This window comes from Methylobacterium terrae, from assembly GCF_003173755.1.
Taxonomy (GTDB): domain Bacteria; phylum Pseudomonadota; class Alphaproteobacteria; order Rhizobiales; family Beijerinckiaceae; genus Methylobacterium; species Methylobacterium terrae.
In genome coordinates, this window is the sequence record NZ_CP029553.1 from 817,479 (window position 1) to 929,996 (window position 112,518).

The window sequence follows — 112,518 nt, forward strand, 5'->3', positions numbered from 1 at the left end:
CGGCAAGACCATGAGCGGCGGGGCGGGAGCGGCGGAACGGGCGGGCGGCGTCGCCGAGGGAGCGGGGGGCGCGGCCGGCGACGGATCTGCCGTCGCCCGCAACGCCCGCGCCGCCCCCCGGGCCGCGCAGGAGCCGGTCCCGGCCCGCGCCGGCAACGACCCGGAGGCCGCCGACGCCTCCGGCGGCCTCGACCGCAGCCTGTTCCGCTACATCTGGCGGCACTCGAAGCGCGATCAGATCCTGATCTGTTGCGTCGTGCTCGCCTCGCTGCCGCTCTACTTCGCCTCCCTCGACCTGCCGCGGCGCATCGTCAACGAGGCGATCCAGGGCCACGCCTTCGAGAAGGGCAACGAGACCGCCAAGTTCCTGGTCCTGCGCCTGCAGATGCCGGACTGGTTCGGCCACGACGTCTCGCTGTTCGACGGCTTCGACGTCGACCGGTTCGAGCTCCTGTTCGGCCTGTCCTCGATGTTCCTGCTGCTGGTGCTGATCAACGGCGCCTTCAAGTACTGGATCAACGTGGCCAAGGGCGCGCTCGGCGAGCGCATGCTGCGGCGCCTGCGCTACCAGCTGTTCTCGCTGATCATGCGCTTCTCGCCGGACGCGCTGCGCCACACCAAGGCCTCCGAGGTCGCCACCATCATCCGCGACGAGGTCGAGCCGATCGGCGGCTTCATCGGCGACGCCTACATCCTGCCGGCCTTCCTCGGCACCCAGGCCGCCACCGCGATGGCGTTCATCCTGCTCCAGAACGTCTGGCTCGGGCTCCTCGCGGCCGGGGTGGTGGGGGTGCAGTTCGTGGTGATCCCGCGCCTGCGGCGCGAGCTCCTGCGCCTCGGGCGCCAGCGCCAGCTCGCCTCGCGCCGCCTCGCCGGCCGGGTCGGCGAGGTGGTGGACGGTATCGCGGCGGTGCATTCCAACGGGGCCGAGGCCTGGGAGCGGGCCGAGATCGGCCACCGCCTCGGCGGGCTGTTCGACCTGCGCCTGCGCATCTACCGGCGCAAGTTCATGGTCAAGTTCCTGAACAACCTGCTGGCGCAGATGACGCCGTTCCTGTTCTACTGCATCGGCGGCTACTTCGCCCTGAAGGGCCAGCTCAGCATCGGCCAGCTCGTCGCGGTGATCGCGGCCTATCGCGACCTGCCGCCGCCGCTCAAGGAGCTGATCGACTGGGACCAGCAGCGGCTCGACGTGCAGGTGAAGTACGAGCAGGTGCTGCAGCAATTCCTGCCCGAGCGCCTGCTGGGCCTCGACGCGCCCGGCCGCGACGACTCCTTGTGCGGGCACCTCGCCGCCGAGGGCGTCGGCGTCCAGGAGCCGCACGGGCCGGTGCTGGCCAACGTCTCGCTCGAACTGGCGCTCCCGGCCGTGGTCGGCATCGTCAGCGACGGCGGTCCCGCCGCCTCGACCTTCGCCCGGGTGCTGGCGCGGCGGGCGACGCCGACCTCCGGCCGGGTCACCCTCGAGGGCCACGACCTCGCGGAATGGTCGGGCGCCGCGCTCACCCGGCGCATCGCCTATGCGGGGGTCGACCCGATCCTGTTTCCGGGCTCCCTGCGGGACAACATCGTGTACGGCCTCAACCGCCGCCCGCCCGAATCCGCCGCCACGGACGCGAAGGCCCTCGCCGAGGCCCACCGGACCGGCAACCCGGTCGAGCCGTTCCCGGCCGACTGGACCGACTACGCCCAGGCCGGCGTCGCGGATGCGAGCGCCCTCGACGCCCTGATCCTCGACTGGCTCACCCGCATCGGCATGGGCGAGGAGGTCTACCGCTTCGGCCTCCTCGGGCAGGTCGATCCGGAGCGCCACCCCGACCTCGCCGCCTGGCTGATCGAGGCCCGGACCGCCTTCCGCGAGCGCCTGGCGGCGGAGGGGCACGCCCACCTCGTCGAGCCGTTCGACCCCGCCCGCTACAACCGTCAGGCGACGGTGGCCGAGAACCTGCTGTTCGGCGTGCCGACCACCACGGCGCTCACCGGCCGGGCACTCGCCGAGCACGCGGTGGTGCGCCTCGTCCTCGATCGCACGGGGCTCGCCGACGACCTCGTCACCATGGGCGAGCGGATCGCCGCCACGATGCTGGAGATCTTCCGCGGCCTGCCGAGCGGGCATCCGCTGTTCGAGCAGTTCTCGTTCCTCTCCGCCGACGAACTGCCGGAATACGAGGCGATCCTCGCCCGCCGCACCGCCACCGAGGCCTCCGCCGAGCGCCACGGCGGCGGCGCGCTCAACCGGATCCGGCGGCGCTGGATCGGGCTCGGCCGCTACGGCTCGGCCGACGCGACCCGGCTCATCGCCCTGCCGCTCGCCTATATCGAGCCGCGCCACCGCCTCGGCCTGATCGACGACGCCTTCCGCGAGCGGCTGGTCGCGGCGCGGGGCGAGCTGCGCACCACCCTCGACGAGGCCGGCCTCGGCGGCGTCGACTTCTACGACCCCGACCAGGTCTGCGCCGCGGCCCCCTTGCGCGACAACCTCCTGTTCGGCCGCATCAACCAGTCGGTCGCCGACGCCGTCGAGACCGTGACGGCCACCGGCACCGCCCTCGTGCAGGAGATGCGCCTCGCCCCCGCCATCACCCGGGTCGGGCTCGACCATCAGGTCGGCCCGGAGGGGCGCTTCCTGTCGAGCGGCCAGCGCGCGGTGGTGAGCCTGGTGCGCGCCCTGATCCGCCGGCCCGACCTCCTCGTCCTCGACGGCGCCCTCTCGCCGATGGGCGAGAACCGCGCCCGCACGGTGTTGGGCCTGCTGCTCGAGCGGTTCGGCCGCGAGAACAGCCTCGTGGTGGTGCTGCCGAACGACCGCGTCGCCGACCGCTTCGAGTGGGTGCTGCGGGCGGCGGGCACGCAGGTCCACGGCCCGGAGCGGCCGGCGAGAGGCGAGGGAGCCCCCGCCGAGGGCCATGAATCCGCCCCCGGCGGTGGTGAGTCCGCCTCCGGCGGCGAAACCGCGGAAACCGTCGGCGAAGCGTCCCCCGAAGCGTCCCCAGAAGCGTCCCCCGGTGGCGAAGCGTCCCCCGGAGAGACGGCGGCGGGGGCTGGCGTTGCGGGCCCGGCTGCGGCAGTCTCCGGACGCGCCGGGGATGAGACGGGGCCGGAGCCGGCGCGCGTCGAGCAGGATGTGAAGGCATGACGCTTGAGACCGAGGTGCAGTCGCTGCGCCAAGTGCCGATGTTCCGCGAGGTGGATCCGGCGCGCCTGAAGCTGCTCGCCTTCACCAGCGAGCGGGTGCATTTCGCCGACGGCCAGCGCTTCTTCGACCGGGGCGACGCGGCGGACGCGGCCTACCTGATCCTGGAAGGGGAGGCCGCCGTCACGCTGGACGGCCCGGGGGGACCGATCCGCCTGGCGCTCCTCGGGGCCAACGCGCTCGTCGGCGAGATGGGCATCCTGGCCGACCAGCCCCGCTCCGCCACCGTGACCGCGGTGACGCCGACGACGGCCCTGCGCATCGACCGCCGGGTCTTCCTCGAACTCCTGAGCCAGTTCCCGCAGATCGCCATCGCGGTCATGCGCGAGCTTGCCCACCGCCTCGAGATGACGAACCAGCAGCTCGCGCAGATGCGGACCGGCTGACACGACCAGCACCGGCGAGGCGCGCCCGAGCAAGAGGCCGCGCCCGCGACAACGGGGGAGACGCCATGGATCTCGCAGCCGGTCTGAGGGGCCGCCACGTCCTCGTCACCGGGGCCTCGAGCGGCCTCGGCGACCACTTCGCCCGGCTCTGCGCGGGGTGCGGCGCCGCCGTCACGGTGGCGGCGCGGCGCAAGGAGAAGCTCGACGCCCTGGTGGGCGAGCTGCGCGAGGCCGGCGCTCCGCAAGCTCGCGCCGTCGCCCTCGACGTCGCCGACCCGGACTCGATCGCCGCCGCCTTCGCGAGCCTGCACGCCCTGCCGGACGTGGTGGTCAACAATGCCGGCATCGCCGAGGGCGGAGCGGCGATCGACCTCGACCTCGCGGCCTTCGACCGGGTGATCGACACGAATCTCCGCGGGGTCTGGGCGGTCTCGACCACGGCCGCCCGGGCCTGGCGCGACGCGGGGCGCGGCGGCGTGATCGTCAACGTCGCGTCGATCCTCGGCCTGCGGGTCGCCGGCGGCGTCGGGCCCTACACGGTCTCGAAGGCCGGCGTGGTGCAGATGACCCAGGCGCTCGGCCTCGAATGGGCCCGCTACGGCATCCGCGTCAACGCGCTGGCGCCGGGCTACATCGGCACCGACATCAACCGCGAGTTCTTCGAGACGCCGCCCGGCCAGGCGATGCTCAAGCGCATCCCGATGCGCCGCCTCGGCCGGCCGGAGGATCTCGACGGCGCCTTCCTGCTGCTCGCCGGCGACGCGTCGGGCTGGATGACCGGGGCGACGCTCCCGGTCGATGGCGGCCACCTCGTCTCGGGGCTGTGACCGTCATCCTGTCGCCGATCGCGTACCCTACCGCAGCGCCTGCGAACGGATCCGTCCGAAGGCGCTGGCTCAGCCCGAACGGGCGTCGGCGCTGATGCGCCGGACGCCCCGGCATCGACGGGCCGACGCCGGGGCGCGAGGGTGTCAGTCGGTCAGCCGGACCTGCGCGAAGGTGTTGAACAGCGTCGCCATCGCGTCGCCGATCGAGCCGGACTTGCCGGCCGTCATGTAGAAGTCCTTGCTGGTCGCGCAGGCGGTCAGCTGGGACGGGATGTCGTCGCGGCGCGTGCCCCGGCCGCCGACCTGGCTCGGCTGGCCCAGGGTGGCGTTGTAGCCCCAGTCCCAGGGCATCGCCAGGTAGGGCGTGTAGATCACGCCGACCGAGACCGGCAGCTTGGCGGAGCCGCCCGGAGCCTTGAGGGCCGCGCATTGCGCCGGATCGAACGGGGTGACGAGGGCGCGCTTGGGCTCGTCCCAGGTCCAGGACCGTCCCGGATCGGCGACGCCGTCGGTCGCCAGGATCACGAGCTTCTTCGGGGTGGTGATGCCGTCGCCGCTCGTGCCGACCGCCCTGGTGAAGTCCGGCATGATGGTGCCGAACAGCGTCGCGCCGTCGCTCTCGCCCGAGGCGCTCGGCGCCTTCGGCAGGTTGCCGGCCACCTGCGACAGGTCGCTGGTCAGGTCGAGCACCTTGGTGAGCGCCGTGCTGAACGCGTAGATCGAGATCCGCATCCGCTTGCTGACCGCGTCCTGCTTGCGCAGCCAGCCGACGAAGTCGAGGATCCCCTGGTTCATCTCGTCGAGGCGTAAGGTAATGCCGTTCGCCTTGGCCCAAAGGTAGCTGTCCTTGCCGCTGTTCTTGACGGCGACGCCGTCGTGGCAGGCGAAGGCGCAGTTCAGGTTGGCCTGGAGCGCGTTGATGTCGGCGGTCGTCGCGCCCAGCGCCATCGAGCCCGACACGTCGATCAGCAGGTAGACGTCGATCAGCGGCGACAGGTCGACGCTGGACTTGGCGACGCCGGAATACGGGATCGCCTTGGTGCCGGCGAGGCCCATGAGCGTCGTCTTGGTCGAGGCGGCGTAGCTGCCCGAGACGGTGACGCCGCGCCCGGCGAGGGCGACGTCGAACCGCGCCTGCGGGGCGTTGGCGGCGGCGGACGCGAAGCTGGTGAAGACCTCCGCGGCCGCCGCCGCCCCGGCCTGGCGGAGCTCCGCGTCGGTCTTCCCCTTGGCATCCGCGGCCTTGACCGCCTGGGCGCCCGCCAGCACCGCGGCGTCGAGGGCCGCGTCCAGGCGCGCCTCGTCCTTGCGGGCCCGGGCGTAATCGACGCCCGCGCCCGCGAGCGCCAGCAGCACGAAGCTCGTCAGGGCCGTCAGGATCGCGACGTTGCCCCCGCGGTCGTGCCGGAGGGCCGAGATCGTCCGCGGACGAGGCATGGGGGGCAGGGGAGCGGGCATGACGGTGGACCGGAGGAGGTCTGTCCGTCATCCCACGTCGATTGTTTCCCCGGGGTAAATCCGTTTCCTGAATGCACGGGCGTTCAGCCCGTCGGGTAGGTGATGAACTCGAGCAGCGAGCCGTCCGGATCGCGGAAGTAGACGCTGATCCCGTCCCCGACGGCGCCGTGGCGCGGGACGGGCCCCAGCTCGACCGGCACGCCGTGGCGCTCGAGATGGGCCGCAGCCTCCTCGATCGCCCCGTGCCAGCGGAAGCAGAGGTCGCTGTTGCCGGGGGCCACCGGCAGCCGGGCCCGGGGCTCGCCAATCTGGCCCGGCCCGTGGCAGTTCAGCTGCACGCCGCCGAAGCGGTAGGCGTAGCCCCGGCCGACCGGGATCACCTCGGCCCCGAGGACGTCGCGGTAGAAGGCGGTGGAGCGCTCCCAGTCCGAGACGTGGATGACGCAGTGGTCGAGGTGGATTGCCGGGCGCAAAACCGCCTCCGGCGGCCCGGTCACGATTTCGGGCAGGTTCTCGGTCTCCGGCATCGTGGATCTTCCCCAAGGATGTCCGGAGTGGGAATCCGGGCGGCGCTCCGGAGGTTCCGGTCCGGCGCCCGTCACTGGACCCGTCACTGGGCCAGGCGAACCGGCTGGTCCTTCGGCGGGCCGACGCCGGCCGGCACCGGCACGCTCGAGCCGCCGTAGTTGGAGTTGATGAAGAGGTTGGCGCTGCCCATCGTCCGGATCGTGCGCGCCACCACCACCGTCCAGGGCGACTGGTCGGCGACCCGGTTGTTGTTGCCGTTCACGGTCAGGCTCGCGTTCGGCAGGTAGACCGTGCCGAGGAGCCTGCGGGCGTTGCTGGTCGAGATCTCGACGTCGCCGAAATAGCTCCGGTCGGTGATCAGCACGAAACCCGCATAGGGCCCGCTCTTTCGGCCCTCGAGCTGCAGCACGGCATTGCCGGTGATCTGCGCCGACAACAGGCCGCGGAGGATGACCACGACGTCGCTGCCGGTGATCGTCGATTGCCCGCCGACGCTGAGGCCCGGCCCGACGAAGTAATGGTCCCCGGGAGCCAGGACGAGGGTCGCGTTCCCGAGCAACGAGATCGTGCCGCAATGCACGCCGGGATTGAGGTAGAACGTGCCGCTCCCGAGGCTGAGCGAGAGCGAGTCGCACAGGAGCGGCCCGGCGATCGCCATGCCGGTGAAGGGGTCCGTCACCGGCGGGGCGTCGGTCACGGCATCCGGGCGGATCGCCCCCGAGGCGCTGCCGGCGGCGCGGGCCTCGCCGGCCCAGACCGTGGCGCCTCCCGACACCGTCAGGTTGGCGTTGCTCTGCACGAGGCAGTCGCTCGCCGTGATCTGGGAATTGCCCTGGACGGCGATGCTGTCCTGGCCGATCCCGAGGGGGCCGGCGCCCTGCGATCCGAGCACGCACAGGGGCTTCCTCGCGGTGCGGATCGCCGTCGCGGCGGCCTCGAGGTTCCAGCCTCCCGGCGGCAGCAGGCTGCCGAAGAACGACGCCCGGTGCGCGGTCTGGCGCACCGTGACGGCGCGCGACGCGGCATCGATCGAGGCGGTCGAGGCGATCGTCCAGCGCAGGCGCAACGGCGCGGCCGAGCCGTCGGCGTAGAGGCGCGTGCGCTCCGCCGTGGCGGCGGACTGGTCGACGCCGTATTCGCCCGCCCCCTGGAGCGCCGCCGCATCGACGTTGCTCTGGAGCTTCGCCTTCGCGAGCATCACCTCGGTCACCTCGGCGACGCCGACCGCGCCCATCGCCAGGATCGGCAGCAGCAGGCCGAACAGCACGACGACCGTGCCGCCCCGACAGCGTCGGAAGCGCGCGAGGTGGGGGCCAAGGTCCGGGCGCAAGCGCATCGTCGGGACGGGACAGCTATCCAGTGTATGGCCGGATCAGCTACCATCGACGGTTGTTGTTCGATGCCGCGAAGCCATCACGGCTCCGTTCTGGGCGACAAGTCCGAACAAACACCTAACGCGATTGTTCGGTTGTGCTTGCGCTGGGCACGATGCACTGAGCGGTTGCAGCGCCCGGCCCCGTCGGCGCCGGGCGCCCTTGCGTCAGCCGGTCACGTCGTGCTCGATCGCCCCGAAGAGCGAGTGGCCGCCGGGATCCTTCATCTCGACCCGCAGGCGGTCGCCCGCCGCGAGGTAGGGCGTGCGCACCCAGCCGCCGCTCAGGGCCTCGGCGGCGCGGGCCTCGGCGAGGCAGGCATAGCCCGCCCCGCCCTCGGCGGCGGGGCGGCCGGGGCCGCCGTCGATGCCGCGGTTCGAGACCGGGCCGGCGCTGACGATGGTGCCGGCCCCGAGCGACCGGTGGCGCGCCGCCTCCGCCACCAGGGCGACGAGGCCGCGCCCGAGATCCGCCCCGGCATCCGGGCAGCCGAGGGCCTTGCCGTTGCGGCCGACGAGCAGCGGGCGGTGCAGGCCGCCGTCGCGCCAGGCCTCCCCGAGCTCGTCGGGCGTCACCGCCACGGGGGCGAGGCTCGCGGCGAGCGCCGGCGCCTCGGCGCCGTCGAGATCGAGCCCGTCGGGCCGGAGGCGGTCGTGGCGGATCACCTCCGCCACCAGCGTCACCAGCCGGATCGCGGCCCCGGCGGCGGCGGCGTCGGCGCCCTGCGCGAGGTCCCCGGTGATCGCCGCGAGGCCCGCCGAGAGGTCGAGGGAGGCGGCGGGATCGTCGTGCCGCAGGGGATCGCGCGGCCCCAGGAAGGCGTCGGAGGCGGCGTGGCGAAGCGCTCCCGTCTCGCCGGCCGGGGCCTCGGCGCCCGCGGCCTGGCGCAGCAGCGCCGGGTAGCCGGGCCAGGCGGCGGCGTGGCAGCGGGCATAGGCCCGGGGGAGGGGGGCGGCGCAATCGTGCTCGTGGAAGCGGAACGAGGGCACCGAGCCGTGCTCGAGCTGCTCGGCCAGGGCCGCGAGGGCGGGGGCGTAGCGCTCCCACTCGTCGAGCGCCCGCTGCAGCGTCGGCACCACGATGAAGGCGTCGGTGGCGCGGGTCAGGTCGCGCGAGACCACGACGAGGCGGCCGTCGCGGCCGTGCTTGAGGCTGGCGAGCTTCATTCGGCGTCCCTCCTTGGGCCCGCTGGCGCGGGCGTTCGGGCCCGCTGTTCACGGGCATTCGGCCTGCCGGGGCGGCAGGCCGGCGGCCCGATTCTTCGGGCGCGTTGCCCCATCATGGACCGGCCCGGCCGCGGAGGCTACGGCCGGGATGCGGGGATTCCTCTGGGTCATCCGAAATCCGATCGACTGCTTCGCGATGCGGATTTCGGCTTCGCTCATGCGCGTGGAGCCGTCGGCTCCCCCGCGCGGGCTCGTGACACCATCTCCGGAAGGAGGCTTCCGGAGATGGTGTCGGTCGGCGGGCGTCAGACCGTTCCGTGGACGAGGCCGTGGATGAAGCCGAGCTTGGCGATCACCGGCGGGGCCAGCACGAAGGGGTAGAGGTCGCCCTGGCCCATCGCCCGGTTGACGCTGTTCAGCGCGAAGACGAAGGGCAGCCAGGCCTTGACGATCTGCTCGATGCTCTGCGCCTCGTAGGGGTCGAAGTCGATCCGCGCCGCGAGCTCGCCGCCCGCGTCGAGCAGCGGATGGACCTGCATGCCGAAGGCGCTCGCCATCTCCAGCGTGTCGACGATGTGCAGGTAATGCGCCCAGGTCTCGGCGAAGTCCTCCCACGGATGGGTGGTGGCGTAGGCCGAGACGTAGTTCTCCTGCCAGTTGGCCGGCGTGCCCTGCTCGTAGTGGCGCTGGAGCGCCGCGTTGTAGTCCTGCGAATCGTCGCCGAACACCGCCCGGCAGGCCTCGAGCCGGCCGGCGTCGCGCACCAGGAGGTCCCAGTAATGGTGCCCGACCTCGTGGCGGAAATGGCCGAGCAGGGTGCGGTAGGGCTCGCCCATCTGGCGCCGCCGCTTCTCGCGCTCGGCGTCGTCGGCCTCGACGAGCGCGATGGTGATCACGCCGTTGTCGTGCCCGGTCATGACCTTCGGGCCCCCGTTCTCCGGCGGGTCGGCCAGGAAGTGGAAGATCAGCCCGTGCTCCGGGTCCTCGGCCCGGGTCTTCAGCGGCAGGTTCCAGCGCAGGAGGCTGTAGAACAGCCGGTGCTTGGCGAATTCCATCTCGCGCCACTTGGCGAGATGGTCCGGGTTCGAGACGTCGGGGATCGTGCCGTTGTGGCGGCAGGCGAGGCAGAACGCATCGCCCGAGCCCGGCGGCACCAGCCAGTTGCAGGCATCGTGCACCGCGTTGGCGCAGAACCGGCTCGGCCGGTCGGGCACCGCGAGCGGCGACCAATCCTCGGCCCCGGCCGGCGCGAGCGCCGAGAGCGTGCGGGTCTCCGGCAGGTAGGCGAGGCGGTGGCCGCAGCGCTGGCAGGCCCGGTTCTCGAAATACAGGATGTTGCCGCAGGACTGGCACTGGAACAGCTTCATCGGGATCTCCACCGGGTGCACCACCCGCCGCACGGTGCAACGAACGTGCTAGCGGGGCGGGGGTTGCGGTGCCGCCGCCTCTCGTTGGGCAGCCGCGCCTTCAGACACACGCGAAAAAGCGGATCCGGGAGGCAGCGGTTCGATCGATACCGGCGGGCGGCGAGTTGGAACAGATCGTGCCTGCGGGCATTCCGGGCAGGCGTCAGCGACAGGCCGGCATGCCGTTCAGCGCCCCCTGAAGATCGGCGATGATGTCGCTCGGCTCTTCCAAGCCGACACCGAGGCGCACCAAACCTGCGGGCAGACCCGACGCTGCCAGTTGCTCGGAGGTCATCATGCCCGCCCACATGGCGGCCGGATGGACGACGAGGGTCGAGAAGGAGCCGAAGCTCGCTGAACGATGGGCGTGGCACAGGCCCGCGACGACCGCCTCTCCACCTGCCAAGCCACCGCCAACCTCGAAAGACAGCACGCCGCCGAAGCCGCTCATCTGGTCCCTCGCCAGGGCGTGTTCCGGGTGCTGCGCGAGACCGGGATAGTGGACTGCGGCGACCGCGGGATGCACCGACAGATATCGTGCCACGGTGATCGCCGTCGCGTTGTGACGCTCAACGCGAAGCGGCAGCGTGCGGAGTCCCCGCAGCGCCAGCCACGCGGCAAATGGATCGAGGGTTGCGCCGAACAGGCACGCCTTGTCCGACGCAGACTTGATGCGCTCGGCCGAACCGACGAGGATCCCGGCTGACAGATCGCTGTGTCCGCCAATGTACTTGGTTGCGCTGTGCACCACCAAGTCCGCTCCCAAGCTCAGCGGCTGCTGATTGATCGGCGAGGCGATGGTGTTGTCCACCAGCGTGACGACACCGCGAGCGCGGGCGATGGCCGTGACGGCCCGCAAGTCGGTCAGCCGCATCATCGGGTTTGAGGGTGTTTCCAAAACGAGGAGACGGGTCGTGGATCGGATGGCGCTCCTGAACGCATCCGGGTCGCGCTGGTCCACGAATGTGACATCGATCCCGAGGTATGGAGCGAGGTTCCGCAGCCAGCCGACAGTGCCTCCATAGAGCACCTCCTGAGCGACGACGTGATCGCCTCGGCCAACGACATCTAGGATGGCCACCATGATCGCGGCCATGCCCGACGCCGTCGCGAGTGCGGCCTCGCCTCCTTCCAGCGCCGCGACCGCGTCCTCGAAGGCGCGGGTCGTCGGATTGCCGTAGCGGGTGTAGAAGGCCGGGTGCCGCGCCTGCGTCGCCATGGCGGCGAAGCAGCCCGGGGTCTCGGCCCAGAAGGTGGAGGTCTGGAACAAGGGCGGCGCGACGGGGTGAGAGGTCACGGGTTCCTCGACCGCGATGCGCGCGAGGAGTGTGGACGAGGCCAGGGGCAGGGACATGCGGAGCCTTGACAGCGCGGGTGAGCCGGCGAGCATCAACACCCGCCCCTCCGTCACCGTCTTGTCCGATCCTGCTGAGCGCCATCCCTCGCCCGACCGTGCCCTGTTCTGGCCCGAACGGGATGGTGTGTCGGTGATGGCCGCGCGCTTCGTCCGTCATCGCTTCCGGCCGCATACCCACGATACCTTGATGATCGGCCTGATCGAGGCCGGCACGAAAGGCTTCGCGCGTGAGCGGGCGTCCCACGTGGCTGGACCGGGCACCATCTCGGTGGTCAATCCGGGCGAGATGCATACCGGGGAAAGGCTGGCCGGGCCGGAACTGCGCTACCGCGCCCTGTACGTTCCTCTGGGCATCCTGAGCATCGCAAGCGATAAGGCCGGCCAGGCGACGAGCGAGATGTCCTTTGCGGCGGGAACCATTGATGATCCGGCGACCCATGCCGCTCTCATGCTGGCACACGATGCCATAGCGAGTGGAGAAGGGCGCCTCGCCCGAGAGTGCCTTCTGCTCGACGCGGTCGCGGGGCTGATCCACCGGCACGCAGTCCGGCCCGTGACATTGCCCCGGCCGCTCCCCATCCCTCGGGCGGTACGGCGGGCGCAGGACATCCTCCACTCCCGCTTCTCCGAGGAGTTGCCGATCGGCGAGATCGCCGCCGCGACGGGGCTGAGCGCCTTCCACCTTATGCACGCCTTTCGCCGCGCCATGGGCCTCCCGATCCATGCCTATCAGATCCAACTCCGCGTCGAGGCGGCCAAGCGCCTGCTCGACTCCGGCCTCGCACCCGCCGATGTCGCGCTGGAAGTCGGCTTCGCCGATCAGAGCCACCTGACCCGCCGGTTCAAGGACTTGGTCGGAACGTCGCCGGGTCGCTACCAGCGCGCCATGCTGACGGCTTGACGAACGCGACGACCCGTTCGGAACCTGCGAGCTGGGGTCATCCGCGATCAGGTCCGCTCCTGCTCCGCCGGACCCATGTCCCCCACGCCCTCACACTCAACCCGCGAAATCCCCTATCACCAGGGTCACAACCCGAACCGGGCCGCCAGATGCCCGCGAGACGAGGAGACGCCGATGGCGATGAACGGGGCCGAGAGCCTGGTGCGCACCCTGGTGGCGGGGGGCGTGGAGGTGTGCTTCACCAATCCGGGCACCTCGGAGATGCACTTCGTCGCCGCTCTCGACCGGGTCGAGGGGATGCGGGCGGTGCTGTGCCTGTTCGAGGGCGGGGCGACGGGGGCCGCCGACGGCTATGCCCGCATGGCCGACAAGCCGGCCTCGACGCTGCTGCATCTCGGGCCCGGCCTCGGCAACGGCATCGCCAACCTGCACAATGCGCGGCGCGCCCGCTCGCCCCTCGTCAACATCGTCGGCGAGCACGCCACCTATCACCGCACCTTCGACGCGCCGCTCACCTCCGACATCGAGGGGCTGGCCGGCCCGGTCTCGGCCTGGGTCCGCACCGGCATGAGCGCCAAGGCCGTCGCGGCGGACGGGGCCGACGCGATCGTCGCCGCCCGCACGGCGCCCGGCGGCGTCGCCACCCTGATCCTGCCCGCCGACACCGCCTGGGAGGAGGGGAGCGGGATCGCACCCCTGCCGGCGATTCCTGAGCGCCCGCGGGCGAGCGACGAGGCGATCGCCCACGCGGTCGCGGCGCTCCGCAGCGGCGAGCCGGTGCTGCTGCACCTCGGCGACCGGGCGGTGCGCGGCGAGGGACGGCGCGTCGCCGACCGCATCGCGCGCAAGACCGGCGCGAAGCTGCTCGCCATGACCTCGAACGCCCGCATCGACCGCGGCGCCGGCACGGTGCCGATCGAGCGCCTGCCCTATCCGGTCGATCCGGCCCGCGAGGTGCTGGCGCCCTACAAGCACATCATCCTCGTCGGCGCGACGCTGCCGGTGGCGTTCTTCGCCTATCCGGGCAAGCCGAGCGCGCTCGCTCCGCCGACCTGCGACGTCTTCGCCCTCGCGACCCCGGAACAGGACCAGATCGACGCCCTCGAGCGCCTCGCCGAGGCGGTCGGGGCGCCGCCCGAGGCGCCGATTCCGGCGGGCCCCCGGCCGGAACTGCCGGGAGAGGGCCGCCTCGACCAGGATTCGATCGCCCGGGTGCTCGGCGCGCTGATCCCCGAGGGGGCGGTCGTCTGCGACGAATCGGTCACGACCGGTCGCAACTTCTTCCCCGCGACGCACGCGGCGGCGCCCCACAGCTGGCTCCAGCTCAACGGCGGCTCGATCGGGCTCGGCATCCCGATGGCGACCGGCGCCGCGGTGGCCTGCCCGGACCGCAAGGTGATCTCGCTCCAGGCCGACGGCAGCGCCCTCTACACCGCCCAGGCGCTCTGGACCCAGGCGCGCGAGCGCCTCGACGTCGTGACGCTGATCTGGTCGAACCGCTCCTACGCGATCCTGCGCCACGAACTGACCAATGTCGGCGCCAATCCGGGCCGCAAGGCGATCGACATGCTGACCCTCGACGATCCGCCGATCGACTGGGTGAGCCTGTCGCGCGGCTACGGCGTCGAGGCGCGCCGGGTCGAGACCCTGGCCCAGTTCGTCGACACCCTGACGGGGGCGCTGGCGCGGCGCGGGCCGTTCCTGATCGAGGTGGCTTTGGCGTAGCGGGGTCGTCGCGATTCGCGGCGCAGCCGGCCGGCCTCAAGGGCCCGGACCGGCTCCGGATCGGACGGGTTGGGCGGCTCGAAGGTCCCGGGGCCGTCTCGGCCCATCCCTACTTTCCCGGCCTTTGAGTCCGGGAGGACACAACCCGCGGCGGCGGGAGCGGCTAGGCATGGGGACGATTCTCGGGGACTGCCCCTCCTTGGGGACATCCCCTCCTTGGGGACAGCCCTTGCCGAAAGGTTACCGCCACATGCTCCCGCGCCGCCTCGTCCTCGCCCTCCTCGCCGGGCTGCCGCTCGCGGCCTGCAACGCCCGCGGGCCCGCGACCGTCGCGGCGGTGGATCCGGACGCGGCCTGGTACATCGGCACCATGCCCGACCAGCCCTACGACGTGCCGCTGGTCGACCGCAGCCGGATGGATCCGAAGTACCGGCGCCAGACCGTCGCCTATACCGGCCTGGAGAGGCCCGGCACCGTCGTGGTCGATATCGACGAGCGGGTGCTCTACCTCGTCCAGGAGGGTGGCCAGGCGCTCCGCTACGGCGTCGGCGTCGGCAAGCTCGGCTTCTCCTGGAAGGGCACCGCCACGGTCGGCCGCAAGGGCGTCTGGCCCGATTGGGGCCCGACCGCCAAGATGGTCAGCCTCAATCCCGACCTGCCGCGCACGCGCAAGGGCGGCGTCGACAACCCGCTCGGCGCCCGGGCGCTCTACCTCTACCAAGGTGGCCGCGACATCCTGTTCCGCATCCACGGCACCAACGAGCCCTGGAGCATCGGCGAGCAGATGTCGTCGGGCTGCGTGCGGATGCTGAACGAGGACGTGGTCGATCTCTACAACCGCGTGCCGGTGGGCACGACCGTGATGGTGAAGCGCAACGGGAAGTACCGGGTCTAGGGGAAAGCGTCCGGCCGGACACGCCCTCGAACCCTCCCCCGCAGAAGGGGGAGGGCTCGATCGCGCGTCTCACAGCGGCGGGTGCATCCAGAACTGGGCGATCAGGGCCGCGCCCAGGAACGTGCCGGCATTGGCCATGAACGACACCACCACGATGCGCCAGCCGAGGCGCCGGAAGGCCGGGAAGTCCTTGGCGAGCGACAGGCCCGCGAAGGCGAGGATCGGGGTGGCGAGGGCCAGGAAGTTGATCCGGCCCGTCGCCGCCGCGATCTCGGCCGAGAACGGCGTGCCCGGATAGGTGAGCGCCATGCCGATCAGCGACACCCACACCACCGCCGGCAGCCGGCGCCCGGCCAGGCGATAGAGCACCTCGCCGACCACCACCGCGCCGACGATGATCGCGCCTCCCACGAGCACCTGGCCGTCCGGTCGCGTGCCGTAGGTGAGCCAGTTGCCGACGAGGCCGAAGGCCGCGGTGGCGAGCCAGATCAGCACGAGGGCGGGCAGGCCGAAGGCCGGGGCGGCGTGCGCCGTCGCGGCGGCCGCCGGCTCGGGCGCGGCCTCCGGCCGGCCGCGGCCGCGCCCCAGGATCGGCTCCAGCACGCCGTAGGCCCAGACCGTGAAGGGCAGCGACAGGAACAGGGTGAAGTAGGTGCCGATGGTGGTGGTGATGAGGTTGCTCGCCGCCGCGAAGGTGGCGACCTCCTTGGCCATCTCGGGGGTCTGCTGCGCCGCGATCGCGCCGGCGGCGGCCGCCATCATGCTGCCCGAGCCGACGCCGGCCCCCATGGCGAGCGCCAGCGGGTTGAAGATCCCGAGGCTCGCGACCAGCCCGGCCAGCACCGCGATGAACACCGCCCCGAACACCGTGCCGGTCAGGTACTCGGCGAGCACGCCGCGGCCTTCCGGAGAATCCATGCCGTAGCGCTCGCCGATGATGGCGAGGCTGGGCTCGCGCCCGACCGAGAAGGTGGCGCCGATCGCCTCGCGCTTGACGCCGAGCAGCAGCGCCACCGGCAGGCCGAACACCATCGTGCCGAAGAAGTGGCCGAATTCCTGGAAGGCGAGGGCCCAGCCGGCGCCCAGGATCTTCGGCAGCGAGGCGCCGACGAGGAGGCCGAGCTTGGCGACGAAGAGCAGGAGCGCCGGCTGCAGGATCGCCCCGGCGGCGACCTGCAGCGACACCGGCAGCCGCAGGGCGTGCGGCAGGCGCGGCGCGGCGAGCCCGAGGCCGCCGCCCATCAGCAGCGCCCAGAGCAGTGGCAGGAGGATGATCTTGCCGTGACCGAGCGGGATGGCGACGTTGCCGATCAATTCGGCGAGCGTCACCACCACGAGGGCGAGGAGGAACAGGACCAGGAGGCCGGCGCGGCCGGTGGTGGAGGGCGGCGCGACGGCGGGGCTGCCGGTCGCGAGGGGGGCGCTCGTCATCGGGGCGCTCGTCATGGCGAAATCTCCGGTTGCGGGGACGGTCCGGAGGGGCCGCCCCCCGGACCGGGGGAGTGTCAGGCGCCGACGCCCGGCGCGTAGCCGAACGAGGCGGCGGGGGCGGCGGCGGTCTCGACCCACACGCTCTTGACCTGCGTGTACTCGTGCAGGGCCTCGATCCCGCTGGAGCGGCCGTAGCCGCTGCGTCCCGAGCCGCCGAAGGGCGAGGCGACGTGGATGGTCTTGTAGGCGTTGATCCAGAACGTGCCGGCCCGGACCGACGCCGCCACCCGGTGGGCGCGGCCCACATCCCGAGTCCAGACCGCGCCCGCGAGCCCGAACGCCGAATCGTTGGCGATGCCGACCGCCTCCTCCTCGGTGTCGAACGGGATCACCGTCACCACCGGCCCGAAGATCTCGGTGCGGGCGCAATCCATGGCGTTGTTCGCCTGCGCGAGGATCGTCGGGCGGACGTAGTAGCCGCCCTCCTCCGGAGTGCCGTCGCTGCCGGCGGCGAGGCGCGCGCCCTGGTCGAGGCCGCCGCGGATCATCGCCATGACGTGCCGGTACTGGGTGGCGTTGTTGATCGGCCCGACCTCGGTCTGCGGGTCGAGGGGATCGCCGACGCGGATCCGCTCGGCGCCCGCCGCCAGCATGGCGACGAAGCGGTCGTGGACCGGGCGCTCGACGAGGAGCCGCGAGCCCGCGACGCAGGACTGGCCGGCCCCGGCGAAGATCGCGGCCTGTGCGCCCAGGCACGCCCGCTCCAGGTCGGCATCGGCGAAGACGATGTTGGCCGATTTGCCGCCGAGCTCGAGCACGCAGGGCTTGAGGTGGCGCGCCGCTCCTTCCGCGATCCGCGCGCCGGTCGCCGGCGAGCCGACGAAGACCACCTTCGCCACCGCGTCCTCGGCCAGCGCCGCCTGGCCGGTGGTGTGGCCGTAGCCGGCGAGCACGTTGACGACGCCCGCCGGCAGCCCGGCCCGCTCGGCGAGCGCCGCCACGGCGAGCGAGGTCAGCGGGGTCAGCTCCGAGGGCTTGAGCAGCACCGAGTTGCCAGCTGCCAACGCCGGGGCGAGCTGCCAGCCGCAGGTGAAGACCGGGGCGTTCCAGGGCGTGATCTGCAGCACCACGCCGAGGGGCTCGCGGCGGGTGTAGTTGAGGTGGCTGGTCGGGACCGGGATCACCTCGCCGTGCAGCTTGTCGGCCCAGCCGGCGTAGTACTCGAACATCTCCGCGACCTTGGTCGCCTCGACGCGGCAGTCGCGGATCGGCTTGCCGGCGTTCAGCGCCTCGAGGCGGGCGAGGCCCTCGATCTCGGCCCGGATCGCGCGGGCGATCTCCTGCATCACCCGGCCGCGGGCGGCCCCCGTCAGCGCGGCCCAGCGGGCCTGTCCGGCACGCGCCGCCCGGGCGGCCTCGGCCACCACCGCGGGGCCGGCATCCGGGTACTCGGCGAGCGGCATCCCGGTCGAGGGATCGACGAGGCGGATCGGCTCGCCGGTGCCGGGGACGATGCGGCCGTCGACCCAGGAGCCGATCGGAGTGCCGATCGGGGTGCCGATCGGGGTGCCGGTGGAGGACATCCCGGGGAAGAACGGGCGCAAGGCGGCGGCGAGCGCCTGCGGTCGTGTCTCGGTCATGGTGTTGCCTCCCGATCAGGCGAGCTGGAGCTTGACGATGGCGTTGAAGTCGGCGTCGTCCGGTGCCGTCGCGGCGCTGTCGCGCCACAGCCGGCCGACTTCGGCCGAGAGCGGCAGGTCGAGGTCGAGGGCGCCGATCAGCGCTTCGGCGAGGCGCACGTCCTTGCGCATCAGCGTCATGGTGAAGCCGGAATCGAAGGCGCCGTTGAGCACCCAGGTCGGGAAGTTGACCTGCGTGACGCCGCTGCGGCCGGAGCCCGCGTTGATCCCGGCGAGCAGGCGCTCCGGATCGACGCCGGCGTCGCGCGCCATCCGCACGGCTTCCGCCGCGGTGATCAGGTGGGCGGCGCAGAGCAGGTTGTTGGCGAGCTTGGTGACGTGGCCGGCGCCGACGCCGCCGACATGGACCCGCGTCGCGCTCATGGCCGCCAGGACCGGCTCGGCGCGGGCCACGGCCGCGTCGCTGCCGCCGATCACCATGGTCAGGGTCGCGGCATGCGCGCCCTTCGGCCCGCCGCTCACCGGCGCGTCGACGAGGGCGATGCCGGCGGGCTCCAGCGCCGCCGCGATGCGCCGGGTGACGTCCGGATGCGAGGTCGAGGTATCGATGACGAGGAGATCGGCCTTCCCATCGGGGCCGGACTTGGCGCCGTGGAGCGGCCCGTCCGACCCGAGCAGGACCGCCTCGACGACGTCCGGCGTCGGCAGCGACAGCACGACGGCCTCGCAGGCTTGCCACAGGGCGCGCGGGCCCTCGGCCACCGCGACGCCGTCCGCCGCCGAGGCCGCGCGGGCGGCGGGCGCGGGATCGTAGCCGATGACCGCGAAGCCGCGCCGCCGCAGAGAGAGGGCCATGCCCCGGCCCATGTTGCCGAGGCCGATGACGCCGATCGTGCGCATGGTCTGATGTCTCCCGATGGCTGCCGGGATCGTGGCCGCGGCGCCTCCTGGGATCGGGAGAGTGGGTCACTCCGCCGTTGAGCGGAACGGCGCTGGCCGGTATTTTGCGTTGACTTGCCGGCAACGCACCTGGCGAGCGGGCTTCTGCCCGGTTGGAGGAACGACCCGATGCAGAGCCTCGACGAGCGCTGCCTGCGCTACCTGGCGGAGGCGGTCGGCTGCGGCTCGGTCCGCGCGGCGGCCGACAAGCTCAACGTCAACGCCTCGGCGGTGAGCCGCCAGCTCGCCCAGATGGAGGTTCAGCTCGCCACGCCCCTGATCGAGCGCCACCGCCGCGGCGTGCGCGCGACCCCGGCCGGCTCGCTCCTCCTCGACTATTACCGGCGCCAGACCTCCGACCGCGAGGACATCCTGGCCAAGCTCACCGACCTGAAGGGCCTGCGCCGCGGCCATATCGACGTGGTGCTCGGCGAGGGCTTCGTCGGCGACCTGATGTCGGGCCTGCTCCAGGGCTTCTGGGCCCGCCACCCCGACCTGACCATGACCCTCGACCTCGCGGCGACCAACGACGTGGTGCGCCGGGTCGTCGAGGACGAGGCGCATCTCGGCCTCGTCTACAACCCGCCGCCGGAGCCGCGCCTGCGCACCCACCTGGCGACGCCGCAGCCGATCCGCCTGCTGGTGCGGACCGACCATCCCCTCGCCGATCATCCCGGCCCGGTCCGCCTCGCCGATCTCGCCGGCCACCGCCTCGGCACCATGCACCCGGCCTACGGCATCCGGCAGATCATCGCGGCGGCGGAGCGGGCCGAGGGCGTGCGGCTCGACCCGACCCTGATCACCGGCTCGATCGGCGTGCTCAAGCAGTTCGCCGCCTCCGGCACCGGCGTGACCCTGCTGCCGGCCTTCTGCGCCGCGCAGGAGATCGCCGAGGGGATTCTGGTGGCGCGGCCGCTCGCCGATCCGGGCCTCGACGGCGTCGAGGCCCGGATCGTCACTCGGCTCGGCCGCCAGCTCTCGCCGGCGGCGGCCAAGCTGCTGCAGCACCTGGCGCGCGGGATGGCGGGGGAGGGGCGGGGGCGGGTGGTGTGAGACGTCTCGTGAGCGGATCGAGATCCCGTCCGGCTTGGAGGTGTCGCGTCTCTCCCATCCATCGCCTCATCCCGAGGTGCGACCGTCAGGGAGCCTCGAAGGAGGGTTTCAGGTATCGCCGTGCCTTCTGGAGGCTCGTTTGAGGTCAGTCGATTTTCAATCGACTGACACCTCAGGATGAGGTTGGAGGGTGAGACATCCTGCACTGTCGATCGAACGGGCTTTTACTTGGAATCGTGATCTTCGGGCTCCGCTGCCCGGGTCCGGAACGACCAAAGGGGTGCTCATTCGAGGTGGTTCGACGCGGCTTGCCCGCCCATCCCCGCATCGAACGCCGCCCGGAAACCCGGCAGCGCCAGTTCGTGCAGCAGGTCGCGCAGCAGGCCCGCCCGCTCCAGCCCGAACGCCGCCTCGAACCGCGCCTGCGCCTCCCGCCACAGCGGAGTCGCCTGCTTCAGCTTGGCGATGCCCGCATCCGTCAGCGCGATGCGCCGCGCCCGGCGGTCCCGGGGATCGGGCACCACGCTGACGTAGCCGTCGCGGGTCAGGGGCTTCAAGGTGTGGGCCAGCCCCGAGAGGTCCATCACCATCGCCTCGGCCAGCTCGCCCATGGTCGGGCTGCCGAGGCCGCGGATCGTCGCGAGCAGGCCGAACTGCGTCGTGCGCAGGCCGCTCGGCGCCATCGCCTCGTCGTAGAGCTGCCCGACGCTGCGCGTCGCCCGGCGCAGGGCCGCGTTGCTGCAACGGGTCGGTTGGATCGTCACGCCCACCTCCGCGCCCCGCCGCGGCGGGGATCCGGTCCAGGATATGCAGACTTGCTCCGCCCTCCGCAATGCGACCGCCCGGTCCGCGAGGCCGGGCAGGGGGACGAAGGATAGAGACGAAGGATCGGCGGGGGCCGGGGGTGGAGACGCCGCGCCCGCCTCCTCTATATGCCTCGCCCGGGCACTCCCTCGATCCGTCGGGGGCGGCGCGGCCCCTTGGACGGATGGGAGAGGGATGACGCAAGACGGGCAGGCCCCGGACCTCGCCGCGGAGAACGAGCGGTTGCGCGCCGCGCTGGCGGCGGCGGAGCGCGCGCGGGCGGCGGCCGAAGCCGAGGCCGAGGCGGCGCGGGCCGCGCTCGCCGCTTTCTCGGACGGCTGGGCCTCGCCCGGTCTCGGCGGCCCCTTCGTCGATCCGCGCCTGCGCACCGCGTTCAGCATCGAGACCGTCGGGGCGATCGTCTTCGACATTGCGGGTCCTTCAACAGGCCGGGTGCGCGAGGCCAACGACACCTTCCTGGCGATGAGCGGCTACGACCGCGACGACCTGGATCGCGGCCTCCTCACGGGCGCCACCCTGGTGCCGGCGGAATGGCAGGCCACCTCCCGGCGCGTCATCGCCGAATTGCAGGCGCAAGGGCGCTCCGACCCGACCGAGCGCGAGTACCTGCGCAAGGACGGCTCGCGCTTCTGGGGCCTGTGCGCGGCGACCCGCCTCGAGGACGGCACCGGTTTCGAGTTCATCGTCGACATCACCGGAAGGCGTCAGGCCGAGGAGGCGCTGCGGCGCAGCGAGGCGCGCTACCGCACGCTGTTCGAGGCGATCGACGCGGGCTTCTGCGTCGTCGCGCTCCGCTTCTCCGACGAGGGCCGGGCCGAGGACTACCGTTTCCTCGAGGTGAACCCCGCCTTTGGCCGCCACACCGGACTCGACGCCGCGGCGGGGCGCTGGATGCGCGAGCTCAGCCCCGACCACGAGCAGCACTGGTTCGACCTCTACGGACGGGTGGCGCTGACCGGCGAGCCGGTGCGCTTCGTCCAGCCGGCCCGGTCGCGGGGCGAGCGCTGGTACGAGGTCCACGCCTTCCGGGTCGATCCGCCGGAGACCCGGCACGTCGCGATCCTGTTCAACGACATCACCGCGCAACGCCGGCTCGAGGAGGCCCTGCGCGGCCTCAACGAGACCCTGGAGCGCCAGGTCGCGGCCCGCACCGCCGAGCGCGACCGGATCTGGCAGGTGAGCCGCGACATGCTCGGCGTCGCCGATGCCGACGGCGTCTGGCGCAGCATCAACCCGGCCTGGACCACGACGCTGGGCTGGCAGCCCGACGAGGTGGTCGGGCGCAGCTCCGCCTGGCTGGAGCATCCGGACGACCAGGACCGGACCCGGGACGAGATCCGGCGCCTCGGCTCCGGCGAGCCGACCCTGTCGTTCGAGAACCGCTTTCGCACCCGGGACGGCGGCTACCGCACCCTGTCGTGGCGAGCGGTGCCGTTCGAGGGCAACCTCTACTGCGTCGCCCGCGACGTCACCGAGCAGCGCGAGCGGGCGCAGCGCCTGGTCCAGGCCGAGGAGGCCCTGCGCCAGTCGCAGAAGATGGAGGCGGTGGGCCAGCTCACCGGCGGCGTCGCGCACGACTTCAACAACCTGCTCACCATCATCCGCTCCTCCGTCGACTTCCTGCGCCGGCCGGAACTGCCGGAGGCGCGCAAGGTGCGCTACCTCGACGCCGTGTCCGACACGGTGGACCGCGCCGCCAAGCTCACCGGCCAGCTCCTCGCCTTCGCCCGCCGCCAGGCGCTGGCGCCGGAGGTGTTCGACGTCGTCGCCCGCCTCCAGGGCGTGGCCGACATGCTCGACACGGTGACGGGCGCGCGCATCCGCGTGGTGACGGAGGGGCCCGATCGGCCGTGCTTCGTGCGCGCCGACCTCAGCCAGTTCGAGACCGCGCTGATCAACATGGCGGTCAACGCCCGCGACGCGATGGAGGGCGAGGGGACCCTGACCCTCTCGGTCGCCTGCGGCGCGGGCAAGCCCGAGATCCGCGGCCACGCCGCCGCCCGGGGCCCGTTCGCGGCGATCTCGCTCACCGACACCGGCACCGGCATGGTTCCGGCGGTGATCGACAAGATCTTCGAGCCGTTCTTCACCACGAAGGAGGTCGGCAAGGGCACGGGCCTCGGGCTGTCCCAGGTCTTCGGCTTCGCCAAGCAGTCGGGCGGCGACGTCGACGTGACGAGCCGGGTGGGCCAGGGCTCGACCTTCGTCCTCTACCTGCCGGAAGTGGCAGCGCCCGCCGACCCAGGCCAGGCGCCGCCGGCCGACGAGGGCATGGCCCCGGCCCGGGCCGGCCAGCGGGTTCTGCTCGTCGAGGACAATGTCGGCGTCGGCCGCTTCGCGGCGCAGATCCTCGACGACCTCGGCTACGTCACCACCTGGGTCACCAACGCCGAGGCCGCCCTCGACGTGCTCGGGCAGGATGCCGGCTACGACGCGGTGTTCTCCGACGTGGTGATGCCCGGCATGGGCGGCATCGAGCTCGCCAAGGCCTTGCGCCAGCGCCATCCCGGCCTGCCGGTGCTGCTCACCTCCGGCTACAGCCACGTCCTGGCCCAGGAGGGCTCGCACGGCGTCCCGCTCCTGCACAAGCCGTACTCGGCCGAGCAGCTCTCGCGGATGCTGGCGAGCGCGATCGGGCAACGGCGGTCCGAGGCCGCGCCGGGCGGCTGAGCCGTCAGACGCGCCCGGCGAAGCTGCGCCGGTAGGCCGCCGGGCTGGTGCCGAGCCGCGTCCGGAAATGGTGGCGCAAGGCCGCCGGATTGCGAAACCCGCTCGCCTCGGCGACCTCCGCGAGCGACACGGCGCCCGGCCGCTCCAGCATCTCCCGGGCGACGCGCAGCCGCTCGGCGATGATCCACTCCCCCGGCGGCAGGCCGGTCGCCGCGATGAAGCGGCGCTGGAAGGTGCGCAGGCTCATCCCGGCGAGGCGGGCCATCGCGGCGAGCGGTCTTTCCTCGTGGAGGCCGGCCCGCATCGCCTCGATCGCCGGCCCGAGGCGGGCGGCCTCGTGGGCGCGCAGCACCGGCGCCTCGATGAACTGGGCCTGCCCGCCCTCGCGGTGCGGCGGCACCACGAGGCGGCGCGCGACCGTGGTTGCGAGGTCCGGCCCGAAATCGCCGCGCACGACGTGGAGGCAGAGATCGATGCCGGCGGCGCTGCCGGCGGCGGTCAGGATCCGGCCCTCGTCGACGTAGAGCACGCCCGGATCGAGGGCGATGGCGGGGTGGCGCGCCCGGATCGCGTCCGCGTAGCGCCAGTGGGTCGTGGCCCGGCAGCCGTCGAGGAGCCCGGTCGCCGCCAGGACCGCGAGCCCCGAGCACAGTGACATCAGCCGGGCGCCGCGGGCATGGGCCCGCGTCAGCGCCCGCACGAGGTCCGGCGGCACGGGTGCGTCGATCGCCCGCCAGCCCGGCACGACGACGAGGTCCGCCTCCTCCAGCACCGCGAGCCCGCCCTCGACCGCCACCGTGAGGCCGCCGGCGGCGCGCAGCGGCCCGGGCTCCGCCGCGCAGACCGCGTAGCGGTACCAGCCGGGCCCGGCTTCCGGCCGCGGCAGCCCGAACACCTCGCTGGCGACGCCGAACTCGAAGGTGCACAGGCCGTCATAGGCCAGCACCGCGACGCGCGGGCCGGAGGTGTGACTCGGAAAAGCTGGGCTGTTTGGCACGATCTCGACGCAGAACGGCAGGCGGCCCGGTCTCGGGCGGCGGGACGAGGCCGCAGGATAGGCCGGCTCGACGCGCCGCTCAAACGGCGCCGCCGACCCGCCAGGAAGCCGACCCCGCCATGCCGAACCCCGCCATGCCGAACCCTGCCATGCCGAACCCTGCCATGCCGAACCCCGTCACCGCGATCCCGCCCGCCCCCGCCGCCGAGGTCGCGGCGCATTACGCCCGCCGCCTCGCCCGCGAGACCGATTGCGCCGACGTGTACGCCGCCTTCGCGCAGGCGGATCACGCGACGGGAGACCCCGGCTTCGTGCTCCTCGACGTGCGCGGGCCGGCCCTCTACGCGACGGGCCACGTCCCCGGCGCCCTCAACCTGCCGCGGGGCAAGATGACCCCCCGGCGCATGGCCGAGTGGCCGGCCGGTACGGTGTTCGTGGTCTATTGCGCCGGTCCCCACTGCAACGGCGCCGACAAGGCCGCCCTGCATCTCGCCGGGCTCGGGTTGCCGGTGAAGGTGATGATCGGGGGGATCACCGGATGGGTGGATGAGGGGTTCGGGTTGGCGGAGGGGTGAAGCCTCCAGGCCGAATCTGTTGGCTCCGACCGCGTCGACGCCAATCCCGTCATTCCGGGGCCGCGAAGCGGAGCCCGGAATGACGATGGAGGGATTCAGGTCTGCCGGATCTCTCGGGTGCTTCGTCGCACCATCGCGCAGAGACGGGCCGGATACCTCCGGCCCGTCCCGTCCGTCACACCGCCGCGAAAGCCCGCAGCACCGCCTCCGCCGCCTCGCGGGTCGTGGCCGTGCCCTTGAGGTCGCGGGTGCGAGAGGCGGGTTCGCGCAAGGCCGTCTCGATCGCCGCCACGATGGCGTTCGCAGCCTCCACCTCGCCGAGGTGTTCGAGCATCATCGCGGCGGTCCAGATCTGGCCGACCGGGTTGGCGATGCCCCGGCCCGCGATGTCCGGCGCCGAGCCGTGGACGGGCTCGAACAGCGAGGGGAAGCGGCCCTCCGGGTTGATGTTGGCCGACGGCGCGATGCCGATCGTGCCGGTGCAGGCGGGGCCGAGATCCGACAGGATGTCGCCGAAGAGGTTCGAGCCCACCACCACGTCGAACCGGTCGGGGTTCAGCACGAAATGGGCCGTCAGGATGTCGATGTGGTACTTGTCGTAGGCCACGTCCGGGTAGCGCTCGCCCATCGCCTCGACCCGCTGGTCCCAGTACGGCATCGTGATGGCGATGCCGTTCGACTTGGTGGCCGAGGTCAGGTGCTTCTTGTCCCGCGATTGCGCGAGGTCGAAGGCGAATTTCAGGATCCGGTCGACGCCGTGACGGCTCATCACCGTCTCCTGGATCACGATCTCCCGCTCGGTGCCCGGATACATCGTGCCGCCGACCGACGAGTACTCGCCCTCGGTGTTCTCGCGCACGACGTAGAAGTCGATGTCGCCGGGCTCGCGGCCGGCGAGCGGGCAGGGCACGCCCGGCATCAGCCGGACGGGGCGCAGGTTGACGTACTGGTCGAACTCGCGCCGGAATTGCAGCAGCGAGCCCCAGAGCGAGACGTGGTCCGGCACGGTGGCCGGCCAGCCGACGGCGCCGAAGAAGATCGCGTCGGTGGGAGTCAGGATCTCCTTCCAGTTCGCCGGCAGCATCGTGCCGTGCTCGGCGTAGTAGTCGCAGGAGCCGAAGGCGTGGTGCTGCAGGTCGAGGCGGAAGCCGAACGTCTCCGCGGCGGCTTCCAGGATGCGGACGCCCTCCGGCACCACCTCCTTGCCGATGCCGTCGCCGGGGATGACCGCGATGCGGTAGTGGCGGGACTTGGTCGTCATGTCCGAAAACCCTCTCACGCCAGCGCGGCGCGCACGTCGGCGATGGCGAGGACGTCGTTCAGCGTCCGCTCGAAGCGGGCGAGCAGGGTGTCGATGTCCTCGTCCGTGCAGCAGAGCGGCGGCGCGAAGCCGACGATGTCGTCCGCGAAGGCGCGGAAGATCACGCCGTTCCTGTAGCCGAACCGGGCGAGGTGGCCGGAGATGCCGAGGTCCGGCGAGGGCTTCGTGCGCTTGGCCTTGTTCGTGACGAGCTCGACGCCGGCGAGCAGGCCCCGCACCCGCACGTCGCCGACGAGGGGGTGGTCGGAGAGCCGCCTGAGGCCCGCGGTGAAGCGCTCGCCGGCGCGCCGGCCGTTCTCCAGGATGCCGCCCTCGGTGTAGAGCCGCAGGACTTCCAGGCCGACCGCGGCGCTGACCGGATGCGCCGAGTAGGTGAAGCCGTGGCCGATCGGCTTAGCCTCAGGCGCCCCGTCCGCGATGGCGCGGTAGATCCGGTCCGACATCAGCACCGCGCCCATCGGGCTGTAGCCCGAGGTCAGGCCCTTGGCGGTGGTCATCAGGTCCGGCACCACGCCGTCATGCTCGCAGCCGAAGAGCGGGCCGGTGCGGCCGAAGCCGGTGATGACCTCGTCGGCGACGAACAGGATGTCGAGCTCGCGGGCGGTCTCCCGCATCGCCTTCAGCCAGCCGTCCGGCGGCACGATCACGCCGCCCGAGCCCTGGATCGGCTCGGCGAAGAACGCCGAGACGTTGTCGGCCCCGAGTGCCTCGACCTTGGCCTTCAGCGCCGCCACCGAGGCGGCGATCACCACCGCGTCGTCGTCGCCGGCCGGGTTGCGGTAGGGATAGGGCGAGGGGATGTGGTGCTGGAGCTGGGTCGGCGCGTCGAAGCCGTCGTGGAAGGCGGGGATCGCGGTCAGCCCGGCGCCGACGGTCGAGGAGCCGTGATAGCCCCGCTCCAGGGCGATCATGTGCTTCTTCGTCGGCCGGCCGGTGACGTTGTAGTAGTAGCGGATGAACCGCACCGCCGAATCGACCGCGTCCGAACCGCCCAGCGTGAAATAGACGTGGTTGAGGTCGCCCGGCGCCAGCTCGGCGAGGCGGGCGGCGAGCCGGATCGCCGGCTCGCTCGAGAAGTGGAAGTAGCCGGTGGCGTAGGGCAGCCGCCGCATCTGCTCGGCCGCGACCTCGACGATCGACTCGTGGCCGTAGCCGACATTGACGCACCAGAGGCCCGAGAACCCGTCGAGCAGGGTGTGGCCCTCGGCGTCGGTGAGCGTCGCGCCCTTCGCCGATTGCAGCACCGTGGCGCCGCGCGCCTCGTGGCCCTTCCACGAGATCACCGGGTGGATGAGGTGGTCGCGGTCGAGCTCGATCAGGGAATTGGGGCGCATGGCTTTGAGGGCTCCGGGCGGCGGGTCTGCAGGATGCCGGGGGTCGGGCGGGATTTTTTGCCGAGATCGGGGGGCGATGCCGCGTGGGGTGCGGTTTGGAGGGGGTGGGGCGGCAGAATCGGCGGGGCGATGGATCGAGCGAACAGGCCGGGCGTGTGATGCGCGGATGACCGTAAGGGTCGCGGGTCTTCCCCTCTCCCCGCGGGCGGGGAGAGGGCCGGGTCACCGTCCAGGGGACACGGCGAGCGCAGGCGCAGCCGGAGCGAGGGTGAGGGGGTATCTCCGGAAGGGGTTTCTCCGGAAACACCCCTCACCCTCGCCCTGAGGGCTTGCCGCCGACCCGACAAGGGGTCAGCGGCCCTCCCCCCGCAGGCGGGGAGAGGGGAGACCCGCGCCTCCTCTTTCCTGGGACGGCCCCACCAACCGCGGAGAGGGCGCGCTACGCCGCCGCCCCGCGCCCCGCCCGCACGTCGTCGAGCCACCCCGTCCGCAATTCCGGCACCGAGGACAGGAGCAGCCGCGTATACGGCTCCTTCGGGTCCGCCAGCAGCGCCTCGGTCGGGCCGGCCTCGACGACGCGGCCGTGCTGGAGCACCATGACGGCGTCGCTGATCGAGCGGATCACCCCGAGGTCGTGGCTGATGAAGACGTAGGCCACGGTCAGCTCGCGCTGGATCTCGACGAGGAGGTCGAGCACCGCCTCGCCCACCACCGTGTCGAGGGCGGAGGTGACCTCGTCGCACAGGATCACGTCGGGCTCGGCGGCGAGCGCCCGGGCGAGGTTGACGCGCTGCTTCTGGCCGCCGGAGAGCTCGCCCGGGCGCCGCTCGGCGACGCTGCGCGGCAGGCGGACCTGGTCGAGGAGCTGCATCAGCCGCTGGCGCCGCGCGCCCGCGCCGAGGCGGTGGTAGAAGGCCAGCGGCCGCTCCAGAATCTGGGCGATGCTCTGGGCCGGGTTCAGCACCGTGTCGGCGTTCTGGAACACGATCTGGATCCGCCGCAGGGTCTCGCGGTCGCGCCGGTCGAGCGCCGGCGGCAGCGCCTTGCCGTCGAGCCGCACCTCGCCGCGGGCGGCCGGCACGATGCCGGCGACGACGCGGGCGAGCGTGCTCTTGCCCGAGCCCGATTCGCCGATGATCCCGAGGGTCTCGCCCCGCCGCAAGCTGAAGCCGACATCGTGCAGGATCTTGATCCGCGGCAGGCCGTCGGGTCCGGCCGGGCCGTAGCCGGCGGTGATGGCGGTGGCCGCGAGCACCGGGGCCTCGCCGGTCTCGGGGAGGGCCTCCGGCCCCTTGCGCTTGACCGGGGCGGCGGCCGCGATGAGCTGGCGGGTATAGGGGTGGGCCGGCGCGCTCACCATCTGCGCGACGGGGCCGATCTCGGCCAGCCGCCCGTGGCGCAGGACCGCGATGCGGTCGGCGATCTGGGCCACCACCGCGAGGTCGTGGCTGACGTAGATGCCGGTGATGCCGCGCTCGCGGATCGCCGCCTTGAACGAGATCAGCACCTCGATCTGGGTCGTGACGTCCAGCGCCGTGGTCGGCTCGTCGAAGATCACGAGGTCGGGATCGTTGAGGAGCGCCATGGCGGCGAGCAGCCGCTGGAGCTGCCCGCCCGAGACCTGGTGGGGGTAGCGGTCGCCGATCGTGTCGGGATTCGGCAGGGCGAGCTCGCGAAACAGCGCCTTCGCCTTGGTCGTCGCGGCGTCCGCCGTGAGCGAGCCGTGGATCAGCGCGCTCTCGATCACCTGCGCCATGATGGTGCGGGCCGGGTTGAACGAGGCCGCCGCGCTCTGTGCGATGTAGGCGATGCGGTTGCCGCGCAACCCCCGCAGCGCGGAGGCGGAGCAGGCCAGGACCTGCGTCCCGAACACGTCGATCGAACCGCCGCGGATGGCGCAGCCCCGGCGGGCATAGCCCATCATGGCGAGCGCGATGGTGGTCTTGCCCGAGCCCGACTCGCCGATCAGCGCCAGCACCTCGCCGCGGGCGATCGTGAACCCGACCTCGTGGACGATCGTCGTCTCGGCCCCGTCCTCGCCCTTCGCCGCGACCTTGAGGGCCTCGACGCGGACGCTACCGCTCTTGTGCGCGTGCGCCATGGTCAGCGTCCTCCCGCTCGCGCCCGGCCGGGCAGGTTGTCGACCAGGAGGTTCACCCCGATGGTCAGGATCGCGATGGCGACCGCCGGCATCACCACCGCCGGGGCGCCGTAGCTCAGGCCCGCGATGTTCTCGCGCACCAGCGAGCCCCAGTCGGCGTAAGGCGGCTGCACGCCGAGCCCGAGGAACGACAGGCTCGACAGCAGGAGCACCACGAAGACGAAGCGCAGGCCGAAATCGGTGGCGAGGGGCCCGACCATGTTGGGCATCACCTCGCGCAGCATGATGTAGAGGCGGCCCTCGCCGCGAGCTTTTGCTGCGAGCACGAAATCCTCGGCCGCGATGTTGACCGCGAGCGCCCGGGTGATGCGGTAGCAGCCCGGCACGTAGATGAACGCCATGGTGAGCACCAGGATCGGCAGCGACGAGCCGAGGCCGGCGATCAGCACCAGGGCCAGCATCTTCGAGGGGATCGAGGTGAGCGCGTCGAGGAGGCGGCTGAGCCCGCTGTCGATCCAGCCGCCGACGACGGCCGCGAACAGCCCGAGCCCGATCCCGGCGGTGCAGGCGAGCGCGGTGGCGAGCGCCGCGATGCCGACCGTGTAGCGGGCGCCGAGCAGGATGCGGCTCAGCATGTCGCGGCCGAGATAGTCGGTGCCCAGCGGATAGGCTTTGGTGATCGGCCCGAACACGTCGACGTCGACGATCGCGCCGGCGTCGTAGGGGCTGAGCGCCTGGCCGAACACCGCGAGCACGATGCCGGTGAGCACGATGGCGGCGCCGATCCCGGCGACGGGGCTGAGGCGCAGGCGCAGGCGCGGGGCGGCCGGGGCGATGTCGGTCACGGTGTCGCTCATGCCAGTGTCTCGTTCACGCCAAGGTTTCGGTCACGCATGGCGCAGCCTCGGGTTGGAGAGGATCGCGACGATGTCGGCGGTGGTCACCAAGAGCAGGTAGACGGCGCAGAACACGATGGCGCAGGCCTGCACCACCGGCATGTCGCGCATCGACACGCTGTCGACCATCAGCTTGGCGATGCCCGGGTAGTTGAAGATCGTCTCGACGATGATGACGCCGCCGAGCAGGTAGGACAGGCTGAGGGCGACCGCGTTGGCGATGGCCCCGACCGTGTTCGGCAGGACGTGGCGCAGCACGATCCGGGCCGGGCTCGCGCCTTTCAGCGCCGCCATCTCGACGTAGGGCGACTTCATCGCCTCGATCACCGCGGCGCGGGTCATCCGCACCATCTGGGTGATGACCACGAAGGACAGGCTCATCACCGGCATCGCCACGGCGCGCAGGAATTGCAGCGGCGTCGCCGAGCGCGGCATGAAGGAGAGGGCCGGCAGCCATTTCAGGTGCACGGCGAAGATCAGCACCGCCAGGGTGGCGACCAGGAATTCGGGGATCGACACCGCCGAGATCGTCACCACGCCGACCGCCCGGTCGTAGGGCGAGCCGCGCCAGACCGCCGCGGTGATGCCGAGGGTCAGCGCCAGCGGCACCGAGATACCCGCCACGATGCCCGCGAGGATGAGCGAGCTCGACAGCCGGGTCCAGATCAGGTCGCCGACCGGCTGGCGGCTGACGAGCGAGGTGCCGGCGTCGCCCGTGAGGAGCCCGCCGAGCCAGGACACGAAACGCTGGAGCGCCGGCACGTCGAGGCCGAGCGCGTGGCGCAGGCCCGCCACGGCTTCCGGCGTCGCGCTCTGGCCGAGGATCGCCTGGGCGACGTCGCCCGGCAGGAGCTGGGTCGCCCCGAACACGACCACGGAGACGAAGAGCAGCGTCGCGAGGGCGACGAGCACCCGGCCCGCGATCAGCTTCACCATGCGGCGGCTCATGCGCCCTCCCTGGTCCTCGAGGGGCCGGCCCTCACGGGCGGGCCTGTCGGTGCAAGTGTGGTGCCTCCGGGGAGGCCGGTTGATCCGATCGATGAACTCGACGGACCTGAAATCCACTGTGTCATCCCGGGGGGGCCGCGTAGCGGAACCCGGGACGACGGGGTGGGAGGGGGACGCGTCGCTCCCTCCCGCGGCCGTTCGATCGGCCCTTACGCGTCGAGCCAGACGTACTCGCCGAAGGTGTAGCCCATCAGGCCGCCGGTCGGCATCGGGCGCAGGCCCTTGATCTTGTTGGAGTAGCAATCGAGGTTGCTGATGAAGGCCGGGATGCCGATGCCGGCGCCGTCATGCACCAGCACCTGCGCGTCGTGGTACATCTGCTTGCGCTTGGCCTCGTCGCGCTCGGCCCGGGCGGCGACGATCAGCTGGTCGAACTTCTCGTTCTTCCAGCGCGACTCGTTCCAGTTCGCGTCCGACTTGAAGAACAGGCTGAACAGCAGGTCGGCGGTCGGCCGCGGGTTGACGTTGCCGAAGCAGAACGGGCTCTTCATCCAGTAGTTCGACCAGTAGCCGTCGGACGGCACCCGCTGGACGTCGATGGTGAGGCCGAGCTTCTTGGCCTCCTGCTGCAGCAGGACGGCCATCTCGACCGAGGCGTCGGCCGCCGGCGAGGCGACGAGCGGGATGGTCGAGCCGAGCACCCCGGCCTTGTTGAGGTGGAACTTCGCCTTCTCGGGGTCGAAGGCCCGCTGCGGGATGTCGGCGGCGTGGTAGCGGTTCGAGGACGGGATCGGGTGGTCGTTGGCGATCTCGGCGTAGCCGCGGAAGATCGCGGTCCGCATCTGGGCGCGGTTGAGCAGGTACTTCATGCCGAGCACGAAGTCCGGGTTGGTGCCCGGGCCCTCGTCGAGCCGGGCGATCAGGTCGGTGTAGAGGCCGGCCTTGGTCTCGAGCACGCCGAAGCCGCCGGCGCTCTCGATCACCCGCAGCGAGCGCGGGTTGATCACCGCGGCGATCTGCACGTCGCCGGACATGAGGGCGTTCAGCCGCGCCTGCTCGTCGGGAAGGCCGAAGAACTCGATGCTGTCGACGAACGGGCCGGGCTGGCGCCAGTAATTCGCGTTGCGCAGCGCGATGGTGCGCACGCCCGGGGCGAACTCCTTGCAGGTGAACGGCCCGGTGCCGATGCCCTTCGAGAAGTCCGTCGTGCCGGCCTGGACGATGTGGAAATGCGCGGTGCCCAGGATGGTCGGCCAGTCGGCATTGGCGCCCGAGAGCACGATGGTGACCTCGTTCGGGCTCGAGGCCTCGATCGACGTCATCTGCTTGGCCAGCGTGTTGGCCTTGGAGCCCACCGCCGGGTCGAGGTGGCGCTTGAGCGAGTAGATCACGTCCTCGGTCGTCAGCGCCTTGCCGTCGTGGAAGGTCACGCCCTTGCGGATCTTGAAGATCCAGGTCTTGGCGTCCTGGCTGTCGAAGCTCTCGGCCAGTTCCGGGGCCGGGGCGCCGGTCTCGTCGATGCGGACGAGCTTGTTGTAGAAGAAGTTGCAGCGGACGTAGTCGCTCGCGTTCGACTGCTTGGCCGGGTCGAGCGTGTCGGAGGTCGAGCTGGTATAGGTGCAGACGCGGATGTTGCCGCCGCGCTTCGGCGCCTGGGCCAGCGCCTGCGTGGCGCTGCCGAACACCGCGCCGCCGGCCATCAGGCCCATGCCGGCCGAGCCGAGCAGGCCCAGGATGTCGCGCCGCGACGCGCCCCGGCGCCCGTCGAGGGCGCGGCCGCGCTCGGCCGGGCTCATGGTCTCAAAAGCGTCTGCGTCCCGCTGCGACATCGTCTTCCCCTCCGGCAGGCCTAGCGGCACCGTTCCTGGTGCGGTGCGATCGCTCGATGCTGCACCGCCAAATTTTTGGGCATGTTCCGTCCGGCCCAAACAATCATCACGATCTTCGTAGGATTGTCAACAATCCGAATCCTCGCGCGGCGACTTGGCGGGAACTTCGCGAAGTCCCGGTCGCCGGCCGCTGCTCCGTGCCGTGGGAAGCGCCTTCTGCGGCAGGTTCTGCCGTGCGGGCGCCCGGCATCGGCCGGGGTGCGGCCCGCGGTCCGGGCTATGATTCGGGAGACGCCACCGCGAGAGCCCCGATGCCAGACGCCGCCGCCCTCCTGTCCGACCTCGTCGCGATCCCCTCGGTCTGCCGCACGCCGAACGGCGCGATCGTCGCGCTGGTGCGCGACCACCTCGCCCGACACGGCGTCGAGGCCGCGGTGCTGCCGGGGCCGGAGGGCGACCGCGCCAACCTGTTTGCAACCATCGGCCCGCGCGACGTGCCGGGGATCGTGCTGTCGGGCCATCTCGACGTGGTGCCGGCCGGGGAGGGCTGGACGGGCGATCCCTTCGCCCTGCGCCGGAAGGGCGACCGCCTGGTCGGGCGCGGCGCGGTCGACATGAAGGGCTTCGTCGCCTGCCTGCTCGCCCTGGTGCCCGAGATGGCGGCGGCGACGCTCCGCCGGCCGATCCACCTCGCCCTGTCCTACGACGAGGAGGTCGGCTGCGTCGGCGTCCGCCACATGATCGCGCGGCTGCCGGAGCTCTGCGCGGCCCCGGCGGCTTGCATCGTCGGCGAGCCGTCCGAGATGCGGCCGGTCCTGCGCCACAAGGGCAAGGTCGCGGGACGCCTGACGGTGCGCGGCCGGGCCGGCCATTCCTCGCGGCCGGACCTCGCCGACAACGCCGTGCATCTCGCCGCCGACATCGTCGGGCTGGTGCGGGCGACGCACGAGCGCCTCTCCCGCGAGGGACCGCACCACCCGCTGTTCGAGCCCGCCGCCTCGACCCTGCAGGTCGGCGTGATCGCCGGCGGCACCGGGGTCAACGTCGTGCCCGACACCTGCCGGGTCGAGTGGGAGGCCCGCGCGGTGCCGGGCACCGACCCGATGACGATCCACGACGCGCTCCAGGCCGGCATCGCCGGTCTCGTGGCGCCGCTCCGGGCGGCGGGCCGGGAGGTCGCGGTCGAGAGCGAGATCCTGTCGCTCTACCCGGCCCTCGACCTTCCCGACGGCGCCCCGTTGCGCGGCCTCGCCGAGGCCTGGTCCGGCCGCGAAGCCCTCGGGGCCGTGAGCTACGGCACCGAGGCCGGGCTGTTCCAGGCCGCCGGCATCCCGTCGATCATCTGCGGCCCGGGCCGGATCGCCGAGGCGCACCGGCCCGACGAATCGATCGGCCTGTCCGACCTGGAGGAGTGCTGCGCCATGCTTCGGCGGGTGATCGCCGATCAGGCTTGAGCGTAAATCGGAGTAAAAGATAGACGAACCGGATCACCGGGCGCGCGTTGTCGGGGTCAGGACCTGAAAAACTCGGGATCCAACAGGAGAGCAGCATGCGTTCGATTCTCGCAGGACTCGCCGCCGGCCTTCTCGTCGCCGGCGCGGCCTCGGCTCAGACTGCCGCGCCGTCCACTGCCCCGGGCACCATGGGCACCGGCCCCGCCTCCACTGGCACCGTCGCGCCGATGCCGAACAACACCGGCGGCAGCGCCGGCGGCGTCGTGGCGCCCGGGCCCAACGGCGCCTCGACCGTGACCGGCAATTCGGCCGCCGGCGGCAATGCCGGCCAGCCGTCCCGCGCGGTGCCGCAGGGCAGCAGCGGCAGCGGCAGCCGGTAACGGCGCCGATGGCCGGCGCCATATCCCGTTCCTATCGCGCGCGACCGTCGATCGTATTGGAATTACCCCTCCCGGCGCGGTAACACCGCGTCCAACAGCAGGCCGGCCGCCGTCAGGGCGGCCGGTCGCCACGGGAGGAAGACGCATGAACGCCCATCAGCACTTCATCGGCGGCACCTGGGTCGGCGGCGAGGCGACCCTGCCGGTCCTCAACCCGTCGCACGGCCAGGAGATGGCCCGCATCGCCCGCGGCGGCGCCAAGGAGATCGACGAGGCCGTGAAGGCCGGCCACGCCGCCATGGACGGCGAGTGGGGCCGCCTCGACGCCGCCTCCCGCGGCCGGCTGATGCTGAAGCTCGCCGAGCTGATCCGCCGCGACGCCGAGATCCTGGCCAAGATGGAGAGCGAGGACGTCGGCAAGCCGATGACGCTCGCCCGCAACGACGCCCAGGTCTGCGCCCGCTACTTCGAGTATTACGGCGGCGCCGCCGACAAGGTGCACGGCGACACGATCCCGTTCCAGAACGGCTTCACGGTCATGACCGTCTACGAGCCGCACGGCGTCGTCGGCGTGATCGTGCCGTGGAACTACCCTCTCCAGATGACCGGCCGCTCGGTCGCCCCGGCGCTCGCCATGGGCAACGCCGTGGTGCTCAAGCCCGCCGAGGACACCTCGCTCTCGGCGCTGCACCTCGCCAAGCTCGCGGCGGAAGCCGGCTTCCCGGCCGGCAGCCTCAACGTGGTCACCGGCCTCGGCGAGGAGGCGGGCGCGGCCCTGGCCTCGCACAAGGGCATCCACCACATCAGCTTCACCGGCTCGCGCGAGGTCGGAACCCTGATCCAGACGGCGGCGGCCAAGAACACGATCCCGGTGACGCTCGAGCTCGGCGGCAAGTCGCCCCAGGTCGTCTTCGCCGATGCCGACCTGTCCGAGGCCGGCACCGTCATCGTCAAGGCGATCACCCAGAATGCCGGCCAGACCTGCTCGGCCGGCTCCCGCGTGGTGATCGAGGATTCCATCTACGACAGCTTCACCGCCGACCTGGCGAAGCGCTTCAAGGACCTGCGCGTCGGCTCGGGCGAGCAGGACCTCGACCTCGGCCCCGTGGTCAACGCCAAGCAGTGCGAGCGGGTGCAGGGCTACATCGATCTTGCCCGCCGCGACGGCCTGACCATCCTGGCCGAGGGCGAGCTCGGCACCAACGTCCCGGGCGACGGCTACTACGTCCGCCCAACCCTGATCGGCGACGTGCCGCCGGACCACCGCCTGGCCCAGGAGGAGATCTTCGGCCCCGTGCTGGTGGCGATCCGGGTGCGCGACGAGGCCGAGGCGCTCGCGGTCGCGAACGGCACCGAGTACGGCCTTGCCGCCGGCATCTGGACCCAGGATCTCGGCAAGGCCCTGCGCCTGTCGAAGGGCATCAAGTCGGGCCAGGTCTTCGTCAACAATTACGGCGCGGGCGGCGGCGTCGAGCTGCCCTTCGGCGGCGTGAAGGGCTCGGGCCACGGCCGCGAGAAGGGCTTCGAGGCGCTCTACGGCTTCGGCTCGATGAAGATGATCGCGATCAAGCACGGGGTCTGATCATCATGGCAGCGGGGAGTGGAGTCAGGCCGCTCAGCGGCCTGACCGTGGTGGCGCTCGAGCAGGCGGTGGCGGCACCCTACTGCTCCTCGCGCCTCGCCGACGCGGGCGCCCGCGTCATCAAGATCGAGCGGCCGGAGGGCGATTTCGCCCGCGGCTACGACGCGGCGGTGAACGGCCTGGCGAGCTACTTCGTCTGGCTCAACCGCGGCAAGGAGAGCCTGGTCGCCGACATCAAGGACCCGGGCGATGCCCGGCTCCTGCACGCGGTGCTGGCCAAGGCCGACGTGTTCATCCAGAACCTCGCGCCGGGCGCCGCGGCGCGGGCGGGCTTCGGCTCGGAGGAGTTGCGGGCGCGCTACCCGCGCCTCATCACCGTGGACGTCACCGGCTACGGCTCCGGGCATTCCTACTCGGACATGAAGGCCTACGACCTGCTGGTCCAGGCCGAGAGCGGGCTCGCCGAGATCACCGGCCACCCGGCCGGCCCCGGCCGTGTCGGGGTGTCGGTCTGCGACATCGCCTGCGGCATGGCGGCCCACGCCGCCGTGCTGGAGGCTCTGATCGCCCGCGGCATCACCGGCGAGGGCGCCAAGCTCGAGGTCAGCCTGTTCGACGGCATGGCCGACTGGATGAACGTGCCGCTGCTCTACTTCGAGGGCACCGGCCGGGCGCCGCAGCGGGTCGGCCTCGCCCACCCGTCGATCTGCCCCTACGGCGCCTTCCCGACGAGGGACGGGGCCCTGGTGCTGCTCTCGATCCAGAACGAGCGCGAATGGCGCAAGTTCTGCGCCGAGTTCCTGCGCCAGCCCGATTTGCCGTCGCGGGAGGGGTTCGAGAGCAACAACGCCCGGGTGGCGAACCGGCCCGAGGTTGACGCGGTGGTGGCGCGGGTCTTCGCAGACTTGAGCCGCGACGAGGCGGCGGCGCGGCTGCGGACGGCCGGCACCGCCTACGGCTTCGTCAATGGCCTCGCCAACCTCGTGTCGCATCCGGCCCTGCGCCGGGTGACCGTCGAGACCCCGGCCGGCCCGGCCTCGATCGTCGCGCCGCCGGCGCTCCGCAACGGCCAGGCGCCGGTGATGGGCCGCGTGCCGGGGATCGGCGAGCACAGCGAGGCGATCCGGCGGGAATTCGCGGCGTAAGTTCTCTTCACCGCCTACTGGTCGAGCACACTCCCCTCTCCCGTGTGGGAGAGGGGCGGGGGGGTGAGGGTGCTACGGTTCTTATTCGAGCACTGAGCGTCGTGCTGGCAGCGTGACGACCCGAGTTTTGATCGGCAGCGCGTCACCCTCACCCCTACTCCTCTCCCAAACGGGAGAGGGGATCCCGCGATTCGATGAACACCCTGGAGGACCGCCATGGCCACGATCCGCGAAGAAGACCTGGTCGCCTCCATCGCCGACGCGCTGCAATTCATCTCGTACTACCACCCGGCGGACTACATCGAGAACCTCGCCGACGCCTGGCGGCGCGAGGAGAGCCCGGCGGCCCGGGACGCGATGGCGCAGATCCTGGTCAATTCCCGCATGGCCGCCTTCGGCCGGCGGCCGATCTGCCAGGACACCGGGACGGCGCAAGTGTTCATGAAGGTCGGGCTCGGGGCCCGCATCGTGTCGAACCGCTCGCTCCAGGAGATCGTCGACGAGGGCGTGCGCCGGGCCTGGCGCGAGGAGCGCAACCCCTTGCGCGCCTCGGTGGTCTCCGAGCCGCTCTTCGGCCGTCGCAACACCGGCGACAACGCCCCGGCGATGCTCCACGTCGAGATGGTGGCGGGCGACGCGATCGAGGTCCACGTCGCCGCGAAGGGCGGCGGCTCGGAGAACAAGGCGAAGTTCGCCGCCCTCAACCCGAGCGACTCGGTCGCCGACTGGGTGGTGCGCACCGTCGAGACGCTGGGTGCGGGCTGGTGCCCGCCCGGCATGCTCGGCATCGGCGTCGGCGGCTCGCCCGAGAAGGCGATGACGCTCGCCAAGCTCTCGCTCCTCGACCCGATCGACCTGCCGCAGATCCGCGCCCGCGGCCCCGCCTCCAAGGAGGAGGAATTGCGGCTCGAGATCTTCGAGCGGGTCAACGCCCTCGGCATCGGCGCGCAGGGGCTCGGCGGCCTCACCACCGTGTTGGATGTGAAGCTGAAGACCTTCCCGGTCCACGCCGCCTCGCTCCCCGTCGGCCTGATCCCGCAATGCGCCGCCGACCGGCACGCCCATTTCACCCTCGACGGCAGCGGCCCGGCCGTCTTCACCCCGCCCTCCCTCGACCTCTGGCCGCAGGACATCAGCGTCGCGACCGCCGCCGGGCGGCGGGTCGACCTCGACCGGCTGACCCGCGAGGAGGTGGCGACCTGGCGCGCCGGCGAGACGCTTCTCCTCTCCGGTCGCCTGCTCACCGGGCGCGACGCCGCGCACCTGCGCCTGACCCGGATGCTGGAGGCGGGCGAGGACCTGCCGGTCGATCTGCGCGACCGGGCGATCTACTATGTCGGCCCGGTCGATGCGGTCGGCGACGAGGCGGTGGGTCCCGCCGGTCCCACCACGGCGACCCGGATGGACAAGTTCCTGGAGCCGATCCTGTCGCGGACGGGCCTCCTCGTCATGGTCGGCAAGGCCGAGCGCGGTCCGGCCGCGGTCGAGACCATCGCCCGCCACGGGGCGGCCTACCTGATCGCGGTGGGCGGCGCGGCCTACCTCGTCTCGAAGGCGATCAAGTCGGCGCGGGTGCTGGCCTTCGCCGATCTCGGCATGGAGGCGATTCACGAATTCGTCGTCGAGGACATGCCGGTGACGGTGGCGGTCGATGCCGCCGGCACCTCGGTCCACCGCGACGGGCCGGCGCGCTGGCGCCGGCCGGTCCGGGAGGCGGTGCCCGCGTGAGGCGTGGCGGGGGGCTTCACGCCCCCCGCATCGCGTTCATGGTCAGGAGCTCGTAGGTCGCCGCGGTCTCGCCCGAAGCGGTCCGGATCTCCACGTCCCAGCGCACCTCGCCGTACTGCGCGTTGCGCGGCGACTTCTCCTTGGCGGTCAGCCGTACCCGGATCGCCTCGCCGGGCTGGATCGGCTTGAGGAAGCGCAAGGAATCGAGCCCGTAATTGGCGAGCACCGGACCCGGATCGGGATCGACGAACAGGCCGGCGGCAAAGGACAGGAGCAGGTAGCCGTGCGCCACCCGGCCGGGGAAGAACGGGTGGCCCTTCGTCGCCTCCTCGCTCATGTGGGCGTAGAAGGTGTCGCCGGTGAAGCGAGCGAAGTGCTCGATGTCCGCGAGCGTGATCACCCGCTCGGCCGAGTGGAAGCTGCGGCCGATCTCCAGGTCCTCGAAGTGGCAGCGGAACGGATGCTCGGGCCGGATCGCCTCCGGCGCGCCCTTGATCCAGCTCTCCGTGATCCGGCTCAGCATCGCGGGCGAGCCCTGGAGCGCCGTGCGCTGCATGTAGTGGGACAAGGCCCGCACGCCGCCGAGCTCCTCGCCGCCGCCGGCCCGGCCGGGTCCGCCATGCATCATGTGCGGCATCGGCGAGCCGTGGCCGGTCTGCTCCTTGGCGCAGTCGCGGTCGATGACGACGAGGCGGCCGTGATAGGCCCCGACCCCGAAGACCAGATCCGCCGCGGCCGCCGGGTCGTGGGTGTAGAGCGAGGCGACGAGGCTGCCCTCGCCGCGATTGGCCAGCACCGCCGCCTCGTCGAGCCCGTCATACCCCATCACGGTGCAGACCGGGCCGAACGCCTCGAGGCCGTGCACCTGCCGGGCCCGGAGCGGGTCGGCGCAGTGGAGCAGCATCGGCGGCAGGAAGGCGCCCGTCTCCGGGTCCGCCCCCTCGACGGCGAGGCGCGCCGGGTCGCCGAAGACCAGCTCGGCCTCCGCCTTCAGGGCGTCCACCCGGGCCAGCACGTCGCGGCGCTGCGCGAGGCCGACCACCGGCCCCATCCTGACGTCCTCGCGGGCGGGGTCGCCGATCCGCACCGAGGCCAGGCGCTGCCGAAGCGCCTCGATCACCGCCGGCACGTGGGCGCGGGGCGCCAGCGCCCGCCGGATCGCGGTGCATTTCTGCCCCGCCTTGACGGTCATCTCCTTGGCGACCTCCTTGACGTAGAGGTCGAATTCCGGCGTGCCCGGCCCGGCATCGGGGCCGAGGATCGCGGCGTTGAGCGAGTCGCGCTCGGCCACGAAATGCACCGCCTCGCGGGCGATCACCGGATGGCGCTGGAGCAGCTGCGCCGTCTCGGCCGAGCCGGTGAACGACACCACGTCCTGGCCGGTCAGATGATCGAACAGGTCGCCGGTCGGGCCGACGACGCATTGCAGGGCGCCGTCCGGCAGGATGCCGGATTCGGCGATCAGCCGCACCAGCGCGTGGGCGACGTAGGCCGTGATGGTGGCGGGCTTCGTCACCACCGGCACGCCGGCGAGGATCGCGGGCGCGAGCTTCTCGAGCAGCCCCCAGCACGGGAAGTTGAAGGCGTTGATGTGGACGGCGCAGCCCGTCCGGGCCGTCATCACGTGGCGACCGACGAAGCTGCCGCCGCGCGACAGGGGCTCCACCGCCCCGTCGATCAGGAAGGTCGCGTTCGGCAGTTCGCGCCGCCCCTTCGAGGCGTAGACGAACAGCGTGCCGATGCCGCCGTCGATGTCGATCAGGTTGTCGGTGCGGGTGGCCCCGGTCTGGTGCGACAGGGCGTAGAGCCCGTCCCGGCGCTCGTTGAGGAAGGCGGCCAGCCGCTTCAGCATCTCGGCGCGCTGGTGGAAGGTGAGGCGCCGCAGGGCCGGACCGCCGACCCGGCGGGCATGGTCCAGCACCTCGGCCATGCCGGGTCCGCCTTGCGAGAGGCCGCCGCTGCCGACCTCCGCCACCACCGCGCCGGTCACGGCGCTGCGGATGCCGGTCCAGTCTCCCCCCGGCGCGATCCAGCGTCCCTGGACGTAGCTCTCCAGCCGCATGGCGTCCTCCCGTCCGTTCTATGCCCGTTATTCTCGGCCCATTATTGACCGACCGGCCGGTTGGTCAAGCGTGGCTCGACAGGTCCGGTCCGGCGCCGCTATCGGATGGTCGCGCTTCCCGAAGGACCCGAATGGCCGACCTCCTCGCGCCGCTCATCGACCATTTCCACGCCCGCACGCCGATCCGCGCCGGCTCCCTGGTGGTCACGGTCTTCGGCGACGCGGTGGTGCCGCGGGGCGGGGTGCTGTCGCTCGAATCGCTGCTCGCGATCACCCGGGCGTTCCGCATCGGCGACGGGGTGGTGCGCACGGCCTTGTCGCGGCTCGTCGCCGACGGCTGGTTCGAGCGCTGGAAGCTCGGCCGCAACAGCTTCTATCGCCTGACCCCGTCCGGCGGCGGCGCCTTCGCGCGGGCGACCGCCCGGATCTACGGCCCGGCGGCGCCGGCCTGGTCGGGCGCCTTCGACCTCCTGGTCCTCGACGGCGCCGGCGAGCGGCGGTCCGAACTCGCGGCGTCCGGCTACGGCAGCCTCGGGTCCGACCTGATGATCGGGGTCGTGCCCGCGACGGGGCCGGGGGAGGGGGGCATGATGGAGGCAGTCCTGCGCCTCGCCGCCCGGCCGGAGGATCCGGAGACCGCGCGCCGCCTCGCCGCCCGGGCCTGGCCGGTGGCGGAGGTGGGCGAACGCTACGCCCGCTTCACCGCCACCTTCGCGGCGGCCGGGGACAGCGTGGTTTCGGCCCCCCCGACGGGGCTCGACGCCCTGGTGCTGCGCATCCTCCTGATCCACGAGTACCGCCGCGCCGTCCTCAAGGACCCCCTGCTGCCCGCCGACCTGCTGCCGGAGGACTGGCCCGGGGCCGCGGCGCGGAGCGTGTGCGCCGCGATCTATCGCGCCGTCGCGCCGGCGGCGGAAGCCTGGCTCGACGCGAACGCGACCACAGATTCCGGTCCGCTGCCGCCGCCGGGAGTGAAGTTCGCGGCGCGGTTCGCCGCCTGAACGCCGCCATCCCGGCGGCCTCCCGCACCGCAACGTGTTACGAAAAATATTGCAATTCAAAAATTCCGTGACATATTGGGATCCAGAACGCTGAGGGAGGCGCGGCCATGTACACGCAGGCCTTGAACGCCAAGGACACCACCGCTCCGGTCGCCGGACCCGAGGAGGCCGCGCGCGCCGACCGGTTCCAGGCACGGATCGACGCCGAGGAGCGGATCGAGCCGAACGACTGGATGCCGGAGGCCTACCGGCGCACGCTGACCCGGCAGATCTCGCAGCACGCCCATTCCGAGATCGTCGGCATGCTGCCGGAGGGCAACTGGATCACCCGGGCGCCGACGCTCAAGCGCAAGGCCGCCCTGCTCGCCAAGGTGCAGGACGAGGCCGGCCACGGGCTCTACCTCTACTCGGCGGCCGAGACGCTGGGCACCAGCCGCGAGGAGATGTTCGAGCAGCTGCTCGCCGGCCGCGCCAAGTATTCGTCGATCTTCAACTACCCGACCCTGACCTGGGCCGATATCGGCGCCATCGGCTGGCTGGTCGACGGCGCGGCGATCATGAACCAGATCCCGCTCTGCCGCTGCTCCTACGGCCCTTACGCCCGCGCGATGGTCCGCGTCTGCAAGGAGGAGAGCTTCCACCAGCGCCAGGGCTACGAGATCATGCTGACCCTCTGCCGCGGCACGGCGGAGCAGAAGGCGATGGCGCAGGACGCCCTGAACCGCTGGTGGTGGCCCTGCCTGATGATGTTCGGCCCGCCCGACGCCGAGAGCCAGCATTCCGACCAGTCGGCGAAGTGGAAGATCAAGCGCTTCTCCAACGACGAGCTGCGCCAGAAATTCGTCGACGCGACGGTGCCGCAGGGCCAGTATCTCGGCCTGACCTTCCCCGACCCGGACCTCGCCTACGACGAGGCCGCCGGCCACTGGCGCTACGGCGCCATCGACTGGGAGGAGTTCAAGCAGGTGCTCGCCGGCAACGGTCCCTGCAACCGTCAGCGCATGAAGCAGCGCCGCGACGCCCACGCCGCCGGCGCCTGGGTGCGCGAGGCCGCGATGGCGCATGCCGAGAAGCGCACCCGCCGCGCCGAAGCCGCGAAGGCCGCCGACTTGCCGCAGGCGGCGTGAGGGAGGGGACGATGCCTGAGCAGAAGATTCCGCTCTGGGAGGTGTTCATCCGCTCCCGCAACGGCCTGGCGCACAAGCATGTCGGCTCGCTCCACGCCGCGGATTCCGCCATGGCGCTCCAGGCCGCCCGCGACGTCTACACCCGCCGCGGCGAGGGGCTGTCGCTCTGGGTCGTGCCCTCCGCGGCGATCGTCGCCTCGGACCCGGCCGACAAGGACGTGATGTTCGAGCCCACCGCCTCGAAGATCTACCGGCACCCGACCTTCTACGAGGTGCCGGACGAGGTCGGGCATATGTGAGGGCGAGGTCCGCGCTTCACGATCGGGCGCGGGTTTCTCTTCTCCCCGCGGGCGGGGAGAGGGCCGAGCCCTCCGTTCAGGGGGCGGCGAGCCCGCAGCGAACCCCAGGTTCGCCGCGGGGGTGAGGGGGTGTTTCCGGAGGAGTCTCATCCGTCGAGACCCCCTCACCCTCGCTCCGGCGACGCCTCCGCTCGTCACGACCCCGACAAGGGGGCCGTGACCCTCTCCCCGCCCGCGGGGAGAGGAGAAGATTCGCGCCTCATCCTCTACGGCGTCGTCGCTTACCCGAGGCCCCCATGCCCACCACCTCCCTCAGCCTCACCGAGACCCCGCTGCTGGCCGGCATCCTGGCCTTGGCGGACGACGCGCTGATCCTCGGGCACCGGCTCTCCGAGTGGTGCGGGCACGCGCCGATGCTGGAGGAGGACATCGCGCTCGCCAACATCGCCCTCGACTGCGTCGGCCAGGCCCGCTCCTTCTACGCCTACGCCGCCGAGGTGGCGGGGGAGGGGCTTTCCGAGGACGACTTCGCCTATCGCCGCGAGGCCGGGCAGTACCGCAACTGCCTGCTGGTCGAGCAGCCGAACGGCGACTTCGCCGGGACGATCGTGCGCCAGGTGCTGGTCTCGGCCTTCATCGATCCGTATTACCGCGCGCTCACGACCTCCCGCGACGCGACGCTCGCCGCCATCGCCGCGAAGGCCGAGAAGGAGACCGCCTACCATCTGCGCCATTCCGGCGAGTGGCTGATCCGGCTCGGCGACGGCACCGACGAGAGCCATCGGCGCGCCTGCGCCGCCCTCGACGAGCTGTGGCCCTATACGGGCGAGCTGTTCGAGGTCGATGCCGTGGAAGGAGCGCTGATCGAGGCCGGCACGCTGCCCGACCCCCGCGCCCTGCGCGGGGCGTTCGACGCCACCCTCGACCACATCCTCGGGGAGGCGACGCTGGCCCGCCCCACCGGCGGCTGGATGCAGAGCGGCGGCCGGGCCGGGCGCCACAGCGAGCATCTCGGCTTCATCCTGACCGACCTGCAATACCTGCAGCGCGCCCATCCGGGGGCGACCTGGTGACCCCCGCCGACGCCGATCTCGCCCGCCGGGCGCATGAGGCCGCCGCGACCGTGTGCGACCCCGAGATCCCGGTTCTCACCATCGCGGATCTCGGCGTGCTGCGCGAGGTGACCGTCGAGGACGGCCGGGTCGAGGTCGCGATCACGCCGACCTATTCGGGCTGCCCGGCGATGGACGTGATCGGCATCGAGGTCCAGACGGCGCTCGCCGAGGCCGGCATCCCCGACGCCCGGGTGCGCCTGGTCCTGTCCCCGGCCTGGACCACCGACTGGATGAGCGAGGCCGGCAAGGACAAGCTTCGCGCCTACGGCATCGCGCCGCCGGCGGGAAAAGCCTCGCGCCGGGCCTTGTTCGGCGAGGAGACGGTCGCCTGCCCGCATTGCGGCTCGGCCGCGACGGAGAAAGTCTCCGAGTTCGGCTCCACCGCCTGCAAGTCCCTGTGGCGCTGCCGGGCCTGCCGCGAGCCGTTCGATTCCTTCAAGTGCATCTGAGGCGCCGATGACCCCCCGCTTCCATCGCCTGCGCGTCGCCGAGATCCGCCGCGAGACGCCGGACGCCGTCTCGATCGCCTTCGCGGTGCCCGAGGAGGCGCGCGAGGCCTTCGGCTTCTCCTGCGGCCAGTACCTGACCCTGAAGGCCACCGTCGATGGCGAGGAGGTGCGCCGCTCCTACTCGATCTGCTCCGGCGTCGGCGAGCCTGAGCTGCGCGTCGCGATCAAGCGCGTCGAGGGCGGGCTGTTCTCGGGCTTCGCCAACGCGGCGATCGCGCCGGGAGACGAGATCGAGGTGATGCCGCCGATGGGCCGGTTCGGCGTCGAGATCCGGCCGGACGAGGCCCGCACCTTCGTGGGCTTCGCGGCGGGGTCGGGCATCACACCGATCCTGTCGATCATCCGCACCGTGCTCGCCGCCGAGCCGAGGAGCCGCTTCTTCCTGTTCTACGGCAACCGCGCCACCGGCTCGATCCTGTTTCGCGAAGCGCTGGAGAGCCTGAAGGACCGCTTCCTCGACCGGCTCTCGGTCTTCCACGTCCTCTCGCGCGAGACGCAGGACCTGTCGGTCCTCAACGGGCGGCTGGACGGCGAGAAGGCGGCCCTGTTCCTGCGCAACATCGTGCCGGCGGCGCTGGTCGACCACGCCTTCGTGTGCGGCCCGGGCGAGATGATCGACGCGGTCGAGGGCGCGCTGCTGACGCTCGGCCTGCCGCGCGAGCGGGTCCATGTCGAGCGCTTCACGCCGGCCGAGCCGGGCCGCACCCGCGCCGCCCGCCCGGTCTCGACGAAGGCCGCGCCGGCGGCGCTCGCCACGGTCATCACCGACGGTATCGCCACCGAGGTGCCGGTGGCCGAGGGCGAGGCGGTGCTCGACGCCGCGATCCGCGCCGGCCTCGACCTGCCCTATTCCTGCCGGGGCGGCATGTGCTGCACCTGCCGCGCCAAGGTGGTGGACGGCAGCGTGGCGATGGAGGTGAACTATTCGTTGGAGCCGTGGGAGGTGGAGGCCGGCTTCGTCCTCACCTGCCAGGCCCGGCCGACCTCCGGGCGGGTGACGGTGGATTTCGATCAGGTGTGATACGATTTCCGCAGGGAAACTTCCGGGAGTCGTATCGTGAGCCGATGCGGCGCTCGATCGGGGCCGACTTCCGCAACGCGACGCGATCGGAAGTGGGTGATCCGGCCGGAGGAGGCGCTGCGTCGATCTCCGGCGCGTCGATGCTGTTCACCGTCGCGCGGACGGCTGGACGAGGAGACGACGGCTCTGTGTCAGCCGCCCATCAGTCGCGGCGATGATGACGATCCGATGTCGAAACTCGCCCTTGCCCGTTCGGCCTGCTCCACCAAGTGGTCTCTGAAGTCGTCCTCGACCTGAATCAGGTGGCCGCGCAATCTCTTGTTGTCGATATAGGGTATGAAGAGATCGTGCGAGCCGGCGAGCCACACCGCTGATGTACGGAGCGCCGGTACGTCCAAGACCCTGATGTCGTACTTTTCGTCGGCTTGGATTGCAACGGTTTCAGCCAAATGTGCGGCTGCCAGGAGACGACGCGCGTTGTCGTTCCTCGACAGGCTCGCGAACCGCATAGTTCCTCCCGCGGTTTGTCCCACATCCGCGAATGCCGCGCTCCCGCCTTTCTCGATCAGGTACCGCCACCCGACTTGCTCCGCTTCGTCGATGCTGTGGGGGCCGGTGATCTTGTCGAGCCTGAGTTGATATAAGGGTAAAGGATCGGACATGTCCATACGGGCGCCGCCCAGAGCGGAGGCCGCGCCGGTCTCAGGCCACAAATCCTCCAACGCGCGTCCGACGACGCGCCGCCCTTCATCCGGAGACTTCATTAGCTGGATCGCCATCGTCATGCTCCGAGTGTGTCGGGATCGTCGGGGGAGGTGGAGACCGTTACCGTCGCTCCACCGAGGGATGCCGGTGTCGTCAGGTATGAATGCGTCCAGTTCCCGCCGCCATGATAAAGGGATGGGAACTCATTGAAGGCAACCTCCTGCTCCAGGTAGAACGGATCGGCGATATTGAGGTATTGATCACCGCCGCTGCCGATCCGCCAACCCTTGACCACGGCGAAATGACCGCCGCCGCCGTACCAGCCGATGCGGCAGCAGAGCGGCGTATCGTTGGCAACGTTCCGTTGGATCCCGGCGAAGCTCGTCGCAGAGGAGCGCATATCCAGAAGGTTGCCGGTGATGGTCAGTGCCCGATCGAGGTACCATGGCCGGTTGCACTTTTGAGGATCCGACGCGCCGTCGCTACAACAATCGGTCCGGCCCAGGGCTTCGCCGGCCAGCTCGCATTGGCTGCGCCGTGATGTCGGATCGTAGAAGCTCTCGACACTGACGGCGACGGCCGCCCAGCACCAGTCGCTCTGCTCCTGGACCTGAACGGTGATGTTGATGTTCGAGGCCTGTGGCGATGTCGGTCCTGAGCCTCCCAAGGCCGATGCGGCGCTGGCTGTCGGAGGGGTGTGCAACGGACGTGGCGACAAAAAACTCGGTATCGCCATTTCGGCTCTCTCCCTGTTCCCTGGGACAAGATGTAGTCGCTGCTGCCCGCGGGTCAAGAATCGTAGAGGCGCATCCGGCGCCTTTCGAAGAAAATCTCCTTTCCAAAGATGGTATAATTGCCCGCAGTTCCCGCATGATGGACCATCGTTGTTTTCGCATTATCAATCAGCCGTAATTAATATTTACAAACAAAACAAAAATTTTTTTATAAATTATATTTCTCGAAGAAATCCAATGCTATGGAGACAGCATTGGATTTCTTCGTGCCGGTATGGTGTGCGGTCCGGACAGCTCGGACCGATGGTCGCTACTTCCCCGCCGCCACCGCCGTCAGCGCCGTCATGTTGACGATGCCGCGCACCGTGGTGGTGTGGGTGAGGATGTGGACCGGGGCGGCCGCGCCGAGCAGGATCGGCCCGACGCTGATGCCCTGGCCCGCCACCACCTTGAGCGCGTTGAGGGTGATGTTGGCGGCATCCAGGTTCGGCATCACCAGGAGGTTGGCCTCGCCGGTGAGGCGCGATTCCGGGAAGACCCGCTCCATCAGCGGCCGGCTCAGCGCCGCGTCGGCCTGCATCTCGCCCTCGACCTCGAGGTCCGGCGCCCGCTCGGTGATGAGCGAGAGCGCCTTGCGCATCTTCTCGGCCGAGGGGTTGCGGGCGGTGCCGAAGCTCGAATGCGAGACGAGGGCCACCCGCGGGGTCTGGCCGAAGCGGCGCATCTCGGCGGCGGCGAGCAGCGTCATGTCGGCCAGTTCCTCCGCCCCCGGATCGAGGTGGATGTAGGGGTCGCAGATGAACAGCGTGTGCCGCGGCAGCTGCAGCAGGCTCATGGCGGTGAGCGCCTTCACGCCGGCTGCCATCCCGATCACCTCGCGCACGTGGCGCAGGTGGCTGTGATAGGAGCCGGTGCCGCCGCAGAGGAGCCCGTCGACCTTGCCGAGCCCGAGCAGCATCGCGCCGACGAGGGTCGGGTTGCGGCGCGCCTCCGCCAGCGCCACCTCGCGCGACAGGCCGTTGCGCTTGCGCTTGGCGTAGTAGCCCTGCGCGGCCTCGGCCTGGAACACCTCGTCGTCGAGATCCTGCACGTCGACGTCGCGGCCGACCTCGATGCGAAGCCCGAGCGCCTTCATCTTGTCGGCGATGACCTCGCGGCGGCCGACCAGGACCGGACGGGCCAGGCCCTCGTCGACCACCACTTGGGCTGCACGCAGCACCCGGTCGTCCTCGCCCTCGGCATAGGCCACGCGGGCGCGGGCGGCCTCGGTCGCCGCCGCGAAGACCGGCTGCATCACCGTCCCGGAGGTGTAGACGAGGCGCTCGAGCGAGCGGCGATAGGCCTCGACGTCGAGCATCGGCTTCGTCGCGACGCCGCTCTCGGTGGCGGCGAGCGCCACGGCCGGGGCGACCTTGGTGATCAGCCGCGGGTCGAACGGGCGCGGGATCAGGTAGTCGGGCCCGAAGGCGATGTCCTGCGTGCCGTAGGCCGCCGTGACGACGTCCGACTGCTCGGCCCGGGCGAGCTCGGCGATGGCCTTCACCGCCGCGAGCTTCATCTCCTCGTTGATCATGGTCGCGCCGACATCGAGAGCGCCGCGGAAGATGAACGGGAAGCACAGGACGTTGTTGACTTGGTTCGGGTAGTCCGACCGGCCGGTGGCGATGATCGCGTCGGGGCGCACGGCCTTGGCGGCTTCCGGCCGGATCTCCGGCTCGGGGTTGGCGAGCGCCAGGATCAGGGGCTTGTCGGCCATGCCCTTGACCATCTCGGGGGTCAGCGCGCCGGCGGCCGAGAGGCCGAGGAAGATGTCGGTGCCCGGCACCGCGTCGGCCAGCGTCCGGGCCTCGGTGACTTGCGCGTATTGCGCCTTCTGGGCGTCGAGGTTGTTGCGGCCCTGGTAGATCACGCCGCGGCTGTCGGTGACGAGCACCTTCGCCTTGTCGAGGCCGAGGCTGACCAGGAGGTTGAGGCAGGCGATGGCGGCGGCGCCCGCGCCCGAGCAGACGACGCGCACGTCCTCGATCTTCTTACCGACCACTTCGAGGCCGTTGAGGATCGCCGCGGCGGCGATGATCGCGGTGCCGTGCTGGTCGTCGTGGAAGACCGGGATCTTCATCCGCTCACGCAGGCGGGTCTCGATCTCGAAGCATTCCGGCGCCTTGATGTCCTCGAGGTTGATGCCCCCGAAGGTCGGCTCCAGGCTCGCGATGATGTCGACGAGCTTGTCCGGATCGGTCTCGTCGATCTCGATGTCGAACACGTCGATGCCGGCGAACTTGCGGAACAGGCAGCCCTTGCCCTCCATCACCGGCTTGCCGGCGAGCGCGCCGATGTTGCCGAGGCCGAGCACCGCGGTGCCGTTCGAGATCACCGCCACGAGGTTGCCGCGGGAGGTGAGCTCCGCGGCCTGGGCCGGGTCCTTCTCGATCGCGAGGCAGGCGGCGGCGACGCCCGGCGAGTAGGCGAGCGCGAGGTCGCGCTGCGTGCTCATGTCCTTGGTCGGCAGCACCGCGATCTTCCCCGGCGTCGGGAAGCGGTGGTAGTCGAGGGCGGCCTTCTCGAGTTGCTCGTCCATGGGGTGTCCTCCTTCGTATATGGGATGGCGGGGTGCGCAGGGCGCACGGAGCCGTGTCCCGGCCGGCGCCATTCGTGGGCGCCGATCGGGATGGCAACGCTCAAGGTTGGGGTCTGATCCCGCTGGGAGTGGCGGGAGAATGCGAACGACGTGTCTGTCGAACAGGCCGGCGTGACGCAGACGATATCGAACGAAGCGCGGGTTTCTCCTCTCCCTGCGGGCGGGGAGAGGACTTCATCGACCTTGTCGTCGATGAAGTGAGTGGTGAACCGCAGGTTCGCCGCGAGGGTGAGGGGGTGTTTCCGGAAGAGACCCATCCGGAGAGACCCCCTCACCTTCGGCTGCCGCCTCGCTGTTGACCCGACAAGGGGTCAACAGCCCTCTCCCCGCCCGCGGGGAGAGGGGGATGCGCACCCTCGGCTTGAAAACCTGGAAGCGGGGCGGGGCGAAGCCGTCCCGCCCGCCGCCTCAATGCGCCTTCTTCTTCGGCATGTAGAGGTCGGTGATGGTGCCCTCGAACGCCTCGGCCGCCATGCCGACCGTCTCCGACAGGGTCGGGTGCGGGTGGATGGTGAGCCCGATATCCTCGGCATCCGCCCCCATCTCGATGGCGAGCGCGGCCTCCGCGATCAGGTCGCCGGCGGACGGGCCGACGATGCCGCAGCCGACGATGCGGTTCGATTCCTCGTCGAACAGCACCTTGGTCAGGCCCTCGTCGCGCCCGAGCGACAGCGAGCGGCCGCTCGCCGCCCAGGGGAACACGCCCTTGCCGACCTTGATGCCCTTGGCCTTGGCCTCGGTCTCCGAGAGGCCGACCCAGGCCACCTCCGGATCGGTGTAGGCCACCGACGGGATCACCTTGGCGTCGAAGAACGAGTTCTTGCCCGCAGCCGCTTCCGCCGCGACCTTGCCCTCGTGCACCGCCTTGTGGGCGAGCATCGGCTGGCCGACCACGTCGCCGATGGCGAAGATGTGGCCTGCGGTGGTGCGCATCTGCTTGTCGACCGGGATGAAGCCCCGCTCGTCCACCGCGACGCCGGCCGCTTCGGCGTTGATCAGCTTGCCGTTGGGACGGCGGCCGACCGAGACCAGGATCTTGTCGAAGGTGTCGGTGGCGGGAGCCGAGCCGCCCTCGAACGTCACCTTGAGACCTTCCGGCAGCGCCTCGACGGCCGTGACCTTGGCCTTGAGGTGGATCGCCTCGTACTGCTTCGAGATCCGCTTGAAGAGCGGCGTGACGATGTCCTTGTCGGCACCCGGGATGATCTGGTCCATCAGCTCGACGATCGTCACCTTGGACCCGAGCGCGTGGTAGACCGTCGCCATCTCGAGGCCGATGATGCCGCCGCCGATGACCAGCAGGCGCTTCGGCACCCCGTCGAGCTCGAGCGCCCCGGTCGAGTCGATGACGCGCGGGTCGTCGTGCGGGATGAACGGCATCTTGATCGGCTCGGAGCCGGCCGCGATGACGGCGTTGTCGAAGCCGATGATCGTCTTCTTGCCCTCGTGCTCGACCTCGATCTGGTGCGGGCTGACGAAGCGGGCGGTGCCGGTGACCACCGTCACCTTGCGCTGCTTGGCGAGCCCCCCGAGGCCGCCGGTCAGGCGCTTGACCACGCCCTCCTTCCAGCTCCGCAACTGGTCGATGTCGATCTGGGGTGCGGCGAAGCTGATGCCGTGCGAGGCCATCGCCTGGCTCTCGTCGATCACCTTGGCGGCGTGGAGGAGCGCCTTCGAGGGGATGCAGCCGACGTTGAGGCAGACCCCGCCGAGGCTCGGCCAGCGCTCGACCAGAATCACCTTCTTGCCGAGGTCGGCGGCGCGGAACGCCGCCGTGTAGCCACCCGGGCCGGCGCCGAGCACCAGCACCTCGGCCCGCATCTCCTCGCCGGAGACCGGGGCCGCGCCCTTGGGAGCGGGGGCGGCGGAGGCCCCCTGCCCGCCGGCGGTGGCGGGCGAGCCGTAGCCCGCCTGGCCCGCGCCCGCTGCCAGCGGCGAGCCGCCGGCCGCCGGAGCGGAGGCCGGGGCCGCCTTCTCGGCGACCTCGGGCTTCGCTTGGCCGCTTCCGGCCGCCGCGCCCTCGAGCACCAGGAGAAGATCGCCCTGCGTGACCGTGTCGCCGGGCTTGATCTTCACCTCCGCGACCGTGCCGGCCACGGAGGAGGGGACGTCCATGGTCGCCTTGTCGGATTCCAGGACGACGATGGTGTCGTCGACCGCGATCGTGTCGCCGGCCTTGACCAGCACCTCGATCACCGGGACGTTCTTGAAGTCGCCGATGTCCGGCAGACGGACTTCGTTGCTCATCGGATCACCTCGCTGTGTGGTTCGTCAGACGACGAGGCGCCGGACGTCCTCGAGGACGTGGGCGAGGTGGCGGGTGAAGCGCGCGGCCAGCGCGCCGTCGATCACGCGGTGGTCGTAGGAGACCGAGAGCGGCAGCATCAGGCGCGGCTTGAACTCGGTGCCGTTCCAGACCGGCGCCATCTTGGAGCGCACGACGCCCAGGATCGCGACCTCGGGGGCGTTGACGAGCGGCGTGAAGCCGGTGCCGCCGATGCCGCCGAGCGACGAGATCGTGAAGGTGGCGCCCTGCATGTCGCCGCTGCCGAGCTTGCCGTCGCGGGCCTTCTTCGACAGCGAACCCAGCTCCTGGCTGATCTCGACGATGCCCTTGCGGTCGGCATCCTTGACCACCGGGACGACGAGGCCGTCCGGCGTGTCGACGGCGACGCCGATGTTGTAGTATTTTTTCAGGATCATCGCGTCCTTCTCGGGGTTCAGCGACGCGTTGAACTCCGGGTGCTGGCGAAGCGCCGAGACCGCGGCCTTGATCAGGAACGACAGCAGGGTGACGCGGTAGCCCTTGTCCTTGCCGGCGGTGTCGAGTTCCTTGCGGTAGGCGTCGGTCTCGGTGATGTCCGACTCGTCCGAATGGGTGACGAGCGGCACGTTGAGCCAGGCGCGGTGCAGGTGCGGGCCGGAGATCTTCTTGATCCGCGGCAGCGGCTTGACCTCGGTCGGGCCGAACTTCGAGAAGTCGACCGCCGGGATCTCCGGGATGCCCATGCTGCCGGTGGCCACCGCCGTGCCGGCGGCGGGCGCGGGGGCGGCGGAGCGCACGAGCGTGCCCTTCACGTCCTCCTTGGTGATCCGGCCCTTCTCGCCGGTGCCCTTGATGCCGTTGAGATCGACGCCGAGCTCGCGGGCGAGGCGCCGCACCGCGGGGCTGGCATGGACGTTCGAGAAGTCCGGCGCCGACGAGGCCGGAGCGGCGACCGGCGGGGCGGCGGGCTTGGCCGGATCCGGCTCCTGCTGCGGCATCAGCGCGGCGGTGTCGGCGGAGGGCGCCGCACCGGCACCCGGGGTCGCGGCGGCGGCCGCCGCCGGGGCCTTCTCCTCGCCCTCGCCCTTCAGCAGCAGGACCGCGCTGCCCTCGCTCACCTTGTCGCCGACCTTGACCAGGATCTTCTCGATCACGCCGGCCGACGGGGAGGGCACCTCCATCGTCGCCTTGTCGGATTCGAGCGAGACGATCGGGTCCTCGGCCCCGATGGTGTCGCCCTCCTTCACCAGGATCTCGATGATCGGGATGTCCTTGAAATCGCCGATATCCGGGATCTTGACCTCGATCGACACTGCGCACTCTCCCAATTGATTTGCTTAAGCTGCTTTACGCAGGTGGAATTCTCGGCGCGCGAGGCCGGCTGCTCCCTGGCATCCGCAGGGTCGTCCGGGCAAAGTCCCTTCGAGGATCAAGCGCGGGACCCCCTCTCCCGTGTGGGAGAGGGGTAGGGGTGAGGGTGCTACGGTTCCGCAGAATACCGAACCGTTCTGCTACCAGCACCACGCTCAGTGTCTCACACTGAAGCGTGTCACCCTCACCCCCGGCCCCTCTCCCAAACGGGAGAGGGGGGACCCGCGCCTTGTCCTTTCCCCGGACACCCTGGGGCATCCGGGAGACGAGACCTCGCGTGCCTTGAGACTCACACCGTCCAGGGGGCCGGCTTCTCCGGGTTCAGCCCGTACTTGGCGATCGCCTCGGCGACCTTGGCGGCCGGCACGGCGCCCTCCTCGGCCAGGCTCTTGAGCGCCGCGACGACGACCCAGTAGCGGTTGACCTCGAAGAACTCGCGCAGGCGCACCCGGTAATCCGAGCGGCCGAAGCCGTCGGTGCCGAGCACCTTGTAGCGGCCCGGCACGTAGGGACGGATCTGGTCGGCGAAGAGCCGCATGTAGTCGGTCGCCGCGATGACCGGGCCCTTGCGCCCTTCGAGGCAGGTCTCGACGTAGCTCTTCTTCTGCGTCTCGGTCGGGTGGAGCATGTTCCAGCGCTCCGCCGCCATCGCCTCGCGGCGCAGTTCGGTGAAGCTTGGGCAGGACCAGATATCGGCGGCAATGCCGAAATCCTGCTCCAGCAACTCGGCCCCGGCGATCACCTCGCGCAGGATCGTACCCGAGCCCATCAGCTGAACCCGGTTCGCCGCGCCCGCCTTGCCCTCGCGGAACAGGTACATCCCCTTGAGGATCCCGGCCTCGGCCCCGTCGGGCATGCCGGGATGCTCGTAGTTCTCGTTCATCACCGTGATGTAGTAGAACACGTCCTCCTGCTCGGCATACATCCGGCGCAGGCCGTCCTGCACGATCACCGCCACCTCGTAGGAGAAGGTCGGGTCGTAGGAGACGCAGTTCGGGATGGTGGCCGAGATCAGGTGGCTGTGGCCGTCCTCGTGCTGCAGGCCCTCGCCGTTGAGGGTCGTGCGGCCGGCGGTGCCGCCGATCATGAAGCCGCGGGCGCGCATGTCGCCGGCGGCCCAGGCGAGGTCGCCGATGCGCTGGAACCCGAACATCGAGTAGTAGATGTAGAACGGGATCGTCGGCGCGTCGGAATGCGAGTACGAGGTCGCGGCCGCGATCCAGGACGACATCGCGCCGGCCTCGTTGATGCCCTCCTGGAGCATCTGGCCCTTCTCGTCCTCGCGGTAGTACATCAGCTGGTTGGCGTCTTCCGGCCGGTAGAGCTGGCCGACCTGGCTGAAGATGCCGAACTGGCGGAACATGCCCTCCATGCCGAAGGTCCGGCTCTCGTCGGGCACGATCGGCACGATGCGGTTGCCGATGTTCTTGTCGCGCAGCAGGGTGTTGAGCACCCGCACGAACGCCATGGTGGTGGAGATCTCGCGGCCCGCGGTCTCCTTCAGCTGGGCCGAGAAGGCGTCGAGCGGCGGGATCTGCAGCGCCTGCGACGTCTGCCGGCGCGCCGGCAGCGGGCCGCCGAGCGCCTTGCGGCGGGCCATGAGATACTCGTGCTCCGGCGACCCCTCGGGGAAGCGGATGAACGGGATCTCGGCGATCTGGTCGTCGTTGAGGTCGATCTGGAAGCGGTCGCGGAACTGCTTGAGCACCGCCTCGCCCATCTTCTTCTGCTGATGGGTGATGTTCTGCGCCTCACCGGCCTCGCCCATGCCGTAGCCCTTGACGGTCTTGGCGAGGATGAGGGTCGGCTGGCCCTTGTGCTTCACCGCCGCCGAGTAGGCCGCGAACACCTTGCTCGGGTCGTGGCCGCCGCGGGTGAGCCGCCAGATGTCGTCGTCGCTCCAGTCCTTCACCAGGGCGGCGGTCTCCGGGTACTTGCCGAAGAAGTGCTCGCGGATGTAGGCGCCGTTCTTCGACTTGAAGTCCTGGTACTCGCCGTCGACGCACTCCTCCATCAGGCGCGCCAGCATGCCGGTGGTGTCGCGGGCGAGCAGCTGGTCCCAGCCCGAGCCCCACAGCACCTTGATGACGTTCCAGCCGGCGCCGCGGAAGTTGGCCTCGAGCTCCTGGACGATCTTGCCGTTGCCGCGCACCGGGCCGTCGAGGCGCTGCAGGTTGCAGTTGATGACGAAGACCAGGTTGTCGAGCTTCTCGCGCGACGCGAGCGAGATCGCGCCGAGCGATTCCGGCTCGTCCATCTCGCCGTCGCCCATGAAGGCCCAGACCTTGCGGCCGTCGGTCTGCGCGAGCCCGCGATGGTGCAGGTAGCGCAGGTAGCGCGCCTGATAGATCGCCATCAGGGGGCCGAGGCCCATCGAGACGGTCGGGAACTGCCAGAAATCCGGCATCAGCCAGGGATGCGGATAGGAGGAGAGGCCCTTGCCGCCGACTTCCTGGCGGAAGCTGAGCATCTGCTCCTCGGTCAGGCGCCCCTCCAGGTAGGCGCGGGCGTAGATGCCCGGCGAGGAATGGCCCTGGACGTAGATCAGGTCGCCGCCGCGCTCCCCCTCGGCGCCGTGCCAGAAATGCATGAAGCCGGTGTCGTACAGGGTCGCGGCGGACTGGAAGCTGGCGATGTGGCCGCCGAGTTCCGACGAGTCCTTGTTGTTGCGCAGGATGATCGCGATCGCGTTCCAGCGGATCGCCGAGCGGATGCGGTGCTCGATCACCCGGTCGCCCGGATGCGGGTCCTGCTTGTCGACCGGAATCGTGTTCAGGTACGCGGTGTTGGCCGAGTACGGGACGGGCGCGCCCTTCTTGCGGGCGCCCTCGATGACCTGCTCGATGAGGAAGTGCGCCCGCTCCGGGCCCTCGACCTCCAGCACGCCGTCGAGCGAGTCGAGCCACTCCTGGGTCTCGACCGGGTCGAGATCGCGACTGCGTTCCACGTTGTCCTCCCTAGGGTCATACTCGATTGGTGGGCCGAGCTGCCGCAGGCGTCAGCATCGTTCGTGCCACCGCTATGCTTCCGCAGCTCGTCAAGGATTGCAAGGGTTTAGCGCCCGGAACGGGGACGGGCGTTCCGGTCGTCCGCATCGCAGGCATCGATGCAGTGCGGGAACCCGGAACGGCTGCCGCGGGCCGCCGACATCACGAGTCGGATTTCGTCGACGGCGTCGTCGAACCGCCGAACCCCTGCTGGAACATCTTGAGGAAGAGGTTCTGCATCTGGTCGGCGTTCTGGGGAAATACCGTGAACCAGCTGCGCATGATCGCGTCGGGCGAGAACCGGTCCATCTCGGCCAGCATGCGCCGCTCGACCTCGGCCATCACTGCCGCCTGCATCGGCTCGACGTTGGGAAGCCCGACGAACTGGCGGGCCTCGACCGGGGTGCAATCGACCTCGACGCGGAACTTCATCGTACGCTTCCTCCCGGGTCCCGGTCCGAGCTTAGAGCACCTTTCGGCCGTCGTGGGAACCGGTTCGGATGCAAAAAACTGCGGTGATATCAAAGACCTAGTCTAACACACGAGGGTGCGGCGGTGCACAATGCACCCGCCTGCCGTCTACGACGAAGGTCGTATGCGCCCCCTCGGCGATTCCGGCGGCATTGTAAAGCCGCATTGTTACGGGCTCGCGATTCTGTAACCCGGCCGCGCGTCGTCGGCCGCAGGCGCCTCGCTCGCCCCGAAGGCCTCGCTTGCCCCAAATTCCTCCCTTGCCCCAAATTCTTCCCTTGCCCATGGCGCCGCCGCGAGCCGCCGCTCCAGGAACGCCACCAGGGCGGTGACCCGGGCCGGCCGGGCGGCGCCCGGCGGCATCAGCAGGTTGAGCCCGACCGGCGGCGGCGACCAGCGCGGCATGACCCGCTCGAGCCGCCCGGCGCGCAGGTCGTCCCAGGTCAGGAAGTCCGGCTGCACCGCGAGGCCGAGGCCCGCCAGGAGCGCCGGCGTCAGCGCGTCGGCGTTGTTCGCCCGGAGGCGCCCGGTCGGCGTCACGGTGACCTCCGCGCCGGTCGCGTCGTGGAAGTGCCAGCGCTCCGGGTTCGGCAGGTAGGCGTAGCCGAGGCAGGCATGGTCCTGGAGGTCGCGCGGATGCTCCGGCCGCCCGGCCCGGGCGAGGTAGGCGGGAGCGGCCACCAGCGAGCGGCCGACCGCGCAGAGGCGGCGCAGGCGCAGGCTCGAATCGGCCAGGGCCGCGATGCGCAGGCCGAGGTCGAAGCCGCCGCCGACGAGGTCGATGAGCGCGTCGCTCAGGTGCAGGTCGACCGCGACCTCGGGGTGCGCGGCGAGGAAGTCGGGCAGGAGCGGCGCCACGTGGGCGAGGCCGAACGACATCGGGGCGGCGAGGCGGACGAGGCCCCGCGGCGAGGCCGATTGCGCCAGGGCCTCGGCCTCCGCCGCCTCGCCCGCCGCCAGGATGCGGGCGGCGCCGTCGAGGGCGAGGCGCCCGGCCTCGGTGAGCGCGAGGCGGCGCGAGGTGCGGTGCAGCAGGCCTGCGCCGAGGCGCCGCTCGAGCCGGCTCACCGCCTTCGAGACCGTGGCCTTCGACAGGCCGAGCTCGGCCGCGGCGCGGGAGAACGAGGCGGTCTGCGCCACCCGGGCGAAGATCGCCCAGGCTTCGAAATCGGGCAGCGGCATGGTCGCGTCCGGAAACGATGGGTTTCGATTGTTTCTATTTCTGGCCGCGAGGGCAATCCCTAGATTGCCGTCATCGCAAAGCGAACCCGACGGCTTCCCCGCCGGTCCGCCAGACGGGAGTCCCTCGCCATGACGACCACCAGCACCACCTCCGCCGGCCTGCACCACGTCACCGCCATCTCGGGCCCGGCGCGCCGCAACCTCGACTTTTATACCCGCGTCCTCGGGCTGCGGCTGGTGAAGAAGACCGTCAACTTCGACGATCCCGGCACCTACCACCTCTATTACGGCGACGCGGACGGCGCCCCCGGCACCATCCTGACCTTCTTCCCCTGGGAGCACGTCGCCCCCGGCCGGGTCGGGGTCGGGCAGACGGAGGAGACGGCGTTCCGGGTCCCCGAAGGCTCGATCGGCTACTGGACGCATCGCCTCGTCGCGGCGGGCATCGCCTTCGAGGCGCCCGCCAAGGTCTTCGGCGAGACGGTGCTGCCGTTCCGCGATCCCGACGGAATGCGCCTCGCCCTCGTCGGCGTCGCGGGGGCGGACGGCGAGCCGGCCTGGGCCGGGTCGGAGGTGCCGGCCGAGCACGCGGTCCGGGGCTTCCACGGCGTGACGCTGATGCTGCGCCAGGCCGCCCCCACGGCCCGGGTGCTGACGGAGGTGTTCGGGTTCGAGGAGGCCGGGCGGGAGGGCGCGCTCACCCGCTACCGGGGTACGGCCGGGCTCGGGGCTTCCGTCACGCTCCGGGAGGTCGGCGACTTCCTGCCCGGCCGCTCCGGGGGCGGCTCGGTCCACCACATCGCCTTCCGGGCCGACGACGACGCAGGCCAGGCGGCGATGGCCGAGAGGGCCGGGGCGCTCGGGCTCCAGGTGACCGAGCAGCGCGACCGCAACTACTTCCGCTCGGTCTACTTCCGGGAGCCGGGCGGCGTGCTGTTCGAGATCGCGACCGACGATCCGGGCTTCGCCGCCGACGAGCCGGCGGAGGCCCTGGGCGCCGACCTGAAGCTGCCGGCCTTCCTCGAGCCGCACCGGGCCGAGATCGAGCGGGTGCTGCCGGCGCTGGCGTGAGGCGAGGCGGCCCGGGCCATCGGGCCCGGGCCGCCCGATAACCACCGGTTAACCAAACATGGTTACCCAAACCTTCCTGGATTTCTGGGAAGCTCGGGTCATGGTGGATCAGAACGACGTCGCCGGCGCGCCGGCCCCGGACGGCGCGGCAGCCCCGACGAAGCGTGGTCTCGCGGCCCTGTCCGGACGGGGATGGCCGAAGCTGAAGACGACGACCGCGGCCGGTCTCCTCTGCGCCGCCTGCGTCGGGGCGCTCGCCGGCGGGGCCACGGTGGCCGTGATGAACGCCGTCCAGGGCGGCGGGGCCGGCATCCCGCAGGCCGAGTGGTCGCGGCTCTCGGGCCGCGTCGAGGCCGGGACCGGCGAGGCGACCCGCCTCGCCACCGACCTGTCGCTCCTGCGCGACCGCACGATCCAGGCCCAGGATGCCGCCGACAAGGGCCGCACCGAGACGGGCGCCCGCCTGGGCCAGGTCTCCGAGCGGCTGGAGCGGCTGCACCGCCAGGAGGCCGACCTCGCCGCCAAGGTCGCGGCCGTCGCCGAGCGCCTCGCCGCCATGGCCGAGCGCCAGGAGCACGCCGACCGCGAGCAGGCCGCCCGCCTGGCGGCGCTCACCGACAAGCTCGACAAGCGTCCGGCGCCCGCGCCGGTCGCGGCCGTGCCGGCCACCGCCCCGGTGCTCGCCGCTCCGGTGGCCGCCGCTCCCTCGGCGGTCGCCCCGGTGGCGGTCCACAAGCCGGTCGCGGCGGCGGAGCCGGCCCTGACCGGCAGCCTGCCCGACAAGCCCGCCGACAAGGCGAAGTCCGCCACCATCGAGGGATGGGTGCTGCGCGACGTCTATGACGGGATGGCGATGATCGAGAACCGCAAACGCCGCCTCGTCGAGATCGGCCCGGGCGACACGCTGCCGGGGGCGGGCCGGGTCGAGGCGATCGAGCGGCGCGGACGGTCCTGGGTCGTGGTCACCAGCAAGGGGCTGATCACCCCGCAGGCTTGGTAGCGGCGATGTGAGAGGCGTCCTCGGCCGCGCGCTCAGGCGGGCTGGAGCGCCTGTGCCGCCGGGCCGGTGGCGGTGGGCACTTGCGCCGGCAGGAAGCCGGCCGCCGCGCGCCGGCGGCCGCGGGCCTTGGCCTCGGTCCGGGCGACCTTGGTGGGATGAAGAAGCTCGGCGAGGCGGGCGAGGCTCTCGGCGTCGTCGAGGTTCCGTGACTCGAAATCGGGCATGATTGTCCCCCGGGCGCGCGGCCCGTGGCTGGTGGGGGGTACGCAATACTCACGCTTGAGGAACAGTAACGGCGAAGAACTCGTACAGTTCCGCACCGCGCGTCACCGCGCAAGAAAAAGTTTCAGGCCACCACCGAAAGACGGAGGCCCGCTCGCGCGACTGTGCCGGAGGTTCTAGCGTCGCAGCGGCCCGGTCGATGTGCGACGCCGCACGCCGGATATTGTGCGCCGCACGACGACATCGCGTGCAATGCAGTAAACCGGGCGGTGATGCGCCAAAACCGGGCGCGGGGTCGTGGCCCTGCGCGGCGATGCTATCCAACCTCGCTCCGAGCGGATGGTTCCGCCGGCGGGCGGCCTGCGTGAGGCGCCCTCGGCGACGCGTGGAGGGCGGCTTCAGCCCCGCGCCTCGGTGGCGGCGCGGGCGGATTGCGCCATGCGGATCAGCTCGCGCGCGGTGAGCTCGTGGTGCTCGGGCGGCTCGGGCTCGCTGCGGATCGTCGTGGCCTCGCGGGCCACGATCGTGCGCTGCGTGCGCCGGGTGAGCCCGGCCCGCCATGCCTGCGCCAGCGCTATCATGGGCGCCCCTCCCGTGATCGTCCAATAAACGCTAACAAACCTTCGCCGTGCGATAAAGTCTTGACAGGACGATTGTTGGCTCATCCGGCCGCTCCGGGGGCGCCGTCCTGCGAGCCAAGTCTCTGATGCTGCCGCGTTATTGGCGGGAGGCGGCGCGGCGGGAATCGGCGGAATAGTATCCTTTGCTATGCTGTCGCGAATCGGGCGGGCGAATCAGCGGGTATCCTCGCGCAGGAGTTCCGTGTTGATGGCGAAGGCCGCCATCGCGCCCTCGGCCGCCGCCACGATGGCGAGCTGGACCCGGCGCGAGGCGTCGCCCGCCACGTAGAGCCCCGGCACGTTCGTCTCCTCGTAGTCGCCGGTCGGCACCGTGCCCTTGCGCGACAGGTCGCAGCCGAGCCGCTCGACGAGGTGGGAGGGGATGCAGGGCCCAGTGGTGAAGAACAGCGCGCCGTATTCCAGCGCCTCGCCGTCGCGCAGGCGGAGGCGCGCGAAGCGCCCGTCCTCGCCCTCGAGCCGGGCGACGGGGCGCTCCTCGATCCGGATGCCCTGGTGGGCGAGGCGGTCCCGCTCCGCCGGGTCGAGGTCGCAGGGCCCGTCGGTGCAGAGCGTCAGGTCGCGGCTCCAGGCGGTGAGTTCGAGGGCCAATCCCTTGCCGGCCTCGCCCGGGCCGTAGACCGCGAGCGGCCGGTCGCGGTTCTCGTAGCCGTCGCAATAGGGGCAGTGGTGGACGCCGTGGCCCCAGAACTCCGAGAAGCCCTCGACGGCCGGCAGGTCGGTGCGCAGGCCGGTGGCGAGGATCATCCGGCGGGCATCGGCCCGGCGCTGGTCGTCCATCACCACGCGGAACCCGTCCGGCGCCCGCACCGCGTCGACGACGCGCCCGTCCCAGATCTCGACCGTGTCGTAGGCGGCGAGTTCCCGCATTCCCTCGTCGCGCAAGGCGCCGGGCGGGCGGCCGTCGCGCCCGAGGAAGCCGTGCATGTGCGGCGTCACCGCGTTGCGCGGGTGGCCCGCATCGATCAGCAGCACCCGGCGCCGGCAGCGCCCCAGGATGAGCGCCGCCGACAGGCCCGCCGGCCCGCCGCCCACGATGATCACGTCCCGCATGTCGCCGTCCCGCGCGCCGTCACTTGCGGAATAGACGCATCGAGGGTGGTCGGGTTTCGCCGCACCGCCCACGAAAAAGGGCGCTCGCGCGCCCTTCGTCGTCCGTCCGGCGAGCCTTCCGGCTCAGGCCGCGGCGGTGTTGGTGGCGATGCCCTTCTCGGAGAGCATCTGCTGCAGCTCGCCGGACTGGAACATCTCGCGGGTGATGTCGCAGCCGCCGACGAACTCGCCCTTGACGTAGACCTGCGGGATGGTCGGCCACTGCGAGAACGCCTTGATGCCCTCGCGGATCTCCATGTCCTCGAGCACGTTCACGCCCTTGAACGGCACGCCGAGGTAGTTGAGGATCTGGGCCACCTGGCCCGAGAAGCCGCACATCGGGAATTGCGGCGTGCCCTTCATGAACACGACCACGTCCTCGGACTTGATCTCGGTCTCGATGCGGCTGTTGACGTCGGTCATGGCTACGGTCCTCGTTCCGGATGTCATGTAAGGATGGACGGCCGGAATGTCCAAGGTGGGCGCTCCGGTCGTGGTCTCAGCGCCGACGCCGCGCCGGCCGCGTGGAATCGAGCGATGCGGCGAGCTGGATCAGGCTGCGATCGACGTCGAAGTCCCCGGCGACGAGTTCGTCCAACGTGAAGGGCGAGGTCTCGGGCAGACCCGCCACCGGCGCGTCGTTGTAGGCGGCAAGGTTCGCCTCCGCCTGGACGACTGCATCGCGCCAGACCTTGTCGAGATCGATCTTCCGCCGCATCGAGGCACGGTAGCTCGATCGCCCGGTGATCTGAAACGCCACGATTTCCGAGCGCCAATGGTATGACGGCGGCAGGTGCGGCGCCGAGATGTGCTTGATCAGATGCACGAGCACGAGGCGTAGAGCGCTCTCGACGGTGCTGACCTCCGACCGTCCCGCCGACTCGACCTCCTCGATGATGTTGTCCCAGTCGAGGGTGTTCGAGAGGTCCGGCCGCGCCCCGAGGGCGCGCAAGGCCGCCGCTTGCTGCTCCGCCCAGGCGACGACGTCCTCGTCGTAGAGGCTCGGCTGATCCGTGCGGATCTCGTCCATGCGGCGGCCCTCCGAGGGCGTCGGTCCTGAAGGCGTCAATCCTGCGGCACGCCCGTGGTCAGGGCAAGGGCGTGCAGCACCCCGCCCATGCGCCCCTGGAGCGCGCCGTAGACCATCTGGTGCTGCTGCACCCGCGACTTGCCCTTGAACGCCGCCGACACGACGGTGGCGGCGTAGTGGTCGCCGTCCCCGGCGAGGTCGCGGATCTCGACCGTGGCGTCGGGCAGGGCCTCCTTGATCATCGCCTCGATCTCGCGGGCATCCATCGGCATCGGGGTCGTCTCCTACTCGGAATCGGGTTGCTTCGAGGATATCCAAGACAAGTGATACGAGATCCGGAAGATTACTTCCGGATCTCGTATGACCAGCCCGCGCGGCGCTTGAGCGAAGCTGATTTCCGCATCGCGACGCGATCAGCCGGAAATCGTATGAGCCCGTTGGCTCCCACCCGCAACCACACCCTGAGGTGCGACCGAAAGGGAGCCTCGAAGGAGGGCTCCAGGGAGCGCCGAGGCGTCTGGAGCTCTCCTTCGAGGTCGGTCCATCTGCGATGAACTGACACCTCAGGATGAGGTGGTGGGTGGGATCAAACGATCAAAGCGCCCGAGGCATCGTCAAGCCGCGTCCGCCGCCGGACCCGCCATGTAGCTCGGCAGCCAGCCCTCATGCGCCGTGCGCAGGGTGTCGAGGGCGACGATCTCGTCGCCCGGCAGGGTCAGCGAATCGGCGCCGGTGACGCCGATCACCGCCGCGTCGATGCCTTGCGCGCTGGCGCTGTAGAGCAGGTCGGCCACCGCGTCGGGCTCCACCGCCAGGAGGTAGCGGCCCTGGTCCTCGCCGAACAGGTAGGCGTGGCAGGCCACCGGCAGCGGGCACTCGGGCAGCACCGCGCCGATATTGCCGGCGAGCGCCATCTCGGCCACCGCGACCGCGAGGCCACCGTCGGAGAGGTCGTGGACGGTGTCGACGATCCCCGAGGTGATGAGGCCGCGCACGAAGTCGCCGTTGCGCTTCTCGGCGGCGAGGTCGACCGGGGGCGGCGCCCCCTCCTCGCGGCCGCAGATCGTGGCGAGATAGGCCGACTGGCCGAGCCAGCCCTTCGTCGCGCCGATCAGCACCAGGGCGTCGCCGTCGCGCTTGAACGCGACCGTGGCGATCCGGTTCACGTCGTCGACCACGCCGACGCCGCCGATCGTCGGGGTCGGCAGGATGCCGACGCCCTCGGTCTCGTTGTAGAGCGAGACGTTGCCGGACACGACCGGGAAGTCGAGGGCGCGGCAGGCCTCGCCGATGCCCTGGATGCAGCCGACGAACTGGCCCATCACCTCCGGCTTCTCCGGGTTGCCGAAGTTGAGGTTGTCGGTGATCGCGAGCGGGCGACCGCCCACCGCCGTGATGTTGCGCCAGGCTTCCGCCACGGCCTGCTTGCCGCCCTCGACCGGGTCGGCCTCGCAGTAGCGCGGGGTCACGTCGGTGGTGATCGCCAGGCCCTTCGGCCCGTCCTCGACCCGCACCACCGCGGCGTCGCCGCCGGGCTTCTGCACGGTGTTGCCGAGGATGTAGTGGTCGTACTGCTCGTAGACCCAGCGCTTCGAGCACAGGTCCGGCGAGCCGACGAGCCTCATCAGCGCATCGACGTTGCGCACCGGCGCCGCCACGTCCTCGGGCTTGATCTCGGGCTGGTAGGCGTTCTGGCGGTGCGGCCGGTCGTAGAGCGGCGCCTCGTCGCCGAGCTCCTTGATCGGCAGGTCGGCGACCGTCTCAGCCCCGTGCTTGATGACGAAGCGGAGCGTGTCGGTGGTGTGGCCGATGATCGCGAAGTCGAGGCCCCACTTCACGAAGATGGCTTGCGCCTCCTCCTCCATGCCGGGCTTGAGCACCATGAGCATCCGCTCCTGGCTCTCCGAGAGCATCATCTCGTAGGCGGTCATGCCGGGCTCGCGGGTCGGCACCGCGTCGAGGTTCAGCTCCACCCCAAGATTGCCCTTGGCGCCCATCTCGACCGCCGAGCAGGTGAGCCCGGCCGCGCCCATGTCCTGGATCGCGATGACGGCGCCGGACTGCATCAGCTCCAGGCAGGCCTCGAGCAGGAGCTTTTCCGCGAAGGGATCGCCGACCTGCACGGTCGGGCGCTTCTCCTCGGACGAGGCGTCGAAGGCGGCCGACGCCATGGTGGCGCCGTGGATGCCGTCGCGGCCGGTCTTCGAGCCGAGATAGACGATCGGGTTACCCACCCCCGTGGCGGCGGCGTAGAAGATCGCGTCGGTCTTCGCGAGGCCGACCGCCATGGCGTTGACCAGGATGTTGCCATCGTAGCGGGTGTGGAAGCCGACCGCGCCGCCGACCGTCGGCACGCCGAAGGAATTGCCGTAGCCGCCGATGCCCGCGACCACGCCCGACACGAGGTGGGGCGTGCGCGGATGGTCCGGCGAGCCGAAGCGCAGCGCGTTCAAGGCCGCGATCGGCCTCGCGCCCATGGTGAAGACGTCGCGCAGGATGCCGCCGACCCCGGTGCCCGCGCCCTGGTAGGGCTCGATGAAGCTCGGGTGGTTGTGGCTCTCCATCTTGAACACGCAGGCAAGCCCGTCGCCGATGTCGATGACGCCGGCATTCTCGCCCGGGCCCTGGATCACCCACGGCGCCTTGGTCGGCAGCGTCTTCAGGTGGAGGCGGGAGGACTTGTACGAGCAGTGCTCGTTCCACATCGCCGAGACGATGCCGAGCTCGGTGATGGTCGGCTCGCGCCCGATCAGCCCGACGAAGCGCTGGTACTCGTCCTCGGTCAGGCCGTGCTGGCGCACGAGCTCGGGCGTGATGGAGACGTCGTTGCGGATCATGCGGCATCCTCTCGCCGGTCGGGCGGCCCTGCTGCCCGTGCGCTTACTGCCTGAGGGGACCGAAAGGCAACTCGCGCGAATGCGGGCGGGGGCCTCGGGCGGCGTCGGGCACGCTTCAGGCGGCGTCAGGCAGCCTGGGCCGACGCGATCGCGTGGCGCCGCCGGCTGCGGCGGCGGCCGAGATAGAGCAGGAGGCCCGTCACCCCGAAGAGCGGCATGGCGAGCGACGCCAGCATGAAGGCGATCCGGCCGACCGGGCCGAAGAACCGGCCCTCGTGCAGGGCCAGCATGCTGCCGGTCAGCCGCGCCCCGAGCGCCCGCTCGGCGTAGAGGTCGCGGGTCTCGAGGCTGCCGTCGGGGCGGAAGCGCCACTCGTCGCGGGCCTGGAAATGGGCGGCGTCCGGGGCCACGGCGCGGATGCGGACCGTCTCGCCCTCGCGGGCCGGGCTCATCGCGGCGGTGGCGTAGGGGCCCGCCGAGGCCGCGAAGGCCGCGAAGGCGGGGTCGAGGGGGACGGGTGCGCCGTCCCGCTTTCCCATGCCCCGGGCCGGCGCCGCGGCGGCCGGGCGGCCGGTGAGCAGGTACGTGGCCCCGTCGCGGTACCAGCCGTAGGACCACCACAGGCCGGTGAGCGCCATCGCGAGGTAGAGCACCAGGGCCCAGGTGCCGACGACCGCGTGCAGCGACCAGTGGAGCGCCCGGCCGCGGCGGTTGAGCGCCGGCTTCAGCCACACCCGCCAGTCGCGCCGGCCCCTCGGCCAGCGGAGGTAGAGGCCCGACAGGGCCAGGTAGACCAGCGCCAGCGCCGAGGCGCCGGTGACGGTGCGGCCCCAGCCGTCGCCGTTGCCGGGCAGGAGCAGCCAGCGGTGGAGCCGCCGCACGTCGTCGAAGAACGCCTCGCCCCGCGCCGGCCCGAGGATTTTTCCGTCGTAGGGGTCGACATAGGTCTCGGTGCCTCGGGTCTCCGTAGACCTACCCGGCCCCCCGGCGAGGCGCACCCGCGCCGCCCGGTCGGGCGCGCCGTTCAGCACCATGAGCGTGACGCGCCGTCCCGGCGCCTCGTCCTTCAGCCGGGCGATCAGCGCGTCCGGCGTCAGCCGCGGCGTCTCCCGCGCCGGGACGGTGACGATGCCGGGGCTCAACAGGTCCGTGACGTCGTCCTCGAGGCTGAGCAGGCCCCCGGTCGTCCCGATCACCATCAGGACGAGGCCGGCGGTCAGGCCGAGGAACCAGTGGAGCTGGAACAGGACGGCTCTCACCGTCGGCACCCCGTGCGGGCCGGGACGGTCTCGAAGGCCACGTCGGGCTGAAACATGGTCGGTTTTCCCGCGTCGCGCGCCCGGCCGACGGGGCGGTGCCGAAAGATCATCGGCTGGAATCTTCGTCGCCGCGTCGCTTATGCCGCGAACGATGCGGGTGTCAACGATCCCGATCGGGTCGAAGACCTGGACTTCATTGTAATAATTCCAGATTATGCCGATCTATCAGATGATCTTTCGCCACAGATTTGTTTATCCAATGCATATTACATGTAAAACGTGGGTGCGGCGTGTCGATCGCGGTTTTCGTCTTGACGCGACTCCGCTCCAGGTCGGACTCTCCGGGCCGGCAACGCGGCGCCGGCCCGAACGGGACCTGAGACGACCGCGGCCGAGAGGAGAGGAAGCATGACGCCCATCCGCCAGGCGCTGCGCGGCGCCGTCCTCATCTTCAGCCTGTGCGGCCCCGCCGTCGCGCAGGAGACGGTGAAGATCGCCTTCATCGATCCGCTCTCGGGCGGCGGCGCGCCGACCGGCGAGGCGGGCCTGCGCCACTTCCAGTACATGGCCGAGGTGCTGAACGCCCGCCAGAAGCAGTTCCGCTTCGAGGTGCTGGCCTACGACAACAAGGTCAACCCGCAGGAGACCCTGATCGCCGCCCAGAAGGGCATCGATGCCGGGGCCCGGGTCGTGGTGCAGGGCAACGGCTCCTCGGCGGCCGCGGCCCTCACCGACTTCGTCGCCAAGCACAACGAGCGCAACCCGAATCGCCAGGTCATCTACATCAACTACTCGGCGGTCGACCCGTCGCTGACCAACGAGAAGTGCAACTACTGGCACTTCCGCTTCGATGCCAACTCGGACATCAAGATGGAGGCGCTGACGAGCTTCATGAAGACCAGGCCCGAGATCAAGAAGGTGTACCTGATCAACCAGGACTACTCGTTCGGCCAGTCGGTGCGGTCGCAGGCCCGCGCCATGCTGAAGGCGAAGCGGCCGGACATCGAGATCGTCGGCGACGAGGTGACGCCGCTGCAGAAGGTCAACGACTTCGCGCCCTACGTCGCCAAGATCCGCGCCTCGGGGGCGGATGCGGTCATCACGGGCAACTGGGCCCAGGACATCAACCTGCTGCTCAAGGCCGCCGCCGAGGCCGGGCTCCAGGCCGGCTTCTACACCTACTATGCCGGCGGCACCGGCGGGCCGACGGTGGTGCGCCAGACCGGGCTCGCCCACCGGGTGTTCGAGGTCTCGCAGGGCGCCGCCAACGAGGGCGATGCCGCCGCGCAGGATTTCGAGACCGCGTTCCGGGCCCGCACCGGCATCGGTTCGACCTATCCGCGCGCCTTCAACGCGATGAACGCGCTCCTGACCGCGATGCAGGCGGCCGGCTCGTCCGAGGCCCGCAAGGTGGCGCCCAAGCTCGAACAGGCCCGCCTCAAGCCGCATATCGGCAGCGAGGGCTACGTGCGGCCCGACGACCACCAGTACTTCCAGACGATGTTCGTCCACTCCTTCGGCCCGATGGAGCCCGGGATGCGCTTCGACGAGGAGGGGACCGGCTGGGGCTGGAAGATGATCGGCCGGGTCGAGACCAAGGACACGCTGCTGCCGACCACCTGCCGGATGGACCGGCCGAGCTGAGTTCGTGCCGGGCCCCTCACGGGGTCCGGTCCGCCTCCGCGAGTGCGTCCAGGAAGGCGTCGAGCATGGCGGCCGCGAAGGCCTCCATGTTGGCGGCGCGGTCGCCGTGGCCGGTCTCGAGGGTCAGGCGGCGGGTGACGGGCCCGGCGACGGCGAGGCAGGTATGGCCGGCCGCGTCGCCGTAGCGGTTGCCGCGGGGGCCCGCGGCGCCGGTCTCGCACAGGCCCCAGACCGCGCCGTGGCGCTCGCGCACCAGGCCGGCGACGCGCTCGGCGTAGGGTTCGCTGGCGCTGCGCAAGGACGCCATGCCGGCCGCGTCGAGTCCGATCAGGGCTTCGCGTGCCTGGGCCGTGTAGACCACCGCACCGCCGAGATAGTAGGCGGAGGCGCCCGGCACCGCGAGCAGGGCCGCGGAGACGAGGCCGCCCGCGGAGGATTCGGCCACCGCGACGGTCTCCCGCCGGGCCGTCAGCAGGGCGGCGATGCGCCCGGCCCTGTCCATCACCTCGCGCAAGGCGGCGTCCTCCTGATCCGGGGGAACCCTATCCGTCCGGGCCCTACTCCGCCAGGGCGCCCTCGTCGTCGCCGCCGGTCGGCGCCAGCCGCACCCAGGCATCGAGGGCCCGGCCGATGCCGAGGCCGACGAGGCCCACGAAGGTCAGCGAGGCGGCGATGTGGAGGAAGAGGGACGCATCAGACATTGGACTCACCCGACGTGAAGGATTCGAGGAGAACCGTGGAGGCTACGCGCCTCCCGGCCCGGTTTCATGGGCTCCCTGTGGTGTGGGCAGGGCCGGAGGACTCCGACCTTCAGGGGCCGGCGGCGCCGGCTTTCGGGATGGTGCGCATCCCGGTTGGAAGACCTGTCGCACCACCTTTGGGCGGAACGATGGTCCGGATGTGGCGGGGCGCCACGAAGGGCCGAGCGTGTCCCGGCCGCGCCTGCCGGGCGGTGCGCTCCCGCACCTTGGCCGTGACCTCGGCCGTCGCCTTCGCCATCACGCCGCCTCCCCGAGCACCCGCCCGGCCAGCGCGAGGCCGCTGAGATAGGCGAACTCCACCCGCGGCCCGAGGCAGCCGTCGCCGGCAAAGCCGAGGCCGGTCTCGGGCGCGAACAGGCAGGGCTCGCCCACGGCCCGCTCGACCGCGGCGTAGCGCCAGCGATGGGCGGCGCGGTGGCGGATCTCCCCGAGCGGGACGAGATCCCGCAGGGCCGCGACCAGGCGCTCGGCGACGTCGTCCGCCTCGCATTCGAGGTTGGCGCGCGACCAGGACGCCGAGGCATGGGCCACCAGGGTGCCGGCGCCCGCGCGCCCCGGCTTGCTGCCGTTCTGCGCGATCCAGGCGACCGCGGCATCCGGATCGCGATTCTCCCGCACGGGCGCGCCGGAGGAGAGGGGAGGCCCGTCATGCGCCAGCATCAGGGTCCAGCACGGGGCATAGGCCACCTCCGCCACGCCCGGCAGATCCTCGCCGGCGCCCGCCAGCAGCGCGAGGCTCTGAGGCGAGGGGCAGGTCAGGAGGACGGCCGAGAACGCCTCCCCGTCCGCGAGGGCCGTCCCGTCGGCCTCCGCGAGGCGCCAGTCCCGTCCCTCCCGCACCAGACGGCCGACGGCGCGCCCGCAGCGAAGATCGGTGCCGTCGAGGAGGTCGCGCACCGGCGCGGTCATGCCGGGGGTGCCGACGAAGCGGTCGGCCCCGCCCCAGGGGGCCGCGACGCCCCGCGTCGTCCAGTCCGCGACCTGCGCCCGGAAGCGGGGGTCGCGGGCGGTGAAATATTGTGCGCCGTGATCGAAGCGGAACTCGCCCGGGCCGCGCCGCGTCGCCATCCGGCCGCCGGGGCCCCGGCCCTTGTCGAGCACGACGACGCGCCGGCCGGCCTCGCGCAGACGGTGCGCCGCGGCGGCGCCGGCGATGCCCGCCCCGATGATCGCGATGGTCCCGTCCCAGTTCACGCCCGCCTCTCCTCGGTATCGGCCGCCTCTCCCGCGGTCCTTGCGTCAACGCGCGAGGTTTCGCTGTGGTGCCAATCAATCGTGCGAAATCTCTTGGGTCCGGTGCGGGAACTTTCGGCGGCCGGCTTGAGGCCTCGAACTTGCAGCATTAAGGCCGCGCTTGACCTCCGTTCAGGGATCCCCGCTCCGTGCCGAACCTCGAGACCGTCGTGAGCGAGATCGTCGACGAGATGCGCCAGCGTCCCGATCGCGGCGAGGTGGCGCGCTACATCCCGGAACTCGCCCGGGTCGATCCCGGCCATTTCGGCCTCGCGGTGATCGGCGCCGACGGAACGGTCGCGGCGGCGGGCGATTGCGACGTCCCGTTCTCGATCCAGAGCATCTCGAAGGTGTTCACCCTGACGCTGGCGCTCGGCATGGCCGGCGACAAGCTGTGGCGGCGGGTCGGGCGCGAGCCCTCGGGGAGCCCGTTCAACTCGGTCGTGCAGCTCGAATACGAGCGCGGCATCCCGCGCAACCCGTTCATCAATGCGGGCGCGATCGCCGTCACCGACCTGATCCTGTCGGGCCACCAGCCGCGCGAGGCGCTGGGCGAGATCCTGCGCTTCATGCAGTCCCTGGCGCAGGACACCTCGATCACCATCGACGAGGCGGTCGCGGCCTCCGAGCAGCGCACGGGATTCCGCAACGTCGCGCTCGCCAACTACATGAAGTCGTTCGGGGTGATCGACAACCCGGTCGAGTACACGCTCGGCGTCTATTTCCACCACTGCGCCATCAGCATGACCTGCCGGCAGCTCGCGGCGGCGGGCCGGTTCCTGGCCCATTCGGGGCGCGACCCCAGCACCGGCCTGTCGGTGGTGCAGGCCGAGCGGGCCAAGCGCATCAACGCCGTCATGCTGACCTGCGGCCATTACGACGGCTCGGGCGAGTTCGCCTACCGGGTCGGGCTGCCGGGCAAGAGCGGCGTCGGCGGCGGCATCCTGGCGGTGGCGCCGGGGCGTGCCTCGATCGCCGTCTGGGCGCCGGGGCTCGACGCCGCCGGCAATTCCCATCTCGGCCGCATCGCCCTGGAGCGGCTGACGCGGCGCCTCGGCTGGTCGATCTTCGGCGAGTAGGGAGACCTCGTGCCGGGATCCTACGGCTTGCGCGAGCGCTCCTCGCGGATCGCCTCGTCGTGGTAGCCGCCGCTCGCCGGCATGATCTCGGGTGCGCGCTCCCGCGCGGCCGGGCTCTGCGCCGTCCAGTCGTTGCGGCCGCCGCGGCTGCGGCCGCCGGCCGGGAAGGCGTAGATCTTCGCGGTGGTGCGTGGGCCTGTGGTGCTCATCAGGTGGTCTCCCGTGAGGGCCGCGCATCGCTGCGGCGGTCCTTGAGATCGTCACGAAGTGTGCCCGGGGATCGCGCGGTTTGACCACGAAAAAATCAGCACTTGGCTAAAATTCGTGCATGCCCGCGCTTGCGTCGTCGGTCGGTTTGGCGGGTGTGGCGCGGAGTTGGGCGCCCTGGCGCCCTGGCGCGCAACCGGGCATCGTCGGTCGCCACTCCCCGGGATGGTCGTGACGCAAGGGCTCCCAGAGGGCGGTCATCGGGCGGTCATCGGGCGGTCATGGGGCTATCATGCCCCGGCAGGGTCACGGAAACGCACCGCGCCTGCGATCGTTCCGCCGGCTTCGTCGGACCGGCCGGGGTTGGCACGGGTCCTGCTAGCGAGGGGATGCCGCTGGCGGGTGATGGCGCCGACGTAGGAATCCCGGGCACCATCGGAACCTGAAGAGAGACGCGAGATGACCAAATACAAGCTCGAGTATATTTGGCTCGACGGCTATGCGCCGACCCCGAACCTTCGCGGCAAGACCCAGATCAAGGCCTTCGACAGCTTCCCGACCCTCGAGCAGCTCCCGCTCTGGGGCTTCGACGGCAGCTCGACGAAGCAGGCCGAGGGCAGCTCCTCGGATTGCGTGCTGAAGCCCGTCCGCCACTTCCCCGACCCGGCCCGCACCAACGGCGTCCTGGTCCTGTGCGAAGTCATGATGCCGGACGGCAAGACCCCGCACCCGTCGAACAAGCGCGCCACCATCCTGGATGACGAAGGCGCCTGGTTCGGCTTCGAGCAGGAATACTTCTTCTACAAGAACGGCCGCCCGCTCGGCTTCCCCGAGACCGGCTTCCCGGCGCCGCAGGGCCCGTACTACACCGGCGTCGGCTACTCGAACGTCGGCTCCGTCGCCCGCCAGATCGTCGAGGAGCACCTCGACCTCTGCCTCGCCGCCGGCATCAACCACGAGGGCATCAACGCCGAGGTGGCGAAGGGCCAGTGGGAGTTCCAGATCTTCGGCAAGGGCTCCAAGCGGGCCGCCGACGAGATGTGGATGGCGCGCTACCTGATGCAGCGCCTGTGCGAGAAGTACGAGATCGACATCGAGTACCACTGCAAGCCGCTCGGCGACACCGACTGGAACGGGTCGGGCATGCACGCCAACTTCTCGACCTCGTACATGCGCGAAGTCGGCGGCAAGGACTACTTCGAGAAGCTGATGGCGGCCTTCGGCGATGCCCGCGAGGACCACATCGCCGTCTACGGCCCGGACAACCACATGCGGCTGACCGGCAAGCACGAGACCGCCTCGATCCACACCTTCAGCTGGGGCGTGGCCGACCGCGGCGCCTCGATCCGGGTGCCCCACAGCTTCGTCAACAACGGCTACAAGGGCTACCTCGAGGATCGCCGCCCGAACTCGATGGGCGACCCCTACCAGATCGCCTCGCAGATCCTGAAGACCATCGCGACCGTCCCGACCGAGGTCTCGGCCGCGGCCTGAGATCCGGCGCACCGGTGAGCGTGTGAGCGGCGCGGGCCGGAGGGTCCCGCGCCGCTTTCTTTCATTGTCGGGATACGCGGCGGACCTCATCCCCCCCTGGTCATTCCGGGCTCCGCTCCCGCGGACCTGGAATGACGATGCGAGGTGGAAGCGTGACCGGCCGGCCGCACCGCTGTCGACCCGACCGTCACGGGCTGAAGATCAGCGTCAGGTAGGTCAGGAACACCACCAGGTGCACCGCGCCCTCCAGCACCGTCGTGCCCTGGCGCGAGAAGGTGATGACGCTCAGCAGCAGCGTCATGGCGAGCACCGCCATCTGGGCCGGCGCCAGGCCCAACACCACCCGCTGGCCCGAGACGATGCCGATGGCGAGCACCGCCGGCACGGTGAGGCCGACCGTCGAGGTGACGGCGCCGAGGCAGAGGTTGATCGCCCGCTGGAGCTGGTCGCGCCGGATCGCCTTGAGGGCGCTGATGCCCTCCGGCGTGAACACGATGGCGGCGATGATGACGCCGCCGAGCGCCGAGGGGGCGCCGAGGGCCTTGATGCCGTGGTCGAGGATCGCCGCCAGGCTCTTCGACAGGAGCACGATCGGCAGCAGGCTGACGAGGAGCAGGCCGGCATGGCGCAGGATCGCCCCGGTCCCGGCATCCGGGTGGTGGGCGGGCGTCTCGGGCGCGACGGCGCCCGGCTTGACGAGGTCGGTGAAGAAGTCGCTGTGGCGGCCGGTCTGCAGCAGCAGGAAGATGCCGTAGAGCACCACCGTCAGGATCGAGAAGGCGACCGCCTGGATCACGGTCAGCGAGCCGTCCGGGGTCGAGGTGGTGAAGTTCGGGATGATGAGCGCGATGGTGGTGAGCGGGATGATCGCCGCCAGGTAGGCGCCGGCGCCGTCGAGGTTGTAGTTCTGGCGGCGGTGGCGCAGGCCGCCGAGGATCAGCCCGAGCCCGACGAGGCCGTTCATCACGATCATGATGACGGCGAACATCGTGTCGCGCCCGAGCGTCGGCGCGGCCTTGGCCCCCAGCATCACGGCGGCGACGAGCGCCACCTCGATGACCACGATCGACAGCGTGAGGATCAGGGTGCCGTAGGGCTCGCCGAGGCGGTCGGCCAGCTCCTCGGCCTCGTGCACGACGCCGAAGGCCGACCACAGGATGACGGAGAAGAGCCAGGCGAACAGCCCGGCCGCCACCAGCGGCGCGTCGAGCCCGCCGAGCCAGCCCCCGCCGAACACCGCGAAGGCCGCCACCGTCGCCCACGCCACCCCCAACCGCACCAGCATCGTCACCTCGCTCCCCGGAACCGCCCCGCTTGTGTCAAGGGGCGGGCGAGGGGGCAAGGGAAACGGTCGGATACGTGGAGAAACGATCGGGACACGCGAGCGAGGGGACTCAGCCCCCGTGCGCGAAGGCCCAGTACAGCTCGCGGGCCCTGGCGACGAGCGGGCCGGGGGCGAAGGTCCGGTCGTCGAGGGCGGTCACCGGCACGACCTTGGCGAAGTTGCCGACCGAGAACACCTCGTCGGCGCCCATCAGGTCGTCGACGCTCAGCGTCCGCTCCACCACGGTGATCCCGGCCTTGCGCAGGAGCGCGATCACCCGGCCGCGGGTGATGCCGGCGAGGAAGGTGCCGTTCGCCACCGGCGTATGGACCACGCCGTCGCGGGCCATCAGCACGTTGGCGGTGGCGAACTCGGCGACGTTGCCGAGCGCGTCGCGCATCAGGGCGTTGCCGAAACCGCGCGACGCCGCCTCGGCGATCGCCCGCGAGCTGTTGGGGTAGAGGCAGCCCGCCTTGGCGTCGAGGGGCGCGGCGTCGGGGGTCGGGCGCCGGAACGGCGACAGGGTGGCGGTGAAGCCGGTCGGCGGCGGCATCGGCGCCTCGTAGAGGCACAGGCACCACGCGGTCGAGGCCGGGTCCATCCGCACCGCGCCGCCGAGGCCCCCTTCCGCCCAGTACATCGGCCGGATGTAGAGCGCCGCGTCGGGCGAGAAGCGCGCGAGCCCGTCCCGCACCAGCTCGGCCCAGGTGCCGGGCGCCACCACCGGCTCGAGGCCGAAGGCCGCGGCCGAGCGGTTGATCCGGGCGAGGTGGAGGTCGAGGTCCGGGGTCACGCCCTCGAAGGCGCGGGCCCCGTCGAACACCGTCGAGGCGAGCCAGGCGGCGTGGGTGCGCGGCCCCATCATCCGCACGTTGCCCGGGTGCCAGGCGCCCTCGAAGTAGGTCCAGGTGTCCTGGTGGGTCGACGTGTCTTCGTGGGTCGACGTGTTCCCCGCCGTCTTGGTCTCGGCCATCGCTCATGTCCCGCCCGTCGGTCGCCGCATGATGGCGCGGCGCGGGACCGCCTGTCCATGTCGGGCGGCCGTCGACGGGCGGGGGAGGGGGGCTGGGTGGAGGGATGGGTCGGGGGGCTTCGGCGTGGATCGCCGGTCAGGCGACGTCGAAGTCGCCGGAGCGCTGCGCCATCAGCTCGAGGGTGCGAAGCACCGCCGCGCCGACGAGGTCGGCGTCGAACATGCCGTCGGCGGTCGCGGGCTCGACGCCGACCGGGCCGATCCGGCCGCCGGGCGCGTCGATCACGACCTGGTAGACGTCGCCCCCCGCGCCCGAGCGGTCGCGTACCAGCGACACGGCGTAATGCCCGACCTCGCCGTAGGTCTTGACGTACTGGGCCGCGCGGGACGCTCTCTTCTCGCCGCACCCGGCCTTGGCCGCGCGCCGGAAATCCGGACGGATGACGTTGTCCATCTTCCTCTCCCGCTGGTTGCCGCTCAGCCCGCGGTGGCTGCTCTCCGATCCGGGCGCCCCGGCCGCCGGCCGGAGCCGTCGGCCGCGGGTGACCCGCCGCGATGCGTGTCCTCGCGGGATCCCGGCCTCGGTTCGAAACCCGGCCGGGCCGTCCCGCACCCGCGGATATCGCATGGCTGGATTGCGTGCGGATTGCGCCGATTGTTGCGAGCGGCCCACGCGGCCTCGCCGCCCGCGGCGGGGGCCGGGGCGGCGAGGGGATTTCGGGGAAGGAGGCGGCGGCCGGCGCGAGCCGGCTCGCGGTCAGTCGTCGCGATGGTGCCGGTGGTGCCCCGGCGGGCCGCGATGTCCGCCCATCGGCCGGCTCAGCAGGGCGGCGCGCTGCTTCTGCGCCGGGTCGAGGGTGGCGTAGAGCGGTTGCGAGGCGTCGGCGAGCTTGCGCAAGGCGTCGGCGCGCGCGCCGAGCGCGTCGGCCCGGGCCCGGATCGCCTCCGGGGCGTTCTCGGCGACGGGATCGCGGTCGCGTCCGCGCCGGGCCTCGCGCTGGTCGCGGTTGAGCCGGGCGAGGGTGCGGATCGCATCCTCGACCGGCGGCCACAGCTTCTCCTGGTCGGGGGTGAGCGTCAGGCCGGCATGCAGGGCCGCGACGCGGGCGTCGGTGAAGGCCCTTGCATCCTCGGCGCTGAGGCCGCGCCGGCCCTCCGGACCGCCCGCATGCGCGATCCGGACCGGCCGCGGCGCGTCCGGCGCCTGCGCCAGGGCGCCGCCGAGCATCCCGGCGCTCAAGATTCCCGCCAACGCCCCGAGGGTGAGACTGCGCTGCATGACACGGTCCTCGCGCGGGCCGCCTGCCGGACCGCCGAGGTTGCAGGATGGGCCGGGCCGGATGGCCCGGACCTCACGGGCGGATTACGGTTTCGTCATGCGGCGCCGATCGGCGAGGTGGCAGACGACGATCGCCGAGCAGGAGACGGGGGCGACCGGCGTGACCGTGCCCGCTCCGGCGGTGCCCGGCCCCGGCCGGAGCTGTCCGAAGAAGATCGTGGTCATCCCCAGCCTCCGTGATCCCCGCCGGCTCCCGCGCCGGCCGGACGTTGCCGTGGCCAGACGACACATTCGCGACCGGCGGCGAAACCTCGCCGATGGGCGTAGGCCCGGGACGCGATCGAAGCGGGGAGCCGGTCCGCGGTACCGCCGCCGCATTCGCCGCGGCGGCCGAAAGGCGACGCTGAAACCTCGTCTTTCGCGGAGGCGTTAGTGCTTGCTTCCGGGCGCATCGGAGTGCCCCCGGGGCGCACCAGAGAAGCCCGCGCCCGGGCGTCTCCCATCGTCGACAGTCAGGTGTCCCATGCATCGTCGTCTCGCACTGACCGCCCTCGCCACGGCCGTGGCGGTCCCGTCCCTCGTCACGGCGGCGTTCGCGCAGCAGCAGCAGCAGGGCGGCCCGACCGCCGCGGCCACCGGCAATACCGGCGCCCGGATGGGCGATGCCGAGGCGAAGCACGCCGCCGACACCCTGGCGGCCGGTTCGGCCTCGCTCGCGGCGAGCCGCGTCGCGCTGCAGAAGGCCTCCGACGACGACGTGAAGCAGTTCGCCCGCTTCGAGGTCGCCGAGCAGGAGACCATCGCCGACGTGCTCAAGGCGATGCGCGACCCCGCCCAGGCGGCCAGCGGCCAGGTGAAGCCGCCGGCCGAGCCCGAGGTCACCGGGCAGCTCGATCCGAAGGGCAAGGCGATGCTCGACAAGCTCGAGCAGGCGAAGTCCGGCAAGGCCTTCGACCTCGACTACGTCCGCGGCCAGATCGAGGGCCACCAGGCGCTCCTCAAGATCCAGGAGGCCTACCTCGCCACCGGCAAGGACCGGGAGAACCTCGGTGTCGCCAAGCTCGCCCGCGGCCAGATCCGCGAGCACCTGGCGCTGCTCGCCGACATCGAGAAGGACCTGAAGGACTGATGCCGCCGCGCCCTCGGACGGCGGCGTTCGAGGGCGCGACCGGTACGGACCGCCGTGCGCCGGGCCGGGTCTCGCGAGAGGGCCGGCGGGCGAGGAGAGCGCTCGCCTCGGGCCCTGCGGCGATCATTCCCTCAGGGCGCGGCGGAGCCGACCTGAGGATATTCCCGGGCTGCTCGGCCTCGAACCCCTAGGAGCGGTTGCTCGTCTTCCAGCACGTCGCGGAAGTCCTGGGGTTCCAGACACCGCTCTCCTTGCACCGGGGCATCGCGGCGGCACAGATCGTCGTCGCGCATCGGCCCGGATTGGCGGCCGTGCCGCACTTCTCCTCGCAGTTCGCCTGCATCTGCGAGCAGGATGCCGTGACGGACTTGCAGCCTTCCTGTGCAAGCACGCCGTGGCTGCCGAGCAGTCCGAGGACGAGCACAGAGAGCAGGATTTTCTTCATGAATTTCCCCCGCCGACCAGTTCGCGGCAGTTCAAGCCGGTTCGAACACGACGCGATGCTAGAAGCCGGCGTCAGGGGTCACAAGCCGCTCAAGTGTATCGAAGTGATTCGTTAGGTCCTGTCGATCGACGTTGGGCCTGACGCCGGAGGGCCGGCATCGCCTCTCCCGGACGCGCATCACCCCGGGCCCGCCGGCGGCGGGCCCGGGGTGATCGATCGTCGATGCCGGCTGCGCGGGGAAGCCCGTCCGTCGGGCCGCCGCTCAGCCCTCGGCGCCGCCGCCCATCATCCGCTGCATCTGGGAGAGCTGCGAGATGTGGAGCTGGATCAGCGGGACGGCGCCGCGGGCGACGCGGCGCAGGGCCGGGTCCTCGCCGCTCTGGGCGTAGGAGCCGTGGATCGTCAGGGCCTCGCGGTGGCCCTGGAGCGAGGCGTTGACGAAGGCGGCGTCGTATTGCGGACCGCCCTGGAGGCCGGAGAGCTGCGACAGGATCTGTGCCTTCTGCTCGTCCGTGGTCATGCCGGGAACCCCGCCGCCGGGGCCCCCACCGCCCGGAACGCCGAGCACGCCGCCGACGGTCCCGACCGCCGCGCCGGCCACGCCCCCCGCCACCGCGAGCGGCGCCGCCACCAGGCCGCCGACGAGGCCGCCGGGGCCGGGCTGCCCGCCGCCGGCTGCCACCGGCACGCTGCCGCCGGTGACCGCGTCGATCTTGTTGGCGAGGTTGACCTGCTCGGTCACCTCGGCCCGCGCGAACCGCTTGACCCGCGGGTTGCCGGTCTTGGCGAAGGCGTCGCGCGCGGTGTTCTCGAGGAAGAGGCCGCCCTTGGTGGCCATCGCCAGGTAGACCGGCGTCGGCATGGCGCCGGCCGGAATCGGCTGGGCGACGGCGGTGCGGGTGACCGCGAGGGCCGCCGTGGCGGAGAGCATGCTGACCAGGACGTCGCGACGATGCATGGGATGAGGCTCCGGTGGAGGGCGCGCATCCCGGCGCTCGCGGGCCTGGATGCTCGGGGGGAGTAAACTCCTCACCCGACGGACGTTCCGTTCCACCTCTCCCCGTCGCACAACCGCGGCAATATCGCGCAGCGGCCTTGGTCCCGCCCGGCCCCCGGCCGGCGACTCAGGCCCGGCGCGGCCACGCCTCCGGCCTGCGCCGCTGCGTCCAGCGCCGCCACGGTCGGCTCAGGAGCAGGAAGGCCAGCACCACGCCGGCGGCGTACCAGGCGTGCAGGCTCTCGTAGCCGCCCTCCGGCGTCCAGGCGAAGCCGCCGAGGAAGACGTAGCTGACCGCCGCCGCCAGGGTGCGGAAGGCGACGAGCCAGGGATGCTGCAGCAGCGGGTCGTCGCCGGCGATCGCCATCCCGAGCCCGGTCAGGGCGAAGAGCACGCCGCCGAGCGGCAGGCCGAGGAAGAGCGAGAGGACGGCGCGCAGGAAGAGCCCGGGCCAGTCGCGGCGGGCGCGGACGGGCTTGGAGGCGGGCTTCCGGCCGGCGGGCTCGGAGCGGGCAGGCTCGGGGACGTCGGTTACGGTCGGGTGCGGCATGCGGCTTTCGGCGCTGGCGGGCCGCGCGGCGCGGCCTGACGGGACAAGCCTCCAGCGTGTAGCCCAATCCGCGCCGCCGTCTCCAGGGTGTCGCGCGGTCGGGCGGCGATCAGGGCCGGTCCCCGCGCCCCCGCCGCGGCTGCCAGCGCGTATCCCGGTAGAGATTCGCCACCTTGCAGGCGAGGCCCGCCGACGGAACCACGAGATCGTCGCCGAGTCCGGTCAGCGCTCGGCATGTCCAGACGCCGGTGTCGCGGGCATGCACCGTCGCGTGCACGCGCTCCTGCTCGGCGACGACGATCGTCTCGCAGGGGCCGTGCTCCCGGTAGAGCCCGACCTTGCCCTCGATCACGTCGTCATGATCGACCACCGCCACGTCGGGCTCCGGCTTGTCGGTCCCCTTCCTGTCCATCTCGGCGAGGATGGCTCGCGGCCACGGGAACTCGAGGCCGGGCCGCCGGACCGCGTACCCGGGTCCCGTCGTGGTCCCGCAGGGCGGCATTCAGCAGGGTCTGGAGGGGCGTCGCGATGACGGTGTGCTCCATGAGGGGCGGCGTCATCATGACCGGGAGCCCCTCGATCGGTTCCCGGCGCTCGTGGTCCGGCCGCTTCGCCTGGACGGTGCGGAAATCCGCTTCCGACATCCGGAATGCGCGTGCGGCCGCTGCGAGAGGCATGGCTCCGCTCCTCATCAGGCGAGGCGGAGTATCGCCTCCGGCCCGTGCGTCACCCCGGTCGGGGCGGCTCCCGCTCCGATCACGTCTCCAGCTCGCTGTCCCAGTACAGGTAGTCGATCCAGGTGTGGTGGTACTGGCGGTGGTCGAATTCCGGCTGGCGGCGGTGCAGCTCGTGGCGGCTCGGCCGGCGCGGCTCGTTGAGGAGGGGCATCTCGGCCTCCTCGGGGGTGCGGTTGGCCTTGCGCAGGTTGCACGGGCTGCACGCGGCGACGACGTTCTCCCAGCTCGACTGGCCGCCGCGGGAGCGCGGCACCACGTGGTCGAAGGTCAGCCCGCCGGAGGGCAGGCGCAGGCCGCAATACTGGCACGAGAACGTGTCGCGCAGGTAGATGTTGTAGCGGGTGAAGGCCGGGCTGCGCGCCATGGCGACGTAGCTCTTGAGCGCCACCACGCTCGGCACCCGCAGGGAGCGGCTGGGCGAGCGCGCCTCGACGTCGTAGCTCGCCACCAGGGTGACGCGGTCGAGGAACAGGGCCGTGAACGCATCCTTCCACGACCACAGCGAGAGCGGGTTGTACGAGAGCGGCCGGTAATCCGCGTTGAGCACGAGGGTTTGAAGGTCCAGCATCATCCTGCCCTGGCGACGGGCCGACCGCGGCGAGGGGAGCCGGCACGGTGCCGGTCCTCGCGTCGCTCGCCAGGAGAGGAGATGGGGACCATCGCCTATCCTCCGAGCCGGTCGGGAAGAGTGGGGGGACTGAGAGTCGGAGGACACGGCGGATGCCCGCCACGGCCGCCCGGGGAGCGGACGCCGTGGGGCGCGGCCGGGATGCGATCCGGGCGCCGTCTGGGCTGCTGAGTGTGGACGATCACCGGGATCCTCCCGCAGCAGAGCGAAATGGCCGTGTCCATCGGGGCTTAGTCTAATAGCAGCATGACAGGGTTGTGAAGGTTTCGGTTCGGGGCGTCTCGTCACGCCCCACACGAATCCGCCGCCCGCGGGGCTCCGGCAGCGCGGAGCCCCGGCGGCCGGCACGGATTTTCGCCCCATTGATCCGCGATCCCGCGGGCCGCCTCGGTTCCCGGTCCGGGCGGATGACCTAGGTAGACCGCTCGAACCGACCCCGATCGCGAGGGAGGCCGGCCGCCCGGCCGGGTCGCCCCGCCACGACCACGACCATGCCGGGCCGCCGGGAGACGTGCCCGACACGCGGGTGAGAAGGATTGCGCATGAGACAGCTTCGCCGATGGACGATCGCCCTGGCGGCCGCCTTGCTGAGCCCCGGGCTCGCGGCGGCGCAGGGACACGCGGCGAAGCCGGAGCGGGCGCTCGTCGCCCAGGCGCCGGCCGCGAAGCCCGACGCCAAATCCGAGGCCAAGCCCTCCCAGCCCGCTGCCGCCCAGCCCGCCGCCGCGCCGGCCGAGGCGCCCAAGCCGCCGCCGCAGACCCCGATCTCCGAGCAGATCAAGCAGATCCGCGCCCAGCTCGACGCCGAGAAGGCCGACCTCGACCAGCGCGAGCAGGCCCTGACCCACCGCGAGCTGAACAAGGACGACCTCGCGCTCCTGCGCGAGGGCATCCCGGCGGTGGCCGACCGGCTGCGCCAGGTCGTCGAGCAGCTCGGGCCCCGGCTCGACGCGGCCAAGGAACGGCTGAACCAGCTCGGGCCCAAGCCCAAGGATCCCGAGGGCGCGGACGTCGCCCAGGAGCGGGCCCAGCGCGAGGCCGGCGTCGCCGAGATCGACGACACGCTGCGGCTCGCCCGCTCGCTCCTGGTCCAGAGCGAGCAGATCACCGACCAGATCAGCAACCGGCGCCGCTCCGCCTTCACCCGCGCCCTGTTCGAGCGCACCGACGGCCTGGTGAGCCCGAACCTGTGGATGCGCGCCGCCAGCGACCTCGACCGCGACCTGCGGGCGCTGAAGAGCTCCGTCGACGACTCGGTCACCCAGGTCCAGCGCCGGGGCTCGGCGTTCAACCTGTTCCTGCTCGCGCTGGCGATCGGCGTGTCGGTGGCGCTCTACATCGGGCGCCGGCACATCGCCCCGCGGGTCGGGCACCGCTCGTCGACGGACGCGCAGCCGACCCGCTACGCCCGGGTGCTGGCGGCCTGGCGCGTCTTCCTCGTCGGCGCGGTGCCGGCGGTGCTCGGCAGCTTCCTCGTCGGCTACACCCTCGACGTCACCGGTCTCCTGCCGCTGCGCCTCCTGCCGGCGGCCCACCGGATCGTCGCCTCGCTCGCCTTCGTGGCGGTGGTCGAGGCGATGGCCGACGCGCTGCTCTCGCCCGACCGTCCGGCCTGGCGCCTCGTCGCGATGACCGACGCCACCGCCGAGCGGCTCAACCGCCTGATCATCGCCATCGCCTCGGTGATCGCGGTCGGCCGCACCATCGAGGGGCTGAACGAGGGCATCTCGGTCAGCCTGCCGATCACCATCGTCACCAAGGGCGTCTTCGCCGCGGTGGTCGCCGTGGTGCTGGCCGAGGGCCTGCGGCGGTTCGCGGCCCGGGCCGAGACCGACGAGGCCTGCCTCGGCCCCTACATCGCCGCCGAGTCGACCTCCGGCATCGGCGGGCCCCTGCGCATCCTCGGCTGGATCGTGGTGGCGGCGATCGGGGTCTCGGCGCTCGTCGGCTACATCGCCCTGTCGTCGTTCCTGATCGACCAGCTGATGTGGACCGCCATCGCGGCGGCGCTCCTCTACCTGGCGATCGCGAGCGTCGACGCGGTGGTGGCGTCCGCCCTCCAGGACGATTCGCGCATCGCGACCGCGCTCCAGGCCAATACCGGCCTGCGCAAGCGCTCGCTCAACCAGATCGCGGTGCTGATCTCGGGCTTCGTCCGAGTCGTGCTGCTCACCGCGGCCGGCGTCCTGCTGCTCGCCTCCTGGGGCGTCGATTCGACCGACATCTTCTCCTGGGCCCAGGCTGCGTTCTTCGGCTTCACCGTCGGCGGGGTGACGATCTCGCTCTCGACGATCGCGCTCGCCATCGGGCTGTTCACGCTCGGCCTCCTCATCACCAAGGCGGTGCAGCGCTGGCTCGAGAACACCTACCTGCCGGCCACCGACCTCGACCCGGGCCTGCGCAACTCGATCTCGACGGTGAGCGGCTATGTCGGCTTCCTGCTCACCCTGGCGCTCGCCTTCTCGTACCTGGGCCTGAGCCTGGAAAAGCTCACCATCGTCGCCGGCGCCCTGTCGGTCGGTATCGGTTTCGGCCTGCAATCGATCGTCAACAACTTCGTCTCGGGCCTGCTGCTGCTCTGGGAGCGGCCGATCCGGGTCGGCGACCTCGTGGTGATCGGCGACAACGAGGGCTATGTCCGGCGCATCAGCGTGCGCTCGACCGAGATCCAGACCTTCGACCGCTCGGCCGTGATCGTGCCGAACTCGAACCTGATCTCCGGCGTGGTGAAGAACCGGGTCCGCGGCGACCGCACCGGCCGGGTCACCATCACGGTGAGCGTCCTGCGCAACCAGGACCCGGTCCACGCCGCCGAGCTGATCGCGGCCTGCGCCAAGGCCCATCCGGACGTGCTCAAGGAGCCGCCGCCCCGGGTGGTGTTCCGCAAGATCGGCGATCCCTTCCTCGAATTCGAGCTGATCGCGATGATCACCGACGTCGGCTCGCAGGCGAAGGTGCAGAGCGACCTCAACTTCGCGGTGTTCAAGACCTTGTCCGAGGGCGGTCTCATCCCCAATCTCGGACCTGGATCGAGCATCGTCACGGTTCAGGGGCTGGACGCGATGCAGGACGCGATGGGGCAGATCGCCCGCATGGCGAGTCCTGCCGCCCTCCGGCCCGAGACCCGCTCCGAGCCCGAGGCCGAGCGTCGCCGAACCCCCGAGACCGTGCCGTGAAGATCCGTCCCGCCGCGCTGAAGCGCCTCGTCTGCCTGGGCCTGCCGCTCTCGCTCGCCGCCTGCGCGGCGACCGAGGCGACGCGGGCGCCGGTCGGCCCGGCGGGACCGAGCCTGTACTGGCCGATGGCGGCGACCGGCGCCCAGATCGACGCGGGCGCGGCCCACGACATGATCGCCGCCTATCGCCGCAACAAGGGATTGCCGCCCCTCGCCCTCGATCCCGGCCTCCAGCGCCTCGCCGAGACCGAGACCGCCGCCATGGCCGCCGCCGGCCGCCCGAGCCAGGCCGACATCGTCAAGACGGTGGCCGCCCGCATGGGCTACCCGGACCCGGCCGCCAACCTCTCGGCCGGCTACCACACCCTGGCGGAAGCGTTCTCAGGGTGGCGCGAGAGCCCGGCCCACAACGCCGTGATGCTCGACCCGACGGCGACCCGGATGGGGATCGCGACGGCCTACGCGCCGGGGTCGAAGTACAAGGTGTATTGGGCGCTGCTGGTGGCGAAGTAGCGGCGCCCGCCTCGCACCGCGAGGTCGGGCCCTACGGGAACCCGATCCCCCTCGGCGTCGGCGGCGCCTCGTTCAAGAGCGTCACCGTCACCCGGCGGTTGGCCGGCAGGTACGGGTTGTCGGGAAACAGCGGCTCGGTATCGGCCTTGCCCGACACCGAGGCGAAGCGGTCGGCCGGCAGGCCGTTGCCGGCCAGGATCTCGCGCACGCTGACCGCGCGGCCGGCCGACAGCTCCCAGGGCGGGGCGGCGGGGCGGCGGCCGGGGCGGTCGGCGGCGGTGAAGCCGGTCACCGCGATGCGGTTGGGCAGCCGGCGCAAGGTCGGCACGATCCGCTCCAGCACCTGGCGGGTGCGGTCGTTGGGCCGCGTCGAGCCCTCGGGGAACATCGCGCGGTTGTCCTGGTCGACGAGGGAGATGTCGAGGCCCCGCGCCGTCACCTCGATCACGATGCTCTTCGACAGTTCGGCGATCTCCGGCAGGTCCTGCAAGGCCTGGCGCAGGGAGGTCACGGCGAGGCCGAAGCCGTCCTTGTAGCTCCTGTGCTGGATGCCGTCGGCCAGCGCCTCGTCGTCGGACGGGGGATCGGTCCGGTCCGAGGCCTTCTCGGGCGGGATGTCGCGGACGTTGCGCAGCTTGGTCGCCGAGGGCAGGCCGTCCTTCTCGATGATGCCGCTGAAGCGCGATTCGCGGGTGGTGCCGAAGGCGTCGCGCATCGAGCCCGCCACCGCCTGGAGCTTCTTCTGATCCTGGGTCGAGTAGGCGGCGATCATCACGAAGAAGCTCATCAACAGCGCCATCAGGTCCGCGAAGGTCACGAACCAGCCGTGGCCGCCATGGGCCCCGCCGCGCTTCTTCTTGGCCACCGGTCAGATCTCCCTGAAGGACGCCCAGCTCCGAAAGCCTCAGGCCGCCTCGGCGGCCGGCTCGTCGCGGTGCATCAGGCCGCCTCGGCGGCCAGTTCGTCGCGGTGCATCAGGCCGCCTCGGCGGCCAGTTCGTCGCGGTGGTTGTGGGGCAGGTAGGCGATCAGCATCTCGCGCACCAGCGAGGCGCTCTTGGCGTCGCGGATCAGCAGCACCCCGTCGATGATGAGCGAGCGCGAGACGTCCTCCTCCTCGAGCTTGACGTGGAGCTTGTCGGCGATCGGCAGGGTGATCATGTTGGCGATGAGCGCGCCGTACAGGGTGGCGAGCAGCGCGGTCGCCATGGCGGGGCCGAGCTTCGAGGGGTCGGACATGTTGGCGAACATCGTCACCATGCCGAGGATCGTGCCGATCATGCCCCAGGCCGGGGCGCAGTCGCCGAAGGCGCGGTAGACCTTCGAGCCCTCGTCGAGGTGCATCAGGAAGTTGTCGCGGTCGCGCTCCATCGTGTCGCGGATGAACTCGCGGTCGTAGCCGTCGGCGATGTAGCGCACGCCCTGCGCCAGGAACGGGTCCGAGATCTCGAGGTTCTCAATCGCCATCGGGCCCTGCTTCTTGACCACGTCGGCGATCTTGGTGATCTCGTCGATCAGCTCGCGCGGCCGGATCGCCCGCATGTTGAAGGCGTAGCGCAGGCCCATCGGCACGCCGTGGACGATGACCGAGAACGGGAAGCGCAGCATGGTGGCGGCGGTGGCGCCACCGAAGATCACGATCACCGCGTGCTTGTCGAAATAGGCGGCGAAGTTGCCGCCGTCGATCATGATGAGCACGAACACGACCGCGATGCCGCCGACGAGGCCGGCGCCGGTTGCGATATCCATCTGTGGGCGGCCCCTTCATGCGCGCTCGCGCGGCCCCGCGCCTGCGGGGCACGTCGCTGAGGCGGCGCGCGTGTCCTGGCTCGGACGTTACGGCGAACACGGTCAACGAACGGTAAAAATGCCGCTGCCTCGACCCCTCGCCGTCATGCGCCGTTCAGCGAGGATCTGTCATAGAGACGACCATGCGATCGAACGGCCGCCAAACAGGCCGCGCGCGGGGCAGGCGGCGGGCGAGGGCCCGGGCCGCGTCACAAGGGCATCTCATCAGGGTTCACCGTCGATGCGGTTGATCAGGCTCTACGTTCGGGTCATGGGCCAGCTCGGGCCCGACCTGCGCCTCGGCGCGCTTCTGGCCGCGGCCAACGTCGCGCTCGCGGTGGCGGCCTTCGCCGAGCCGGTGCTGTTCGGCCGCATCATCGACCGGCTGACCCACCTGCCGGCCGGCGGCGCCGGCACGTCGGGCCTGCTGCTGCTGGTCGCCGCCTGGGTCGGGTTCGGGCTGTTCTCGATCGGCGCCGGCGTCTTGATCGCGCTCCACGCCGACCGGCTCGCCCACCGCAGCCGGTTGTCCGCCATGGCCAACTACTTCGAGCACGTCCTCGACCTGCCGCTCGCCTTCCACTCGGCCAACCATTCGGGCCGGGTGCTGAAGGCGATGCTGGAGGGCACGAGCGGCATGGCGGCGACCTGGCTCGGCTTCTTCCGCGACCATTGCGCCGCGCTCGTCTCCCTCGTCGTGCTCCTGCCGCTGACGCTGTTCCTCAACTGGCAGCTCGGCTCGATCCTGGTCGCCCTGATGGTGGTGTTCACCGCGCTCACCACCTTCGTCCTGCGCCGCACCGAGACCCTGCAGGGCAAGGTCGAGGAGTACCATTCGGGCCTCGCGGCCCACGCCTCCGACGCCCTCGGCAACGTCGCGGTGATCCAGTCCTTCACCCGCGCCAAGGCCGAGAAGGAGGCGATGCACGGCATCATCCGCGACCTGCTCGCCGCGCAGATCCCGGTCCTGTCCTGGTGGGCGCTGGCCTCCGTCGCCACCCGCGCCTCGGCGACGCTGACCATGACGGCGATCTTCGTCACCGGCATCGTGCTGCACGGCCACGGGATGGCCACCGTCGGCGACGTGGTCTCGTTCATGAGCCTCGCCACGATGCTGGTCGCCCGGCTCGATCAGGTCGTCGCCTTCGTCAACGGCGTCTTCCTGCAGGCGCCGAAGATGCAGGAATTCTTCGAGATCCTCGACACCGTGCCCGCCGTCCACGACCGGCCCGGCGCCAAGGCGGTGGCGCGGCTTGACGGCGACGTGACCTTCGAGGACGTGCGCTTCTCCTACGACGGCCGCCGCCCGGCCCTCGACGGGGTGTCGTTCACGGCGCGCGCCGGCGAGACCGTGGCCCTCGTCGGCACCACGGGCTCGGGCAAGTCGACGACGCTGGGGCTCCTCCACCGCGCCTTCGACCCCGATGCCGGCACCATCCGCATCGACGGCGAGGACCTGCGCGACATCGGCCTGTCGTCCCTGCGCCACAACATCGGCGTGGTGTTCCAGGAGCCGATGCTGTTCGCCCGCTCGATCCGCGAGAACCTCCAGGTCGGCCGGCCCGACGCCACCGATGCCGAGATGCTCGACGCCCTCGAGCGCGCCCAGGCCGCCGAGTTCATGGCGCGCCAGCCCGACGGGCTCGACACGGTGATCGGCGAGCGCGGCCGCTCGTTGTCCGGCGGCGAGCGCCAGCGGCTCTCAATCGCCCGGGCGCTCCTGAAGAACCCGCCGGTGCTGATCCTCGACGAGGCGACGAGCGCGCTCGACGCCGCCACCGAGCGCAAGCTCCAGGGCGCGCTGGAGGCCGTGATGGAGGGGCGCACCACTTTCGTGATCGCCCACCGCCTGTCGACGATCCGCGACGCCGACCGCATCCTGGTCTTCCACCAAGGCCGGATCGTCGAGAGCGGCACCTTCGACGAGCTGGTGGCCGAGGGCGGCCGCTTCGCCGACCTCGCCCGGGCCCAGTTCATGGCGGCGGTGCCCGAGCCGGATTACGCGATGGCGGCGTGACCGGGATGGGGGCAGGCGAGGGGTCTGCCCCTACAGCATCTTGATCGTCTCCCGCCGGGTCTGTGCCCGGGCCTGGAGGCGGCGGCGGCGGGCGGCGATCACCGTGCCGTTGATCTCGCCGCCGAACAGGAACATCGCGGCGAGCCAGTAGACGAAGACCAGGAACACCATCGCGGTGGCGAGACCCCCGTAGGTCGAGACGTAGGCGCTCGAGAACCGGTCGAGGTACATCCCGAAGCCGAGGCCGGCCAGCACCCACAGGCCGAGGGTGACGGCGATGCCGGGCAGCACCATGTGCACCGGCCGGCGCCCGGCGGCGATGAACTTGTGGGCGATCACCAGCACGCTCGCGACGAGCAGCACGGTCACTCCTACCCGGCCGACCGCGATGGTGAGACCGAGCGGCTCCAGCCCCGGCGCCACCAGCACCAGACCGCGCCACATCAGTGGCCCGAGCACCACCAGGAAGGTGAAGGCCAGCATCGCGAAGGCGGCGCAGATCACGTAGCCGATCGATTCCAGCCGCGTGAGCCACCACGGCCGCATCTCGCGCAACCCGTAGGCCCGGTTGAGGCCGACCCGCAGGCTCTCGACCCCGCTCGACGAGAAGTACAGCGCCAGCACCGCGCCGAGGGTGAGGAGCCCGCCGCGCTGCTCGGTCAGCACCCGGTGGACCTCGCCGGCGATCGGCCCCGCCACCTCGCTCGGCCAGATCTCGAACAGGAGGTTGCCGGCCTCGTCGGCGAGCGACTTGGTGCCGAACACGCCCGCGAGCGCGGTGAGCAGGATCAGGAACGGGAACAGCGAGGTCAGGAGCGAGAGCGCGATGTGGCTCGCGATCGCCCAGCCGTCATGGGCGACGAAGCGCTGCGCCGCGATCGCGGCGATCTCCAGGGCGGTGCGGGGACGGATCACGGCGCGCGGGCTCTCGGGCTGGTCGACGTCACGGGTCTTCCGGCAGACGTCCCCTGGGGCAGGCGTCTGACGCGGGCAGTCCTGTCGCCTCAGGTAGAGCGCGCGGCCCCGTCCTGGAAAGCCGGGCGGACAGAAAACCGGCGCCCGCGTCCTTCGGGGCACGATGGCGCGGTGCGTCAGCCCTGCGCGGCCGGGGGAGCCGGTCCGCTCCCGTCCCCGGTTGCGGAACGGCCGCGCTCGTGCTCGTTGCGCAGGCATCATGAGCCGCCTCCTGCCTCTCTCCGACGCCGCTTCACCGGGCGTCTCCTGGCCGACCCGCCTGGCGCCCGGCCTGTTCGTGCTGATCTGGGCCACGGGCTTCATCGTGGCGCGGCTGATCGCGCCGCATGCCGAGCCGCTGACGTTCCTCAGCATCCGCTTTGTCCTCAGCGCGGGGGTGCTGTCGGGCCTGGCGCTCGCCGCCGGCGCGACCTGGCCCCGGGGGTGGCGCGGCTGGCGCGACGCGATGGTGGCCGGGATCCTGATCCACGGCGTCTACCTCGACGCGGTGTTCTGGGCGGTGCATCGCGGGCTGCCGGCCGGCATCGCCGCCCTGGTGGCGAGCCTGCAGCCGCTGCTCACCGCCGCGGTGGCGGGACCGCTGCTGGGCGAGCGGGTCTCAGGTCTGCGCTGGCTCGGCATCGCGGTCGGCCTCCTCGGCGCCGGGCTGGTGCTGGCGCCGCGCATCGGCGCCAGCGGCGGCATCCCGCCCGTCGCGCTCGCGGTCTGCTTCTGCGGCACGGTCGGGATCACGCTCGGCACCCTGTGGCAGAAGCGCAAGGCCGTCGCGGTCGACCTGCGCACCAACGCCGCGGCGCAGTTCGTCGGCGCCGGCCTCCTCACCCTGCCGCTCGCCCTCCTCACCGAGAACGGCGCGTTCGACCTCTCGGTCCCGCTGCTCCTCGGCCTCGCCTGGGCGGTGCTCGGCCTCTCGGTCGGCGGCATCTTGATCCTGCTCGGGCTGATCCGCCGCGGGGCGGTGGCGGGCGTCGCGGCCCTGTTCTACCTCGTGCCGCCGGTCTCGGCCGCGATGGCGTTCGGCCTGTTCGGCGAGACGCTGGCGCCGGTGCAGCTCCTCGGCATGGTGGTGGCGGTGGCCGGGGTGGCGATCGCGAGCCGCGGTTAAGCCCCTGGTGGGATTCGCAGGTTTATGCTGGCGGGATCTCGGAGACCGCCCGCATGATGCGCCCCGCCCTGACCGCCGGCCTGATGATCCTGGCGCTCGCCGCCCCCGCGGCGGCGGACGGCGATCCGGACTTCGGCCGCCCGGCGCCCGCCGGTTACGGCAGGGCCGCCGCGGGGTACGAGAGGGCGCCCGCAGGGTATGGGAGCGCTCCCGCGGGATACGGGCGCGCGCCCCGGCGGGCCGTCGCGCCTGTCCCCCGGCATCGGGCCTATGCCGGCCCACGCCGCGGCGGCGCGGTCCAGCCGGTCTCCTACGGCGAGCCCGAGGGCCCGGCCTTCCACGCCTGGCTGCCGCGCAACACCAACCTGCCGATCTACAACATCCCGCCGTCGTTCTTTCCCGAGCCCTGACAGCCGGCCTGGATCGAAGCGAGGCCTTGGGCGTTGAACCCGACGTCGCAAACCGTCAGGGAGCCGCGCCGTGCCCGAGCCGACAGCGCCCGCTTCGATCGCGCGTCCGCACGATCTCACACCGTCTCCTTCGATCGCCCCCGACCCGGACCTGCGCGCGATCGACCTCGCGCCGAGCGCGGGCGCAGGGTCCGACCGCCTGGACGAAGGCGCGCGCGCGCACCTCGCCCGTGCCGGCCGGGATGCCCTCGATGCCTGCCTGCGCCGCTTCGCCCCCGAGGAGCGCGCGGCGTTCTGGCGCGCGATCGGCCGCTGCTACAACCGGCCGTACAATTCCGCGGCTCCCGCGCCCCCGGATGCCGCGCCCGTCGAGGAGGCCGGCCCCGACCTCGCATCCGCGGCGACGGCGATTCCCGACGCCGTCCCGGCCGCCCACGTGATCGAGGCGGTCTGCCCGAACCCGGACGTCCCGTTGCCGCAGGCCGGCCTCCCGTGACGCCGCCGGCCCGGCGCGGGCGGGCCGGCGGCGCCTGATGAGCGCCCATCCCGGCATCCCCCTGGACGCGCAGCTGCGGCGGGTCGTGGCGGCCTCGCAGGTCCTGGCCGGCGAGATGGTGCTGCTCGGCCTCGCGGTGCAGATCGCCTGGTTCGAGGCCTGGACGCAGCCGGTGATCGACGCCGCGCAGGCGCAGGGCGCGGGCCTCGCCCGGCGGGCGCGCCGCGACCGCCTGATGCGCCGCGGCGTGCCGGCCCATCTCGCCGGCCGGTCCCTGACCCTGGTGTCGCCGCGAGCCCGGTGACCTGATGCCGGCGACTTGATCCGGGCGACTTGATCGGGCCGACTTGCCGCCCGCGCTCCGGTCACCCGCCGTAGCTCTGCACCAGCGATCCCGCGACCAGGGTCCAGCCGTCGACCAGCACGAAGAAGATCAGCTTGAACGGCAGCGCCACGGTGGCGGGCGGCAGCATCATCATGCCGACGGACATCAGGATCGACGCGACCACGAGGTCGATGATCAGGAACGGGATGAACAGCAGGAAGCCGATCTCGAAGGCGCGCCTGAGCTCCGAGACCATGAAGGCGGGGGTCAGCACCTCGAGGCCGACGGCCTCGGGCGTCGCGGGCGTGCCGGCCCGGGCGAGGTCGAGGAACAGCTTGAGGTCCTTCTCGCGCACGCTGCGCAGCATGAACGCCTTGAACGGCGCGCTCGCGCGCTCGAAGGCCTGGCTCTGCTGGATCTGCCCGGCGAGCAGCGGCTCGATGCCGGTGCGGTAGGCCTCCCGTGCCGTCGGCGCCATCACGAAGGCGGTGAGGAACAGCGACAGGCTGACGATCACCGCGTTGGGCGGCGCCGTCTGGGTGCCGAGCGCCGAGCGCAGGATCGACAGCACCACCACGATGCGGGTGAACGAGGTCGCCATCACCAGCACCGAGGGCGCCAGCGCCAGCACGGTGATGAGGGCGACGAGCTGCAGCGCCCGCTCGGTGACGCCGCCGCTGGGGCCGAGATCGACCGTCAGGCTCTGCGCCAGCGCCGTGCCGCCGGACAGGAACAGCAGGGCGATCGTCGCGCGGCAGAGGAGGGGGAGGAGGGACGGGCGATTCGCGGGCGGCATGGCGGCGGCGACCCTGGGCCGCGTCGCCGCCGCCCGCAAGCGCCGCGCCCGCCTCGCCCCGTCGAGGGCGGGCGGGCGCGGTTCCGGTGCAACAGCCCGGGGGCTCAGCGCTTGTCGAGGGGCCGGCCGAGGAGGCGGGCGAACTCGGCCTCGATCTCCTCGACCGAGAACGGGTTCTGGACCGAGGGCGGCTTCGCGGCGGGCGCCGGCTCCTCCGGGGGCGGAGGCGGGGCCGGGGGCGGCTCGGGGACCGGCTCCGGCGGGGGCGGCGGGACGGGCTCCGGTTCGGGCTCCGGTTCGGGCTCCGGGGGCGGGGGCGGAGGCGGCTCTGGCGGCGGCGGAGGAGCGGGCTCCGGTTCGGGTTCGGGCTCCGGCGGGGGCGGCGGGGGCGGCGCCGGCATGGGTGCAGGTTCGGACACGGGCTCGGGCGGAGCGCTCACCGCCGGGGCGGACGGGCGGGCCGGCGCCACCGCGGAGGAGGGCCGCCGCAGGGCCTCCTCGAGCTGGCGGGCCATGTCGTTGAGGATCGCCGCGTCCACCGTGCGCGGCTCGGTCCCGCGGGTGCCGGCCGGGGCCGGGACCGGCTCGGGCGGCAGGATCGGCTCGGGCATCGGCGGAGGTGCCTCGACCACCGGGGGCGGCTGGACCGCGAAGGCGGGCGACGCGTCGGCCGGGGCCTCCGGGGGCGGCGCTTCGACACCGGGAACTCCGAGGGACGGAACTCCGAGGGGCGGGGTCTGGCGGGCGGCGCGCAGGCTCGGCGGCTCGACCCGGCGCGAGGCGTTGAAGCGCGAGGCCGGCCGCGCCGCCTCGGGCGCCGCCTCCGGGGCCGGCGCGAAGACCGGGGTGGTCCGGACCGGCTCGGGGGTGCGGACGGGGATCTCGGGCTCGGGGAAGGGCGGCGGCAGCGGCGCGGGCTCGTGCCCCGCCGGCAGGGTCAGGGGCATGTCGGGGGCGTCCGCCGGCTCGGACCGGTCGGCCAGCTCCGCCGCGACCCGGTTGCCGCCGGCCCGCACGATGTTGCGCTCGACCACGACGTCGTTCGGCCCGCCGACCAGCAGCAGGTGCTCGACGTTGTCGCGCCGCAGGAGGATCAGCTGGCGCTGCCGGTCCAGCTCGTAGATGTCGACGATGCCGAGCCGCGGCTGCCGGCTGCGGCCGGTGGCGCCGTTGCCCCCCAGGGTGAGGCGGCCCCGGGCGAACCGTTTCGCCCCGAGGGCGAACAGGCTGAGGAGCACGACCATGATCAGGAAGACGATCAGGTAGGAGAGCAAGGGCGAACCGTCCGTCCCGAGGATCGAGGAGAGCAAAGCACGGTCTCTCAAGTGAGGCGTACGCGGGGCACGCCGACGATGTGACGCCTTCTAGCACGGCCGTGACCGGCCTGCGCAGGGGACCTTAACATATCGTTAACAGCTTTGAGCGGCATGGGGCCGGTCCGCGCGGGACGCGCGAACACGGATCGTCTTAACCAGGTTTTAACCATGCGCTAGGCAGATTGTGCCGGTCTAAACCGGAAGGCCCGCCCGTGTCGGTCACCGATCTCCCCGTCGTCGCGATGTTGCGCAACCGGATGCAATGGCAGCAGACGCGCCAGAAGGTCCTGGCGGAGAACGTCGCCAACGCCGATACGCCGGGCTTCAGGGCCCGCGACCTCAAGGAGCCGCGATTCCGGCCGGACGGCGCCGTCGCCGCCGCGGGGCTGCCGGTCATCGGCATGGAGCGCACCAGCGGCCTGCACCTCGCCAGCGCCGGCGGCGGCGGTCCGAGCGAGGAGCGCACCGGCACCCGCTTCGAGATGACGCCGAGCGGCAACGCGGTGAGCCTCGAGGACGAGATGCTGAAGGCCGCCGACAACCAGAGCGACTACCAGCTCGCGAGCCTCCTCTACCGCAAGAGCCTGCAGACCCTGCGCACCGCGGTCGGCCGGTAGCACCGTCCCGTTCGCCGTCGCGCCGGTGTCGCGGCGACCGGCCGCCTCCCCGATTCCCGTCAGCCCGACCCGAGGTGGTTTCCATGGATTTCAGCAAGGCGATCGGCATCGCGGCCTCCGGGCTCAAGGTCCAGTCGGGCCGGATGCGGGTGATCTCGGAGAACATCGCCAACGCGGATTCGGCGCCCACCAGCGCCGCCGCCGAGCCCTACCGGCGCAAGATCGCGACCTTCACCAACCACGTCGACCGCGCGCTCGACGCGTCCGTGGTCGACCTCGGCAAGGTCCGGCGCGACCAGAGCCCGTTCCGCTCCAAGCAGGATCCCGGCAACCCGGCCGCCGACGCCAACGGCGAGGTGCGGATGCCCAACGTCAACGTCCTGGTCGAGACCGTCGACATGCGCGAGGCCCAGCGCTCCTACGAGGCGAACCTCAACATGGTCACGCTCACCAACCGCATGGTGTCCCGCACCATCGACATCCTGAAGGCCTGACCATGACCACGAATGCCTTCGCGGCCGGCGCCTACGCCGCGATCCAGAACATCGGCCGCAGCCCGGCCGCCGGCACCGCCGGCGCGGGGGAGGGCGGCTTCACCCACCTCCTGTCCTCGGCCCTCGACGGGGTGTCGGAGGCCGGCAAGCGCGCCGACGGCCAGGCCATGGCGGTCGCCGCCGGCAAGGCCAACGTCGTCGACGTGGTGACCGCGGTGGCCGAGAGCGAGACCGCGCTCCAGACCCTGGTGGCGGTGCGCGACCGGGTGATCTCGGCCTACGAGGACATCATGCGGATGCAGATTTAAGATTCCGTCGATGACCGGCCTCGCCATCCTCGACGTCGCCCGCGACGGCATCTTCACCTTCCTGAAGGTCGCCGGCCCCTTGATGGTCGTCGCCCTCGTGGTCGGCCTCGCGGTGTCGCTGTTCCAGGCCCTGACCCAGATCCAGGAGCAGACCCTGATCTACGTGCCGAAGATCGTCGCGGTCTTCGCCGCGATGCTGCTGATGCTGCCTTTCATGGGCGACGCGCTGGCCGGCTACATGACCCGCATCGCCGCCCGCATCGCCTCCGGGGGGTGAGGGCGGCCCGGCGGGTGCCGACGCGCGACGCGGCGACTAGCCATTCCGACGCGCAGATCGAATAACACCCGGACCCGCGAGAGCACTTCACGATCGCGTTGCACTCGCGAAGCTCTCTAGGCCTTTGATTTTGCCGCATTTTCTGCGACGAACCGGTATCCACTTCGTCGGAAAATGCTCTAGCCCCCCGAATCGCCCCGGACGTGAACCTCCTCCTGCCCGGCCTCGCCTCGGCCTATCTCCTCACCTTCGCGCGGGTCGGCACCCTGGTGATGCTGATGCCGGGCATCGGCGAGGCGATGGTGACGCCGCGCCTGCGCCTCGCCTTCGCGCTGCTGCTCTCCCTGGTGCTGTTCCCGGTCGCCCGCCCGCTGCTCCCGGGGGCGCGGGCCCGGAGCCCGGCGGCGCCGGCACGGCGCTGATCGGCGTGCTCGTCGGCGAGATCGCGGTCGGGCTGGTGCTCGGCCTGAGCGTGCGGGCGGTGATCGCCGCGCTCCAGACCGCCGGCACGATCATCGCCCAGCAGCTCGGCCTCGCCTTCGCGATGACCGTCGACCCGTCGGTCGGCAACCAGCAGGCGACGCTCGGCAGTTTCCTGAGCCTGCTCGGCCTCACGCTCGTCCTCGCCTCGGACCTCCACCACCTGGCGATCCAGGGCATCCGCGATTCCTACGTCCTGATGCCGCCGGTCGGCATGCCGGCGACCGGCGACGCCGCCGCCTTCGCGGTCGGGGCGGTGGCCCGCGGCTTCACCCTGGCGGTGCAGATCTCGGCGCCGTTCATCGCCTTCGGCATCCTGTTCAACCTCGGCCTCGGCGTGCTCTCGCGGATGATGCCGCAGATGCAGGTGTTCTTCGTCGCCACCCCGGCCTCGATCCTGATCGGCATGCTGGTCTTCCTGGCGACGATCGGGGTGACGATGGGGGTGTTCGTCGACGATCTCGGCCGCTTCCTGGCCGATCTCGGGAGGTCGTGAGCGATGTCGGACGAGACCGACCAGGAAGACCGCACCGAGGACGCGACCCAGCGACGCCTCGACGAGGCGATCAGGCGCGGCGACGTCGCCACCAGCCAGGAGGTCAACACCTTCCTGATGCTCGGCACCTTCACGCTGGTGCTGATGGTCGCCGCGGCCCCCCTCGCCCGCGGGCTCCTGTCCGACCTCCAGGGCCTGCTCGCCCACCTGCACGAGGTGCCCTCGGATCCGGCCGCCTACATGGCGTTCGGCCGCCGCGCCCTCCTGGCGGCGCTCCTCGCGCTGGCGGTGCCGGTGGGAGCGGTGGCGGCCGCCGGCGTGATCGGCGGCCTCGTCCAGCACCCGCTGGTCTGGACCACCGAGACCCTGGGGGCGCAGTGGAGCCGCGTCTCGCCGATGGCGGGCCTCAAGAGGCTCTTCGGCCCGGAGGCGTGGTTCCAGTTCGCCAAGGGCCTCGTCAAGATCCTGCTCGTCGGCGTCGCCGCCGGCCTGGTGATGTGGGGCGACCGGGACCGGCTCGAGGCCTTCGCGCGCCTCGAGCCTCCGCGCGTGCTCCAGGGTACCCTCGCGCTCTGCCTGCGGCTGATGGGCGCGGTGCTGGCGGCCTACGTCGTCGTCACCCTCGGCGACGCGCTCTACCAGCGCTTCCGCTGGCGGGCGCGCCACCGGATGACGAAGCAGGAGATCAAGGAGGAGCTGAAGGAGCAGGACGGCAGCCCGGAGGTGAAGGGCCGGATGCGCCAGATCCGCATGCAGCGGGTGAAGAGGCGCATGATGGCGGCGGTGCCGGGGGCGAGCGTGATCGTCACCAACCCGACCCATTTCGCGGTGGCCCTGCGCTACGAGGCCGGCATGGCCGCGCCGGTCTGCGTCGCCAAGGGCGTCGACGCGCTGGCCCTGCGCATCCGCGAGGTGGCGCGCGAGCACGGGGTGCCGATCGTCGAGAACCCGCCGCTGGCGCGCGCGCTCCACGCCACCGTCGAGATCGACGCGGCGGTGCCGCCCGAGCATTACCGGGCGGTGGCCGAGGTGATCGGCTACGTCCTGCGCCTGCGTCGCCGCCACTGACGCGGGCCCGGAACGAACCGGGAATTCATTCCACGGAAACGCCGCGCCTGCTAGGGAACGCGGCGAGGGGCCGATCCGGCCCCGCGGAACGGTCGAGGTCCGGACGCGTGGTCCGGGCCCGCGGGGAGTGTCGAGGCGACATGCCGGAGTTGAGCCCATCCGCGGCGGAGGCCGCCCTCGACCGCTCCGAGCGGCCCGGCCGGGTCAGCCTGCTCCTGCTGCTCGCCGGTCTCCTCGTCGGTGCGGCGGTGGGCCTGAGCTTCGTCGCCAACGAGCAGGCCCAGCCGATCATCCTCGGTCTCCTGGCGCTGCTCGCCATGGCGGGCGTGTTCTGCCTCTTCGCCTTCGCCATCGGGGCGATCCAGCTCACCGGGCAGGGCGCCCGCAACGACGTCACCAAGGCGGTGGTGGATGCAGCCCCCGACGGCATGATCGCCATGGAGGAGGGCGGCCGGCCGATCTACGCCAACGCCGCCTACCTGAAGCTCGCCGGCAGCGACACCTTCACCAACCTGCGACCCGTGGAGCGGGTCTTCGTCGGCTCGCCGGAGGTGTCGGAGGCGGTCTACCGCCTGGCCCAGGCCGCCCGCGAGGGCCGCTCGCTGTCCGAGGAGATCCGCATGGCGCCCCCGCCCGGGGGCACGGCGGAGCGCGACTTCGCCTGGTTCCGCATCGGCGTGCGGCCGCTGCCGCTGCCGCGCCGGCCGGTCGCCCTGTGGAGCGTCGCCGACATCACCCACGAGCGCGAGCGCCAGGAGAACGTCTTCCAGGAGCTCCAGCACGCGATCGACTACCTCGACCACGCGCCGGCGGGCTTCATGGCGGTCGATCCCAAGGGCTCGGTCGTCTACATGAACGCGACGCTCGCCGCCTGGCTCGGCCACGACCTGGCGCAGGTCGGCTCGGGGGGCTTGCGCCTGTCCGAGATCCTGCCCGACGATCTCGGGCCGGTGCTGATCGGCGGCAAGGGCGAGCCCGGCGAGGTCCGCACCGACCGGTTCGACCTCGACCTGCGCCGGCGCAACGGCCACCCGCTCTCGGCCCGGCTCTACCACCGCGTCGCCTACGGCCAGGACGGAAGGCCGGGCGATTCGCGCACGCTCGTGCTCAACCGCTCCGCCGGCGAGGAGAGCGACGATCCCCAGCAGGCGGCCGAATTGCGCTTCGACCGCTTCTTCAACACCAGCCCGGTCGCGGTGGCGACGCTCGCCGCCGACGGGCGGCTCGTGCGCGCCAACGCCTCCTTCGCGCGCCTGTTCGGCACCCTGCCGCGCACCGGCGACGGCAGCGAGGCCGGTCCCCCGGTGCGCGACTTCGTGGTCGAGCGCGACCGCCCGATCGTCGATGCCGCCGCGCGCGCCGCGGCGGAGGGGCGGGGCGACGTGCCGCCGGTCGAGATCGGGGTCTCGGCGCCGGTCAACCGCTCGGCCCGGATCTGGCTCAGCCCGGCGGGCACCGCCGGCGGCGCCTCGGGCGCGGTGATCCTCTACGCCCTCGACACCACGGCCCAGCACCAGCTCCAGCAGCAGGTCAACCAGGCCCAGAAGATGGAGATGGTCGGCCAGCTCGCCGGCGGCATCGCGCACGACTTCAACAACGTGCTGCAGGCGATCATCGGCTACTCGGACCTCCTGCTGGCGAGCCACCGGCCGACCGACCCGGCCTTCCAGGACATCATGCAGATCAAGCAGAACGCCAACCGGGCCGCGAGCCTGGTGCGGCAACTGCTGGCCTTCTCGCGCCGCCAGACCCTGCGACCCGAGGTGATCCACCTCGGCGAGGCGCTCTCCGACCTCACCCTGCTGCTCAAGCGCCTGCTCGGCGAGCGGGTCGAGCTCGACCTCAAGCACGGCCGCGACCTCTGGCCGGTCAAGGCCGACGTCAACCAGTTCGAGCAGGTGATCGTGAACCTCGCGGTCAATGCCCGCGACGCGATGCCGGAGGGCGGCCGCCTCCTGATCCGCACCGCCAACATGGCGGCGGAGGCGGTGGGGGCGCTGCGCCTCAACGGGTTGCCGGGCGCCGACCACGTCTTGATCGAGGTCAGCGACACCGGCACCGGCATGACGCCGGAGGTGATGGAGAAGATCTTCGAGCCGTTCTTCACCACCAAGGAGGTGAACAAGGGCACGGGCCTCGGCCTCTCGACGGTGTTCGGCATCGTCAAGCAGTCCGGCGGCTACATCGACGTGCGCTCCACCGTCGGCCAGGGGACGGTCTTCGCCATCTACCTGCCGCGCCACGTGCCGGTGCCGGAGGCCGAGGCCCCCGAGGCGCCGGCGGAGATCGCCCCGCCCGTTCCGGGCGCCGCCCCGGCCGCGGCCGCGCCGGCCGAGCCCGCCAAGGCGCCCGCCCGCGACCTCACCGGCCACGGCACGATCCTGCTCGTCGAGGACGAGGACCCGGTCCGCGCCGTCAACGGCCGGGCGCTCACCGCCCGCGGCTACACCGTGCTCGAGGCCGCCTCCGGCCTCGAGGCCCTGCAGATCATGCAGGAGCGCGAGGTGCCCGTCGACCTCGTCGTCTCCGACGTGGTGATGCCCGAGATGGACGGCCCGACCCTGCTGCGCGAACTCCGCAAGGCCCATCCGGGCCTCAAGGTGATCTTCGTCTCCGGCTACGCCGAGGACGCCTTCCGCAAGAACCTGCCCGACGGCGAGGAGTTCAACTTCCTGCCCAAGCCCTTCAGCCTGAAGCAGCTCGTCGAGACGGTGAAGACCACGATGGCGGGGTGAGGCCGCCTCGATCGCCTTCCTTGTGGCCGCCGCGCACCGAACTTACATACATGTGGGTAACGAGGAGGCGGCCATGAAGAGCGCGATCAGCATGCGCGAGCTCCAGAAGATGTCGGCCGGCGCGATCCAGGCGCTGCCGCATGCAATGCCGATCAAGAACGGGACGGCGACCGTCGGCATCCTGCTGCCCGTTCATCGTGTGTCTCCAGAGGAAATGCGCAAGGTGCTGGCCGATATTGATGCGGCTGCGGCGCGTCGGACTCCGGAGGAGAACGCTGTGATCGACCGGTTGCTGGCGGAGCGCGGCGCCGAGTGATGATCTGATCGATAGTCTCCATGGGAACGCCACGTCCTCCCTCTGCGGTCATCATCGTCGATGCCAACATCATCCTGAGCGTCGCTCTGGGACGACGGTCTCGTCCTACTTTCGAAATCATTCAGGCGCGTAGAGAGCTCGTTACATCGACGAGATCAGTCGAAGAGGTCGTCGGCGTGCTGCGCGACTTGAAGGGAGTGCGCGAGACGATGACGGCGCAGACGGAGGTGATCCTGCGCGATCTCGCGATCGTCGAGGCCTCGGCCTATGCAGAGCATCTACCCGAGGCCGCCCGCGTCCTCTCCCAAGCCGTCGCCTCCCGCAACGGCTCGACGTCCGACGCGCACGTCCTCGCCTGCGCCTGGCTGCTGGACGCCGACATCTGGAGCCACGACCGCGATTTTGCCGGCACCGGCTGGCCGTCCTGGTCGAACGCCAACCTGCTGTGCGCCCTCGACGGCGCCTGATCCCCTCGCAATCCCCCGGCGAATTCCTCTATCCGCCCTTGCCGAATGAGAACAAAACGAGTACATAAAACCCAGCCGCGCGATTGAGACTTGCCGCCCCTCCTGCCATAAGGACCCGCCGAGATGGCTCAGCCCCAGATGCGACTGGTGGAAAACCCGACCATGGACAAAGACAAGTCGAAGGCGATCGACGCCGCCCTCGCCCAGATCGAGCGCGCCTTCGGCAAGGGCTCGATCATGCGGCTCGGCAAGGGCGACAAGGTGCAGGAGGTCGAGGTCGTCTCGACCGGCTCCCTCGGCCTCGACATCGCGCTCGGCGTCGGCGGCCTGCCGCGCGGGCGCGTGATCGAGATCTACGGCCCGGAATCCTCCGGCAAGACGACGCTCGCCCTCCACACCATCGCCGAGGCCCAGAAGAAGGGCGGCGTCTGCGCCTTCGTGGATGCCGAGCACGCCCTCGATCCGGTCTACGCCCGCAAGCTCGGCGTCAACCTCGACGACCTGCTGATCTCCCAGCCCGATACCGGCGAGCAGGCCCTCGAGATCACCGACACCCTGGTGCGCTCCGGCGCCATCGACGTGCTGGTGGTCGATTCGGTGGCGGCGCTCACCCCACGGGCCGAGATCGAGGGCGAGATGGGCGACCAGCAGCCGGGCCTCCAGGCCCGCCTGATGAGCCAGGCCCTGCGCAAGCTCACCGGCTCGATCTCGCGCTCGAACTGCATGGTCATCTTCATCAACCAGATCCGGATGAAGATCGGCGTGATGTACGGCAGCCCCGAGACCACGACGGGCGGCAACGCGCTGAAGTTCTACGCCTCGGTGCGCCTCGACATCCGCCGCATCTCGACCCTCAAGGATCGCGACCAGCCGATCGGCAACAGCGTCCGGGTCAAGGTGGTCAAGAACAAGGTGGCGCCGCCGTTCAAGCAGGTCGAGTTCGACATCATGTTCGGCGAGGGCGTATCGAAGGTCGGCGAGCTGATCGACCTCGGCGTCAAGGCCGGCATCGTCGAGAAGTCGGGCGCCTGGTTCTCCTACGACAGCCAGCGCCTCGGCCAGGGCCGCGAGAACTCGAAGGGCTTCCTGCGCGACAACCCCGACATCGCCAACAAGATCGAGGCCTCGATCCGGCAGAATTCGGGCCTCGTCGCCGACAAGATCCTCGAGAACGCCACGCCGACCGCCGACGACCTCGACGAGGGGACGGCCTGACCGAGGGATCGGCTCCAAAGGACGTCAGGGGCCGCCGCGCGACGAGCGCGGCGGCCCTTTCTCGTTACAGGCCGCCCGGCCCGGCCCAGCCGAACAGCCCGCCGAACACGAAGCCGATGCCGACGATCGCCACGCCCCAGACCGGCGTGCGGATCCACGGGATGCCGAAGCCGTAGATCGGCAGGTAGAGGAGGCGTGCCCAGAAATAGAGCTCGGCTCCCCACGCCACCGCACCGCCCTGTCTCCCCGTGACCGCGGCGGCGAGCACCAGGGCGGCGAAGAGCGGGAAGGTCTCGAAGAAGTTGGCGGAGGCCCGCTTCAGCCGGGCGGCGGCGCCGGTGACCTCGCCCTCGCCCTCCCGGTTGCCCGCCGCCCAGGTCAGCCCGCCGCGCTGCTGGAGCCCGGCGATCGAGGCCGCCATGACGTGGGCAAAGCCCAGGGCGGCCGAGAAGGCGAGGAGGCGGATCTCTTCGGTCATGACGGCGTGAATCCTGCCGGGGCGGGCCGGCGGCCGCGCTTGCTGAGCCTCACATAGCGGCGGTGCCCCGCCTCGACACGGGGGGAGCGCGTGACTAAAGACACGCGGATGCATCCGCGGGCCGCCCGTGGTGCGCTCCGTTTCCAATGCCCGCCTTTCGCCCGGCCCGCCTTCCGCAGAGACGATTCTTCCCATGAGTGGCGTCAACGAGATCCGGTCCACCTTCCTGGACTACTTCGCCAAGCACGGTCACGAGGTGGTGCCGTCCTCGCCGCTGGTGCCGCGCAACGACCCGACGTTGATGTTCACCAACGCCGGCATGGTGCAGTTCAAGAACGTCTTCACCGGCGTCGAGAAGCGGCCCTACCAGCGCGCCACCACGGCCCAGAAGTGCGTGCGCGCCGGCGGCAAGCACAACGACCTCGACAACGTCGGGTACACGGCGCGCCACCACACCTTCTTCGAGATGCTGGGCAATTTCTCGTTCGGCGACTATTTCAAGCCGCTGGCGATCGAGCTCGCCTGGAACCTCGTCACCAAGGAGTTCGGGCTCTCGCCCGAGAGGCTGCTGGTCACGGTCTACGCCGACGACGACGATGCCGCCGCCCTGTGGCGCAAGATCGCCGGCTTCTCCGACGACCGCATCATCCGCATCCCGACCTCCGACAATTTCTGGCAGATGGGCGATACCGGCCCCTGCGGCCCGTGCTCGGAGATCTTCATCGACCAGGGCCCGGAGCTGTGGGGCGGTCCGCCCGGCAGCCCGGAGGAGGACGGCGACCGCTTCCTCGAGTTCTGGAACCTCGTGTTCATGCAGTACGAGCAGATCGAGCCGGGCAACCGGGTCGGCCTGCCGCGGCCCTCGATCGATACCGGCATGGGCCTCGAGCGCATGGCGGCGATCCTCCAGGGCGTGAAGAGCAACTACGACACCGACCTGTTCCGCAGCCTGATCGACGCGGTGGCGCACCAGGTCGGCCGGGCGCCCGAGGGCAAGGAGACCGCCTCCTACCGGGTGATCGCCGACCACCTGCGCGCCGCGTCCTTCCTCGTCGCCGACGGGGTGCTGCCGAGCAACGAGGGCCGCGGCTACGTGCTGCGCCGGATCATGCGGCGCGCCATGCGCCACGCCCAGCTCCTCGGCGCCCGCGACCCGATGATGTTCCGCCTGGTGCCGACGCTCGTGCGCGAGATGGGCCAGGCCTATCCCGAACTGGCGCGCGCCGAGAGCCTGATCGCCGAGACCCTGCGGCTGGAGGAGACCCGGTTCCGCCGCACCCTCGAGCGCGGCCTGTCGATCCTCGACGCCGAGACCCGCGACCTGTCGGAGGGCCAGAGCCTGTCGGGCGAGACCGCCTTCACCCTCTACGACACCTACGGCTTCCCCCTCGACCTGACCCAGGACGCGCTCAAGTCCCGCGGCATCGCGGTCGATACCGACGGCTTCTCGGCCGCGATGCAGCGCCAGCGCGCGGCCGCCCGCGCCGCTTGGGTCGGCTCCGGCGAGGCCGCCACCGAGACCCTGTGGTACGCCCTTCGCGAGCGCACCGGCGCCACCGAGTTCCTGGGATACGACACGGAAGAGGCCGAGGCCGTGGTCACCGCGCTCGTGCGTGGCGGCGCCGAGGTCGAGGCGATCCAGGCCGGCGAGGAGGGCCTGCTCGTCGTCACCCAGACGCCGTTCTATGCTGAGTCCGGCGGCCAGGTCGGCGATACCGGCACGGTGACGGGCCCGGGTCTCAAGGTCCGGGTGACCGCGACCGAGAAGAAGCTCGGCGACCTCTTCGTCCACCACGTCGCGGTGGGGGAGGGGACCTTGAGCCTCAACCAGCCGGTCGAGCTGAAGGTCGATCACGCCCGCCGCTCGGCGATCCGCGCCAACCACTCCGCCACCCACCTGCTGCACGAGGCCCTGCGCCAGGTGCTCGGCGACCACGTCGCCCAGAAGGGCTCGCTCGTCGCGCCCGAGCGCCTGCGCTTCGACATCAGCCACCCGAAGCCGATCGAGGCCGAGGAACTGGCCCGGGTCGAGGAGATCGCCAACCGGGTGCTGCTCCAGAACGAGCCGGTGGTGACGAAGCTGATGGCGGTCGACGACGCCATCGCGTCGGGTGCCCGCGCGCTGTTCGGGGAGAAGTACGGCGAGGAGGTGCGCGTGGTCTCGATGGGCCGCGACGCCGCCGAGGACGGCCGGCCCAGGACCTTCTCGGTCGAGCTCTGCGGCGGTACCCATGTCGGGCGTACCGGCGATATCGGCCTGGTGACGGTGCTGGCCGAGAGCGCGGTCGGCGCCGGCGTGCGCCGGATCGAGGCGATGACGGGCGATGCCGCCCGCCGGCATCTGGCCGGCGAGAGCCGCCGGCTCGCGGCGATCGCGGGTCTCCTCAAGGCGCCGGTCGCCGAGGCCCCCGAGCGCTTGGCCGCCCTCCTCGACGAGCGCCGCCGGATGGAGCGCGAGCTCGCGGATGCGCGCCGCAAGCTCGCCATGGGCGGGGGGGCCGCCGGCGGCAACGACGATGCCGTGCGCGACGTCGCCGGCACGAAGCTTATGGCCCGGGTCGTGCAGGGGGTCGAGATGCGCGACCTCAAGAGCCTGGCCGACGAGGGCAAGAAGCGGCTCGGCTCCGGGATCGTGGCGATCGTCGGCGTGGCGCCGGACGGCAAGGCCGGCCTCGTCGTCGGCGTGACCGAGGACCTGACCGGCCGGTTCGACGCCGTCGCCCTGGTGCGGGCGGGCTCGGAGCGGCTCGGCGGCAAGGGCGGCGGCGGGCGCCGCGACATGGCCCAGGCCGGCGGTCCCGACGGGGCGGCGGCCGACGCCGCCCTGGAGGCGATCACGGCGGCCCTGGCGGGCGCCTGATCGCGGACGGGGCGAGCGGGGGCCGGTGGCCGACATCGAGGTGTCACGAGTGATGCGTTGCGGCCACAGGCCGGTCATCGCGGGCGAGGCGGGCCCGTTCCGCCTCCGGGAGCGCGGCCTTCGCTCCCGGGGCCACCCCTTTCGCCCGTTCGACGAGCATTCCGCTCACGTCGTCCCAAATATCCGCCGCCACGTCCCGCAATCGCGTCTGGCCGAGATCGGCCGGGTGGTCGTGAAGAGGGCGGAGCTGTACGAGTGCCGATTGCAGCTCGTCTCGCCAAACCGTGCTCGATCGCCGGCCGACCTTGCTCATCCCGCATCGGCGAAGTAGAGGCTGCGGAGCCCGGTCGAGCGCGGCTCGGGGACGTGGTTGCGCCACGATTGCCGGGCAAGAGCCGCCCGACGAAATCGGGCCGCGCGACGTCGGAAGGTTGCAGGGATGCAGGTCATCGATCAGGCGATACCGGCGGTGAAGCTGGTGATCCCGAAGCGGCACGGCGATGCGCGCGGCTGGTTCTCGGAAACCTACCGGGCCGACATCCTGGCTGCCCACGGCGTCGAGGACCGCTTCATCCAGGACAACCAGTCCTTCTCGGCGCAACAGGGAACCGTCCGCGGCCTGCACTTCCAGCGCCATCCCTTCGCCCAGGCCAAACTGATCCGCGTGCTCGCCGGCGCGATCCTCGACGTTGCCGTCGACCTGCGCCGCGACTCGCCCACCTACGGCCGCCACGTCGCCGTCCGCCTCGATGCGTCGGACGGCCACCAGCTCTACGTCCCGATCGGCTTCGGGCATGGCTTCTGCACCCTCGAGCCGGACACGATGGTGGCCTACAAGGTCGCCGGCGGCGTCTACAGCCCGGAGCACGACGGCAACCTGCTGTGGAACGATCCGGATCTCGGCATCGACTGGCCGGTGACCGAGGCCGAGGCCCAGCTCTCGGAGAAGGACAAGGTCGCGCCCCGCTTCGCCGACCTCCCCCCGCTGTTCTGACGGCCTGGCCGGCATCCACCCCTTCCCGGAGATCACCCACCCCATGCGCATCCTCGTCACGGGCGGCTGCGGCTTCATCGGCTCGGCCCTGGTCCTGCACCTCGTCCACGACCTCGGCCACGAGGTCCTGACCCTCGACGCGCTGACCTACGCGGCGAACCCGATCTCGCTGATGCCGCTGAAGGGCGACAACCGGCACCGCTTCGCGGAGGCCGACATCTGCGACCACGAGAAGGTCTCGGGCCTTTTCGCCGAGTTCCGGCCGCAAGCCGTGATGCACCTCGCCGCCGAGAGCCACGTCGACCGCTCGATCACCGGGCCGGGTGCCTTCATCCGCACCAACGTGGTCGGCACCCAGGTCATGCTGGAAGTCGCCCGCAGCTACTATAACGGGCTCTCGGGCGCGGAGCGCGACGCCTTCCGCTTCCTCCACGTCTCGACCGACGAGGTCTACGGCTCGTTGCCCCCGGGCGCCTTCTTCACCGAGGACAGCCGCTACGACCCGCGCTCGCCCTACTCGGCCTCCAAGGCAGCCTCCGACCACCTGGCGCGGGCCTGGCACGAGACCTACGGCCTGCCGGTGCTGGTGACCAACTGCTCGAACAATTACGGGCCGCGGCACTTCCCCGAGAAGCTGATCCCGCTGATGATCCTCAACGCCCTCGACGGCAAGGACCTGCCGGTCTACGGCGACGGCCAGAACGAGCGCGACTGGATCCACGTCGAGGACCACGCCCGCGGCCTCGTCGCGGTGCTGGAGAAGGGCCGGGTCGGCGAGACCTACCTGCTCGGCGGCCGCTCGGTGCGCAACAACCTCGACGTGGTGAAGACGCTCTGCGCGATCTTCGACCGCCTTCGTCCCGAGGCCGGCCCGCACGAGCGCCTGATCAAGTTCGTCACCGACCGTCCGGGCCACGACCGACGCTACGCCATCGACCCGAGCAAGGCCGAGGCGGAAGTCGGCTACAAGCCGACCCGCACCTTCGAGCAGGCGCTCGAGGACACCGTGCGCTGGTACCTCGACAACGAGTCCTGGTGGCGCCCGATCCGCGAGGGCCGCTATTCCGGCGAGCGCCTCGGCCTGAGCGCGGAGTGAGACGGATGGCGCGGGAGATCGTGACGCGGGAGATCCTGGTCCTCGGCGGCGGCGGCCAGGTCGGCACCGAGTTGCAGCGGCAGTCGTGGGGAGAGGGGGTGGCGATCCACGCCCCGACCCGGGACGCCCTCGACATCACCGACGAGGCCGCAATCGCCCGCGCGGTCGCCGAGCGTCCCTACGCGGCGGTGATCAACACCGCCGCCTACACGGCGGTCGACAAGGCCGAGAGCGACGTGGCCGCCGCCTGGCGGCTCAACGCGCTGGCGCCCGCCTACCTGGCGGCCGAGACCGCGAAGGCCGGCATCCCGCTGGTCCACGTCTCGACCGACTACGTGTTCGACGGCTCGGGCACGGGCGCCTACGCTCCCGACGCACCGGTGCATCCCGTGAGCGTCTACGGCGCCAGCAAGGCCGCCGGCGAGATGGCGGTGCGCACCGGCAACCCGCGCCACGCGGTGGTCCGCACGGCCTGGGTGGTGAGCCCGCACCGGGCGAACTTCGTCAAGACGATGCTGCGCCTCGCGGGCGAGCGCGACAAGCTCACGGTGGTCGCCGACCAGCGCGGCTGCCCGACCTCGGCCGGCGACCTCGCCGCGGCGCTCGTCGCCGTCGCGCTGCGCTTGGCCGAGGACGGGAATGCGCCCGCCGGCACCTATCACTGCGTCAATGCCGGGGCGACGACCTGGTACGATTTCGCGGTCGCCATCATGGCGGGTGCGGCAGCCCGCGGGGCGCGCTCCGTGCCGGTCGAGCCGATCCCGAGCACCGCCTTCAAGACCCCGGTCACCCGACCGGCCAATTCCGAGCTCTCGACCGAGACGCTCAACCGGGCATTCGGCCTCACGCCCCGCCCGTGGTCCGAGGCCCTCGATGACATCCTGGACCAGCTGATCGGCTCCCCGCTCAAACAAGCCTGAAGGAATAGGACACCATGAAGGGCATCGTGCTCGCCGGTGGATCCGGCACGCGGCTGCACCCGGCGACGCTGGCGATCAACAAGCAGCTGCTGCCGGTCTACGACAAGCCGATGATCTATTATCCGGTGTCGGTGCTGATGCTGGCCGGCATCCGCGACATCCTGCTGATCTCGTCGCCGGAGCACATCGACAACTACAAGCGCCTGTTCGGCACCGGCGAGCAGTTCGGCATCACCATCTCGTACGCGCTGCAGCCGAAGCCCGAGGGGCTGGCCCAGGCCTTCGTCATCGGCCGCGAGTTCGTCGGCGACGACTCGGTCGCGCTGGTGCTCGGCGACAACCTGTTCTTCGGCGCCGGCATGCGCCAGCTCCTGGCCAAGGCCCGCGACCGGAAGACCGGCGCCACGGTGTTCGCCTACCACGTCGACCAGCCGGAGGCCTACGGCGTCGTCACCCTCGACAAGGAGGGCCGCGCCACCAAGCTCGTCGAGAAGCCGAAGAACCCGGAATCGCCCTGGGCGGTGACCGGCCTCTACTTCTACGACAACCAGGTGCTCGACATCGCGGCGGCGGTGAAGCCCTCGCACCGCGGCGAGCTCGAGATCACCGACGTCAACCAGGCCTATCTCGACCGCGGCCAGCTCCACGTCGAGTGCATGTCGCGCGGCTATGCCTGGCTCGATACCGGCACCCACGACAACCTGCTCGAGGCCGGCGAGTTCGTCCGCGTCATCCAGCACCGCCAGGGCATGCAGGTCGCCTGCCTGGAGGAGATCGCCTACACGCAAGGCTTCATCACCCGCGAGCAGGTGGTGGCCCGCGGCCAGCTCTTCGCCAAGACCAATTACGGCCAGAGCCTGCTCCGCCTCGCCCGCGAGGAGGAGCCGGGCCAAGCCCTGCTGTAGCGTCTTCCTGCTCCAAGCTTCCCCTGCTCCAGCGTCTCCCCGCTCTCGGCGCCTCGCCGGATCCAGGGCAACGAGGGCCGCACCGTCCCCGGAAGGGGAAGGCTGCGGCCCTCGGCGTTTTTTCGGCCCCGCACCGCCCGAAAAGACCGAGTTTTCGCCGCGCCCCGGCGCGTGCTAAGCCGCGGGCACGGCCAAGTCTGGTGCGGGACAAGTCCCGGACCAGGAGCCTCCCGGCGGGCGCGCGACTCTTCTTCAGGAATGGGCGACAGCATGAAGGACATCCTCGAACGGCTCGACCAGCGGCGCGCGCAGGCCCGGGTCGGCGGCGGCGAGAGCCGGGTGGCGGCGCAGCACAAGCGCGGCAAGCTCACGGCGCGCGAGCGCATCGAGCTCCTCCTCGACTCGGGGTCGTTCGAGGAATTCGACATGTTCGTGCAGCACCGCTCGAACGATTTCGGGATGGAGCGGCAGAAGATCCCGGGCGACGGCGTCGTCACCGGCTGGGGCACCATCAACGGCCGCGCGGTCTTCGTGTTCTCCAAGGACTTCACGGTCTTCGGCGGCTCGCTCTCCGAGGCGCACGCCCAGAAGATCATCAAGGTCCAGGACACGGCGCTCAAGATGCGCGCCCCGATCATCGGCATCTTCGATGCCGGCGGCGCCCGCATCCAGGAGGGCGTCGCGGCGCTCGGCGGCT

General features: G+C 71.4%; 106 protein-coding genes (1 of these 106 cut by a window edge). 51 read left to right on the forward strand and 55 right to left on the reverse strand.

Annotated features, from left to right (window positions below; all coding sequences use genetic code 11):
* Positions 1–10: 10 nt before the first annotated feature.
* The 3 genes from DK419_RS03655 (at position 11) to DK419_RS03665 (ending at position 4,406) form a co-directional block, all read left to right on the forward strand.
* Positions 11–3,136 carry an ABC transporter transmembrane domain-containing protein gene (locus tag DK419_RS03655; RefSeq protein WP_208642276.1) on the forward strand — a complete coding sequence of 1,042 codons (3,126 nt, stop codon included), beginning with the start codon at positions 11–13 and terminating at the stop codon, positions 3,134–3,136.
* Positions 3,133–3,579 carry a Crp/Fnr family transcriptional regulator gene (locus tag DK419_RS03660; protein ID WP_109957890.1) on the forward strand — a complete coding sequence of 149 codons (447 nt, stop codon included), beginning with the start codon at positions 3,133–3,135 and terminating at the stop codon, positions 3,577–3,579. The genes DK419_RS03655 and DK419_RS03660 overlap by 4 nt, the downstream gene beginning before the upstream one ends.
* Positions 3,580–3,644: 65 nt before the next feature.
* The gene (locus tag DK419_RS03665) at positions 3,645–4,406 is read left to right on the forward strand and encodes an SDR family NAD(P)-dependent oxidoreductase (protein ID WP_109957891.1); all 762 of its coding nucleotides are present in this window, start codon (positions 3,645–3,647) and stop codon (positions 4,404–4,406) included.
* 144 nt (positions 4,407–4,550) lie between these two features.
* Here the strand turns inward: DK419_RS03665 and DK419_RS03670 are convergent, their stop codons facing one another.
* From DK419_RS03670 to DK419_RS03695, 6 genes are all read right to left on the reverse strand, one after another.
* Positions 4,551–5,843, reverse strand: coding sequence for a pilus assembly protein (locus DK419_RS03670; protein WP_162561134.1), 1,293 nt, complete (start codon positions 5,841–5,843; stop codon positions 4,551–4,553).
* Between the two features lie 104 nt (positions 5,844–5,947).
* On the reverse strand, positions 5,948–6,391 hold the full coding sequence (locus DK419_RS03675; protein WP_109957893.1) for a VOC family protein: 444 nt from the start codon (positions 6,389–6,391) through the stop codon (positions 5,948–5,950).
* An 83-nt stretch (positions 6,392–6,474) separates the two neighbouring features.
* The gene (locus DK419_RS03680) at positions 6,475–7,722 is read right to left on the reverse strand and encodes a TadE/TadG family type IV pilus assembly protein (protein WP_162561135.1); all 1,248 of its coding nucleotides are present in this window, start codon (positions 7,720–7,722) and stop codon (positions 6,475–6,477) included.
* 210 nt (positions 7,723–7,932) lie between these two features.
* Positions 7,933–8,931: a fumarylacetoacetate hydrolase family protein gene (locus DK419_RS03685; RefSeq protein ID WP_109957895.1), complete on the reverse strand. Its 999-nt coding sequence runs from the start codon at positions 8,929–8,931 to the stop codon at positions 7,933–7,935.
* 305 nt (positions 8,932–9,236) lie between these two features.
* Entirely contained in the window at positions 9,237–10,298 is a 1,062-nt protein-coding gene (locus tag DK419_RS03690) for a zinc-binding metallopeptidase family protein (protein ID WP_109957896.1), read from the reverse strand.
* A 202-nt stretch (positions 10,299–10,500) separates the two neighbouring features.
* The gene (locus tag DK419_RS03695) at positions 10,501–11,691 is read right to left on the reverse strand and encodes a trans-sulfuration enzyme family protein (protein ID WP_109957897.1); all 1,191 of its coding nucleotides are present in this window, start codon (positions 11,689–11,691) and stop codon (positions 10,501–10,503) included.
* Between DK419_RS03695 and DK419_RS03700 the strand changes: the two genes are divergently transcribed.
* The 3 genes from DK419_RS03700 (at position 11,690) to DK419_RS03710 (ending at position 15,215) form a co-directional block, all read left to right on the forward strand.
* Positions 11,690–12,595 carry an AraC family transcriptional regulator gene (locus DK419_RS03700; RefSeq protein ID WP_162561136.1) on the forward strand — a complete coding sequence of 302 codons (906 nt, stop codon included), beginning with the start codon at positions 11,690–11,692 and terminating at the stop codon, positions 12,593–12,595. The genes DK419_RS03695 and DK419_RS03700 overlap by 2 nt on opposite strands.
* A gap of 174 nt (positions 12,596–12,769) precedes the next feature.
* Positions 12,770–14,320 (forward strand): acetolactate synthase large subunit, encoded by a 1,551-nt coding sequence (locus DK419_RS03705; protein WP_109957899.1) that lies wholly within the window; start codon positions 12,770–12,772, stop codon positions 14,318–14,320.
* Positions 14,321–14,570: 250 nt separating this feature from the next.
* A complete protein-coding gene (locus DK419_RS03710) occupies positions 14,571–15,215 on the forward strand; it encodes a L,D-transpeptidase (protein WP_109957900.1) in 645 nt (214 codons plus the stop codon).
* A gap of 69 nt (positions 15,216–15,284) precedes the next feature.
* On the opposite strand, the gene DK419_RS03715 is transcribed toward DK419_RS03710, so the two are convergent.
* The 3 genes from DK419_RS03715 to DK419_RS03725 are packed head-to-tail and all read right to left on the reverse strand — an operon-like array spanning position 15,285 to position 19,186.
* A complete protein-coding gene (locus tag DK419_RS03715; protein WP_245442818.1) occupies positions 15,285–16,661 on the reverse strand; it encodes a DUF3100 domain-containing protein in 1,377 nt (458 codons plus the stop codon).
* 59 nt (positions 16,662–16,720) lie between these two features.
* Positions 16,721–18,286, reverse strand: coding sequence for an aldehyde dehydrogenase family protein (locus DK419_RS03720; protein ID WP_109957901.1), 1,566 nt, complete (start codon positions 18,284–18,286; stop codon positions 16,721–16,723).
* 15 nt (positions 18,287–18,301) lie between these two features.
* Positions 18,302–19,186 carry an NAD(P)-dependent oxidoreductase gene (locus DK419_RS03725; RefSeq protein WP_109957902.1) on the reverse strand — a complete coding sequence of 295 codons (885 nt, stop codon included), beginning with the start codon at positions 19,184–19,186 and terminating at the stop codon, positions 18,302–18,304.
* Between the two features lie 168 nt (positions 19,187–19,354).
* Here DK419_RS03725 and DK419_RS03730 point away from each other — a divergent pair, with 168 nt between their 5' ends.
* Positions 19,355–20,278, forward strand: coding sequence for a LysR family transcriptional regulator (locus tag DK419_RS03730; RefSeq protein ID WP_109957903.1), 924 nt, complete (start codon positions 19,355–19,357; stop codon positions 20,276–20,278).
* 284 nt (positions 20,279–20,562) lie between these two features.
* On the opposite strand, the gene DK419_RS03735 is transcribed toward DK419_RS03730, so the two are convergent.
* Positions 20,563–21,042: a MarR family winged helix-turn-helix transcriptional regulator gene (locus tag DK419_RS03735; protein ID WP_245442819.1), complete on the reverse strand. Its 480-nt coding sequence runs from the start codon at positions 21,040–21,042 to the stop codon at positions 20,563–20,565.
* 235 nt (positions 21,043–21,277) lie between these two features.
* Between DK419_RS03735 and DK419_RS03740 the strand changes: the two genes are divergently transcribed.
* Positions 21,278–23,773, forward strand: coding sequence for a PAS domain S-box protein (locus DK419_RS03740; RefSeq protein ID WP_162561137.1), 2,496 nt, complete (start codon positions 21,278–21,280; stop codon positions 23,771–23,773).
* Between the two features lie 4 nt (positions 23,774–23,777).
* Here the strand turns inward: DK419_RS03740 and ftrA are convergent, their stop codons facing one another.
* Positions 23,778–24,791, reverse strand: coding sequence for a transcriptional regulator FtrA (gene ftrA / locus DK419_RS03745; protein WP_109957905.1), 1,014 nt, complete (start codon positions 24,789–24,791; stop codon positions 23,778–23,780).
* Between the two features lie 143 nt (positions 24,792–24,934).
* On the opposite strand from ftrA, the gene DK419_RS03750 reads away from it, so the two are divergent.
* Positions 24,935–25,345 carry a rhodanese-like domain-containing protein gene (locus DK419_RS03750; protein WP_109957906.1) on the forward strand — a complete coding sequence of 137 codons (411 nt, stop codon included), beginning with the start codon at positions 24,935–24,937 and terminating at the stop codon, positions 25,343–25,345.
* A 175-nt stretch (positions 25,346–25,520) separates the two neighbouring features.
* Here the strand turns inward: DK419_RS03750 and DK419_RS03755 are convergent, their stop codons facing one another.
* The 6 genes from DK419_RS03755 to DK419_RS03780 all read right to left on the reverse strand — a co-directional run bounded on the left by DK419_RS03755 (position 25,521) and on the right by DK419_RS03780 (position 33,741).
* Positions 25,521–26,606, reverse strand: a complete 1,086-nt coding sequence (locus tag DK419_RS03755; protein ID WP_109957907.1) for a tartrate dehydrogenase — start codon at positions 26,604–26,606, stop codon at positions 25,521–25,523.
* Between the two features lie 14 nt (positions 26,607–26,620).
* Entirely contained in the window at positions 26,621–28,000 is a 1,380-nt protein-coding gene (locus DK419_RS03760) for an aspartate aminotransferase family protein (protein WP_109957908.1), read from the reverse strand.
* Positions 28,001–28,439: 439 nt separating this feature from the next.
* On the reverse strand, positions 28,440–30,101 hold the full coding sequence (locus tag DK419_RS03765) for an ABC transporter ATP-binding protein (protein ID WP_109957909.1): 1,662 nt from the start codon (positions 30,099–30,101) through the stop codon (positions 28,440–28,442).
* A 2-nt stretch (positions 30,102–30,103) separates the two neighbouring features.
* Positions 30,104–30,958 (reverse strand): ABC transporter permease, encoded by an 855-nt coding sequence (locus DK419_RS03770; protein ID WP_109957910.1) that lies wholly within the window; start codon positions 30,956–30,958, stop codon positions 30,104–30,106.
* A 30-nt stretch (positions 30,959–30,988) separates the two neighbouring features.
* Positions 30,989–31,945, reverse strand: a complete 957-nt coding sequence (locus DK419_RS03775) for an ABC transporter permease (protein WP_109957911.1) — start codon at positions 31,943–31,945, stop codon at positions 30,989–30,991.
* Positions 31,946–32,154: 209 nt separating this feature from the next.
* Positions 32,155–33,741 (reverse strand): ABC transporter substrate-binding protein, encoded by a 1,587-nt coding sequence (locus DK419_RS03780; protein WP_208642277.1) that lies wholly within the window; start codon positions 33,739–33,741, stop codon positions 32,155–32,157.
* A gap of 344 nt (positions 33,742–34,085) precedes the next feature.
* Here DK419_RS03780 and argE point away from each other — a divergent pair, with 344 nt between their 5' ends.
* The 5 genes from argE to DK419_RS03805 all read left to right on the forward strand — a co-directional run bounded on the left by argE (position 34,086) and on the right by DK419_RS03805 (position 40,063).
* Positions 34,086–35,228 carry an acetylornithine deacetylase gene (gene argE, locus DK419_RS03785; RefSeq protein WP_109957913.1) on the forward strand — a complete coding sequence of 381 codons (1,143 nt, stop codon included), beginning with the start codon at positions 34,086–34,088 and terminating at the stop codon, positions 35,226–35,228.
* Between the two features lie 95 nt (positions 35,229–35,323).
* Entirely contained in the window at positions 35,324–35,608 is a 285-nt protein-coding gene (locus DK419_RS03790) for a hypothetical protein (RefSeq protein WP_109957914.1), read from the forward strand.
* Positions 35,609–35,753: 145 nt separating this feature from the next.
* Complete coding sequence (locus DK419_RS03795; RefSeq protein ID WP_109957915.1) at positions 35,754–37,190, forward strand: aldehyde dehydrogenase family protein; 1,437 nt, start codon at positions 35,754–35,756, stop codon at positions 37,188–37,190.
* A gap of 5 nt (positions 37,191–37,195) precedes the next feature.
* The gene (locus DK419_RS03800) at positions 37,196–38,335 is read left to right on the forward strand and encodes a CaiB/BaiF CoA transferase family protein (RefSeq protein ID WP_109957916.1); all 1,140 of its coding nucleotides are present in this window, start codon (positions 37,196–37,198) and stop codon (positions 38,333–38,335) included.
* Between the two features lie 216 nt (positions 38,336–38,551).
* A complete protein-coding gene (locus DK419_RS03805; RefSeq protein WP_109957917.1) occupies positions 38,552–40,063 on the forward strand; it encodes a fumarate hydratase in 1,512 nt (503 codons plus the stop codon).
* A 16-nt stretch (positions 40,064–40,079) separates the two neighbouring features.
* On the opposite strand, the gene paaZ is transcribed toward DK419_RS03805, so the two are convergent.
* Positions 40,080–42,125, reverse strand: coding sequence for a phenylacetic acid degradation bifunctional protein PaaZ (gene paaZ, locus DK419_RS03810; protein WP_109957918.1), 2,046 nt, complete (start codon positions 42,123–42,125; stop codon positions 40,080–40,082).
* 131 nt (positions 42,126–42,256) lie between these two features.
* On the opposite strand from paaZ, the gene DK419_RS03815 reads away from it, so the two are divergent.
* The 6 genes from DK419_RS03815 (at position 42,257) to paaE (ending at position 47,197) form a co-directional block, all read left to right on the forward strand.
* Positions 42,257–43,126: a PaaX family transcriptional regulator C-terminal domain-containing protein gene (locus DK419_RS03815; protein WP_109957919.1), complete on the forward strand. Its 870-nt coding sequence runs from the start codon at positions 42,257–42,259 to the stop codon at positions 43,124–43,126.
* A gap of 107 nt (positions 43,127–43,233) precedes the next feature.
* Positions 43,234–44,253, forward strand: a complete 1,020-nt coding sequence (paaA, locus tag DK419_RS03820; protein ID WP_109957920.1) for a 1,2-phenylacetyl-CoA epoxidase subunit PaaA — start codon at positions 43,234–43,236, stop codon at positions 44,251–44,253.
* An 11-nt stretch (positions 44,254–44,264) separates the two neighbouring features.
* Entirely contained in the window at positions 44,265–44,552 is a 288-nt protein-coding gene (gene paaB, locus DK419_RS03825; protein WP_109957921.1) for a 1,2-phenylacetyl-CoA epoxidase subunit PaaB, read from the forward strand.
* 296 nt (positions 44,553–44,848) lie between these two features.
* A complete protein-coding gene (gene paaC, locus DK419_RS03830; protein ID WP_109957922.1) occupies positions 44,849–45,625 on the forward strand; it encodes a 1,2-phenylacetyl-CoA epoxidase subunit PaaC in 777 nt (258 codons plus the stop codon).
* The gene (paaD, locus tag DK419_RS03835; RefSeq protein WP_109962111.1) at positions 45,619–46,116 is read left to right on the forward strand and encodes a 1,2-phenylacetyl-CoA epoxidase subunit PaaD; all 498 of its coding nucleotides are present in this window, start codon (positions 45,619–45,621) and stop codon (positions 46,114–46,116) included. Before paaC ends, paaD begins: the two co-directional genes overlap by 7 nt.
* Before the next feature lie 7 nt (positions 46,117–46,123).
* Positions 46,124–47,197, forward strand: coding sequence for a 1,2-phenylacetyl-CoA epoxidase subunit PaaE (gene paaE / locus DK419_RS03840; protein WP_109957923.1), 1,074 nt, complete (start codon positions 46,124–46,126; stop codon positions 47,195–47,197).
* 191 nt (positions 47,198–47,388) lie between these two features.
* Here the strand turns inward: paaE and DK419_RS03845 are convergent, their stop codons facing one another.
* The 8 genes from DK419_RS03845 to DK419_RS03885 all read right to left on the reverse strand — a co-directional run bounded on the left by DK419_RS03845 (position 47,389) and on the right by DK419_RS03885 (position 59,551).
* A complete protein-coding gene (locus DK419_RS03845; RefSeq protein WP_109957924.1) occupies positions 47,389–47,976 on the reverse strand; it encodes a hypothetical protein in 588 nt (195 codons plus the stop codon).
* A gap of 2 nt (positions 47,977–47,978) precedes the next feature.
* Positions 47,979–48,638 (reverse strand): papain-like cysteine protease family protein, encoded by a 660-nt coding sequence (locus tag DK419_RS03850; RefSeq protein WP_109957925.1) that lies wholly within the window; start codon positions 48,636–48,638, stop codon positions 47,979–47,981.
* Between the two features lie 308 nt (positions 48,639–48,946).
* Positions 48,947–51,214 carry an NADP-dependent malic enzyme gene (locus tag DK419_RS03855; RefSeq protein ID WP_109957926.1) on the reverse strand — a complete coding sequence of 756 codons (2,268 nt, stop codon included), beginning with the start codon at positions 51,212–51,214 and terminating at the stop codon, positions 48,947–48,949.
* A gap of 468 nt (positions 51,215–51,682) precedes the next feature.
* A complete protein-coding gene (gene lpdA, locus DK419_RS03865) occupies positions 51,683–53,521 on the reverse strand; it encodes a dihydrolipoyl dehydrogenase (RefSeq protein ID WP_109957927.1) in 1,839 nt (612 codons plus the stop codon).
* Between the two features lie 24 nt (positions 53,522–53,545).
* Positions 53,546–54,853: a dihydrolipoyllysine-residue acetyltransferase gene (gene aceF, locus DK419_RS03870; protein WP_109957928.1), complete on the reverse strand. Its 1,308-nt coding sequence runs from the start codon at positions 54,851–54,853 to the stop codon at positions 53,546–53,548.
* A 347-nt stretch (positions 54,854–55,200) separates the two neighbouring features.
* Positions 55,201–57,858, reverse strand: a complete 2,658-nt coding sequence (gene aceE / locus DK419_RS03875) for a pyruvate dehydrogenase (acetyl-transferring), homodimeric type (RefSeq protein WP_109957929.1) — start codon at positions 57,856–57,858, stop codon at positions 55,201–55,203.
* Positions 57,859–58,060: 202 nt separating this feature from the next.
* Positions 58,061–58,330 (reverse strand): DUF6489 family protein, encoded by a 270-nt coding sequence (locus tag DK419_RS03880; protein ID WP_109957930.1) that lies wholly within the window; start codon positions 58,328–58,330, stop codon positions 58,061–58,063.
* 207 nt (positions 58,331–58,537) lie between these two features.
* On the reverse strand, positions 58,538–59,551 hold the full coding sequence (locus tag DK419_RS03885) for a LysR family transcriptional regulator (protein ID WP_109957931.1): 1,014 nt from the start codon (positions 59,549–59,551) through the stop codon (positions 58,538–58,540).
* Positions 59,552–59,680: 129 nt separating this feature from the next.
* On the opposite strand from DK419_RS03885, the gene DK419_RS03890 reads away from it, so the two are divergent.
* A complete protein-coding gene (locus tag DK419_RS03890; RefSeq protein ID WP_109957932.1) occupies positions 59,681–60,622 on the forward strand; it encodes a ring-cleaving dioxygenase in 942 nt (313 codons plus the stop codon).
* Positions 60,623–60,722: 100 nt separating this feature from the next.
* Entirely contained in the window at positions 60,723–61,622 is a 900-nt protein-coding gene (locus tag DK419_RS03895; RefSeq protein WP_109957933.1) for a hypothetical protein, read from the forward strand.
* Between the two features lie 32 nt (positions 61,623–61,654).
* Here the strand turns inward: DK419_RS03895 and DK419_RS03900 are convergent, their stop codons facing one another.
* The 8 genes from DK419_RS03900 to DK419_RS03935 all read right to left on the reverse strand — a co-directional run bounded on the left by DK419_RS03900 (position 61,655) and on the right by DK419_RS03935 (position 68,700).
* Positions 61,655–61,846, reverse strand: a complete 192-nt coding sequence (locus tag DK419_RS03900; protein WP_109957934.1) for a hypothetical protein — start codon at positions 61,844–61,846, stop codon at positions 61,655–61,657.
* Between the two features lie 396 nt (positions 61,847–62,242).
* Positions 62,243–62,425 (reverse strand): hypothetical protein, encoded by a 183-nt coding sequence (locus DK419_RS03905; protein ID WP_109957935.1) that lies wholly within the window; start codon positions 62,423–62,425, stop codon positions 62,243–62,245.
* A gap of 213 nt (positions 62,426–62,638) precedes the next feature.
* Positions 62,639–63,535: an NAD(P)/FAD-dependent oxidoreductase gene (locus DK419_RS03910; RefSeq protein WP_109957936.1), complete on the reverse strand. Its 897-nt coding sequence runs from the start codon at positions 63,533–63,535 to the stop codon at positions 62,639–62,641.
* A 123-nt stretch (positions 63,536–63,658) separates the two neighbouring features.
* Positions 63,659–63,997: a Grx4 family monothiol glutaredoxin gene (gene grxD, locus DK419_RS03915; RefSeq protein WP_109957937.1), complete on the reverse strand. Its 339-nt coding sequence runs from the start codon at positions 63,995–63,997 to the stop codon at positions 63,659–63,661.
* 76 nt (positions 63,998–64,073) lie between these two features.
* The gene (locus DK419_RS03920; RefSeq protein WP_109957938.1) at positions 64,074–64,604 is read right to left on the reverse strand and encodes a DUF29 domain-containing protein; all 531 of its coding nucleotides are present in this window, start codon (positions 64,602–64,604) and stop codon (positions 64,074–64,076) included.
* Positions 64,605–64,639: 35 nt separating this feature from the next.
* Positions 64,640–64,876 (reverse strand): BolA family protein, encoded by a 237-nt coding sequence (locus tag DK419_RS03925; RefSeq protein ID WP_048435231.1) that lies wholly within the window; start codon positions 64,874–64,876, stop codon positions 64,640–64,642.
* A gap of 342 nt (positions 64,877–65,218) precedes the next feature.
* Positions 65,219–67,441 carry a phosphoribosylformylglycinamidine synthase subunit PurL gene (gene purL / locus DK419_RS03930; protein ID WP_109957939.1) on the reverse strand — a complete coding sequence of 741 codons (2,223 nt, stop codon included), beginning with the start codon at positions 67,439–67,441 and terminating at the stop codon, positions 65,219–65,221.
* A gap of 125 nt (positions 67,442–67,566) precedes the next feature.
* Positions 67,567–68,700 (reverse strand): PepSY-associated TM helix domain-containing protein, encoded by a 1,134-nt coding sequence (locus DK419_RS03935; protein WP_245442820.1) that lies wholly within the window; start codon positions 68,698–68,700, stop codon positions 67,567–67,569.
* A 408-nt stretch (positions 68,701–69,108) separates the two neighbouring features.
* On the opposite strand from DK419_RS03935, the gene DK419_RS03940 reads away from it, so the two are divergent.
* Positions 69,109–70,344, forward strand: a complete 1,236-nt coding sequence (locus tag DK419_RS03940; RefSeq protein WP_109957940.1) for a branched-chain amino acid ABC transporter substrate-binding protein — start codon at positions 69,109–69,111, stop codon at positions 70,342–70,344.
* Positions 70,345–70,360: 16 nt separating this feature from the next.
* Here DK419_RS03940 and DK419_RS03945 read toward each other — a convergent pair whose 3' ends face one another.
* The 4 genes from DK419_RS03945 to DK419_RS03950 all read right to left on the reverse strand — a co-directional run bounded on the left by DK419_RS03945 (position 70,361) and on the right by DK419_RS03950 (position 72,299).
* Positions 70,361–70,858, reverse strand: coding sequence for a CinA family protein (locus DK419_RS03945; protein ID WP_208642278.1), 498 nt, complete (start codon positions 70,856–70,858; stop codon positions 70,361–70,363).
* A gap of 43 nt (positions 70,859–70,901) precedes the next feature.
* The gene (locus DK419_RS29010) at positions 70,902–71,045 is read right to left on the reverse strand and encodes a hypothetical protein (RefSeq protein ID WP_167450825.1); all 144 of its coding nucleotides are present in this window, start codon (positions 71,043–71,045) and stop codon (positions 70,902–70,904) included.
* Positions 71,046–71,154: 109 nt separating this feature from the next.
* Positions 71,155–71,343: a hypothetical protein gene (locus DK419_RS28485; RefSeq protein WP_162561138.1), complete on the reverse strand. Its 189-nt coding sequence runs from the start codon at positions 71,341–71,343 to the stop codon at positions 71,155–71,157.
* Positions 71,343–72,299 (reverse strand): NAD(P)/FAD-dependent oxidoreductase, encoded by a 957-nt coding sequence (locus DK419_RS03950; RefSeq protein ID WP_109957941.1) that lies wholly within the window; start codon positions 72,297–72,299, stop codon positions 71,343–71,345. The genes DK419_RS28485 and DK419_RS03950 overlap by 1 nt, the downstream gene beginning before the upstream one ends.
* A gap of 188 nt (positions 72,300–72,487) precedes the next feature.
* On the opposite strand from DK419_RS03950, the gene DK419_RS03955 reads away from it, so the two are divergent.
* The gene (locus DK419_RS03955) at positions 72,488–73,417 is read left to right on the forward strand and encodes a glutaminase (RefSeq protein WP_109957942.1); all 930 of its coding nucleotides are present in this window, start codon (positions 72,488–72,490) and stop codon (positions 73,415–73,417) included.
* 20 nt (positions 73,418–73,437) lie between these two features.
* Here DK419_RS03955 and DK419_RS03960 read toward each other — a convergent pair whose 3' ends face one another.
* Positions 73,438–73,626: a DUF2735 domain-containing protein gene (locus tag DK419_RS03960; RefSeq protein WP_109957943.1), complete on the reverse strand. Its 189-nt coding sequence runs from the start codon at positions 73,624–73,626 to the stop codon at positions 73,438–73,440.
* A gap of 457 nt (positions 73,627–74,083) precedes the next feature.
* Between DK419_RS03960 and DK419_RS03965 the strand changes: the two genes are divergently transcribed.
* On the forward strand, positions 74,084–75,118 hold the full coding sequence (locus DK419_RS03965) for a glutamine synthetase beta-grasp domain-containing protein (RefSeq protein WP_109957944.1): 1,035 nt from the start codon (positions 74,084–74,086) through the stop codon (positions 75,116–75,118).
* A gap of 187 nt (positions 75,119–75,305) precedes the next feature.
* Here DK419_RS03965 and DK419_RS03970 read toward each other — a convergent pair whose 3' ends face one another.
* From DK419_RS03970 to DK419_RS28490, 5 genes are all read right to left on the reverse strand, one after another.
* Complete coding sequence (locus DK419_RS03970) at positions 75,306–76,403, reverse strand: calcium:cation antiporter (protein WP_245442821.1); 1,098 nt, start codon at positions 76,401–76,403, stop codon at positions 75,306–75,308.
* 109 nt (positions 76,404–76,512) lie between these two features.
* Positions 76,513–77,415 (reverse strand): branched-chain amino acid aminotransferase, encoded by a 903-nt coding sequence (locus DK419_RS03975; RefSeq protein ID WP_109957946.1) that lies wholly within the window; start codon positions 77,413–77,415, stop codon positions 76,513–76,515.
* A 136-nt stretch (positions 77,416–77,551) separates the two neighbouring features.
* Positions 77,552–77,869, reverse strand: coding sequence for a hypothetical protein (locus DK419_RS03980; protein WP_109957947.1), 318 nt, complete (start codon positions 77,867–77,869; stop codon positions 77,552–77,554).
* Positions 77,870–78,172: 303 nt separating this feature from the next.
* On the reverse strand, positions 78,173–78,694 hold the full coding sequence (locus tag DK419_RS03985) for a Spy/CpxP family protein refolding chaperone (protein WP_109957948.1): 522 nt from the start codon (positions 78,692–78,694) through the stop codon (positions 78,173–78,175).
* A gap of 84 nt (positions 78,695–78,778) precedes the next feature.
* Positions 78,779–78,919, reverse strand: coding sequence for a hypothetical protein (locus tag DK419_RS28490; protein WP_162561139.1), 141 nt, complete (start codon positions 78,917–78,919; stop codon positions 78,779–78,781).
* Positions 78,920–79,217: 298 nt separating this feature from the next.
* Here DK419_RS28490 and DK419_RS03990 point away from each other — a divergent pair, with 298 nt between their 5' ends.
* Positions 79,218–79,823 (forward strand): DUF4142 domain-containing protein, encoded by a 606-nt coding sequence (locus DK419_RS03990; protein WP_109957949.1) that lies wholly within the window; start codon positions 79,218–79,220, stop codon positions 79,821–79,823.
* 187 nt (positions 79,824–80,010) lie between these two features.
* Here the strand turns inward: DK419_RS03990 and DK419_RS28495 are convergent, their stop codons facing one another.
* The 5 genes from DK419_RS28495 to DK419_RS04015 form a co-directional block, all read right to left on the reverse strand.
* Entirely contained in the window at positions 80,011–80,268 is a 258-nt protein-coding gene (locus DK419_RS28495) for a hypothetical protein (RefSeq protein WP_162561140.1), read from the reverse strand.
* 262 nt (positions 80,269–80,530) lie between these two features.
* Positions 80,531–81,226 (reverse strand): DUF4142 domain-containing protein, encoded by a 696-nt coding sequence (locus DK419_RS04000; RefSeq protein WP_109957951.1) that lies wholly within the window; start codon positions 81,224–81,226, stop codon positions 80,531–80,533.
* A 166-nt stretch (positions 81,227–81,392) separates the two neighbouring features.
* The gene (locus DK419_RS04005; protein ID WP_245442822.1) at positions 81,393–81,815 is read right to left on the reverse strand and encodes a hypothetical protein; all 423 of its coding nucleotides are present in this window, start codon (positions 81,813–81,815) and stop codon (positions 81,393–81,395) included.
* 109 nt (positions 81,816–81,924) lie between these two features.
* The gene (locus tag DK419_RS04010; RefSeq protein WP_109957952.1) at positions 81,925–82,227 is read right to left on the reverse strand and encodes a hypothetical protein; all 303 of its coding nucleotides are present in this window, start codon (positions 82,225–82,227) and stop codon (positions 81,925–81,927) included.
* Positions 82,228–82,571: 344 nt separating this feature from the next.
* Complete coding sequence (locus DK419_RS04015) at positions 82,572–83,120, reverse strand: HNH endonuclease (RefSeq protein ID WP_048450649.1); 549 nt, start codon at positions 83,118–83,120, stop codon at positions 82,572–82,574.
* Positions 83,121–83,722: 602 nt separating this feature from the next.
* Between DK419_RS04015 and DK419_RS04020 the strand changes: the two genes are divergently transcribed.
* A complete protein-coding gene (locus tag DK419_RS04020; protein WP_109957953.1) occupies positions 83,723–86,356 on the forward strand; it encodes a DUF3772 domain-containing protein in 2,634 nt (877 codons plus the stop codon).
* A gap of 2 nt (positions 86,357–86,358) precedes the next feature.
* Positions 86,359–86,868, forward strand: coding sequence for a CAP domain-containing protein (locus DK419_RS04025; protein WP_425352658.1), 510 nt, complete (start codon positions 86,359–86,361; stop codon positions 86,866–86,868).
* 31 nt (positions 86,869–86,899) lie between these two features.
* On the opposite strand, the gene DK419_RS04030 is transcribed toward DK419_RS04025, so the two are convergent.
* Together DK419_RS04030 and DK419_RS04035 are read right to left on the reverse strand one after the other, a co-directional pair.
* Positions 86,900–87,733, reverse strand: a complete 834-nt coding sequence (locus DK419_RS04030) for an OmpA/MotB family protein (protein WP_109957955.1) — start codon at positions 87,731–87,733, stop codon at positions 86,900–86,902.
* Between the two features lie 109 nt (positions 87,734–87,842).
* Positions 87,843–88,616: a motility protein A gene (locus tag DK419_RS04035; protein WP_109957956.1), complete on the reverse strand. Its 774-nt coding sequence runs from the start codon at positions 88,614–88,616 to the stop codon at positions 87,843–87,845.
* Between the two features lie 280 nt (positions 88,617–88,896).
* On the opposite strand from DK419_RS04035, the gene DK419_RS04040 reads away from it, so the two are divergent.
* Complete coding sequence (locus tag DK419_RS04040) at positions 88,897–90,672, forward strand: glucan ABC transporter ATP-binding protein/ permease (RefSeq protein ID WP_109957957.1); 1,776 nt, start codon at positions 88,897–88,899, stop codon at positions 90,670–90,672.
* A 30-nt stretch (positions 90,673–90,702) separates the two neighbouring features.
* On the opposite strand, the gene DK419_RS04045 is transcribed toward DK419_RS04040, so the two are convergent.
* Positions 90,703–91,584 carry a YihY/virulence factor BrkB family protein gene (locus tag DK419_RS04045; RefSeq protein ID WP_109962115.1) on the reverse strand — a complete coding sequence of 294 codons (882 nt, stop codon included), beginning with the start codon at positions 91,582–91,584 and terminating at the stop codon, positions 90,703–90,705.
* A 262-nt stretch (positions 91,585–91,846) separates the two neighbouring features.
* On the opposite strand from DK419_RS04045, the gene DK419_RS04050 reads away from it, so the two are divergent.
* The 4 genes from DK419_RS04050 (at position 91,847) to DK419_RS04065 (ending at position 93,962) form a co-directional block, all read left to right on the forward strand.
* Positions 91,847–92,752 carry a DMT family transporter gene (locus DK419_RS04050; protein WP_109957958.1) on the forward strand — a complete coding sequence of 302 codons (906 nt, stop codon included), beginning with the start codon at positions 91,847–91,849 and terminating at the stop codon, positions 92,750–92,752.
* Between the two features lie 53 nt (positions 92,753–92,805).
* On the forward strand, positions 92,806–93,162 hold the full coding sequence (locus tag DK419_RS04055) for a hypothetical protein (protein ID WP_109957959.1): 357 nt from the start codon (positions 92,806–92,808) through the stop codon (positions 93,160–93,162).
* A 70-nt stretch (positions 93,163–93,232) separates the two neighbouring features.
* A complete protein-coding gene (locus DK419_RS04060; RefSeq protein WP_109957960.1) occupies positions 93,233–93,658 on the forward strand; it encodes a hypothetical protein in 426 nt (141 codons plus the stop codon).
* A gap of 37 nt (positions 93,659–93,695) precedes the next feature.
* The gene (locus DK419_RS04065; protein ID WP_109957961.1) at positions 93,696–93,962 is read left to right on the forward strand and encodes a hypothetical protein; all 267 of its coding nucleotides are present in this window, start codon (positions 93,696–93,698) and stop codon (positions 93,960–93,962) included.
* Between the two features lie 61 nt (positions 93,963–94,023).
* Here DK419_RS04065 and fliP read toward each other — a convergent pair whose 3' ends face one another.
* Together fliP and DK419_RS04075 are read right to left on the reverse strand one after the other, a co-directional pair.
* Positions 94,024–94,779, reverse strand: a complete 756-nt coding sequence (gene fliP, locus DK419_RS04070) for a flagellar type III secretion system pore protein FliP (RefSeq protein ID WP_109962116.1) — start codon at positions 94,777–94,779, stop codon at positions 94,024–94,026.
* Positions 94,780–94,883: 104 nt separating this feature from the next.
* A complete protein-coding gene (locus DK419_RS04075) occupies positions 94,884–96,053 on the reverse strand; it encodes a hypothetical protein (RefSeq protein ID WP_245442823.1) in 1,170 nt (389 codons plus the stop codon).
* 254 nt (positions 96,054–96,307) lie between these two features.
* Here DK419_RS04075 and flgB point away from each other — a divergent pair, with 254 nt between their 5' ends.
* The 11 genes from flgB to recA all read left to right on the forward strand — a co-directional run bounded on the left by flgB (position 96,308) and on the right by recA (position 104,568).
* Complete coding sequence (flgB, locus tag DK419_RS04080) at positions 96,308–96,712, forward strand: flagellar basal body rod protein FlgB (RefSeq protein ID WP_109957963.1); 405 nt, start codon at positions 96,308–96,310, stop codon at positions 96,710–96,712.
* 83 nt (positions 96,713–96,795) lie between these two features.
* Positions 96,796–97,206: a flagellar basal body rod protein FlgC gene (flgC, locus tag DK419_RS04085; RefSeq protein ID WP_109957964.1), complete on the forward strand. Its 411-nt coding sequence runs from the start codon at positions 96,796–96,798 to the stop codon at positions 97,204–97,206.
* Between the two features lie 2 nt (positions 97,207–97,208).
* Entirely contained in the window at positions 97,209–97,514 is a 306-nt protein-coding gene (gene fliE / locus DK419_RS04090; protein ID WP_109957965.1) for a flagellar hook-basal body complex protein FliE, read from the forward strand.
* A gap of 10 nt (positions 97,515–97,524) precedes the next feature.
* Positions 97,525–97,791 (forward strand): flagellar biosynthesis protein FliQ, encoded by a 267-nt coding sequence (gene fliQ, locus DK419_RS04095; protein ID WP_109957966.1) that lies wholly within the window; start codon positions 97,525–97,527, stop codon positions 97,789–97,791.
* Positions 97,792–97,994: 203 nt separating this feature from the next.
* A complete protein-coding gene (locus DK419_RS29760) occupies positions 97,995–98,213 on the forward strand; it encodes a flagellar biosynthetic protein FliR (protein ID WP_280953924.1) in 219 nt (72 codons plus the stop codon).
* Between the two features lie 5 nt (positions 98,214–98,218).
* Complete coding sequence (locus DK419_RS04100) at positions 98,219–98,767, forward strand: flagellar biosynthetic protein FliR (protein WP_280953925.1); 549 nt, start codon at positions 98,219–98,221, stop codon at positions 98,765–98,767.
* A 3-nt stretch (positions 98,768–98,770) separates the two neighbouring features.
* On the forward strand, positions 98,771–99,835 hold the full coding sequence (flhB, locus tag DK419_RS04105) for a flagellar biosynthesis protein FlhB (protein WP_109957967.1): 1,065 nt from the start codon (positions 98,771–98,773) through the stop codon (positions 99,833–99,835).
* Positions 99,836–99,975: 140 nt separating this feature from the next.
* Positions 99,976–102,570 carry a cell cycle histidine kinase CckA gene (gene cckA, locus DK419_RS04110; protein ID WP_109957968.1) on the forward strand — a complete coding sequence of 865 codons (2,595 nt, stop codon included), beginning with the start codon at positions 99,976–99,978 and terminating at the stop codon, positions 102,568–102,570.
* 73 nt (positions 102,571–102,643) lie between these two features.
* Entirely contained in the window at positions 102,644–102,886 is a 243-nt protein-coding gene (locus tag DK419_RS04115; RefSeq protein ID WP_109957969.1) for a hypothetical protein, read from the forward strand.
* A 20-nt stretch (positions 102,887–102,906) separates the two neighbouring features.
* A complete protein-coding gene (locus tag DK419_RS04120) occupies positions 102,907–103,353 on the forward strand; it encodes a PIN domain-containing protein (RefSeq protein ID WP_109957970.1) in 447 nt (148 codons plus the stop codon).
* Between the two features lie 123 nt (positions 103,354–103,476).
* On the forward strand, positions 103,477–104,568 hold the full coding sequence (gene recA / locus DK419_RS04125) for a recombinase RecA (protein ID WP_109957971.1): 1,092 nt from the start codon (positions 103,477–103,479) through the stop codon (positions 104,566–104,568).
* Between the two features lie 64 nt (positions 104,569–104,632).
* On the opposite strand, the gene DK419_RS04130 is transcribed toward recA, so the two are convergent.
* Positions 104,633–105,046, reverse strand: a complete 414-nt coding sequence (locus DK419_RS04130) for an MAPEG family protein (RefSeq protein ID WP_109957972.1) — start codon at positions 105,044–105,046, stop codon at positions 104,633–104,635.
* A 193-nt stretch (positions 105,047–105,239) separates the two neighbouring features.
* Here DK419_RS04130 and alaS point away from each other — a divergent pair, with 193 nt between their 5' ends.
* From alaS to DK419_RS04165, 7 genes are all read left to right on the forward strand, one after another.
* A complete protein-coding gene (gene alaS, locus DK419_RS04135) occupies positions 105,240–107,906 on the forward strand; it encodes an alanine--tRNA ligase (protein WP_109957973.1) in 2,667 nt (888 codons plus the stop codon).
* Between the two features lie 25 nt (positions 107,907–107,931).
* Positions 107,932–108,237, forward strand: coding sequence for a hypothetical protein (locus tag DK419_RS29145; RefSeq protein ID WP_208642279.1), 306 nt, complete (start codon positions 107,932–107,934; stop codon positions 108,235–108,237).
* Between the two features lie 108 nt (positions 108,238–108,345).
* Complete coding sequence (gene rfbC, locus DK419_RS04145; protein ID WP_109957975.1) at positions 108,346–108,900, forward strand: dTDP-4-dehydrorhamnose 3,5-epimerase; 555 nt, start codon at positions 108,346–108,348, stop codon at positions 108,898–108,900.
* Between the two features lie 43 nt (positions 108,901–108,943).
* Entirely contained in the window at positions 108,944–109,996 is a 1,053-nt protein-coding gene (gene rfbB / locus DK419_RS04150) for a dTDP-glucose 4,6-dehydratase (RefSeq protein WP_109957976.1), read from the forward strand.
* A gap of 5 nt (positions 109,997–110,001) precedes the next feature.
* Complete coding sequence (gene rfbD, locus DK419_RS04155; protein ID WP_109957977.1) at positions 110,002–110,916, forward strand: dTDP-4-dehydrorhamnose reductase; 915 nt, start codon at positions 110,002–110,004, stop codon at positions 110,914–110,916.
* Between the two features lie 14 nt (positions 110,917–110,930).
* Positions 110,931–111,821: a glucose-1-phosphate thymidylyltransferase RfbA gene (gene rfbA, locus DK419_RS04160; RefSeq protein ID WP_109957978.1), complete on the forward strand. Its 891-nt coding sequence runs from the start codon at positions 110,931–110,933 to the stop codon at positions 111,819–111,821.
* Positions 111,822–112,091: 270 nt separating this feature from the next.
* Positions 112,092–112,518, forward strand: the start of a protein-coding gene (locus DK419_RS04165; RefSeq protein ID WP_109962117.1) for an acyl-CoA carboxylase subunit beta. It continues 1,106 nt past the right edge of the window; only the first 427 of its 1,533 coding nucleotides appear in the window; the start codon lies at positions 112,092–112,094; the stop codon falls past the right edge of the window.

Bases quoted from the DNA above. Each gene is read 5' to 3' on its own strand.
- DK419_RS04120 (WP_109957970.1), top strand. From the start codon at position 102,907: ATGGGAACGCCACGTCCTCCCTCTGCGGTCATCATCGTCGATGCCAAC.
- DK419_RS04015 (WP_048450649.1), bottom strand. From the start codon at position 83,120: ATGCTGGACCTTCAAACCCTCGTGCTCAACGCGGATTACCGGCCGCTC.
- DK419_RS03715 (WP_245442818.1), bottom strand. From the start codon at position 16,661: ATGACGAGCGCCCCGATGACGAGCGCCCCCCTCGCGACCGGCAGCCCC.
- purL (WP_109957939.1), bottom strand. From the start codon at position 67,441: ATGATCCGCAACGACGTCTCCATCACGCCCGAGCTCGTGCGCCAGCAC.
- DK419_RS03700 (WP_162561136.1), top strand. From the start codon at position 11,690: ATGCGGAGCCTTGACAGCGCGGGTGAGCCGGCGAGCATCAACACCCGC.
- DK419_RS03990 (WP_109957949.1), top strand. From the start codon at position 79,218: ATGCATCGTCGTCTCGCACTGACCGCCCTCGCCACGGCCGTGGCGGTC.
- DK419_RS03855 (WP_109957926.1), bottom strand. From the start codon at position 51,214: ATGGACGAGCAACTCGAGAAGGCCGCCCTCGACTACCACCGCTTCCCG.
- DK419_RS03705 (WP_109957899.1), top strand. From the start codon at position 12,770: ATGGCGATGAACGGGGCCGAGAGCCTGGTGCGCACCCTGGTGGCGGGG.
- DK419_RS29010 (WP_167450825.1), bottom strand. From the start codon at position 71,045: ATGTCTGATGCGTCCCTCTTCCTCCACATCGCCGCCTCGCTGACCTTC.
- DK419_RS03710 (WP_109957900.1), top strand. From the start codon at position 14,571: ATGCTCCCGCGCCGCCTCGTCCTCGCCCTCCTCGCCGGGCTGCCGCTC.
- DK419_RS03685 (WP_109957895.1), bottom strand. From the start codon at position 8,931: ATGAAGCTCGCCAGCCTCAAGCACGGCCGCGACGGCCGCCTCGTCGTG.
- DK419_RS03920 (WP_109957938.1), bottom strand. From the start codon at position 64,604: ATGGACGAGATCCGCACGGATCAGCCGAGCCTCTACGACGAGGACGTC.
- DK419_RS03965 (WP_109957944.1), top strand. From the start codon at position 74,084: ATGACCAAATACAAGCTCGAGTATATTTGGCTCGACGGCTATGCGCCG.
- DK419_RS03975 (WP_109957946.1), bottom strand. From the start codon at position 77,415: ATGGCCGAGACCAAGACGGCGGGGAACACGTCGACCCACGAAGACACG.
- DK419_RS03885 (WP_109957931.1), bottom strand. From the start codon at position 59,551: ATGCCGCTGCCCGATTTCGAAGCCTGGGCGATCTTCGCCCGGGTGGCG.
- rfbC (WP_109957975.1), top strand. From the start codon at position 108,346: ATGCAGGTCATCGATCAGGCGATACCGGCGGTGAAGCTGGTGATCCCG.
- DK419_RS03795 (WP_109957915.1), top strand. From the start codon at position 35,754: ATGAACGCCCATCAGCACTTCATCGGCGGCACCTGGGTCGGCGGCGAG.
- DK419_RS04050 (WP_109957958.1), top strand. From the start codon at position 91,847: ATGAGCCGCCTCCTGCCTCTCTCCGACGCCGCTTCACCGGGCGTCTCC.
- DK419_RS03970 (WP_245442821.1), bottom strand. From the start codon at position 76,403: ATGCTGGTGCGGTTGGGGGTGGCGTGGGCGACGGTGGCGGCCTTCGCG.
- DK419_RS03765 (WP_109957909.1), bottom strand. From the start codon at position 30,101: ATGGCGCACGCGCACAAGAGCGGTAGCGTCCGCGTCGAGGCCCTCAAG.
- DK419_RS28485 (WP_162561138.1), bottom strand. From the start codon at position 71,343: ATGGCGAAGGCGACGGCCGAGGTCACGGCCAAGGTGCGGGAGCGCACC.
- DK419_RS03690 (WP_109957896.1), bottom strand. From the start codon at position 10,298: ATGAAGCTGTTCCAGTGCCAGTCCTGCGGCAACATCCTGTATTTCGAG.
- fliQ (WP_109957966.1), top strand. From the start codon at position 97,525: ATGACCGGCCTCGCCATCCTCGACGTCGCCCGCGACGGCATCTTCACC.
- DK419_RS03815 (WP_109957919.1), top strand. From the start codon at position 42,257: ATGGCCGACCTCCTCGCGCCGCTCATCGACCATTTCCACGCCCGCACG.
- DK419_RS04130 (WP_109957972.1), bottom strand. From the start codon at position 105,046: ATGACCGAAGAGATCCGCCTCCTCGCCTTCTCGGCCGCCCTGGGCTTT.
- DK419_RS04040 (WP_109957957.1), top strand. From the start codon at position 88,897: ATGCGGTTGATCAGGCTCTACGTTCGGGTCATGGGCCAGCTCGGGCCC.
- DK419_RS04115 (WP_109957969.1), top strand. From the start codon at position 102,644: ATGAAGAGCGCGATCAGCATGCGCGAGCTCCAGAAGATGTCGGCCGGC.
- fliP (WP_109962116.1), bottom strand. From the start codon at position 94,779: ATGCCGCCCGCGAATCGCCCGTCCCTCCTCCCCCTCCTCTGCCGCGCG.
- rfbD (WP_109957977.1), top strand. From the start codon at position 110,002: ATGGCGCGGGAGATCGTGACGCGGGAGATCCTGGTCCTCGGCGGCGGC.
- DK419_RS03905 (WP_109957935.1), bottom strand. From the start codon at position 62,425: ATGATAGCGCTGGCGCAGGCATGGCGGGCCGGGCTCACCCGGCGCACG.
- DK419_RS03940 (WP_109957940.1), top strand. From the start codon at position 69,109: ATGACGCCCATCCGCCAGGCGCTGCGCGGCGCCGTCCTCATCTTCAGC.
- DK419_RS03960 (WP_109957943.1), bottom strand. From the start codon at position 73,626: ATGAGCACCACAGGCCCACGCACCACCGCGAAGATCTACGCCTTCCCG.
- lpdA (WP_109957927.1), bottom strand. From the start codon at position 53,521: ATGAGCAACGAAGTCCGTCTGCCGGACATCGGCGACTTCAAGAACGTC.
- DK419_RS03850 (WP_109957925.1), bottom strand. From the start codon at position 48,638: ATGGCGATACCGAGTTTTTTGTCGCCACGTCCGTTGCACACCCCTCCG.
- flhB (WP_109957967.1), top strand. From the start codon at position 98,771: ATGTCGGACGAGACCGACCAGGAAGACCGCACCGAGGACGCGACCCAG.
- DK419_RS04010 (WP_109957952.1), bottom strand. From the start codon at position 82,227: ATGGACAGGAAGGGGACCGACAAGCCGGAGCCCGACGTGGCGGTGGTC.
- rfbB (WP_109957976.1), top strand. From the start codon at position 108,944: ATGCGCATCCTCGTCACGGGCGGCTGCGGCTTCATCGGCTCGGCCCTG.
- cckA (WP_109957968.1), top strand. From the start codon at position 99,976: ATGCCGGAGTTGAGCCCATCCGCGGCGGAGGCCGCCCTCGACCGCTCC.
- paaE (WP_109957923.1), top strand. From the start codon at position 46,124: ATGACCCCCCGCTTCCATCGCCTGCGCGTCGCCGAGATCCGCCGCGAG.
- DK419_RS28495 (WP_162561140.1), bottom strand. From the start codon at position 80,268: ATGAAGAAAATCCTGCTCTCTGTGCTCGTCCTCGGACTGCTCGGCAGC.
- recA (WP_109957971.1), top strand. From the start codon at position 103,477: ATGGCTCAGCCCCAGATGCGACTGGTGGAAAACCCGACCATGGACAAA.
- flgC (WP_109957964.1), top strand. From the start codon at position 96,796: ATGGATTTCAGCAAGGCGATCGGCATCGCGGCCTCCGGGCTCAAGGTC.
- fliE (WP_109957965.1), top strand. From the start codon at position 97,209: ATGACCACGAATGCCTTCGCGGCCGGCGCCTACGCCGCGATCCAGAAC.
- DK419_RS03760 (WP_109957908.1), bottom strand. From the start codon at position 28,000: ATGCGCCCCAATTCCCTGATCGAGCTCGACCGCGACCACCTCATCCAC.
- DK419_RS03720 (WP_109957901.1), bottom strand. From the start codon at position 18,286: ATGACCGAGACACGACCGCAGGCGCTCGCCGCCGCCTTGCGCCCGTTC.
- DK419_RS03750 (WP_109957906.1), top strand. From the start codon at position 24,935: ATGCCGAACCCCGTCACCGCGATCCCGCCCGCCCCCGCCGCCGAGGTC.
- DK419_RS03670 (WP_162561134.1), bottom strand. From the start codon at position 5,843: ATGCCTCGTCCGCGGACGATCTCGGCCCTCCGGCACGACCGCGGGGGC.
- paaC (WP_109957922.1), top strand. From the start codon at position 44,849: ATGCCCACCACCTCCCTCAGCCTCACCGAGACCCCGCTGCTGGCCGGC.
- DK419_RS03980 (WP_109957947.1), bottom strand. From the start codon at position 77,869: ATGGACAACGTCATCCGTCCGGATTTCCGGCGCGCGGCCAAGGCCGGG.
- DK419_RS04000 (WP_109957951.1), bottom strand. From the start codon at position 81,226: ATGCATCGTCGCGACGTCCTGGTCAGCATGCTCTCCGCCACGGCGGCC.
- DK419_RS03775 (WP_109957911.1), bottom strand. From the start codon at position 31,945: ATGAGCCGCCGCATGGTGAAGCTGATCGCGGGCCGGGTGCTCGTCGCC.
- alaS (WP_109957973.1), top strand. From the start codon at position 105,240: ATGAGTGGCGTCAACGAGATCCGGTCCACCTTCCTGGACTACTTCGCC.
- DK419_RS03675 (WP_109957893.1), bottom strand. From the start codon at position 6,391: ATGCCGGAGACCGAGAACCTGCCCGAAATCGTGACCGGGCCGCCGGAG.
- DK419_RS03880 (WP_109957930.1), bottom strand. From the start codon at position 58,330: ATGAAGTTCCGCGTCGAGGTCGATTGCACCCCGGTCGAGGCCCGCCAG.
- DK419_RS04035 (WP_109957956.1), bottom strand. From the start codon at position 88,616: ATGGATATCGCAACCGGCGCCGGCCTCGTCGGCGGCATCGCGGTCGTG.
- DK419_RS03845 (WP_109957924.1), bottom strand. From the start codon at position 47,976: ATGGCGATCCAGCTAATGAAGTCTCCGGATGAAGGGCGGCGCGTCGTC.
- DK419_RS04065 (WP_109957961.1), top strand. From the start codon at position 93,696: ATGAGCGCCCATCCCGGCATCCCCCTGGACGCGCAGCTGCGGCGGGTC.
- DK419_RS03780 (WP_208642277.1), bottom strand. From the start codon at position 33,741: ATGAGCCCGGCCGAGCGCGGCCGCGCCCTCGACGGGCGCCGGGGCGCG.
- DK419_RS04055 (WP_109957959.1), top strand. From the start codon at position 92,806: ATGATGCGCCCCGCCCTGACCGCCGGCCTGATGATCCTGGCGCTCGCC.
- DK419_RS03730 (WP_109957903.1), top strand. From the start codon at position 19,355: ATGCAGAGCCTCGACGAGCGCTGCCTGCGCTACCTGGCGGAGGCGGTC.
- DK419_RS03655 (WP_208642276.1), top strand. From the start codon at position 11: ATGAGCGGCGGGGCGGGAGCGGCGGAACGGGCGGGCGGCGTCGCCGAG.
- DK419_RS03910 (WP_109957936.1), bottom strand. From the start codon at position 63,535: ATGCGGGACGTGATCATCGTGGGCGGCGGGCCGGCGGGCCTGTCGGCG.
- grxD (WP_109957937.1), bottom strand. From the start codon at position 63,997: ATGACCGACGTCAACAGCCGCATCGAGACCGAGATCAAGTCCGAGGAC.
- DK419_RS03755 (WP_109957907.1), bottom strand. From the start codon at position 26,606: ATGACGACCAAGTCCCGCCACTACCGCATCGCGGTCATCCCCGGCGAC.
- DK419_RS03665 (WP_109957891.1), top strand. From the start codon at position 3,645: ATGGATCTCGCAGCCGGTCTGAGGGGCCGCCACGTCCTCGTCACCGGG.
- DK419_RS04005 (WP_245442822.1), bottom strand. From the start codon at position 81,815: ATGCCGCACCCGACCGTAACCGACGTCCCCGAGCCTGCCCGCTCCGAG.
- paaZ (WP_109957918.1), bottom strand. From the start codon at position 42,125: ATGCGGCTGGAGAGCTACGTCCAGGGACGCTGGATCGCGCCGGGGGGA.
- DK419_RS03800 (WP_109957916.1), top strand. From the start codon at position 37,196: ATGGCAGCGGGGAGTGGAGTCAGGCCGCTCAGCGGCCTGACCGTGGTG.
- DK419_RS03660 (WP_109957890.1), top strand. From the start codon at position 3,133: ATGACGCTTGAGACCGAGGTGCAGTCGCTGCGCCAAGTGCCGATGTTC.
- DK419_RS03890 (WP_109957932.1), top strand. From the start codon at position 59,681: ATGACGACCACCAGCACCACCTCCGCCGGCCTGCACCACGTCACCGCC.
- DK419_RS03725 (WP_109957902.1), bottom strand. From the start codon at position 19,186: ATGCGCACGATCGGCGTCATCGGCCTCGGCAACATGGGCCGGGGCATG.
- DK419_RS28490 (WP_162561139.1), bottom strand. From the start codon at position 78,919: ATGACCACGATCTTCTTCGGACAGCTCCGGCCGGGGCCGGGCACCGCC.
- DK419_RS03895 (WP_109957933.1), top strand. From the start codon at position 60,723: ATGGTGGATCAGAACGACGTCGCCGGCGCGCCGGCCCCGGACGGCGCG.
- rfbA (WP_109957978.1), top strand. From the start codon at position 110,931: ATGAAGGGCATCGTGCTCGCCGGTGGATCCGGCACGCGGCTGCACCCG.
- DK419_RS03695 (WP_109957897.1), bottom strand. From the start codon at position 11,691: ATGTCCCTGCCCCTGGCCTCGTCCACACTCCTCGCGCGCATCGCGGTC.
- DK419_RS04020 (WP_109957953.1), top strand. From the start codon at position 83,723: ATGAGACAGCTTCGCCGATGGACGATCGCCCTGGCGGCCGCCTTGCTG.
- DK419_RS03790 (WP_109957914.1), top strand. From the start codon at position 35,324: ATGCGTTCGATTCTCGCAGGACTCGCCGCCGGCCTTCTCGTCGCCGGC.
- DK419_RS03985 (WP_109957948.1), bottom strand. From the start codon at position 78,694: ATGCAGCGCAGTCTCACCCTCGGGGCGTTGGCGGGAATCTTGAGCGCC.
- DK419_RS03925 (WP_048435231.1), bottom strand. From the start codon at position 64,876: ATGCCGATGGATGCCCGCGAGATCGAGGCGATGATCAAGGAGGCCCTG.
- DK419_RS03900 (WP_109957934.1), bottom strand. From the start codon at position 61,846: ATGCCCGATTTCGAGTCACGGAACCTCGACGACGCCGAGAGCCTCGCC.
- DK419_RS03740 (WP_162561137.1), top strand. From the start codon at position 21,278: ATGACGCAAGACGGGCAGGCCCCGGACCTCGCCGCGGAGAACGAGCGG.
- DK419_RS03770 (WP_109957910.1), bottom strand. From the start codon at position 30,958: ATGAGCGACACCGTGACCGACATCGCCCCGGCCGCCCCGCGCCTGCGC.
- DK419_RS03805 (WP_109957917.1), top strand. From the start codon at position 38,552: ATGGCCACGATCCGCGAAGAAGACCTGGTCGCCTCCATCGCCGACGCG.
- argE (WP_109957913.1), top strand. From the start codon at position 34,086: ATGCCAGACGCCGCCGCCCTCCTGTCCGACCTCGTCGCGATCCCCTCG.
- paaB (WP_109957921.1), top strand. From the start codon at position 44,265: ATGCCTGAGCAGAAGATTCCGCTCTGGGAGGTGTTCATCCGCTCCCGC.
- paaA (WP_109957920.1), top strand. From the start codon at position 43,234: ATGTACACGCAGGCCTTGAACGCCAAGGACACCACCGCTCCGGTCGCC.